This is a genomic window from Tabrizicola sp., from assembly GCF_041919135.1.
Classification (GTDB): domain Bacteria; phylum Pseudomonadota; class Alphaproteobacteria; order Rhodobacterales; family Rhodobacteraceae; genus Tabrizicola.
In genome coordinates this window covers 1-108384 of the sequence record NZ_JAYRUJ010000009.1, presented here as the reverse complement: position 1 = coordinate 108384, position 108384 = coordinate 1, and the positions used below count along the sequence as shown (strand labels likewise).

Sequence of the window (108384 nt, the reverse complement as noted above, 5' to 3'; positions counted from 1 at the left end):
CGTAAGCCTGCCGAAGGAGATGGAGCGCCAGCACGCGATCCGCGGCGTCTCCTTCGACCTGAACCACGGCGAGATCCTCTGCATCATCGGTGAATCCGGATCGGGCAAGTCGGTCACCGCCAGCACGGTCATGGGCCTTCTTTCCCCGGCGATGAAGGTTGCCGGGGGCAGCATCCGCTTCAACGGCGCCGACCTCTTGCAGATGCCCGAGCGCGAGCGGCGGTCGCTGCGCGGCAAGTCGCTGTCGATGATCTTCCAGGACCCGCTCTCGGCGCTGAATCCGCTGATGACCGTGGGCGCGCAGGTGGACGAGGTGCTGGTCGCCCACGGCTGGACCGACAAGGCGAAGCGCAGCGCCAAGGTGCTGGAACTGCTTGAGGAAGTGGGCCTGCCCGAGCCGCGGCTTCTGTGTCACCAGTATCCCTTCCGCCTGTCCGGCGGCCAGCGCCAGCGGGTGATGATCGCCATCGCCCTCGCGCTCGACCCCGACGTGCTGATCGCGGACGAGCCGACGACCGCGCTGGACGTCACCACCCAGGCGCAGATCCTGGAGCTGATCCGCCGCATCCAGCGCCGCAAGTCGATGAGTGTGCTGTTCATCACCCATGACTTCGGCGTGGTGGCCGACATCGCCGACCGGGTGATCGTGATGGAGAAGGGCCTGCTGGTGGAACAGGGTCCGGCCTCGCAGGTGCTGACCGCGCCCGCGCATCCCTATACCCAACGCCTGATCGCCGCCGTCCCCCGCCTGCGCGAGGCGGATACGGCCGCCGGCCTTTCGGCCGAGGCCCCGGTCGTGTTGCAGGTCGAGGGCCTGGACAAGACCTACCGCACCGGCACCGGCTTTTTCGGCAAGCATCGCACCGTCCATGCGGTGAAGAATGTCAGCTTCACCCTGCGGCGCGGGCAGACGCTGGGGGTGGTGGGGGAAAGCGGCTCGGGCAAGTCCTCGATGGGCCGGATCCTGATGAAGCTGATCGAGGCAGACGACGGGCGCATCGTGCTGGACGGCACCGACATCCATCCGATGACCGAGGCCGAGCTGCGCCCCCTGCGTCCGCGGATCCAGATGGTGTTCCAGGATCCCTATGCCTCGCTGAACCCGCGCCAGACGGTGGGCACCTCGCTGACCGTGGGTCCGGTGGCGAGAGGAATGTCCCGGCCCGAGGCGCGGCGGAAGGCGCAGGCGATCCTGGCGCAGGTCGGGCTGGAGGCCGCCGCCTATGACCGCTTTCCGCACGAATTCTCGGGCGGCCAGCGCCAGCGCGTCGGCATCGCCCGGGCGCTGATGTTCGACCCCGACGTGATCGTCGCGGACGAGGCGGTCTCGGCGCTGGACGTCTCGATCCAGGCGCAGATCCTGCAGCTTCTGGCCAGGGTGCAGCAGGAACGCCACCTGGCGCTGGTGTTCATCACCCATGACCTGCGGGTGGCCAGCCAGATCTGCGACGAGGTGCTGGTGATGCACCGGGGCGAAGTGGTGGAATCCGGCCCCCCCGCCCGCATCTTCCGCGCCCCGCAACAGGACTATACCCAGCGCCTGGTCGCCGCCATTCCCGGCAGCCACTGGGAGGGCGCGGCCTGAGAGGCGGCAGGATCAGACCGTGGCCGGGGCCACCACCCAGATCACCTCGCAGGTCTCCTCGCCGATGGTCCAGAACCGCACCAGGCTTGACGCGGGAAAGGCGAAACTGTCGCCGGTGTTGATCTGCATCTCGACCCCGTTCAGCTCCAGCCCCAGCGTGCCCGCGACCACGAGGCCGCACTTGCCGCCCTCGGCATTGCTGTAGGGTTCGCCCGAGGTGGCGCCGGGCTTCATCACGAAGCGCAGCATCTGGATCTGCGGCTGTGTGTCCGGGGTCAGCAGCTCCTTGGTCAGGGCGCCGTCCAGATAGGTCAGCGACCGCCGCGCATTGGCGGGAACCACGAACTCGGCCGCCTGGCCGCCGTTCTCGCCGTCGCGGTGGAACAGCCAGTTCACCGGCATGTCCATCGCCGCGCAGATCGCCCGCAGGGTCTTGATCGACGGCGCGACGAGGCCGCGTTCGACCTGGCTCAGCATCCCGACCGAGATCCCGGCAGGCTCGGCCACCTGTTTCAGCGACATGCCCCGCATCTGGCGGCGCAGCCGCAGGGTCTCGCCGACCTGGCGGGTATCGCTGTGGTCTCCGGTCGGAGCGGTGTCGGCAAGTGTCTGTGCCACGGGCAATCCCTGTCCTGCAATCGTCACGCCGCACCTGAGGGGCGGGTGTTCCATTATAGGGCCTGTGCCGTTGGACATAAGACCCTGCGAAAGCCTGCCGGCCTCAGATCAGCGTCAAGAGCTTCGCCGCCCGCGCGCCCGATTCCAGCGCCCCGTTCAGCGAGGCGAAATGGGTATGCTCGCCCGCAAAGGCGATGGCCCCCGCCTTCTGGTCGAAGGCCCGGTCCTGCTCCGGCTCCCAGTCCAGGCCCGGCATCGAATAGGCCCCTTCGGTATGCGGGTCGCTGCCCCAGTTGGTCAGCACGCAGGTATCGCTGACCTCAAGGTCGGTGCGATAGGCGCGCGTCTGTTCCAGCCAGTAGGCCGGTCCCTCCTCCAGCTTCAGGCTGGCCATGGTCGCCCTCCCCCCGGCGTAAGAGGTCAGGCTGCCCCGGGCATGGTCCCCCGAATTGTCTGCCGTGCTCCACGACCACCAGGGCGCGTTCGGGGCCTGGATGCCCCTGGGCGGGGCCTTGCCGCTGACCATGGTGTTCAGCTTGGCCGCCGCCCCCATCACCCGCCCCTCGATCGCCTTGCGCATCGGCGCGGGCAGGTCCAGCGTGCCGATCAGCCGCTTCAGCTTGGGCAGCGGCACCGCGATGACGGCGGCATCCCCGGCGAACTCCTCGCCGGTGGCGCTGCGCATCGTCACCTGCCCCGGCGCCTGGCGGACCTCGGTGATCGGGGTGCCGAAACGCACCACGCCGCCGATCCTGCGGTGGATTTCCCTGGCCACCGCGTCATTCCCCGCCATCACCCGGCCGCGATGCTCGACATAGCCCTTGCCGTGGCCCTGGAACATCCGGGCGATGGCGATGCCGTTGACCTGGTCCGGGTCGCAGGTCGTGGTGGCGAACAGCTTCTGGCAATAGGGCAGGCTTTCGCAATCCGGCCCATAGGCCTCACGCGCGACCTCGCGCAGCGAGACGCGATAGCCGCGGGCCCGGCACAGCCGCTCGGCCGCGGCCGAAAGCGCGGCGATATGGCCGGCCAGATCCTCCTCGGACATGATCGACCCGTCGACCTGCCAGCGCCGGTCGAAGCTGATCCCCAGCCCGACGATCGGCAGGCCGAACTCGGCGCAGAGACGGCGGATCGTGTGGTCGTTCACGTCGATGAACTCGCCGCCATGCTCGAACACCTCGCCGTTCGGCAGCCGCTCGGACCAGCAGCGCCCCCCGACCCGCGTGTTCGACTCGAACACCTCGACCTCGTGGCCTGCCTTCTGCAATTCCCAGGCGGCATTCAGGCCGGCAAGACCGGCACCGGCGACCAGAACCTTCATCTTGGATGCTCCTTCTGTTTCATCGCGCCCGCCCCTGCCACATGGTCAGCAGCGCGCAGCAGATCAGGACCAGCGTTCCGGCGATGGTCACGCTGTCGGGAAACTCGTTGAAGAACCACCAGCCGGCGAGGATCGCGCCGATCATCTCGGTATAGGTCAGCGGCGCGATCAGCGAGGCCTCGGCCAGCTCGTAGGCCTTGATGATGAAATACTGCACCGCAAGCCCGATCACCGACAGTTCCAGGATCAGGATCCACTCGGCCGCGCCCATCTCCTTCCACAGGAACCAGGCCAGCGGCGCCGCCAGCAGGGCCGAGGCGAGATGGGTGTAGAACGTCGTCGCCAGCGCCGAGAGCGTTCCGGCCGCCTTGCGGATGGTGATGACATAGACCGCCATGCAGCCCCCCGACAGCACCGGCAGGATGCTGGCGGGCTGGAACCCCTCGGCCGCGGGGCGGATGATCATCACCACCGCCGCGAAACCGGCCAGGACGATCAGCCAGCGCAGCGGGCCGACCCTCTCGCCCAGCAGCAGCCTGGACAGGATCACGATGAAGAACGGCTGCACGAAGCTCAGCGCCAGGGTATTGGCGATCGGCAGATGCTCCAGCGCCAGCACATAGCAGGTGATCGCCCCCAGGATCGAGGCCCCGAGCAGCAGGAGAGGCAGCGGACGCCGGGCATGCGGCAGGACCTCGCCCCGCCGCAGCCAGACCAGGGGCAACAGGAACAGCACGCCCAGCGTCATGCGCTGGAACGTGCTCTGCAGCGGCGAATAGCCGTCCAGCACCAGCACCTTGGCCACCACGTCCGCCAGGGGCACCACCAGCATGGCGATGCACATCAGCACCGCCCCCAGCAGGGGCCGCGAGGCAGGCAGGGGAAGTGTTCCCGCCTGGGATGCCATCTCAGCCCGCCCGGTCGAACAGGCGCGCGGACCTGTCCAGGAAGCGGTAGTAGCTGCCGACCGCCGGCAGAAACCAGGGGTGCCCGTTGTAGAAGTAAAGCCGCGGGAAATGGCTGTTGACGATGCCCCGGTCGTGGCCCGGCACGCCCAGCATCATCTCGGCCGCGCGGTGGCCCAGATAGGTCATCATCGAGATCCCGCCGCCGTTGCAGCACGAGACATAGTTGATCCCGTCCTCCATCCGCCCGACATGCGAGCAGAAGTCATAGGCGAAACAGACGTTGCCGAACCAGGAATGCGTCAGCTTCGCCTTATCCAGCGAGGGGAAGGTGTGCAGCATGAAGCGCCGCAGCCCGACCGCCGACTGCTCTGCCGTCGAGGTCTGGAATCGCGCCCGCCCGCCGAACAGGATGCGCCGGCCGTCGGGCGAGCGGCGGAAATAGTAAAGGATATGCTTGGTATCGCCCGCGACCCGGTTGCCGGGCATCAGCTCCTCCAGCTGGTCGAAGGGCAGCGGCTCGGTCGCGATCATGTAGCTTTGCACCGGGATCGTCCTGTGCCGCAGCCAGGCCACTTCGGGGCCGACATAGCCGTTGGCGGCCATCAGCATCTTCTCGGCCGACACCTTCACCTCGGCCCCGGTCTGGACATCCTGCACCCGGATCTCGAACCGTCCGGCACCCCGGCTGGCGCCCAGGTAACGGAAGCCGGTGAAGATCCGCACCCCCAGCGCCCGGGCGCGATTGGCCAGCGCGCGCACGTATTTCGCCGGATGGATCGAGCCGGTGTCATGCTTGACCAGCGCGCCGCGATAGATGTCGGTCTTCAGCACCTTCTGCATCGCCTGCGCGTCCAGCACGTCCACCGTCGCGCGCTTCTCGGGCGCCAGCCCGTCGCGATAGGCGTGGAAGGCCTTCAGGTCCTTGAAGGAATGCGCCCCCGAGACCGAGCCCGAGAGGTTCAGGTCGAAATCGTCGGCCAGCGTTGCCGCCCGTTTCAGCATGAAGGGCATCGCCCGGTCGTAATCGTCCAGGATCTCGCGCGCCCGTTGCATGCCGAAACGCCGGGCCGCCTGCTCCAGCGAGAATTTCGCGCTTGTGCCGATCTGCCCGCCGTTGCGCGAACTGGCGCCCTCGCCGATCCGCATCGCATCGACCACGGCAATATCGGTCACGCCGGCCTCGGCCAGGGTGATGGCCGCGCTCAGGCCCGCATAACCCGAGCCGACGATCACCACCGCGAACTTGCGCGCGTCGAACTGGCGTTCGCCATGCGCGGGCTCGGCCTCTTCCCACCAGAACGGCAAGGTCTTCATCGCTTTCTCCTGACTCCCTGTTGCCTGCGCCGAAGGTCCCGCTCAGGGATCGACGTAGAAGAACACCTTCCGGACCGGCGAGATCGTGCGCCATGTCCCCTGGAAATCCGGGTCGATCCGCACCAGATCGCCCGCCGCGAACCGCCGGGGGGCCGCGCCTTCCTCGGTCAGCTCGATCTCGCCCTCCAGCAGGTAGAAATGCTCGATCCCGCTGCCGGTCCGGTCCATCCGGTGCAGCCCCGGCGTGGCGGCCCAGAACCCGGCCTGCACCGGATCGTCGCCGCTGCAGGGCCAGGACCGGAACTCGGGTTTGCCCTCCAGCAGGCGGGCGGGTTCGGGGCGGTCGATGACCGGCTCTGCGGGTTTCAGATGTTTCAACTTGGACAAGGGGAAGGCTCCTTTCGAAATTCAGTCCAGAACGATGGCGTTCTCGGGGGCGAAGATGGCGAACAGCGCCGCGCCGTCCGGGTGCACCCCGCTGCGGGCGCTGCCATAGGCCAGGATCGGGGCGCCCGTGGCGGTGCCAAGCGTGTAAAGCGCGCGGTCCCCGGAATAGGTGGAACTGGTCACCGTCACCGGCAGCGCGATGCGGCCATCCGTGGGCGCCCGTTCGGCGATCTCGACATCCTCGGGCCGCAAGAGCGCCAGCGCCTCGCCCTGGGCGCAGTCCGGCACGGGCATGGTGAAGCCCGGACCGCTGAACACCTGTCCACCGGCTGCGCGGCCGATCTGGCCGGGGAAGATGTTGGACTTGCCCACGAATTCGGCCACGAAGCGCGAGACGGGCCGGCGATAGAGGGCATGGGCGGTGTCGAACTGCTCTACCCGGCCCTGGTTCATCACGGCGATGCGGTCCGACATGTGCATCGCCTCCTCCTGGTCGTGGGTGACGTTGATGAAGGTCGTCCCCAGCGTCCGGTGGATCGCGCGCAGTTCCTCCTGCAGGTCGTGGCGCAGCTTCTTGTCCAGCGCCGACATCGGCTCGTCCAGAAGCAGCAGGTCCGGCTTGAACACCAGCGCCCGCGCCAGCGCCACGCGCTGCTGCTGCCCGCCCGAAAGCTCATGCGGCTTGCGCCCGGCGAAGCGGTCCAGCTGCACCAGCTTCAGCAGCGCGTCGACCCGCTCGGCGATCTCGGCGCGCGGGCGGCGGCGCACCCGCAGCGGATAGGCGATGTTGTCCTGCACCGTCATGTGCGGGAACAGCGCATAGCCCTGGAACACCAGCCCGAAGTTGCGCTTTTCCGGCGGCACCCGGGTGATGTCGCGCCCCTCCAGCAATACCCCGCCCGAGGAGACCGGCTCGAACCCCGCCAGCACCTTCAAGAGCGTCGTCTTGCCCGAGCCGGAGGGGCCCAGCAGGGTCACGAACTCGCCCTTGGGGATCGAGAGCGTCACGTCATGCAGCGCCTGGAACAGGCCGTAATGCTTTGAGACCTGGGTGATTTCGATAAAGGACATCAGACGGTTCCGGGATCAGGATTTCGGGGCCGCGACGCGCAGCTGCAGGCGGCGCAACAGGGCAAGGAACAGCAGGCTCAGCAGCGACAGCAGCACCGCGACCACCACGATCGAGGGTTGCAGCCGGTCGCGCAGGCCCGCGAACAAGGCGATGGGCAGGGTGGTCGATCCCGGATCGGCCAGGAACAGCGCCACGACCACCTCGTCGAACGAGGTGATGAAGGCGAAAAGCGCGCCGGCGGCGAAGCCCGGCAGGGCCAGCGGCAGGGTGATGGTGCGAAAGCGAAAGCTGCGCTAGGCCCCCATCGACGCCCCCGCCAGGTCCAGGTTCGGGTCCAGCCCGCGCAAGGAGGTCAGGACCGACAGGAAGACCAGCGGCGCGCCAAGCACGGCATGGGCCAGCACCAGCGAGAAATACCCGCCGCCGATCCCCGCCCGGCCGAAGGCATAGGCGAAGGCCACGCCCACGACCACCGTCGGCACGACGATGGGCGAGACGAACAGCCCCGTCAGCACCACCTGCAGCGCGGGCGGCACCAGGATCACCCCCGTCGCCGCCAGCCCGCCGATCACCAGCGCCAGCAGCATCGCCCCGACCGCGACCTTCAGGCTGTTCAGGAAGGCATTGACCCAGGTCGGCTGCGTCAGCACCTGGTGGAACCAGTCCAGCGTCAGCCCCTCGAGCGGATAGGTCAGGAACGAGCTGGTGTTGAACGCCAGCGGCCAGACCAGCAGCAGCGGCAGCGCCAGGAAGGCGGTGCAGAAGGTGACGGTGCCCCAGAAGATCACGCGCGACATCAGGCGGCCTCCAGCTTGCGCCGCGCCGTCGCCCAGCGGGCCAGCCCGGCCAGCGCCACCAGCACGGCGACCATGGCCAGCAGCAGCACCGACAGCGCGGCGGCCATGCCCCAGTTCAGCGTCTTGTTGACGAAATCGGCGATGAACCAGGCCAGCATCTGGTCCTCGGGCCCGCCGGTCAGCGCCGGGGTGACGTAAAAGCCCAGCGACAGGATGAAGACCGTCCCGCCCCCCACCGCTACCCCGCGCAGCGTCTGCGGGAAATAGACCCTGAGGAAGGTCTCGACCGGCCCGGCCCCCAGGCTGCGCGAGGCGTCGCCCTGCGAGGCGGGGATGGTCCGCATCACGTTCAGCATCGGCAGGACGGCAAAGGGCAAAAGCACATGCGTCATCGCCAGAAGCGCGCCGAAGCGGTTGAAGATCAGCTGCACCGGCTCGGCCACCAGGCCCAGGCCGACAAGGAGGGTGTTCACCAGCCCGTTGGTCTGCAACAGCACCACCCAGGCCGTCGTCCGCACCAGGATCGAGGTCCAGAACGACAGGAGCACCACCGCCAGCACGAATGTTCTGATCCCGGGCGAACCATGGGCGGCGGCATAGGCCAGCGGATAGCCGACCAGAAGCGTCAGGATCGTCACCTGCAGCGTGATGACCAGCGTGCGCCCCATCACCCGCAGGTAAAGATCCTCGCCCGAGGCAAGGCTGCCGTCCTCGGCCACCGTGATCCCCAGCGCGCGCTGATAGTGCTTCCAGGTGATCGGCGCGGCATTCTCGCGGATGATCGCCCAATAGCCCGGCTCGGACCAGCGGGCGTCAAAGGCCACCAGCCCCGCCATGGTCGGCGCGATCGCCTCCGCCTCCTTGCCGGTGGTCATGATCAGCGAGCGGAAGCCGCTGCGCTGCTGGTTCAGCATCCGGGCCACCTCGCCCAGCTGCTTCTTCTCCATCGTTCCCAGGTCGGCCAGCAGGGCCGCCGCCTCGTCATCCGGCGTCGCATCCGCTGCCAGCGCCGACAGGTTCCCGAACCGGCCGGACAGCGCCGAATTGTCCACGCTCAACGTCACGACCGAGGACAGCGGATAGACGAAGACCAGCAGATACAGCGCCACCGGCAGCATCAGCATCAACAGCGCAGCCGCGCGGCTGCCGTAGGGACGGGCAGGTGCAGAGGACATGGGAAAACTCCGTCAGGGGCGCCGGCCCGCCGCAACGGGCCGGTGCGCGTCACGCTTCGGCGCGGGTCACTGGACGATCCAGCTGCTCCAGCGTTCCTTCAGCGCGTCGTAGTTCTCGATCCAGAAGGCGTCGGAATAGGCCAGCGCGGTGGCGATGTTGTCGCCCATCGGCAGGTTCGCCACCACGTCCGGCGGCATCATCGCCGTGGCGCCGGTGTTGGTCGGGCCATAGGGCATCCGCTCCGAGAAGGTCACCTGCGCCGCGGCGTCATTGGCGATCTTCAGGAATTCCACCGACTGGTCCTTGAACGGGCTGTCCTTCGGGATCGCCCAGACATCCATGTTGTAGACATGGTTGTTCCAGACGAATTCCAGCGGCTTGCCTTCCTTCTTGGCGCTGATGATGCGGCCGTTGTAGGCGGTGCTCAGCCCGACGTTGCCCGCGACCAGCCATTCGACCGGCTGCGAGCCGGCTTCCCAGAGCTGCAACTCGGACTTGATCGTGTCCAGCTTCGCAAAGGCCCGGTCCACGCCCTCGGGCGTCGACAGCACGGCATAGACCTCGGCCGGGGGCACCCCGTCGGCCATCAGCGCATATTCCAGGTTCATCGTCGGGTTGTTGGTCATGCCCCGCTTGCCGGGGAACTTCTCCAGGTCGAAGAAATCCGCCCAGTCCTTCGGCGCCTCGGGGAAGGCCGAGGCGTTGTAGGCAAAGCCGTTGCCGATCACCACGTTGCCGACCGCGCATTCCTGCACCGCCTCGGGCAGAAGCCCGTCCCCGCCGCCAAGCGCCTCCCAGTCGATCTCCTCCAGCAGGCCCTCGTCGCAGGCCAGCTGGGCATCGGTGCCGCCCATCATCACCAGGTCCCAGGTGACATTGCCGGTGTCGCCCATCGCTTTCAGTTCGGCCAGGCCGCCCAGATAGGTGGTTTCCAGCAGCGTCAGGCCCTGCGCGGCGGCGAAGGGCTCGAAATAGGCGGCGCGTTGGGCATCCTGATAGTTGCCCCCCCAGGCCGCGATGGTGAAGTCGCGGGCGATGGCCGGGCCAGCAGCGCAGATGATGGCCAGGGCGCTGATCGTCATGGATCTTGTATGTCGCATTGCTTCCTCCCTCGGTTCTCCTGCCGGTCACGTCGCATCCTGCAAACCGGGATCACGGATCGATTCGCCGGGGCGCACACGCCGCCGATGGCCTAGATTTGCATCTGTCATAAAATTTTGCCACATATTTTTTACTATTATTGCACATCTTGCGGGATGATTGCGCGCACCACCGATCGCGCCCCCTCCCCCGCCGCCGTTGCCCGGCCGGCCGGGGGTGATCCATGTCAAAGGAAATTCCCCGCGGGCCGGCTATGGTCCCGCAGCCTTTCCGGAGGAGTCGATGGATCTCGTCGCGTTGCTGGATCATGTGGACGAAACCACCCTTGCCACGGTCATGGGCCTCTTGACGGGCGCGGTCTTCGGCATCGCGGCCCAGCGGTCCTCGTTCTGCCTGCGCGCGGCGACGGTCGAGTTTGCGCGAGGCTCCCTCGGGCCGCGGGTGGCGGTCTGGCTGCTGGCCTTCTCGACCGCGCTGGTCTGGGTCCAGTCGGCGCATCTCTTGGGCCTGTTCCGGGTCGAGGAGGCGCGGATGATGGCGGTCGCGGGCTCCTGGTCGGGGGCGATCCTCGGCGGGCTGATGTTCGGCGCGGGGATGGTGCTGGCGCGGGGCTGCTCGGGTCGGCTGCTGGTGCTGGCGGCGACGGGGAACCTGCGGGCGGTGATCTCGGGGCTGATCTTCGCGGTGGTGGCGCAGATGTCGCTGCATGGCTGGCTGGCGGGGTTGCGGGGCTGGCTGGCGGGGCTCTGGGTCACGCCGGGCGGGGCGAATGTGAACCTGCTGCACGCCCTCGGCCTGCCGGATGCGGCGGGTCTGGGGCTGGGGCTGGCCATCGCGGCGCTGGCCGTCGTCCTGGTCCGGGTCAACCGGCTGGGCTGGTCGGCGATGGTCTTCGCCTCGGGCGTGGGCTTCGCGGTGGCCCTGGGCTGGGTGCTGACCTTCAGCCTGGCCCAGGTCGCCTTCGAGCCGGTCGCGGTCACCTCGGCGACCTTCTCGGGGCCCTCGGCCAGCACGCTGATGTTCTTCCTGACCGAGGAGCCGGCGCTGGGGTTCGACATCGGGCTGGTGCCGGGGGCCTTCCTGGGGGCGCTGGTCGCGGGCTGGGTGGGGCGCGAGTTGAAATTCCAGGGCTTCGAGGGCGAGGGCCAGATGCGGCGGTCGATGACCGGGGCGGCGCTGATGGGGTTCGGGGCGATGCTGGCGGGGGGCTGCGCGATCGGGGCGGGGGTGACCGGGGGGTCGATCTTCGTGGCCACCGCTTGGCTGGCCCTGTTCTGCATGTGGGTCGGCGCGGGGGTCACCGACTGGCTGGTGGACCAGGCCGGGGCGCGGCGGCAGGTGGTGGCCTGACGGTCTGTCCACAGTGGACAGAGGGTGGAGGTCGTTCAGGATCAATGGCTTGGCTGCGGGCGTTTACCAGTTCGCAACCGTCTCCATAGCGGCGCGGCGGCATCGGGCGTCTGGCGACGGCCGGGGTCACGGTCGCTGCGGCGGATGCTTCGGGGGGCGACGTGCGACGGGCACGCCTGGCAAGCGGACGGGCGAGCGGACCCTGCCGCCGCTTGCGGGACGGCGGTGGTTACTGGCCCGCGGCCTCGCGCGAGATCGCGTCCAGAAGGGCCTGGACTTCCTGCATCGGGCCTTCGGGCATCTGGCGGTAGCCGACCGAGACCACGCCCTCGCGGTCGATGACGAAGACGCCGTAGGGGCAATGGGCGATGTTCAGCGGGTCGGCCTCCATCATCTTGCGCGACAGGACGGCCGAGCAGAACAGGAACACATCGGCATTGTCGTAGACCTTCACCGCGCTGCCGACATCGGCGGCGGTGCGGTTCAGCATCTCGCCGACATGGCTGCGATAGTCGATCACCAGGCCCTTGCCGATGATCGCGGCCTCGACGGCCATGGTGGCCTCGTCGAAGGTGCCGTCGAAGGGATAGGTGGTGGCCTCCTCGGCTGAGGCGGTGGTGGCGGAGAGGCCAAGGGCGACGGCGAGGGCGAAAGTCGTTCTGGTCATGGGAAACCCCTTTCTGTCGGATGCTGCGCGGTCAGCCGGGAACGAAGCGATAGCCGGTCCCGGCGCGTTCGACCCGGCCGATCCCGCCTTCGGGCAGGTGAAAGCCGATGATCGCATGGCCATCGGCGGCGAGACGGTCGAGAAGTGCGGCGCGGGTGGCGGCCGCCAGCGCCGGATCCTGATCCGAGCCGGAGGCCCAGTCGGGACGCTCGAAAGCGACGTGATGGTTGGCGATGCAGTCGCCAAGGATCAGGGCCGGGGTCGGCCCGGCGATCTCATAGGCGAGGTGGCCGGGGGTGTGACCCGGGGTCAGGCGGGCGGTGATGCCGGGCAGCGGTTCCTCGGCATCGGCCAGGAGGCGGACCGAATCCGCGATCACGGCCAGCCGGCGCGAGGCGCCCGCCGCGAAACTGGCCCGCGCCTCGCCGATGGTGTTCGGGGTCTCGGGGTCGGTCCAGTAGTCGTATTCGGCCTGGCCGATCATGTGGCGGGCGTTGGGAAACAGGGGTTCGTCGAACTCGTCCAGGAGGCCCCAGAGATGGTCGGGGTGGCCGTGGGTGAAAAGGACATGGGTCACGTCCTCGACCGTCAGGTCCATGGCGGCCAGCGCCTCGGCCAGCTTGCCGGCGGAGGGCTGGAAATCCGGGCCGGAGCCGACATCGAACAGGATGGTGTTGGTCCCGTCGCGCAGGAGGGTGACGTTGCAGGGCGGGGTCAGCCGGTCGGTCGGCAGCGCGTGGCGGGCGACGATCGCCTGCGCCTCGGCCTCGGGCATGCCGCCAAGGATGAAATCGGCGGGCAGGACGAGGTTGCCGTCCGACAGCGTGTCGATCCGGGTTTCGCCAAGGGTAAGCGTGCTGGCGGCCCAGAGGCGGCGGGGCGCGAGGGGCATCGCGGCGGCGGCGGCGCTGGCGGTCAGGAAATGGCGGCGGGTCAGCATGGCGGGGCCTTTGCATAGGGCCCCCGGAGAAGGTCCGGGGGGCTGTCGCCTCAGTCGGCGAAGGTGGAGAGCCAGGCGATGACGGCATCGCGGTCCTCGGCCTTCTTCAGGCCGGCGAAGGACATCTTGGTGCCGGGGGCGAAGCCCTTGGGGTCTTCGAGAAAGGCGTGCAGCGCGGCCGAGTCCCAGATCCCGCCGCCCGCGCCCAGGTCGATGAGGGGCTTGGAATAGCTGAAGCCCCCGGCCGAGGCGATGGCCCGGTCGACGACGCCGTTCAGCGCGGGGCCGACGGCGTGCTTCGCCCCCTCGCCGACCTTGTGGCAGGCGGCGCATTTGCGGAACACCTTCTCGCCCGCCTCGATCAGGGCGGGGTCGGCTGCGGCGTGGTCCTCTGGCTCCTCGGTCTCCGGCTGTGCTGCCTCGGGTGCGGTCGCCTCGGGCGCGGGGTCCGCCATGGGTTCGGCGGGGGCTGCTTCGGCCGGGGCGGTTTCGGAGGCGGGGGTCAAGAGCGGCAGCGTCCCGGCGGGCTTGCCGTCCTCGTCCTTCGGGGTGACGTTCAGGTCGGCCGCGCGCTTGGTGACCTGGGGCGGGGCGGTGCGGCAGTCCGCCATGCAGGGTTCGGCGCGGAACAGCGGGTATTCGGTTTCGGGCCGGTCATCGGGATAGAAGCCCCCGGCGTTGGGCATCACGATGCTGACGAAATTGTCCCTGGTGAGGGTGAAGTCATCCTCGACCAGCCCGTTGGAGTAGAGCAGGAAGGCCGTGATCGCATAGGTGTCGTCGGCCGACAGCGTCTGCGCCTGGCCGAAGGGCATCGAGCGGTGGACATAGTCGTAGACCGTGGAGAGATGGGGCCAGTAGCTGCCGATGGTCTTGACCGGGCGCGGATCGGTGAGGGTGCCGCCGGCGAGGACGGGCCAGCTGTCCAGGCCCTCGGCGAATTCGCCGTGGCAGGAGGCGCAGTTCGCGCCGAAGACCTCCTCGCCCGTCAGCACGTCGCCCTGGCCTTCGGGCAGGCCGGTGCCGTCGGGCAGGACGGTGGCGTCCCAGGCGGCGATCTCCTCGGGCAGGGCGGGGCGGCCCAGGCCCAGGGGCTCGGCCGCGGCGGGGGTGGCGAGGAGGAGGGCGGCGAGAAGGATCTCAGGCGATTTCGACATTCTCGACCTCTCCGTCGGCGCGCACCCACCAGACCTGGATGCCGTTGTTGTGGTAGACGTTGTTGGTGCCCCGGATCTCGCGCAGGGCCTGTTTGGTGGGCTGGACATAGCCGGTCTCGTCCACGGCGCGGGACATGATGAACATCTCGGACCCGTCCCAGGCCATGTCGTGGTGAAAGCGGGTCAGCGCCTTGGAACGCGCCTCGCCGGTGATGCGGGCGGGGGTCCAGCTGTTGCCGCCGTCGGTCGAGATGTCGACGCGGGTGATCCTGCCGTTGCCCGACCAGGCAAGGCCGGTGATGACCAGCGGGCCGGCGCCGTGGCGGATCGGGGCCTGCGGGCTGGGGGAGGTGATGACGGATTTCGCGTCCATCACCCAGGTCCATTTCCGCGCCCGGCCGTCGGGCATCATGTCGGTGTATTTCGAGGTCTCCTCGCGGCTTTCGACGGCCTGGTCATAGACCGAGATCCGGCGCAGCCACTTGACCCACATGTTGCCCTCCCAGCCGGGGACGACGAGGCGGACGGGGTAGCCGTGTTCCTTGCGCAGGGCCTCGCCATTGGCGAAGAAGGCGACCATGACGTCGTCCAGCGCCTTTTCCAGCGGGATCGAGCGGCCGTTCGACGAGGCGTCGGCGCCTTCGACATAGACCCATTTGCCTTCCGGCTTGACCCCCGCCTCGGCCAGGAGGTCGCGCAGCATGACGCCGGTGTATTCCATGTTGTGGATCATGCCCTGGGTGAACTGGCAGCCTTCCAGCTGCGCGCCGCCCCATTCCATGCCGCCGTTGGCCGCGCATTCGCAGAAGGCGATGGAGATCTGGCGCGGGAAGCGGAGCAGGTCCTGGAAGGTGAAGACGAGGGGCCGGTCCACCAGCCCGTTGATCATCAGCCGGTAATCCTGCTTGGACAGGGTGATCGCGCCGGAATGGTGGCGTTCGAAGGCGCAGCCCTGGGGGGTGATCGTGCCCTCGAGCGCGTGGATCGGGGTGAAGTTGATCGAGGAGGCGGTGCTTTCGGTCAGCCATTCGACGTTGCGGCGGACGACATGCGATTCGAACTCGATCGGCAGGCCGTAGGGGGTGGCATCGACGGGATCGCCGAAGATCGAGGCCCAGTCCTGCACCTCGGTGATCAAGGGGTCGGGGGTCTGCGCGCTGGCGGCACTGGCGACAAGGCCGGCGCCGGCGGCGGCGGTGCCGGCCAGGAAGGCGCGGCGGCTGGGTTTGGGTTCGTCGGTCATCTGGCGAACGCGCTCCTTCAGAGTCCAGTCACGGCGACCGGGGTGTCGGGGGCAAGCGCGATGGTGCCCTTGCGCTTGATGTAGGCCTCGACCAGGTCGTAGATCGCCGGGCCTTCGGTGTTCTCGTTGATGCTGGCCCAGCCCGAGACGACATAGGTCTTCGCCGGGTCCAGCGCCTCGCCGGTCCTGAGCAGGGTCATGTTGGACAGGCGGCTGCCCTGCGGCTTGGTCACGTCGATGGAATAGGCCATGCCGCCGACGCGGACCATGTCGCCGCCCTGCTGGTAATAGGGGTCGGGGTTGAACAGGTTGTCGGCCACGTCCTCGAGGATCGTGTGCAGCATCTCGCCGGTCATCTCGGAGCGGTAGGCGTTCGGATAGGTGATGGCGGTGCAGTTATACAGGTCCTCGCGCGTGATCGGCTGGCCGGGCAGCAGCGAGGGGCCCCAGCGGAAGCCGGGCGAGAGGGCGATGTCGGCCTCGCGTTCCTCGATCAGGGCGTTCAGGATCAGGTCGTCCCAGGTGCCGTTGAAGTTGCCGCGCCGGTAAAGCAGGCCCTCGGTCTGGCCCAGAACCTCGTCGAGTTCGGCCTTGAAGGGCGCGCGCTCGGCGTCGATGGCGGCGGCGACCGCGGCGTCGGGGGTGATCACGTCCGAGAAGATCGGGATCAGCTTGTGGCGGAAACCCATCATCCGGCCCTCGCGCACGTCGAGATCGACGCGGGAGACGAACTTGCCGTTCGAGCCCGAGGCGATCAGGAGGGTCTGGCCGACCAGCACCGGCTCGGGCAGGGCGTCATGGGTGTGGCCGGTCAGGATCACGTCGATGCCGGGGATGTTGCCGGCCAGCTTCTTGTCGACGTCGAAACCGTTGTGCGACAAGAGGACGACCAGCCCGGCGCCGGCATCCCGGACCTCTTGCACGACCTCGGCCATCCGTTCCTCGCGGATGCCGAAGGAGAGGTTGGGGAACATCCAGGACGGGTTGGCGATCGGCATGTAGGGGAAGGCCTGGCCGATGACGGCGATCTTCACGCCGCCGCGCTCGAACATCTTGTAGGGCTCGTAGGCGGGTTCCTCCCATTCGGCGTCGAAGATGTTCGCGCCGAGGAAGGGGAAGTCGAGCGTCTCGACGATCTCGGTCACGCGGTCGATGCCCAGCGTGAATTCGAAATGCGAGGTCATCGCGTCGGGCTTGAGCAGGTTCATCACGTTGACCACATCCTGCCCGGCGGTCTTGAGGCAGGTGTAGGAACCCTGCCAGGTGTCGCCGCCGTCCAGCAAAAGCGCGTCGGGCCGGGCGGCGCGGATCGCCTTGACCACGGTGGCGACCCGGTCGAGCCCGCCCATCCGGCCATAGGATTTCGCCAGCGCCTCGAAGTCGGAATAGGTCAGGGCATAGGCCTCGGGCGTGCCGGGCTTGATCCCGAACATCTCCAGATAGGCGGGGCCGACGACATGCGGCGGGTTGCCCTTGGCGCCGCCGACGCCGATGTTCCACTCCGGCTCGCGGAAGTAGAGCGGCTTCAGCTGGGCGTGGATGTCGGTGATGTGGATCAGGGTGACATTGCCGAAATCGTCGAATTGCAGGAGCTGGTCCTGGGTCAGCGCCTGCTGGGCCGCCAGCCGCGACCAGTTGCCAAGGCCGGATGCGCCGTAGACCGCCGAAGCGGCCAGCGAGGCCTGAAGAAATTCGCGCCGGGTGATCATCCCGCTCTCCTTGGTCGTGAGGGTAGAAAGACCCGGCCGGCCATGCCGGGCCGGGTCTGTCATTCGTTCTGCATGTCGGGCCGGCGGTCGGGGGTCAGTGGCGGACCGAGACGCCCTCGACCGACAGGCCGTTGCCGCGCGAGGCGACGTAGAGTTCAAGCGCCTTGAACTCGTCCGAGTTCGGCTTGAAGGTCTCGGCCCTGGTGTCGCGGACGCAGCCGACGAAACGCTGCTGCGCCGAAAGGATGCCCGCATCCTTGAGACGGTAGGTCGGGAAACCGTTGATCTGGCCCTGCGACAGGTGGTCGGCGCGGATCATCTTGCCCTGGTTGTCCTCGTGGCAGTTGGCGCAGGACATTTCGAGCTGGCCGAAGCGGGTGTAGTAGATCTCCTTGCCCTTTTCCCAGAAGGGCGCGGCCGCGCCGTCGATGGCGATGTTCACCGCCATGCCGCGCGACTGCATCGCGATCAGGGCAAGCATGTCCTTCATCTCGTCCCCGGTCCATTTCCAGGATTCCAGGCCCATCCTCTCGGTCACGCAGGTGTCGATGTAGTTCTCGACCGTCATCAGCTTGCCGGTCTTTTCGTCGACGCGCGGGGTGACGGCGCGCAGCCCGGCCATGGACTCGGGCCCCTCGTGGCAGCCGGCGCAGCTTTCGCCGCCCTTGCCGATGGCCGAGTTCCACAGGTCGAGGCCCCGATCGACATAGACCATGCCGGGATTGTCGAAATCGTCGCGTTCCAGATCGCGGGTCTCGTCCTCGCGGTAGTGCCAGCCGGAGTAGATGGTGTCCATCGTATCCTTCAGGAAGGCGGGCGCGGGGGCGGTGGTGACCAGCTCGACGGTGCCGTCCTCCGCTTCGACGACAAGCCTGTCCTCGACGGGATCGGCGAAGGCCGTGCCCGCGAGGGCAAGACCGAAGGTCAGCGCGACAAGCGATGTGGCTGTGCGGTGCATGGCTTCTCCTCCCCTATGCTGTCAGGCGATCGCGATCGGCTTCACGTCCTCGTAGACAGAGCCGTCGTCGTCGTACCAGGTGAACTTGAACTCTCCCGCCGCATCGACCCTGGCGTCGAATTCGAAATAGGGGTTGGTCGAGACCGCGGGTTCGACGGTCACGTCGATCACGTTCACCCCGTTCAGGTCGCAGGTGAAGCGGTTGATGATCTGGCGCGGGATCAGGTTGCCGTCCGAGCCCTTGCGCTGGCCGGATTCCATCTTGTGCGAGATCAGCGCCTTGATGGTGACGACCTCGCCGGCGGCGGCGGACTTGGGGACTTTCACCCGGGGTTTGACTTCTTCGACCATGGTGTCTCTCCTGATGTCTCAGCCGCCGCAGCCGCCGATGGTGACCTTGACGGTGGCCTGGGCCTGCTTGATCGAGCCGTCGGCCATCCTGGCCATGGCGATGACCTCTTGCGTCTTGGCCAGGCGGATGCGGGTGGCGGCGAACTGGCGGCCGGCGGCGGGGCCGAAGGTGAAGGTGGCGACCGCGGGCTCGGGGTTGCCCGAGGCGAGGAGCAGGATCGCCACCGCGCCGGGGGCGTCGACCGAGACCGGGACGGTGTTGCCGTTCTCGGCGATCTCCGGGGTGGTCAGGGTGATGCCGTCGGTGCCGGGGGCCGCGCCGGCGGTGAAGGCGGCGGTCAGTTCCTCTACCGTCGATGCGGCGGAAAGGCCGGGGATCGCGGCAAAGGCGATGCCGCCGAGGCCGAGGGTGAGTGCCTTGCGTCTGCTGAGGGTCACGGGGTTCTCCTGTCTGTAAGCGCCTTCGGCGTCATTCCTTGAGGGTGAGGAGGTAGGCCACCACATCCTCGACCTGTTGCGCGGTGAGGATCGGCGGCAGCTCGCCCTCGGCCGCCTTGCCGGTGTAGCCGTCGCCGGGGCGGATGTAGCCTTCGGTCTTGTAGAAGGCGGGCATGAAGCTGCCCTCGAAGGTCATCTTGGCGTTGCTGACGATGCCGCGCAGCTCGGCCTCGGTCCAGCGGTCGGCCGCGCCGTCGAGGGCGGGCGCGATGGTGCCGGGGAACTGCACGTCGGGCAGGGCCGCGATGGTGTGGCATGCCACGCAGTTGCCAAGCGCGTTGGTGGTCATCACCTTGACCCCGTTCGCCGGATCGCCCGGGACGCCGGTCAGGGAGTCCGCGATCTTGCCGGCGTCGAAATGCACCTCCTTCGGCGCGGTTTCGGCCAGGGCTGGCGCTGCAAGCGACAGCGCGACGGCTGCCACCAGACAAGTCTGGCGTGTCATTCTGATCCTCCCCTGTATTCCTCCGTGAATTCACTATGCGACGATATGCCGCTTACGGCAAGGAAAAAGATAGGAGAAAACCTATATACCTATATGCCTAGATAAAGCTTGCCGGGTCACTGGTTTTCGGTCATGCGCTCGGCCACGAATCGCTGAAAGTTCTCGCCGCTGTCGTAGCCGCGGTCGCGCACCCAGATCAGGAGCGACTGGAACATGCCCTTGCCGATGGCGCCGGGCATCATGGCGACGGCGGCGTCGGGGGCCGGCACGCCCTCGGGCACATTCTCCGGCAGGAAGATCAGCGTCGGCGTGAACATCACGCCCCAGCGCAGCGCCATGTCCTTTTCGGACAGGACCGTGCCGTCGAAATCGGTCACCTCGACATCGCCGAAGAGGTTCAGCTGCACGACGAAATAATGGTCGCGGATCAGCTTTTCGATCGCGGGATCGGTGAAGACCTTCTCGTGCATCTCGGTGCAGTAGATGCAGCCGCGCTGTTCATAGACCAGCATCAGTCGCTTGCCCTCGGCATTGGCCTCGGCCAGGTCGTCGCGCAGGTCCTTGAAGGTCTCGCGCAGCCAGGCGGGCTTGTGCAGGCCGTCGTCGCCCAGTTCGACCGCCAGCGCGGGGGTGGAGAGGGCAAGGGCGGCAAGAAGGAAAAGACGGCGCAGCATGGGGGCTCCTGTCAGGTCAGGGTCGCGGACCAGTCGAAGGTGCGGATCATCCAGTCGGCGATGAGGTTGACGGTATTGGTCGCGATGAGCAGGCCGAAGACGATGAGCATCACCCCCATCGCCTTTTCGACATGGCCCATCAGCGCGCGGTGGCGGGCGACCCAGGCCAGGAACGGCCCAGCGAAGAAGGCGGCCAGCACGAAAGGCAGGGTCATCGACAGGCCGTAGACCAGAAGCAGCATCCCGCCGCGCCAGAGGTCGCCCATGCCGCTGGCGACCATCAGGATCGCGGCCAGGGCCGGGCCGACGCAGGGGGTCCAGCCAAAGCCGAAGGCCAGGCCCATGACATAGGCACCGGCCAGCGTGCGGGGGTTGGACGCGCTTTCCACCCGCGCCTCGCGGTAGAGAAAGCCGATGCGCAGGATGCCCAGGAAATGCAGGCCGAACAGGATCAGGACGGCGGCCGCGACCCAGGAGAGCGGTTCCTTCCACTGGGCGAAGCTGCGGCCGAGGGCCGTCGCGCCAAGGCCGAGCAGGACGAAGATCGTCGTCACGCCGATGGCGAAGGCCAGCGCCTGCACGACCAGCCGGCCGCGCGCGCCGGGGGCGATGGTGTCGCCGTCGCGCAGTTCGCGCACCGAAAGCCCGGCCATGTAGGACAGGTAGAAGGGCACCATCGGCAGGATGCAGGGCGACAGGAAGGACAGAAGCCCCGCCAGTGCCGCACCGCCGAACGTGATGTCGAGCATCGTCCCCCTCCCCCGGAGAAGCGCCGTCTTGCCGGAAAGGCAAATGTAGATTACGATAGTTCTATGTTTCTATGAGGCTGTCAACGTGACTCGTCCCGGCCTTCTGGCAGCGGCCGTGCTGGCCGTCCTTCCCGCCATCGCCGTGGCGGGAGAGCTGGAGCTTTTGATGTTCGAGCAGCCGGGTTGCATCTATTGCGCGGCCTGGACCGCCGAGGTCGCGCCGGAATATCCCCTGACCGCGGAAGGCAAGGCCGCCCCCCTGCGCCGGTTGCAGCTGCGCGACCCGCTGCCCGAAGGGTTGGAGCTGGTCGCGCCCCCGGTCTTTACCCCGACCTTCGTGCTGGTCGAGGACGGGGCCGAGACGGGCCGGATCGAAGGCTATCCGGGCGAGGATTTCTTCTGGCCGATGCTGGCGCTGCTGATCGGCAAGGCCGAGCGGAACTGAGGCGCGGGAGACGCGATCCCCGGCAAAGCCGACGGCCAGGCAACAGGTGGGTTGCCCTTTGCGGATCGCGGAAGCAATAACGGGGCCAGGGCAATCCGGGGCGGGCGCTTGGTGGAGGACGAACAGCTCAACGGCGGACAGGCGGAGGACGCCGTGTCGGACGCGCATCCCGACCTTGACGGGTTGGTTGCCCGCGCCGAAAAGGCCGCCACGCTGCTCAAGGCGATGGGGCATGACGGGCGGCTGGCGATCCTGTGCCACCTGCGCACCGGGCCGAAAAGCGTGACCGAGCTTGAAAACCTCTTGTCCGCGCGGCAGGCTATCGTGAGCCAGCAACTGGCGCGGCTGCGGCTGGAGGGCATGGTCAGCGCCCGGCGCGAGGGGCAGGCGATCTATTATTCCCTGCTGGACCCGAAGGTCACCGCGGTGATCGAGGTCCTGGCACGGCTTTACGGACCAGAGCAGGGCTGAACGGCCGGAGGAGGGCGGATGCTGGAGACGGTTCCGATCGGAGTGCTGGCCGCCCTGGTGGGCCTGGCGGGCGGGGTGGTCCTGGGTCTGGCGGCGCGGCTGGGCGATTTCTGCACCCTGGGCGCGCTGGAATCGGCGGTCTATGGCCGCGACCAGAGGCGGTTGCGGCTTTGGGGTGTGGTGCTGGCGGTGGCGGTCCTGGCGACGCAGTTCGGCGCGATGGCCGGGGTGATCGACCTGGGCGGCACCTTCTACCATGCGATCCAGTGGAACGCGCTCGGCTCGATCGTCGGCGGGCTGGTCTTCGGCTATGGCATGGCGATGGCCGGAAACTGCGGCTTTGGCGCGCTGGTGCGCTTTGGCGGCGGCGACCTGCGCTCGCTGGTGGTGGTGGTGGTGATGGGGATCTTCGGCTTCATCGCGCTGTCGGGGCCGCTGGCGCCCCTGCGGGTGACGCTGTTCCCGCAGCCCGAGGCGACGGGGCCGCAGGGCATCCTGCATGACCTGGGCCAGCTGGGCCTGCCGCCGGTCGTGGTGATCCTGGCGATCGCCGGGGGGTTGCTGGCCTGGGGGCTGGCGCATCCCGGCCTGCGGCAAAGCCCGCGCCAGATCGCCTGGGGCGTGGCGGCGGGGCTGGCGGTGGCCTGGTGCTTCCTGGGCACCTCCTGGCTGGCGGCGGAAAGCCTGGGCGAGATCACGGTGGAGGGCCCGTCCTATACCGCGCCGGTCGGGCGGACGCTGATCTTCCTGATGACCTCGACCGCCGGGGGGATCACCTTCTCGGTCGGCTCGGTCGTGGGGGTGATGGTCGGCTCGCTGATCGGCTCGATCCTGCGCGGGCTGTTCCGCTGGGAGGCCTGCGAGGACCCGCGCGAGCTGGGCCGCCAGGTGGGGGGCGCCGCGCTGATGGGCGTGGGGGGCGTGGTGGCGATGGGCTGTTCGGTCGGCCAGGGCGTCACGGGTTTCGCGACGCTGGCCTGGTCGGGGCCGGTGACGCTGGCCGCCATCATCGCCGGGGCGATGCTGGGCCTGCGCCAGCTGATCGCGGGCTATCAGCCCGAATGACGATGCCTCAGGTCTCGCGCTGGCTGGTCAGCCGCACGTCATAGCCCCAGAGCCGGCGGCAATGCTCCAGCGTCTTCCTGCGGTTGCCGTCATCCAGCGGCACGCCGTCGAACATCCGATGTTCCAGGTGCAGGACCCGGTCGCCCAGCAGGTCGACATCGGCGACCTGGATCACCGGCTCGGTCAGGGCGGGGTCGTTGGCGCGCTGGAGCGTGTCGCGCACCCGGTGGTAGCCCGCCGCGTCATGGATGGCGGACACGCGATACCAGGTCTGGTTCTCGTCCTCGGTCAGGGCGAAGAGGCGCAGGTCGCGGATCACGCGGGGGCTGAGGAACTGCTGGATGAAGCTTTCGTCGCGATAGGCGGACCAGGCCTCCTTCAGCACGCCACGCCAGTCGCCGCAGCCCGCGACATAGGGGAACCACTCGCGGTCCTCCTCGGTCGGGTCGGTGCAGATGCGCTGGATGTCGCGCATCATGGCGAAGCCGATCGCATAGGGGTTCAGGCCCGTGAAATGCGGCGCGTCGAAGGCGGGCTGGGTCAGCACGTTGGTATGGTTCGCCAGCACCTCGAGCATCGCGCCATCGCCGATCCGGCCGGTTTCGTGCAGGCGGTGCATGATGTGGTAATGCACGAAGGTGGCGCAGCCCTCGTTCATGATCTTGGTCTGGCGCTGGGGATAGAAATACTGGGCGATGTGGCGGGTGATGGACAGCACCTCGCGCTGCCAGTTCTGCAGGACCGGGCTGAACCGTTCCAGGAAATACAGCAGGTTCTCCTCCGGCAGGTGCATCTCGCGCTTGCGCTCCTGCATCTGGCTCTCGGCCTCCGAGCCCGGCTGGGCGCGGTCGAGGCCCGACCAGATGTAATGCACCTCGCGCTCGCGCTCCGCCTCGCGGCGGCGGGCGCGTTCCTCCTGCTCGCGCGCGGTGGGGGGCGGCGGGCGGCGGTGGCGGAAGACGCCGCAGGACATCAGCGCATGGGCGGCGTCCAGGATGCGCTCGACCTCGGCGGGGCCGTGCTGGTCCTCGCAGCGGCGGATGTAGGCGCGGGCATAGGCCAGGTAGTCCAGGATGTTCTCGGCATCGGTCCATTGCCGGAACAGGTGGTTGTTGCGGAAGAAATGATTGTGGCCAAAGGCGGCATGGGCCATCACCAGCGCCTGCATCGGCATGGTGTTCTCTTCCAGGCAATAGCTGACGCAGGGGTTGGAGTTGATGACGATCTCATAGGCCAGCGCGCTGTGCCCGGCGGAATACTGGCGTTCGTGGTGGATGAAATGCTTGCCAAAGGACCAGTGGCCATACATCAGCGGCATGCCGATGGCGGAATAGGCATCCAGCATCTGCTCGGCCGAGATGATCTCGATCTGGTTGGGATAGATCTCGAGCCCGAGGTCCCGAAGCGCCACCGCCTCGATCGCGTCATGGGTCCTGCGCAGCAGGTCGAAGCTCCAGTCGCTCTGGTCGAAGAGGAGGCCGCTGTCAGCCATGGCCGGTCTCCCTGGCGAAAAGCTCGCGGAACACGGGGTAGATGTCGGCCGGCCGGGCGATGCGCTTCTGCGCGAAATTCGGCCAGGCCTCGGCCACCGACAGGTAGGTGCGCCAGAGTTCGGTGCCGGTCTCGGGGCTGCGGAGGATCGCGGCCTCTTCGGGGGCCATGATCTCGACATAGGCGAAATACTGGCAGTGGCGCATCAGCTCGTCGCGCAGGATCGTGCCGCATTTCTCGGAATCGCCGGAGAAATTCTCTCCGTCCGAGGCCTGGGCGGCGTAGATGTTCCAGTCGGCGGGGGAATAGGTCTCGCGGATGATGCGCTGCATCTCCTCCAGCGCGGTGCTGACCACGGTGCCGCCGCTTTCGGCGGAGTGGAAGAAGGTCTCCTCATCCACGGCGCGGGCCAGGTGGGTGTGGCGGATGAAGACCAGTTCCACCCGTTCGTAGTTGCGTTTCAGGAACAGGTGCAGAAGGACGAAGAAGCGTTTCGCCAGGTCCTTCTCGCGCTCTCCCATCGAGGCGGAGACATCCATCAGGCAGAACATCACCGCATTGGCCGTCGGATCGGGCCGCATGTCGAAATGGCGATAGCGCAGGTCGACCGGGTCCAGGTAGGGCACCCGGCGCTGGCGCAGCCGCATCCGTTCCAGCTCGTGCCGCAGGCGGTCCAGCTCGCGCCGGGTGGCGTCGTTGCGCGGGGCGTTGCGCTCCAGATCGTCGATGCGCGCCGCAAGGTCGGCCACCGCCCGCAGCCCCGGCCGTTGCAGCGCGATCCGGCGGCCGATGGCCTTGCGCATCGTCCGCGTGACGCTGAGGTTGGCGGGCGGGCCCGTCACCGAAAAGCCCGCGCGGTGGGGATGGGTGGATTCGATCCGCTTCAGCGAGCGTTTCACCAGGTCGGGCAGTTCCAGGTCCTCGAAGAACAGGTCGAGGAATTCTTCCCGCGAGAGGGTGAAGACGAATTCATCCTCGGCCTCGCCCGACATCGAGCCCTCGCGCCCGGCCCCGCCGCCGCCACCGGGGGGCGGCTTGTCGATGCGGTCGCCGGTGCGCAGGGCGCGGTTGCCGGGCAGGACATGTTCGCGGTGTCCGCCCTGGCGGGCATTGCGGAAGGACGGTTCGTGAATGTCGCCGGCCGAGACGGCGACCGCGTCGCCCTGATCGACATCGGCGATGGCCCGCGCCTTGACCGAGCGGTCCACCGCCGCCTTGACCGCCTCGCGCACCCGCTTGATGAAGCGCCGGCGGTTGCCAAGGCTGCGGTCCTTGGGATTGGCGCGTCTGTCGATGAAATGGGTCATGGCGCGGCCCTTCCGCCTAGCCCGCCTTGCTGACGCGCATGTACCATTCCACCAGCCGCCGCACCTGCCGCTGCGTATAGCCGCGCGCCATCATGCGATCGACGAATTCGGCATGCTTGGCGTCGGTATCGCGGTCGCGCTTGGCGCCGAAACTGATCACCGGCAACAGGTCCTCGACCCGGCTGAACATGCGCTTTTCGATCACCCGGCGCAGCTTTTCGTATTTGCGCCAGTCGGGATTGCGCCCGTCATGCTCGACCCGCGCGCGCAGGACGAATTTCACCACCTCGTTGCGGAAATCCTTGGGATTGGCGATGCCCGCCGGCTTCTCGATCTTTTCCAGCTCCTTCTCCAGCACCTCGCGGTCGAACATCTGGCCGGTGTCGGGATCCTTGTAGTCCTGGTCCTCGATCCAGGCGTCGGCATAGGCGATGTAGCGGTCAAAGAGGTTCTGGCCGTAGTCGGAATAGGATTCGAGATAGGCCTTCTGGATCTCTTCCCCGATGAATTCGGCAAAGCGCGGCGCAAGGCCGGACTTGATGAAGTCCAGATAGCGGCCCTGGGTCTCTTCGGGGAATTGCTCGCGCAGGATGGTGTTTTCCAGCACATACATCAGATGCACCGGATCGGCGGCGATCTCGTCGGTGTCGTGGTTGTAGGTCTCGGACAGGATCTTGAAGGCGAAGCGGGTCGAGGTGCCGGTCATCCCCTCGTCCACCCCGGCCTTGTCGCGGTATTCCTGCAGGGATTTCGCCTTGGGGTCGGTGTCCTTGATGCTTTCGCCGTCATAGACCCGCAGCTTGGAGTAGAGGGTCGAATTCTCGTGGTCGTGCAGGCGGGTCAGGACCGAGAACCGCGCCAGCATCGGCAGGGTCTCGGGCGCGCAGGGCGCGGTGGCCAGCGTGCTGTCGGCGATCAGCTTCTGATAGACCTGCGCCTCTTCGGTGGCGCGCAGGCAGTAGGGGACCTTGACCACGGTGATCCGGTCCAGGAAGGCCTCGTTGTTGCGGTTCGACTTGAACTGCAGCCATTCCGCCTCGTTCGAATGGGCGAGGATCAGGCCCTGATAGGGCATCGCGCCGATGTTCTCGGTGCCCATGTAGCTGCCTTCCTGCGTGGCGGTCAGCAGCGGGTGCAGCACCTTGATCGGGGCCTTGAACATCTCGACGAATTCCAGAAGGCCCTGGGTCGTGCGGTTCAGCCCGCCGGAATAGCTGTAGGCGTCGGGGTCGTTCTGGCTGAACTCCTCGAGCTTGCGGATGTCCAGCTTGCCGGTCAGGGTCGAGACGTCCTGGTTGTTGTCGTCCCCCGGTTCGGTCTTGGCGACGCAGATCTGCCGCAGCATCGAGGGGTAGATCCGCGCCACGGTGAATTTCGCGATGTCGCCGTCGAATTCCGCCAGCCGCTTGGTCGCCCAGGGCGACAGCGGATAGCGCAGAAGGCTGCGGGGGATGTTGTACTTGTCGGCCAGAAGGTCGCCGAAGCGTTCGGCGTCGAACAGGCCCAGCGGCGATTCGAACAGCGGGCTGACCTGGTCGCCGGCCTTGAGCACATAGACCGGCTGCTGCTCCATCCGGCGTTTCAGGATCTCGGCGATGCTGGATTTGCCGCCGCCGACCGGGCCCAAGAGGTAGAGGATCTGCTTGCGCTCCTCCAATCCCTGCGCGGCGCGCTGGAAGAAGCCGACGATGCGCTCGATCGTCTCCTCGACGCCATACATCTCGTCGAAGGCCGGATAGCGCCGGATCGTGCGGTTGAGGAAGATGCGCCCCAGCCGCTGGTCCTGGCTGGTGTCGACCAGCCGCGGCTCGCCCAGGGCCTTGACCATCCGTTCCGCCGCTGTGGCGCGCATCGTCTGGTCGCTGCGGCACCCCAGGAGGTAGTCCTGCAGGGAGAGTTCCTCGATCTTCTGCCGTTCGAAAACTTCGGAAAAGCGGGTGAAGACCTCCATTGCTAAAGCTCCTTCGCTTGATCGGCATCCGGACGCGCCGATCGCGCCCCGCAGACCGAAAGACGCTTTGAATTCAACGCGACGCATCACGGGCCCGGCCCGGTCGTCTTGTCGAAATCGAAACCATGTCACTGTGGGAAACGAGATGCCTTCGCAGTGGTTCCGGCAATTCGACAAGGCGATGGAGTTTTCTTCATCCGCGGGTTGCGAAGTCTCAGTCGAGCGCCGGAAAGTAGTCGGCAGGCGACAGGTCGATGCCTGCCGGGGCGGTGCCGCCTTCCTTGACCACGATCCCGGGGCCGATCGGTGCGGTCGCCCGCTGCCCGGCAAGCGCCGCCGCGGCCGCATCCACGGCCAGCCTTCCCTGCGCGATCGGATCGTCGAAGGGGGCGGCCATGACCCTGCCGCCGACCAGACCCCTTGCGACCGTGTGGCTTACATAGGTCGCGGCAAGGCGGGGGCGGTCCCGGCCCCTCGGGAACAGGGCCATCGCGGCTTCGATGGCGGGGGCGCTTCCGATCACCAGGTCGATGTCGGGATAGGCCGCGATGGCCTTTTCCAGCAGGCGCAACTGTTCCGCCGTGCCGGTGTCCGCCCCATAGGTCGCGACGATCCTGACCGAGGACTGTTCCAGACCGCGCCGCAGGCCGGATTCAAGCGGCGCGACCCATCCCGCCCCGGCCGGCCCGGACAGCAGGACGGCATCCAGCGACGGAGAGCCGGCGGGGAAGCGGCTGGCGAGGTTCCGTCCCAGCGCAAGGCCCATGTCGGCCCAGTCGACCCCGACGCGGGCGGTCAGGACATCCGTGTGCAACTCGTTCACCAGCCCGATCACCGGCTGGTCCCCGGCAGCCGCCTGCACGGCGGCAAGCACGTCCGGCGCGTCGGAGGAAACGGTGCCGATCAGGATCGCGCCGGGCCGCAACGCCCGGCAGGCGGAAATCTGGTCGATCTGGCTTTTCTGGGCGTCATAGCCCCCGGCCTCGAAGAACCGCACGGAAAGCCGCCGTTCCGCCGACTGCTGCTCGATCCCGTAGGCGACGCTAAGCCAGTATTCGTCCTTGAAATGCGGCACCAGCACGCAAAGCAGGGGCTGCTCCGCCCGCGCCTCGGCCGCGAACAGGGCGCCGAGGGCAAGGATTGCCGCAGCGCCAAGCCGACGATAAGCAGATCCCATGCGCTCCAGACGGTTCGACAGGCAGCTACAGTCGGTCTTCATGGTCCTCTCCGGGCTGATCATGGTTGTCGGCCTCGCCTCGTTCGGCGTCAACCGCTTCCTCGCCCGGACCCAGCAGCGCGTGCTGTCGGAAAGCATCGCGATCATCGAACGGACCGAGAGGGTCGCGCAGGAAGCGGAACTCGCCGCCTCGCTGGCCGGGCGGTTGCGGGATGCCGAAAGCGCGGCCGCCGTGGCCGAAACCTCGTCCGGCCTTGCCGAGCGGGTGGCCGGGATCGAGGCGGACCTCGACGCGATGCGCCGCTTTCTTGCCCAGCCTGCGGGGCCGGGTTCGGCGACGGTCGTGGGCGACCTGGCGACGGCGATGGGTCGCCCCGTCGCCCGCCGGATCAAGGCCGGGGAAGCCCTGCGGGCGGGACGGGACCGGCTGGCCGCCTCGGGCGCAAGGCTTGCGGCGATGATCTCGACCGAGGCCGAGCTGGCGCGGCTCCGGATCACCGCCGGCATCTGGGAGCTTTACGCGCTGCCCGGCGGGCGCGATCCGAGGCCGGGGCTCGACCGCCTCGCCGACGCGAACTTCTTCGCCTATGAACGGCTGGCCGAGATGGCCGAGGCCGTGGCGACGCTGGACCGCCTGGCCGCGCGCATCCCGGTGGCGAAGGATGCGGCGGAACTGCAGCGGCTGGGCACGGATTACACCGCGGCGCTGACGCTGGCGCGCGACCGCGCGGGCTTCATGCTGTCGCAGGCGGCGACGGACCATGCGCAGGCCGAGCTGAACGTCCTGGCGCAGGGCGGCGCCCTGATCGCGCAGCGGCTGGCCGGGCTGGCGGCAGAGGCCGAACTGGACAGCCTTGCGCTTCGGCTTGGGCGCGAGCTGGATCTCTTGACCTCGGAGGCGCAGCGGGGCCGCGACGAGACGCGCGTCCGGATGAAGGCGGGCGTGGCCGATGCCGGCTGGCAGGCGACATCGCTGCTGGCGGCGCTGGCGGGCGTGATCCTGCTGGCGCTGCTGGCGGCCTATCTGGTCTGGGCGCGCACCCGCCGCAAGGTCGTGCTTCGGCTGGAGGACGTGGCCGAGCGGATGATCCTGGTCGCGGATGGCAGCCTCGGCCAGCCGATGGCGATCAGCGGCCAGGACGAGATCGGCCGGCTGGAGCAGGCGCTGAACGTGCTGCGCAACCGCACGGAGGAGGCGGCCGGGCTGCGCGACCGGCTGGAAGCGGCGGTCATCGACCGGACCGCGGATGTGGTGGCCGAGATGCAGTCGGCCAACGCGGCCCGGGCGGATGCCGAGGAATTGAGCCGCGCCAAGACGCATTTCCTGGCGCGGATGAGCCATGAGATCCGCACGCCCCTGAACGGGATGATCGGGCTTCTGGACCTTCTGGCCGGAGAGGAGGCCGATCCGGCGCGGCGGGGGCGGCTGGAGGCGGCCCTGACCTCGGCGCGGGATCTGCAGCGGCTGACCGAGGATATCCTGGCCTTCTCGGCCGGCGAGGAGGGGCAAGGCGGGCAACGCCGCGAGGTCTTCGATCCCGAGGCGCTTGCGCGGGGCCTTGGCGAGCTTCTGGAGGTGATGGCGACAACCCGCGGCCTTGCGGCCGTGGTGGAGATTGCCGCCGGCCTGCCCCCGGCGGTGACCGGCGAGGCGACGAAGATCCGGCAGATCATGATGAACCTGCTGACCAATGCGGTGAAATACACCGAAGGCGGGCGGGTGGAGCTTCGCGTCTCGTCGCGCCCGGTGGCGGAGGGGCACGAGATCAGCCTTGCCGTGCGCGACACCGGACCGGGGATGACGGCCGAGGAAACGCGGCAGGCCTTCGACATCTACGGGCGCAGCGTGACCGCGCGGCGCAGCGGCGTGCGCGGCGTCGGGCTGGGCCTGGCCATCGCGCGGCAACTGACCGATGCGATGGGGGCGGAACTGCGCGTCTCGACCGCGCCCGGACGCGGCAGCGTCTTCACGCTGGTCCTCTGCCTGCCCGAGGCGGACCCCGCGCAGGTCGCGCCGCCCGCCGCGCTGGCGCCTGCGGCGGAAGGCAGGCGCGTGCTGGTCGTGGACGACCACCCGGTCAACCGGCTGGTGGCGCGGGGCTATCTTGAACGGATGGGATGCAGCGTGACCGAGGCCGCGACGGGAAAGGCGGCGCTGGAGGCCGTGCGCGAGGGACGGTTCGAGGCGATCCTGGTGGACCTGGGCTTGCCGGACATGACCGGCGAGGCGGTCATCGCTGGGCTGGGGCGGACGGGTGCCAAGGTGGCGGTCCTGACGGCGGATCTGGTGCGCGACGATGCGGCGACGCGGGCGAAGTTCGGGGTGGACCGCGTGCTGACCAAGCCGATCTCGCCGCGCGCGCTGGCGTCCTTCCTGGCAGAGGCCGAGGCGCCCGCGCCGGTCGCGGAACCGTGCGACCCGGAAATCGAGGCGGCGCTGCGCGAGGACATCGCCAGCCTCGGCGCGGCGCAGACGGCCGCGATCGTCGCGGCCATGCTGGCCGAGCTGGCGGCGGCGGCGGCGCGGCTGCGGGCCGCACCCGACGCCGAGGACCGCGCCCGGCTGGCGCACCGGCTGAAGGGGGCGGCGGCGAATTTCCACCTTTCGGACTTCTGCGCGCTGATGCAGCGGCTTCAGTCGCGGGACGGCAGCGCCCTGCCGGCGCTGGAGGCGACGGCCGAGGCGGCGATCCGCGACCTTACGGCGGCGGCGCGGCGGGCCGGGCTTGCGCTTCAGCCGGGGACCGGCGCGGCGAAGCAATAGCCTTCGCCCATGCGGGTCAGGATGTGGTCGGGACGGGCGGGGTCGGCCTCAAGCTTCTTGCGCAGCCGGCCGACCAGAACGTCGATGGTCCGGTCGCCGGGCCGCAAGTCCCCGCGGCCGACGATCTCGCTCAGCCGCGGGCGGCCGAAGGTGACGCCGGGGTTGCGGGTCAGGGCATCCAGCAGGTCGAACTCCTGCGCGCTGAGCGTCTCGACCCGCGCGGCCGAGACCAGGCGGCGGCGGAGGCGGTCGAAATGCCAGGGGCCGAAATCCTCGACCGCGCCGGCGGTGGGGGCGCTGCGGCCGATCTCGGTGATGCGGAACAGCAGGTTCTTGATCCGCGCCGCCAGCTCGCGCCGGTCGAAGGGCTTGGTGACATAGTCGTCCGCCCCCATCTCCAGCCCGATGATCCGGTCCACCTGCTCGTCGCGCGAGGTCAAGAGGATGATCCCCACCCGCGATTTCGCCCGCTGCTCGCGCGTGATGGTCAGGCCGTCCTTGCCCTCGAGCCCGATGTCCAGCAGCAGGATCTCGGGCGGGTCGGTGTCGATGACATCCTGCATCGCCTCGGCATCCTCGACCTCGGTCACGCGATGGCCGAGGCCGCGCAGATAGCCCGCCAGCCGCATCCGCGTCACGCGGTCGTCTTCGACGATGAGGATATGCGCGGTCATGGCGCGGCCTTCACATCCCTTTACACCTCTTCACCGGACCGATTGAGGGCCGTCAAGGCCCCAGCGCCCGCATCCGGCCATTGTCTGGTCGCAGACAAGACGGAGGTCCGCCATGACATTGATCAACCCGACCAGACGCAGCTTCCTGAAGGGGGGCGCCGCCCTTTTCGGCTCCGGCTGGCTTCTGAACTCGACCGCGCTGGCCGCCGTCGATCCGAACTCGTTCTCGGGCCGCGTGTTCAGCGCCAGCCACTACGGCCCGTTCGAGGCCGTGGTGCGCGACGGCAGGATCGTCGGCATCTCGCCGATGATCGAGCTGGACCAGCGCCCGACCGAAATGCTGATGCATGGCGTCCTGGACCGCGTCTATGACAAGAGCCGGATCGACTATCCGATGGTCCGCAAATCCTATCTGGAGAACTGGAAGTCCGGCGACGTGAAGCCGGAGCTGCGCGGCAAGGAGGAATATGTCCGCGTCGACTGGGATACCGCGCTGAAGCTGACGGCCAAGGCGATCACCGACACGATCGTCGAACACGGCCACCAGGCCATCCTGTCCACCTCCTATGGCGGCTGGAGCCATGCCGGGATCATGCGGCCCAACGTGCTGCAGGGCAAGTTCTTCAACATGATCGGCGGCTGCACCAATACGGTGGGCGACTGGTCCGGCGGCGCCAGCCAGATCTCGCTGCCGCATGTGATCGGCGACATGGAGGTCTATTCGGCGCAGACCGCCTGGGAAGTCATCCGCGACAATACCGAGGTCTTCGTCCTGGTCGGCTGCGACCCGATCAAGAACAACCGCGTCGAATACACCGTGGCCGACCATGGCATGTATACCCCCTGGGAGCAGATCCGCGACAACGGCACCAGGTTCATCTCGATCAACCCGCAGCGCACGGCGTCGGACAAGGTGCTGAACGCCGACTGGGTTCGCATCATCCCGAACACCGATGTCGCGCTGTTCCTGGCCATGGCCTACCACGTCCTGGAGCAGGGCCTGGACGACAAGGACTACCTGGCGAAATACGCCACCGGCGCCGACAGGTGGATCGCCTATGTGAAGGGCGAGGGCGAGGACAAGACGGCGAAGACGCCGGAATGGGCCTCGGCCATCACCGGGATCGAGGCGGCGAAGATCCGTGAGCTGGCGGAACTGCTGGCCAAGTCGAAAACCGAGATCGCCGGCGCCTGGTCGCTGCAACGCGCCCATCACGGCGAGATGACCCATTGGGCGATCATCAACTTTGCCGCGCTGACCGGCAAGATCGGCAAGCCGGGCGAGGGCGTGGGCTTTTCCTGGCACTATGGCAACGGCGGCATGCCGCAATCGGGCGGCAAGACCCCGGCGGGCCTGAGCCAGGGCAAGAACTTCGTCACCGAATACGTCGTCCCGGCCTCGCGCCTGACCGAGGCGCTGGAGAATCCGGGCGCCGAGGTGGTCTACAACGGCAACGTCCGCAAATACCCGGACGTCCACATGATCTACAACGCCGGCAACAACTTCATGTCCCACCAGCAGGACACGAACCGGCTGATCAAGGCGTTGGCCAAGGTCAGGACCATCGTCAGCCAGGACGTCTGGTGGACCGCCGCGACACGTTGGGCGGATATCGTCCTGCCCGCCTCCTCGCCGCTGGAGCGGGACGACATCTCGGTCGGCGGAACCTATTCCAACGACCGCATCTACGCGATGAAGAAGGTCATCGAGCCGATCGGCGAAAGCCGCAGCGACTTTGACATCTTCGCCGCGCTGTCCGACCTGTTCTATCGCCAGTCGCAATACATCGAGGACCAGGCCTATCCGGAATATATCGACATCATCAAGAAGGCCTACAACGGCACCACCGCCGCCGAGACCGTCCCGTTCGAGCAGTTCTGGGAGCATGGCTATGCCTTCCAGCCGGCGCCCGAGGAGGCCCGCGCCTGGGTCCGCCACGGCGCGTTCTACACCGACCCCGAGGCGAACCCGCTGCACACGGCGTCGGGCAAGATCGAGATGTTCTGCGAGACCATCGCGAACATGGGCCTTGAGGACTGCCCCGGCATGCCGATGTGGCTGGAGCCGGCCGAATACCTGGGCAACGCCAAGGACGGCCAGCTTCACGTCGTGAGCCCGCACCCCTGGCACCGCCTGCACAGCCAGATGGACCAGTCGCAATCGCTGCGCGACCTTTACAAGGTGCAGGGCCGCGAGCCGGTGCGGATCAACGCCGAGGACGCCGCGGCGCGCGGGATCGCGGACGGCGATCTGGTCGAGATCTGGAACGACCGCGGCACGGTCATCGCCGGGGCTGTCGTCTCGGACGAGATCATGCCGGGCGTGATCTCGATCTACGAGGGCTGCTGGCCCAGCCTCGACAGCAAGGGGCGCTGCAACTCGGGTCTGGTGAACTTCCTGACCTCGACGCAGAAGTCCTCGGGCCTGAGCCAGGCGACCACGGCGAACACCTGCCTCGCCTCGATCCGCAAATGCGAGGACCCGGACGGTCCGAACATGGCCTACGAAAAGCCGCCGATCCTCGAGGGCATGGAACTGGCCGCGATCGACGATGCGGACCTGGGGCTGGACCGGCTGGATGCGGTGATCGAGGCGCTTTATGCCGAGATGGGTCCGGGCGAGAAACTGTTCTACGAACGCTGCACCGTCTGCCACGGGCCGCGCGACGTGGGCGCCTTCACCCAGCTGCAGTGGAAGGCGATCACGCCCTCCATGTTCCCTCGCGCCGGGCTGGACGACGACGAGGCCGCGCTGATCATGGAGTTCCTGATGGCCAATGCCTCGGACGCCGCGAAGTGACGCCAACCTCTGCGGCCGGTCTCCCCGGCCGCAGATCCCTTGAAGGACCGGACCGATGAACGCCTCCAGTGCCATGCCGCCGATGATCGACGTGACCGCCGCGCGCGAGATCGCCGTCGCGCAGATCACGCCTGTCCGCGCCGTTCGGGACCTGCCGCTGCACGCCGCGCCGGGCCGGATCTGCGCCCGCGACGTGACCGCGACCAGCGCGATGCCCTTCTTCACCAATTCCGCCATGGACGGTTTCGCCCTGCGCCATGCCGACCTTGCCGGCACGGGGACGCTGTTGCCGGTGGCCGGAACCGTGGCAGCCGGCGCGGCTGGAACCTTCCTGCCGCCGGGCGCGGCCCTGCGGATCTTCACCGGGGCGCCCCTGCCCCTCGGCGCGGATAGCGTCGTGGCGCTGGAAGACACCAGCGAGGCGGGCGGCCGGGTCCGCATCGACGTGATGCCCGACATCGGCGCCAACCTGCGACTTGCCGGCAGCGACCAGCCGCTCGGCGCCTGCCTCGTCGCCCGTGGCGCGCGGATCGCGCCGCAGCATGTCGGCCTGCTGGCCGCGAACGGGATCACCCGCATCGCCGTCACCCGCAGGCCGCGGGTCGTCGTCCTGTCGACCGGCGACGAGCTTGCCGCCTCCGGCGCGCCACGGGCCGAGGGCCAGATCCACGACGCCAACCGCCCCATGCTGCTGGCGCTGGCCCGGGCGGCCGGCTGCGAGGCCGTGGACGGCGGCACGATGCCGGATGACGTCGACGCGCTGTCGCAGCGGCTGGCCGGGCTTTGCGCCTCGGCCGACCTGGTCCTGTCCTCGGGCGGGGTGTCGATGGGCGGGCGCGACCCGCTGCGACCCGCCTTTGTCCGCGCGGGCGGCGAGATCGCGGGCTGGCGGGTGGCGGTCAAGCCGGGCAAACCCGTGATGTTCGGGCGCCTGGGCGGGACCGCCTTTACCGGCCTGCCGGGCAATCCGATGGCGGCCTTCGTCGGCTTCCACCTGTTCGTCGCGCCGCAGATCGACCGGCTTTCCGGGGCGAACCCCCTGCCCTTTGCCCGCTGGCCGGGCAGGGCCGCATCCCCCTGGCCGCACCGTCCCGGCCGCCAGGACATCGTTCCCGTCCGTTGCCTTGGCGCGGACGGGACCGGCCTTCCGCTGCTGGAACGGCTGGGCAAGGGCGTCTCGGCCACCCTGTTCCCGCTGGCGGCCGCCGATGGCCTTGCCGTGATCCCCGCCGCGTCCGGGGGTATCGCGACGGGAGAGCCCGTCGACTGGCACCCCTTCCGGCGCGAGGGCTGATCATGCTGCAGACCCCCGACGCCTTCCGCGCGACCGCCCTGCCCGTCCGCGCGCCGCTGACCGACGGCTTCTGCCGCAAGATCCGCTATCTGCGCGTCTCGGTCACCGACCGCTGCGATTTCCGCTGCACCTATTGCATGGCCGACCGGGTGCGGTTCCTGCCGCGCAAGGAGCTTCTGTCGCTGGAGGAGCTGGACCGGCTCTGTTCCGCCTTCGTCGGGCTGGGCGTCACCAAGCTGCGGATCACCGGCGGCGAGCCCCTGGTCCGGCGCGACATCCTTGAGTTCTTCCGCGCGATGTCGCGTCACCTTGCGACCGGCGCGCTGCGCGAGCTGACGCTGACCACCAACGGCAGCCAGCTTGCCCGCCATGCCGAGGCGCTGGCCGCCTGCGGGGTGCGGCGGGTGAATGTCTCGCTGGACACGCTGGACGCGGATCGGTTCGCCGCCCTGACGCGCCGGGGGCAACTTGCCCCGGTGCTGGAGGGGATCGGCGCGGCCAGGGCGGCCGGGCTGCGGGTCAAGATCAATGCCGTCGCGCTGAAAGGGGCAAGCGAGGACGAGCTGTTCCCGCTGGTCGACTGGTGCGCGGCCGAGGGCCATGACCTGACCTTCATCGAACTGATGCCGATGGGCGAGGACGGGATCGAGGACCGGATCGCGCAGTACCTGCCGCTCTCCGACCTGCGGGCGCGTCTTTCGCAGCGGTTCACGCTGGAGCCGCTGGCCGAAAGCACCGGCGGCCCGGCGCGCTATGTGCGGCTGGCCGAGACCGGGCAGAGGGTCGGCTTCATCGCGCCGCTCAGCCACAGCTTCTGCGAAAGCTGCAACCGCGTGCGGCTGACCTGCACGGGCGATCTCTACACCTGCCTGGGCCAGGAGGGCGCGACCGCCCTGCGCCCGGTCCTGCGCGGGACGCCGGACGCGGCGGGGCTGGAGCAGGCGATCCGCGCCGCCATCGCCCGCAAGCCGCGCGGGCATGACTTCGACTATTCGCGCGGGGCGCCACGCGGCGCGATGGCGCGCGGCATGAACCATACCGGGGGATGACCGATGGCGACCGTCGACGTGCTCTACTTCGCCTGGCTGCGCGAGCGGATCGACACCCCGCGCGAGCGGATCGAGACCCAGGCCGAGACCGTGGCCGACCTCATGGCGGAGCTGGCCGCCCGCAGCGACCGCCACGCCGCCGCCTTCGCCGATCCGGCTTCGGTGCGGGTGGCGCTGGACCAGCAGCTTGCGGATTTCGCCGCACCGCTTGGCGGCGTGGCCGAGATCGCCTTTTTCCCGCCGATGACGGGGGGCTGAGCGATGCAGATGACGGCACCTCTGTTCGCCGAGGGCGAGCTGCCCCGCTATGCCCGCCACATCGCATTGCGCGAGATCGGCGGGCCGGGGCAGGCACGTCTGAAACGGGCCTCGGTCCTGGTGGTGGGCGCGGGCGGGCTGGGCGCGCCGGTGCTGATGTATCTCGCGGCGGCGGGGGTGGGCCGGATCGCGGTGGTGGATGATGACAGCGTCTCGCTGTCGAACCTGCAACGGCAGGTGATCCACAGCCAGGACCGGCTGGACATGCCCAAGGTCGCCTCGGCCCGCATCGCGCTGGCGGGGATCAATCCCTTTGTCTCCGTGACCGCGGTCGAGGCCCGGCTGGATGCGGGGAACGCCGCCGAAGTGGTCGCGGGACAGGATCTGGCGATCGACGCGACCGACAACCTGCCCGCGCGCCACCTGCTGAACGCGGCCTGCGTGGCGGCGCGGGTCCCGCTTGTTTCCGGCGCGATCAGCCAGTGGGAGGGGCAGGTGACGCTGTACGATCCCGCGCGGGGGGCGCCCTGCCTCGCCTGCCTGTTCCCGGCGATCCCGGCCGGGGGGCTTGCCCCGGACTGCGCCAGCGCCGGCGTCATGGGGGCGCTGCCCGGCATCATCGGCGCGATGATGGCGGCCGAGGCGATCAAGCTGCTTGCCGGCGCGGGGCGCAGCCTGCGGGGGCGGCTCTTGATGCAGGACGTGCTTTGGGGCGAAAGCCGGGAAATCGCCGTGCATCGCCAAAAGGACTGCCCCGTCTGCGGCGCGATCAAGGGAGAGGACGCATGACCCTGACCCATTTCGACGCCGAGGGCCGGGCGCATATGGTCGATGTCTCGGACAAGCCGGTGACCGACCGCATCGCCGTGGCCGAGGCCGTGGTCCGCATGACGGCAGAGACGCTTGCCCTTGTCACCGAGGGGCGGGCGAAGAAGGGCGATGTGCTGGGCGTCGCGCGGCTGGCCGGGATCATGGCGGCAAAACGGACGGCCGGGCTGATCCCGCTCTGCCACCCGCTGCCGCTGACCCGCGCGGCCGTCGATCTGGTGGCCGACCCGGCGCTTGCGGGGGTGCGGATCCGCGCGACGGTCAGGACCACGGGCACGACCGGGGTTGAAATGGAGGCGCTGACGGCGGCTTCGGTTGCCGCCCTGACGGTTTACGACATGCTCAAGGCGGTGGAAAAGTCGATGGTGGTGGACGCGATCCGGCTGGTGCTGAAGGATGGCGGCAAGTCCGGGCGCTATGTCGCCCCGGAAGCGGAGGACAAGGCATGAGGCTGGCGCATGTAAGCATCGGCGGGCGGGGCGAGACCGACCGTTTCCTGGCCGCGGTCGCCAGACGGCTGGAGACCGCTGGGGTGCGCCTGGCGGGGACGGTGCAGACCAACATCAGCCGCGCGGATCGCACCCGCTGCGACATGGACCTGCGCGTCCTTCCCGACGGGCCCGTCGTGCGGATCAGCGAGGATCGCGGGGCCGCCGCGCGGGGCTGCATGCTGGACCACGGCGCGCTGGAGCAGACCGTGGCCGAGGTGGCGCGGCGGCTGGACGGCGCCGGGGTGCTGATCGTCAACAAGTTCGGCAAGGCCGAGTCCGAGGGGCGCGGACTGGTCCCGGTGATCTCGGAGGCGCTGGCGCGGGGGATGACGGTGCTGGTCGGGGTGAACGGGCTGAACCTGCCGCTTTACCTTGACTTCGCGGGCGGATTGTCCGAGGCGCTGCCCCCGGACGAGGCCGCGGCGACCGGCTGGTGCCTGGCGGAGGTGTGCGACCATGTCGAGTGACGATCCGTTGATCTCTGTGCTGGTCGTCTCGGACCGGGCCTCGCGCGGGGAATATGAGGACAAGGGCGGGCCCGCGGCCGAGGACTGGCTGCGGCGGGTGGTGACCTCTCCGGTCCGCATCACGCGGCGGATCGTGCCGGACGGGCAGGAGTCGGTCGCCTCCGCGCTGCGGGAGCTGGCGGACGGCGATGGCGCGGACCTGATCCTGGTCACCGGGGGGACCGGCCCCGCCCCGCGCGACCAGACGCCCGAGGCGCTGGACGCCGTGATCGACAAGCGCCTGCCCGGCTTTGGCGAGGCGATGCGCCTGGCCAGCCTGGCCGAGGTGCCCACGGCGATCCTGTCGCGGCAGGATGCGGGCATCCGGGGACGCTGCCTGATCATCACGCTGCCCGGCAAGCCCTCGGCGATCGCGACCTGTCTCGCGGCCGTGTTCCGCGCGGTGCCCTATTGCCTCGACCTGATCGAGGCGGCGCGGATCGAGACCGACCCCGCGCTTTGCGAGGCCTTCCGCCCCAGGGGCGCATGACGGCGCGGCCCCTGCCGGAGGAGGAATAGGCCGGGGGCCCTGCGGGAACGAATGGCGTCGCCGGACGTTGGAGGGGTTCCCAGCAGAAGGCGCCCCGCGTGACCCGGTCCGACTTGCGGTTTTCAGGTTCCTGTTGCGGACCGCCCGACGGGCGGGCCGGGCCGTGAGCGGGTGGGAGGGCCTTTATTGCGGCCCCGCGCCCCTTCCGGCCGAGCTTCCGTGGCGCTGGAATTTCGATCCCTGGGCGCTGGTGCTGCTGGCCCTGCTGGCGCTTTGGGCCGGGCGCAGCCGCGCGGGCGGCGCGGCGGTCCTGGTGCTGGCGGTGGCCTTCCTCTCGCCGCTTTGCGCGCTGTCCTCGGCGCTGTTCTCGGCCCGGGTGGTGCATCATGTCCTGCTGGTGGCGGTCGCCGCCCCGCTCCTGGCGCTAGCCCGCCCGGCGCGAGCGGGACGGGCGGCCGGGGTGCCGCTGCTGCTGGCGACCGCCTGCCTGTGGCTGTGGCATGTGCCCGCGCCCTATGACGCGGCGCTGGGGCACAAGGCGCTGTACTGGGCCATGCAGGCAAGCCTGTTCGGATCGGCCTGGGCCTTCTGGCGCGCCGCCTTCTCGCTGCGGGACGGCGCGGGGCTGGGCTGGGTCTGCCTGGCCTTCCTGGCGATGGGGATGCTGGGCGCGATCCTGGCCCTTGCGCCCGGCGCGCTTTACGCGACCCATGCGACGGCGCCGCTGCTTTGGGGCCTGTCGCCGCTGGCCGACCAGCAGCTTGGCGGCCTGATCATGTGGATGCCCGCCGGTCTGCCCTATGCGGTCTGGGGCGGGATGCTGGCGCGGCGGGCCTGGCGCGCGACGGGAGCGTGGCCGTGAGCGGGGCCGCGACCTGGGCCGAGGCGATCGTCCCGCATCTCAAGGCGCTGCACCTCGGCTTCCTCGCGCTTTGGCTGGCCGGGCTGTTTGCCCTGCCGCAGATGCTGGCCCGGCATGACCGGACCGACCTGCGGGCCGAGTTCGCCCAGATCCGCCGCGCCACCCATTACGGCTATGTCTGGGCCATCACCCCCGCCGCCGTGCTGGCCATCCTGACCGGCGGCATCCTGATCTTCCTGCGCGAGGTGTTCACCGTCTGGCTTTTCGCCAAGCTGGTGCTGGTCGCGGGTCTGGTCGCGGTCCATGCCTGGGCGGGCCATACGATCATCGCCGTGGCCGAGACCGACGGACGGCACGAACCGCCGGGACCGCTGGCGCCGACGCTGCTCACCGCCGCGCTGGTGCTGGGGATCCTGGTCCTGGTGCTGGCGAAGCCCGGGCTTGCCGGCCTGCCCCTGCCCCAATGGTTGCTGGCCCCGCTGGGGCATCAGCTGCCCTTCGATGTTCCCAGCCGATAATCGAACACCAGCTTGCCGCCATGCCAGCCCGTCGCAATCACCACCAGCACCGCAAAGCCCGAGATCAGCAGGCCCCAGGGCAGCACGGCCGTCTCATAGCCTTGCAGCCGCCGGCCCCAGTTCAGCCCGAGCAGCGACAGAAGCAGCACCGCGATCACGAAATGCGTCCAGGAGGCCGCGCGGATGCGGATGCCGGGGACCATCAGAAGCTCGGCCGTGCCGGTGACCCCGGCGAGAAGGCCGAACAGGAAGGCGGTGCCGCTGGCCCAGAGCGCGGCCCAGGCCCAACGCTCCTCGCCCGACCACCAGTAGAACAGGTCGGCCCCGAAGGCGCAGAAGGTCAGCGCCACCGGGAAGGCGACGGTCATGGCATGCAGGGGATGGCCCATGATCGCCATGCGGGTCTCGGTCTGGTGAAAGGCGGGCTCGCTGGCGATCGGGTCGCCCGAGGTGGCGGCCTCGTCCGGCACGGAATCCCTGGTCTGGGTCATGGGAGGCTCCTTCGCGCGCTTGGCTGCGGGACAACGCCGTCGGCCCTTGCCGGTTGCCAGGAGCGGCTGTCGATGCTGCATCCGGCGGGACCGGCCTCGGAGGCGATCGCGGGGCTGTGGTGGGTCATGCTGGCCGGTGGCGCGGCGATCCTGGCCTTCGTGCTGGGCCTGCTGGCCGTGGCCATCCTGCGCCGCCCCTCCGCCCCGCCCGCCGCCGGCGGGAATGGCGCGGCGCTGTGGCACCATGGGCTGGGCCTCGGCTTTCCCCTGGTCGTTCTGGCGGCGCTGACCGTCCATGGCCTGATGGTCGGCGAGCGGCTGCTGCCGCGCCAGGCCGAGGGTCTGGTCACCGTGCGGGCCGAGGCGCGGCAATGGGCCTGGACCTTCGCCTATGCCGGGGCGCCCGGCCTTGCGACCGAGGATGTGCTGCACATTCCCGCCGGCCGCCCGGTGAATGTCGAGATCACCAGCCGCGACGTGGTGCATTCCTTCTGGGTGCCGCGTCTGGCGGGCAAGCTGGACGCGGTGCCGGGGCATGTGAACGTGCTGCGGCTGCAGGCCGCCGCCCCCGGCACCTATGCGGGCCAGAGCGCCGAGTTCAGCGGGCCGGGCTACAAGGGCCATGTCTTCACGGTCAGGGCGCATGACGCCGCCGCCTGGGACCGCTTCCTGCGCGGGGAAACGCCATGACCGCCCGCCGCAAGACCGCGCTGCGCCTGCACCGGGAGCTGGCGCGGATCTGGGCGCCCGACCCGCGCTTTCGCGGCTGGCTGACCACCAGCAACAACAACGACATCGGGCGGTTGTTCCTGGCGGTCGCCACCGCCTTCTTCGTCATCGGCGGCCTCCTGGCCATGCTGATCCGCGCGCAGCTGGCCACGCCGGGGTCGGCCTTCATGGGGCCGGAAGCCTATGACCAGGTCTTCACGATGCATGGCACCGTGATGATGTTCCTGTTCGCCATCCCCTTCTTCGAGGCGCTGTCGATGCTTGTGTTGCCCGGCATGCTGGGCACGCGCGACCTGGCCTATCCGCGGCTCGGGGCCTATGGCCTCTGGGTCTATGTCTTCGGCGGCAGCGCGGTGATCGTCGCGATGCTGCTGGGCCTTGCCCCGGACGGCGGCTGGTTCATGTATCCGCCGCTGACCTCGGCCGCCTTCTCGCCGGGGATCGGGGCGGATGTCTGGCTTCTGGGCATCACCTCGATCGAGATCTCGGCCATCGCCACGGCGGTCGAGATCATCGTGACCGTGCTGCGCTACCGCGCCGCGGGGATGAGCCTGTCGCGGATGCCGATCTTCGCCTGGTACATCCTGGTCGTGGCGGTGATGATCCTGACCGCCTTCCCACCGATGATCCTGGGCTCCTTGCTGCTGGAGCTGGAGCGGGCGCTGGACTGGCCCTTCTTCCAGGTCGAGAATGGCGGCGACCCGCTCTTGTGGCAGCACCTGTTCTGGCTGTTCGGCCACCCGGAGGTCTACATCATCTTCCTGCCCGCCGCCGGGATGATCGCCACCATCCTGCCGGTGATGGCGCGGACCACGCTTCTGGGCTACGGCTGGGTCGTGGCGGCGGCGGTGTCGCTGGGGGTCCTCAGCTTCGGGCTCTGGGTGCACCACATGTTCACCACCGGCATCCCGCATCTGGGGCTGGCGTTCTTCTCGGCCGCCTCGACGCTGGTGGCGGTGCCGACCTCGGCGATGATCTTCGCCTGGATCGGCACGCTGTGGCAGGGCCGGGTGCGGATGGAGCTGCCGATGCTGTGGATCATCGGGTTCTTCGCCACCTTCGTGATCGGCGGCCTGACCGGGGTGATGATCGCCATCGTCCCGTTCAACTGGCAGGTCCACGACACCCATTTCATCGTGGCCCACCTGCATTACGTCCTGATCGGCGGCTATGTCTTTCCGATGATCGCGGCGGTCTACTACTTCCAGCCGCTGCTGACCGGGCGTTTCCAGGTCTTCCGGCTGGGCGGGGTTGCGTTCTGGCTGGTGGTGCCGGCCTTTCACGTCACCTTCCTGGCGGTGCATGTGGCGGGCCTTCTGGGCCAGCGCCGCCGCACCTGGACCTATGACGAGGGGCAGGGCTGGGAGGTGCTGAACCTCGTCGCCTCGGTGTCGTCCTTCGTCATGGCGATCGGCTTTGCCCTGGTGCTGCTGGACGTGGCGATCAACACCTTTTCCGGAGCGCGGGGGCCGCGCAATCCCTGGGGGGCGGGGACGCTGGAATGGGCGACGCCGATCCCCTCTCCGCCCTATGGCCTGGCCTCGATCCCCATCGTCGGCAGCCGCTATCCGCTGCTGGACGACCCCCGGATCGACCTGAAGATCGCGCGGGGCGAGGGCTATCTGGCCGACACCTCGCGCAACCGGCGCGAGACGCTGATCGTCAGCACCGCGCAGGGCGCGCCGGCGCAGGTTGCCGTGCTGCCCTGCAACTCGGCCCTGCCCTTCCTTCTGGCGGTGGTCACCAGCACGGCTTTCCTGGCCCCGCTGGTCAAGGCCCATGCGGTCTCGGTCCTGGCCCTGGTCGGCCTGGTCGCGTTGGCCCTGGTCTGGGTCTGGGGGCTGGCCCCGGCGCGGGCGGAGGGGCCGATCGACGCCGGGCATGGCGCGATGCTGCCGCTGGCCTCCGAGGCGCCGGACCCGCCGGGGTGGTGGGGCTCGCTGTTCCTCCTGCTGGCGGATGGCGTCCATTTCGGCGCGCTCCTGTTCGGCTATGCCTTCCTGTGGACCGTGGCGCCGAACTGGCCGCCGCCATCCTTCCTGCGGCCGGAGCCGGCGGGCCTGGCCCTGGCCCTGGGCGGAGCGGGCGCGCTGGCGCTGGCACCGCGTCTGGCGGTGCGCCTGATCGCGGCCGGGCGCGGGGCCGGTCCCGCGGTCGGGCTGGCGGCCCTGGCGGCGCTGGCGCTGGCGGGGGCGGCGGGCAGCGTGATGCTGGGGCGGCCCGATCCGGCGGGCCATGCCCATGACGCGACCCTGTGGATTCTGGCGGGGCATGTGGCCTTTCACGCCGGGCTGGTGCTGATCATGCTGTTCTACCTTGCCCTGCGCCTGGTCGCGGGGAAGGCCCTGCGCATCGGCGAGGCGCGGATCGTCGGCCTCTGGGCCGATTTCACCGCCGCGACCGGGCTCTTGGCGCTGGGGGCGGCCTGGCTGCCGGGGGTGCTGGCATGACCGGGATCCTGCGCATCGCGCTGCCGCTTACGGTCTGGCTGGCCGGATTCTGCGCGGTCTACGCGCTTCAGGGCCTGGGCTGTTCGCGGCACTGGCCCGAGGGGCTGGACCGGCGCGCGATCCTGATCGCGGCGGCGGCGCTGTTCGTGCTGGTCCAGGCGCTGATCCTGCTGGGGTTCCTGTATCGCCCGTCGGGCGTCCGCTTCGTGCAGGCGACGGCCAGCCTGCTGGCGGCGGCCGCGCTGGCGGCGGCGGTCTGGACCTCGCTGCCGGTGCTGGCGCTGGAGATCTGCGGCTAGGGCGCAGCGGGTTCCGGGCTGCCCGTGGCGGGCGGCGCTGCGGGTTCGGCGCCGGGCGCGGCGGCGACGCGGTCGGTCTCGACCGGGGCCTCGCTGACCCGGCCATCCGCCGCCGCGACGCGCCAGACGGTGTTGCCGGCGTCATCCGCGACCAGCAGCGCGCCGGTGCCGTCCAGCCCCAGGCCGACCGGGCGGCCGCGCACCTTGCCGTCCACCAGGAAGCCGGTCACGACATCCTGCGCCATGCCATCGGGAACGCCGTTGGAGAAGGGGATGTAGGACACCTTGTAGCCGTTGAACTCATCCCGGTTCCAGCTGCCGTGCTGGCCGACCATGGCGCCGTTGCCATAGGCCTCGGGCAGGGCCGAGCCGTTGGTGAACACCAGTCCCAGCGCCGCCACATGGCTGGAAAGCGCATAGTCCGGCGCGATCGCCGTCGCCACCAGGTCGGGCCGCGCCGGGCGGACGCGCTCGTCGACATGGGCGCCGTAATAGCTGTAGGGCCAGCCGTAGAAGGCCCCCTCCTGCACCGAGGTCATGTAGTCGGGCACCAGGTTCGGCCCCAGTTCGTCGCGTTCGTTGATCACCGCCCAGAGGACGCCGGTCTCGGGGTGGAAGATCAGCCCGTTCGGGTTGCGCAGGCCGGTGGCGTAAGGCTTCGCGGCCCCGGTCGCCCGGTCGATCTGCCAGATCGCGGCGCGGCCACGCTCGGCCTCCATCCCGTTCTCGCCGGCATTCGAGTTCGAGCCGACCGAGGCATAGAGCATGGTCCCGTCCGGGCCGAGGGCCAGGTCCTTGGTCCAGTGGTGGTTGAGCGGCCCGCCAGGCAGCGGGGTAAGGAGTTGCGCGGCGCCCGCAATCGCGGTGTCGCCCAGGATATAGGGATAGCTGACCACGGCATCGGCAAGGGCGACGTAAAGCCTGTCGTCGATCCAGGCCACGCCGAAGGGCGAATTCAGGCCGGTCAGGAGGTCATGCCGCTCATCCACCACCCCGTCGCGGTTCGGGTCGCGCAAGAGGGTGATCAGGTTGCTGTCCTGCTGCGGCCCCTTGCCGCCCCCTGCGGCGATCGACATGATCCAGCCGCGGATAAAGTCCTTGGGGCGGTATTTCGGCTTGCCCTCGGGCGCGCGGGACTGGATCACCAGCACATCGCCGTTGGGCAGGGTGTGGACGGTGCGGGGATTGACCAGATCGGTGGCATAGGCCGAGATGGCCAGCCCCTCGGGGACCTCGGGCATCTGGCCTTCGGCCCAACCGACGACCTCGGCCACGTTGAGGTCGGGCGCCAGGCTGACATAGACCGGATCGGGCAGGACCGGATCGGGTCCGATCTGGCTGGTGATGTCGAAGTCCTGGGCCTGGGCGGCAAGGCCGGTGCCAAGGAACAGAAGCGCGCGCGTGGCAAGGCCGATCGGGGTCATGGCACTCTCCTTCAGGCCGCGTGGATGCGGTGGAACGCCTGGCGCCGCAGGACAGCCGAGGCCAGCATCAGGACGCAGGTCACGAGGGACAGCCCGATCCCCCAGGGGACGATGGCAGTCCAGCCGTCGCCCGCATGGACCAGGCTGTTCAGGAAGGCGGCCGCCAGCACCAGGGCGTTCAGGATGGCGATGATCCAGACCGGCCGCTGCCGATAAAGCGCAAGGCCGACCAGCCAGAGCAGGACCGCGACCCCGCCCGCGACCAGCCCCGCCAACAGAAGCCAGGACGAGAAGTCCTGCCAGGTCAGGATCATGGTCTGGACATAGGCCCAGTCGGTGAGGAGCGCCAGCGTGAAGAAGGCCGCCGCGAAATAGGTCAGGGTCTCCTGGCCGGGAAGCGCGGCGGGACCGACCCGCAGGGGCGCGCGAAGGGGGGAATGGGCGGGGGGATCGGAATGCTGCAACGCCATCTGTCCACCTTGCTGGAAACCCCCGTCAAACGCGGCACGGCCGGAATTTGTTCCCCCGTCCGGCTTCAACCCCATGCCGCCGCCAAGGCGCTGCTCGGGTGAAGGCCGGGATGACCTTGCATGACCGGCCGCCCCCGCCCAAGGCGGGGTGGCATCATCCAGGCCGGAAAGCCATTTCAGATCAGCACCTTGCGCAACCCGGCCATCCCCTTGCCGACAAGTCGCCCACGCGCCGCGCCCGGCCGGGCGTCAGGGCATCTGGTAGCCGGGGGTCGAGCGCATCAGCGCGATCTCTTCCTCGGTCATGCCGGGTTCGATGCCGTCGAACAACGGCGTCGAAAGGTAGCGTTCGCCGGTATCGGGCAACATGCACAGAATGCGTGCGCCTGCGGGGGCGGTTTCGGCGACCTTCAGCGCCACCGCCAGCGTGGCCCCGCCCGAGATGCCGGTGAAGATGCCCTCCTGCCGCGCCAGCGCCCGGGCGGCGGCCATCGCATCCGGGCCGGAAACCGGGATCAGCCCGTCATGGCCGTTCCGGTCCAGCGCCTCCTGCAGCACCAGCGGGATGAAATCGGGCGTCCAGCCCTGGATCGGATGCGGGTTGAAGGCGGGATGGCTGGCGGCGGGCGCGCCCTCGGCGTCGCGCTCCTGTGCCGTCCCGCTGGCGACGAGGGCCGCGTTGGCCGGTTCGGCCAGGATGATGCGCGTGGCCGGGCTTTCCCGGCGCAGCACGCGCGAGACCCCGGTGATCGTGCCGCCGGTGCCGTAGCCCGAAACGAAGTAATCCAGCTTTCCGTCGAAATCGGCCAGGATCTCGCGCGCGGTGGTGGCCTCGTGGATCTCGGCATTGGCGGCGGTCTCGAACTGGCGGGCAAGGAACCAGCCGTTCCGTTCGGCCAGCTCGCGCGCCTTCTGATACATGCCAAAGCCCTTCAGCTCCTTCGGCGTCAGCACCACCTTCGCGCCCAGGAAGCGCATCAGCCGCCGACGCTCGACCGAGAAGCTCTCGGCCATGGTCAGCACCAGCGGATAGCCCTTGGCGGCACAGACCATCGCCAGGCCGATCCCGGTATTGCCGCTGGTCGCCTCGACCACCGTCTGCCCGGGACGCAGCGCCCCCGAAGCCTCGGCCGCCTCGATGATGTTCAGCGCCAGCCGGTCCTTGACCGAGCCGCCGGGATTGAAGGCCTCGACCTTGACGTAAAGCGCGACATGCGGCGGGGCCAGGCGGGCGAGGCGCACCGCGGGCGTGTCGCCCACGGTATCGAGGATGCTGTCGTAAAGCCGTCCGCGTCCGGCGGTGCTGCGTGTCATGCTGCGTCACTCCTGTCCCGCGTGGTCATGCCGATACTGGACCAGAAGCGGAGGTGCGGGGCAACCGCCGCTTTCCCCGATGCGGCGGAATGCAGCGCCCGCCGCGAGGGGGGGCAAGCGGGCCAACCCTAGCCGTCCTGGCCCGTCTTGTCATTCTTTTCAAGGATTTGCCGCAGGTAGTCGCGCAGCACGATGGCGTTGTTTTGCTCCTCCTCCTTCGAGGCGTAAAGCAGCGTCACCACGCCGTCGGCCGTCAGTTCGGCAAGCCCGCGCAGCAGATCGGCCTTGTGGGAAAGCTCCTCGCGGTAGCGGGCGGTAAACTCCTGCCAGGCATCGGGGTTGGCGTGATACCAGCGGCGCAATTCGTCGCTGGGCGCGATCTCCTTGCACCAGGAATGCAGGCGGACGCGGTCCTTGGCCAGGCCGCGCGGCCAGAGCCGGTCGACCAGGACCCGGCTGCCGTCCGACACCCGGACCGCCCGGTAGATCCGCTTGACGCGGATCCGGTCGGCGGGACGATCGGGAACAGGCGGCACCGGGGGCATCACCCTGCCCCGCCGCCCATCGCCTGGATCGCCTTCAGCGCATGGGCATAGGAGGCCCCGGCACGCATCTCTGCCGCGACCCAGATCGCTTCCATGACCTGCTCGGGGCTGGCGCCTTCACGCCCCGCCGCCTTGACATGGCCCTCGATGCACCAGGGGCATTGCGTGACATGGGCCACCGCGACCGCGATCAGCTGCTTGGTGCGCCTGTCCAGCGCGCCATCGGCGAAAACCGCCGCCGAGAAGGCGCGGAACGCCGCCTCGGGTTCGGGCGCAAGCGCGCGGCGACGTTCGGACATTTCCAGGGTGCCGCGCGGCAGCGAGGGGTCGGACATCGGCGCTCTCCTTCCGGAAGGGTGATATACGTCGCCTTCGGAGGACCCCAGCACCGCCGGGCATCCGGTTGGGCTTGCATTCCGGTTTAAACCTGCTAATTGGTATTGTAAATACCTATTAAGGACGGACCATCCCGGATGCGCCTTACCTCGTTCACCGATTATGGCTTGCGGATGTTGATGCGCATGGCGGGCACGCCCGGACAGGGGGTCTCCACGGCCGAGATGGCGCAGGAATTCGGCCTTTCGCGCCACCACCTGACCAAGATCATCCAGCGGCTCGCCCAGGCCGGCTATGTCGCCACCCGGCGCGGCAGCGGCGGCGGCGCGATGCTGGCCCGTCCCGCCGGCGAGATTCGCCTGGGCGCGATCATCCGCCTGCTCGAGGAAGGGCAGCCGCTGGTCGAATGTTTCGGACCGGGCGGCGGCGACTGCAGCATCGACGGGCGCTGCCGGTTGAAGGCGCGGCTGCGCGCGGCCGAGGCGGCCTTCCTGGCCGATCTCGACCGCTCGACCCTGGCGGATATCGCGCTGCGTCCGGACCTTCTGCTTGCGGAGGAATTCGTGTGACCATGCCCGCCTCGCTGACCACACTGGAACGGCAGATCGGCATCGGCCTTTCGGCGGCCCTCGCGCTGATGGGGCTGGCGATGGCCGCCCTCGCGCAGGACAGCGTGATGGCGCTGCACGGGACGATGGCGCTGGTGCTTGGCCTTGGCCTGGTGTTCCGGCTGGGCGGCGTGCTGTATGACGCGGACCCCGCCGACCGCGACCGCGTCCTGCGCTATGACGACGGGCCGACGCGCTTCGGCATCTGGATGACGCTGGCCTGGGCCATGGTCGGCATGGTCGCGGGGGTCTGGGTGGCGGCGCTGCTCTACTGGCCCGAGGCGACGCCGCTTTGGGGGGCCACCAGCTTTGGCCGGCTGCGCCCGGTGCATACCACCGGCATCATCTTCGGCTTTGGCGGCAATGCGCTGATCGCGACCTCGTTCTGGGTGCTGCAACGCACCTCGCGCGCGCGGCTGGCCGATGCGCTGAGCCCCTGGGTCGTGCTGATCGGCTACAACCTGTTCTGCGCCTGGGCGGTGACAGGCTATCTGATGGGCGCCACCCAGTCCAAGGAATATGCCGAGGCGGAATGGTATGCCGACCTCTGGCTGGTCGCGGTCTGGGTGCTTTACTTCACGCTTTACATGCGCACCCTGGCGCGGCGGGCCGAGCCGCATATCTATGTCGCCAACTGGTATTACCTGGCCTTCATCCTGGTGGTGGCGATGCTGCACATCGTCAACAACATCGCCCTGCCGGTCAGCTGGGCGGGATCGAAAAGCTATACGGTCTGGGCCGGCGTGCAGGATGCGATGATCCAGTGGTGGTATGGCCACAACGCGGTGGCCTTCTTCCTAACCGCCGGCTTCCTGGGGATGCTCTACTACTTCCTGCCCGTCCGCTCGGGCCGGCCGATCTGGTCCTATCGCCTCTCGATCCTGAGCTTCTGGGGCATCGTGTTCTTCTACATCTGGGTCGGCTCGCACCACCTGCATTACACCGCCCTGCCCTATTGGGTGCAGACGCTGGGGATGACCTTCTCGGTCATGCTGCTGGTGCCCTCCTGGGCCTCGGCCGGCAATGCCATCGCCACGCTGAACGGCGCCTGGGGCAAGGTGCGCGACGACGCGACGCTGCGCTTCATGTTCGTGGCGGCGGTGTTCTACGGCCTGTCCACCTTCGAGGGGTCGTTCCTTGCCATCCGCCCGGTGAACTCGCTGTCGCATTACACCGACTGGACCGTGGGCCACGTCCATTCCGGCACGCTGGGCTGGGTCGCCATGATCATCTTCGGCGCGATCTACACCCTGGTGCCGCAACTGGCCGGGCGCGAGACCATGGCCTGGCCGCGCGCGGTGGAATGGCACTTCTGGCTCGCCGTCCTCGGCACGCTGGTCTACGTCATCGCGATGTGGAACGCCGGCATCACCCAGGGGCTGATGTGGCGGGCCTATGACGCGAACGGCGCGCTGTCCTACAGCTTCCTGCAATCGGTGCAGACCATGGCGCCCTATTACCTTCTGCGCGCCATCGGCGGCGCGATGTTCCTGACCGGCGCCGTGATCTGCACGCTGAACTGCCGCGCCACGTTGCGCGCCTCGTACAGCCGCGACCTGCGGAACGACCGGCCCCTCGTGGCGCAGGCGGCGGAGTAGTCCCATGGTCCTGCGCCTGCATTACAACCTGGAAAAGCTGTCGATGGGCCTTGTCGGCGCGATCATCCTCGCCGCCTCGGTCGGTGGGCTGGTGGAAATCGCGCCCCTGTTCACCATCGACGAGACGGTGGAGATTCCCGCCGACCTGCGGCCCCTCACGCCGCTGGAACTGGCCGGGCGCGAGATCTACATGCGCGAGGGCTGCTATGCCTGCCACAGCCAGATGGTCCGCAGCCTGGCCGACGAGATCGACCGCTACGGCCCCTATTCGCTGGCCTCGGAAAGCGCCTGGGACCATCCGATGCTCTGGGGATCGAAGCGCACCGGGCCGGACCTCGCCCGGCTGGGCGGCAAGTATTCCGACGCCTGGCAGGTCGCGCATCTGACCGATCCGCGCGCGGTGGTCCCCGCCTCGATCATGCCGGCCTATCCCTGGCTGATGCAGACGCTCGACACCTCGGGCCTGCCCGGCGCGCTGGCCACGCTGGCCCGGCTGGGCGTGCCCTATGACGCGGCGATGGTCGCCGGGGCCGAGGCCGACGCGAGGGCGCAGGCCGCCCCCGACGGCGCCGGCACCGACGCCTTCCGCGAGCGGCACGGCGACCGCCCGGTCCAGCGTGCCTTCGACGGCGATCCGGCGCACCTGACCGAGATGGACGCGGTGGTCGCCTATCTGCAATCGCTCGGCACTCAGACCGAGGCCGCGCGGCTGGCGCAGGAAGGGACCGCGCCATGAGCCATGACATCCTTGTCCTTCTGGCAAAGACCTTCGGCCCGATCTGGATGATGGGCTTCCTGGCGATCGTCGCCATCCGCGCCTATGCGCCCTCGCGCCGGGCCGCGCATGAACGGGCCGCGCGCTCGGTGCTGGAGGGGGAGGCGCGGGAATGACCAGGACCTCCGACCCGCACGACCTGCCCGGCGCCGACCCGCATACCGGCAACCGCCTGATCGACCCGGTCACCGGCTACGACACCACCGGCCACGACTGGGGCGGTATCCAGGAGCTGAACACCCCCTTCCCGAAGATCGCGGCCATCGCGCTTTTGCTGACCTTCGTCTACGCGGTGGTCGCCTGGATCCTGCTGCCCGCCTGGCCCACCGGGCGCGACTATACCCGCGGGCTCTGGGGGCTGGACCAGGGCCGCATGGCGCGCGACGGGTATCAGGCCGTGGACGCGGTGCGGCAGGGCTGGCTTGCCCATTTCACGACCCCCGATTTCGCCGCGCTGAAGTCCGACCCCGTGCTGATGGCAAGTGCGATGCCCGCCGCCGCCCGCCTATTCGCCGACAACTGCGCCGCCTGCCACGGTGCCGCCGGTGCCGGCGGTCCGGGATTTCCGGCGCTGGACGATGCCGACTGGCTTTGGGGCGGCGAGCCCGGGACCCTGGCCGAGACCATCGCCATCGGCATCAACGCGACCGAGGACAGCCGCGCGGCCGAAATGCCCGCCTTCGACTGGCTGGAGCCCGCCGACCGCCAGGCGCTGGCCAGCCATGTCGCCGCCCTGCCGTCGGGCAAGGCCCCCGCCGACAGCCCCGGCGCCGCGCTTTTCGCCGAGAACTGCGCCTCTTGCCATGGCGACGGCGGCAGCGGCGGCCTTCTGGCCGGGGCGCCCTCGCTGACCGACGATTCGGTGATCTACGGCCAGGACGAGGCCACGATCCTGACCACGCTGAAACACGGCCGCCGCGGCTTCATGCCCGCCTGGAACCAGCGCCTCACCCCGGCCGAGGTCAATCTCCTCGCCCTCTACGTCTCGACCCTGCCGGAGGCGAAACCATGAGTCCCGCCCGCCAGCGCAGCCTCGCCCTTGCCGGGGCGGCCGCCGTGATCGCGGTCTTCCTTGCGGCGAACATCCATCTGGTCATCGCGGCGGTCGGGTCGCAGCCGGCCTGCACCGCCCTGGCCGATGGCCCCGCCCCCGCCCGGCACAGTTGCTGAGGTCCCGATGCTTGAACCGCTTCCCACCCTGCACAAGCCCCTCGCCGTCGAAAGCCCGCACGCGCGCCATCTGCCCGCCCGCGCCGCGCTGGACTGGCTGGCCGCCGGCTGGCGCGACCTGAGCCGCGCGCCCGGATCGAGCCTGGCCTATGGCGCGGCGGTGCTGGCGCTGTCCTGGGCCGTGCTCTGGGCGCTGGCGCTCTGGGGCCTGCTCTACCTCGCCCTGCCCGCGCTGTCGGGCTTCCTGATCGTCGGCCCCTTCCTGGCCGTCGGCCTTTACGAGAAAAGCCGCCGCCTGGCCCGGAACGAGCCGCCGACCGCCTTCATGGTCCTGCGCCTTGCCCCCGGCGCGGCCGGGCAGATCGCCATGGCGGGCCTCCTCCTTGGCCTCCTGGTCCTGTTCTGGCTGCGGGCGGCGGACCTGCTCTATGCCCTATTCTTCGGGCTTCAACCCTTCCCCGGCGCGGCCGAGGCGTTCGAGAACGCGCTCACCACGCCAAGGGGATGGGCGCTGATCGCGACAGGCATGCTGGTGGGCGGGCTGTTCGCAGCCTTCGCCTTCGCGATCAGCGTCTTCTCCTTTCCGATGATGGTCTCGACCCGGCGCGACGCCCTGACGGCGATGGGCCGCAGCTTCGCGATGACGGCGCAGAACCTGCGGCCGATGCTGGCCTGGGGCGCCATCGTCAGCGCCGGGCTGGTCCTGTCGCTGCTGACCGGGCTGGCGGGGCTCCTCCTGATCTTCCCGCTGCTCGGCCACGGCACCTGGCACGCCTGGCGGGCCATCGACGGCGCGGCGCCATGAACATCGGCTTTCTCATCCCGCTCTCGATCGGCATGGGCCTGACCGGACTGGCCGCCTTCTTCTGGGCCCTGCGCCACGGCCAGTTCAGCGACCCCGAGGGCGACGCCTGCCGCATCCTGATCCCGCAACCCCCGCTGCAAGGAGAGCACCATGTCCGACTGGCTGCCCAGCCTGATCACGAAGACCCCGACCGAAGGCTATGACCTTGCGGTGAAACTGGCCCGGGTTGCGGTCAAGCTGACCCAGCCCGACGCCGCGGTGCGCGACCGGCTGCGCCCGGAATATGCCGAGGATGCCGATGCGCTGATCGCCATCAGCCAGGTGGTGGCGACGCATTTCGCCACCGTGGCCGCGGCCAACGACTACTGGCGGCAGGGCTGACGGCGGCAGATCAGCCCCGGATCGGGTGCAGGGCGTGGAAGGCGACGCTCAGCCGGTTCCAGGTGTTGATGATCGACACCGCGACCGTCAGCTTCACCAGCTCGCTTTCCGAAAACTGCGCGAGGGCCGCCGCATACAGCGCATCCGGCACTCCGCCATCGGCGACCCGGGTCAGGGCTTCGGTCCAGGCGAAGGCCAGGCGTTCGCGTTCGGTGAACAGCGGCGATTCCCGCCATGCCGCGACCAGCAGCACCCGCTGCAGGCTGTCGCCATCCTCCAGCGCCTCATGCGCATGCATGTCGACGCAATAGGAACAGCCGTTGATCTGCGAGGCGCGCAGCTTGATCAGGTGCAGCAGGCTTTTCTCCAGCCCGCAGGTCTCGACCGCCTCGTTCAGGGCCAGGACCGAGGTCATCAGCTCCGGCGCCTTCGCGAAATAGTTCATCCGCTGTTCCATTCCCGGCTCCCGCCCGATGCTGCATTCCCATGCAGTCTGTGCCCTCGCCGCGCCTTGCGCCAGTCCCGATCCGGCTTGACTCCGATTCGCGCCGAAGTCCTGAATGGGCCCGGACGGCCGCCCCGGGCGAGGAGGACAGGATGACCACGCTTCACGCCGCCGAATGGCTGAACACCGACCACCCCCCGGCGCTGGCGGATTTCCATGGCCGCGTCCTGGCGGTCGAGGTGTTCCAGATACTCTGCCCCGGTTGCGTCAGCCACGGCCTGCCGCAGGCGGGGCGCATCGCCAGCACCTTCGCGCCGGACAATGTGGCGGTGATCGGGCTGCATTCGGTGTTCGAGCATCACGCGGCGATGACGCCGGTCGCGCTGCGCGCCTTCCTGCACGAATACCGCATCCGCTTTCCGGTGGCGGTGGACCAGCCCGGCGATCCCGGCCCCCTGCCCCGGACCATGGCGGAATGGCAGCTCGAAGGCACGCCGACGCTGGTCCTGTTCGACCGCCAGGGCCAGATGCGGGCGCGGCATTTCGGGCAGGTCTCGGATCTGGCGCTCGGGGCGCAGATCATGGCGCTGATGCTGGAAGGCCGGGAATGAGCGGCTTTCGCATCCTGGAGGTGCGCTCCGGCCGCGCCCGCCCCTTCGGCCCGCGGGGGCAGCCCTCGGCCATCGACAAACAGCCGGTCTCCGGGCCGGTCGCCGTGGCGGCGCCAGGGCTGGACGGGGACGAACAGGGCGACCGGCAGCGTCATGGCGGGCCGGACAAGGCGGTGCATTGCTACCCGGTTGCGCATTATCCGCTCTGGGCCGCGGCCTTGCCTGCGGGAACCCCCAACCTCCGGCCCGGCGGCTTTGGCGAGAACCTTGTGGCCGAGGGCATCGACGAGGCCGGCCTTTGCCTGGGCGATCTCTGGCGGGTGGGCACGGCCCTGATGCAGGTCAGCCAGTCGCGTCAGCCCTGCTGGAAGCTGAACCTGCGCTTCGCCCGGCCCGACATGGCGCGGCGGGTGCAGGACAGCGGGCGCACCGGCTGGTATTTCCGCGTGCTGGAGCCCGGCGTCGTGGCGGCAGGCGACGGCGCGGCGCTGGTCGCGCGGCCGCAGGCCGGCTGGCCGCTTTCCAGGGTATGGCGGCTGCTTTACCGCGACATGCTGGACCGCCCTGCGCTGGCCGACCTTGCCGCCCTGCCCGGCCTGCCCGAAAGCTGGCAGCGGCTGGCCCGCGCCCGGCTGGAGAACCGCCGGGTCGAGGATTGGGCCCCACGGCTGGAAACGCCGGCCTGAGCCGACGGCTGTCCTTCCCCTCCGCCTTCCCCTATCCTCTGGCGCTGCTTGTCCATCCCGCCCGCAGGAGATCCTTGATGCCCGGACCCGAACGCCCATTCAGCCCCCGTCGGACAAGGGGCTGCGCGCCGTGACCCTGGCCGATGCGCTGATCCTGGGACTGGCCGCCTTCGGGGCCGGGGTCCTGAACACCGTCGCCGGGGGCGGCACCTTCCTGACCTTCCCGGCGCTCGTCCTGGCCGGAATCCCGCCCGTCATGGCCAATGCGACCAGCGCGGTCGCGGTCTTTCCCGGCTATCTGGCGGGGGCCATCGGCTTTCGCGCCGAACTGGCGCAGGTGCCGCGCGCCCGGCTGGCGCGGCTGTCCGTGGTGACCCTTGCCGGCGGGCTGGCGGGCTCGCTTCTGCTCATGGTCTCGTCGAACGAGGTCTTTGCGCGCATCGTGCCGGGGCTTCTGCTGTTCGCCACGCTGGTGTTCCTGTTCGGCGACCGGCTGCGCCGCGCCGGAGCGCGGTCCGGGACCGGCGAGGGGGCGGCGGGCATGGCAGGTCTCCTGCTGGTCTCGATCTATGGCGGCTATTTCAACGGCGGGCTGGGCATCATGCTGCTGGCCCTGTTCTCGCTTTGGGGGATGCGCGACCTGCACCGGATGAACGGGCTGAAAAGCGGGCTGTCCTTCGTTCTGTCCGCCATCTCGGTCGCGGCCTTCGCGGTGGCGGGGCTGGTTGCCTGGCCCGAGGCGGCGCTGATGATGCTGGCCTCGGCGCTTGGCGGCTATGCGGGGGCGCCGGTGGCCCGCGCGATGCCGCGCCGGGTGCTGCGGGCATTGATCGGGATCGTCGGCTTCGGCATGACGCTGGTCTTTGCCCTGCGCGCCTGGGGCTGACCTGTCCGGCCCGGAGGCGATCTCCGGGCCGGACCGGACTTACGGGCGCACCAGCCCCTCGACGGCCGCCTTGTCCAGATCGGCCAGCGAGTCATGCAGGAGTTGCAGCACATAGGGCGCGTTATGCGCATAGGCCCCCGGATCCTTGGCGACGAACTGATAGTTGTAGGCCGCGCGCAGCAGCCGGGGGGTCCAGCTTGCGTATTTGTTGTCCCCGACCGCCTCGCCTTCCTCGACCCCGCCGCTGCCGTCCCGGTCGATGAAGAAATAGGGATGCGCATGGCCATCATAGGCGATGGCCGTGCCGGCCACATCCTTGCCATAGGCCTTGATCGCATCGAGCAGGCGCTCGTGCAGGGCGGCGACTTCCGCCGCGATCCCCTCGGCCACGTCGCCGTCCCCGTCGTAGTCCACCTTGTCCTTGCGGATAGTCCGCAGCGACTTGCGGTCGGTCACCCCGTCATGGCAGGCGGCGCAGGGTTCCACCTTCGGCTGCACGGTATGCAGCTCATGGCAGGTGATGCAGCTGTCGAAGGGCTCGGCATGCCGGCGGCGCGAGGCATAGGCCTGCCCGTCATATTCATAGCCGCCCCGCGCCAGCGTGCCCATCAGGGTCGCCCCGGCCGCCCGGTAATGGACATTGATGAAGGCAAGGTCCGGCGACACCGTGTCATCGCCGATCCCGGCCACCGCGCGGTTCACGCCAAGCGTGGATTCCCGGCCCTGGTGGCAGGTCATGCAGCGCGCCTCGGCGCCCAGATCCTCGACCCGCTGGCCCGAGGGGAAGCTGACGCCGGACATCCTGCGCGTCGTCTCGTTGTGGCAGGCCATGCAGCCGATGACCGTGCCCGTCGGCGCCTTCGCCTCGACGCTGCCCACGGCCGAGCCATCCGCACCGATGTAATCCAGGAAGCCGGGGGTCGAATGGCACCGCGAGCAGGCTTCGGGGATCTCGCCCTTGTCGTTCCAGTTGGTGAAGGCGCGGGCATCCGCCTTGGCATGGGGCGATGACTCCCAGTCGTGGAAGAACGGCACCCTTTCGGCCGGGATCGTCGCCGGGGCCTCTGCGGGCGCGGCCTCCTGCGCGGCCCCGGCAAGCGGGAGCAGCGCGGTCGCGGCGGCGAAACCCAAGGCCGACAGGGCCCGCCGGACCCGATACCGGGACCACAGGCGATGGTGATACAAGCTGCGCATAACTCCTCCTTCCACACATCCCGTGTGTCTGCATGAGCCGATGACTGCACCCGATTGCGGGCTGCGCGCTTTCCTGTCCGGCGCGCCGGAACAAGCCCCTTGATCACGGCAAGGTGAATGAACCACCGCTTCCTGACGGCAACCTGAAGCAGAATGCCCCATGCCGTAAGTTTCCGCTCATCCGGGCAGGCCAGTCTTGGCGGATCAGGAGAGAGGAGAGACCGGAATGCACAGGATCATCATCGCCGCTGCAATCGCGGCACTGCCCTTGCCCGCGCTTGCGGCACCCTTCGAGACCCCCTACGCCCTGCGCAGCGCCCATGCGGATTTCCAGGCCCAGCTCGAGGCGGTCGGCGCAAGGCAGGACGATATCGGCGAAGCCGCCCGCATGGCCGCCGCACTGATGGCCCCCAACAACGCCGCGCAAGAGGCGACCATCCTGCCCATGCTCGGCTGGACGGACACGGCCAGCTCCGGCTCGCGGCAGGCGCTGCCCGACATGCCCGATGCCGCGGCCCTGCAGGCCGAACTGGCGCGGCTTTACGACGGCGATGTCGCGGTCGTCACCGCCCTGGTCGAGCTTTACGCCGAGGCCCTGGACAAGGGCGACACCGACACCGCCCGCCTGGCCGAGCGGATCATCTGGCACCAGACGGCCGACCTGGAGGTCTTCTATCCGGCGGCGCTGCTTGTGGCCGCTTCGCTGCGGGCGCCGGCCTATCCGGTGGAACCGATCGCGCTCCGCCTCGGGCCGGGGCCGCTTTATGGCAGCGAGATGCTGCCGATGATGGGCATCGGCAACCCGCACGGACCCGTGGACAATTGATCCCGGACCGGCGCGCGCCCCGGATCAGGGCTGCGCGCCCCCGGCAAGGCGGACGACCGCGGCAAGGATCGCCTGAAAGCTGCGCCGGGCGCGGTCGCTGTCGCGGCGGGCCCGCAGATAGCCATGCGGCAACTCGGGCTCGTTGCGCCATTCCGCCGCCACGCCCGCCTGTCGCAGCCGCGCCACATAGTCGCGCCCGTCATCGCGCAGGGGATCGACATCCGCGCTGACGACGAAGGCCGGGGCCAGACCGCCAAGCTCGGGGGCCCGCAGCGGCTGTGCCAGCGGGTCCGTGACCGGCCCCTCGCCATGCAGCGCGCGCTGGTAGCCGTCCAGATCGACGCTGCGCAGCAGCGGTGCCTCGGCGTTGACGGTATAGGAAGGCGCGCTGCGGTCGCCGCCAAGGCTGGGGTAGATCAGCACCTGCCCCAGGGGCTGCCGCCTTTGCCGGCAGGACAGGCAAAGAGCGGCCGCCAACAGCCCGCCCGCACTGTCGCCCGCCACCACCGCGGGCCGGTCCAGCGCCTGCCAGACCGCCTCGACATCGCGGATCGGTGCGGGCCAGCGATGTTCGGGGGCCAGCCGGTAATCCACCGCGACCAGCATCAGCCCGGTGGCATCGGCGATCTCGGCGCAGACGTCATCATGGCTGTCCAGCCCGCCGACCACGAAGCCGCCGCCGTGGAGATAGAGCACCGCCACCGGCGTCTCCTCCCCGTAGATCCGGCAGGACACGCCCCCCAGATCCCGATCCCTGACCGGCAGGCCGGGCGGGCGCGGGGCGCGGAAGCGGGCGCACATGGCGTCGTAATATCTGCGGTTGTCGGCGGCGCTGGCCCCGTTGGCCTCGGCCGGATAGGCTGCTTCGGTCCGGCGGATGAACTCCAGCACCTGGGGATCGGCAATCATGGCGCACCTGCATCGTCTCGTGCCCATCTGCGGCAGCGATGGCGGGGCCTGTCAAGCGCCGGCGCGAGGCTCAGCCCGGCATGGGCAGGACATCGGGATGTTGCAGCGGCGCCGCCTTGACCCAGATCCGCGCGCCTTCGGGACCGGCCAGGGCCGACAGCGCCTGACCTGCGGGCAGGCGGCCCCAGCTTTGCGCCGCGCAATCCTCGCCGTTGATCCTGGCCTTGCCCTCGATCAGCAGGAACTCGAGCCCCGCCACATTCCCGATCCTGATTTCGGCATCGGGGCCCCAGTCTTCGGTCCAGACCCGCTCGGCCTCGTCCTCGAACAGCAGGCGCGCCGCAGTCGCTCCGGGGCGGGGTGCCAGGGCCTGGCCCTCGCCGGGCTGCCAGTTGACCTGGGCCGTGTCGCCGCTGCGGTATTGCCAGAGCCGGACAAGGATGGTGCAGCCCCCGGCCGCGGCGGGACTGTGCGCGGTGCCGGGCGGGTTGCGGAAATAGGACCCAGCAGGATAATCGCCGTGTTCGTCCTGGAACGTGCCTTCCAGCACCAGGATCTCCTCGCCGCCGCCATGGACATGTTCGGGAAATGCGCTGCCCGGCGCATAGCGCACGATCGAGGTGGCCCGGGCGACCTCGTCCCCGTCGCGATACAGCATCCGGCGCTCCACCCCCGCGGCCGGGCTGGGCACCCAGTCCAGCCGGGCCGCGTGGACGATCACGGGCTGGTCGAGATCGGCATTCAGGCGCATCACGCTTCCTTTCCCGCAGACAGGGATGAGACGTGCCCGGGCAACGAAGGTTCCGCCACAAGGCCCGCCCTGACCGCTGAACGCAGAATAGCACATCCCGCGGGCGCCGCACCCGGACGGAGGCGGACTCGTTCCGCACAGGCAGACGAAGCGGCACCATGGCGGGGCGGTCGCAGCGAAAAACTGGTGCCGGGCCATTTTACCCCTTGCCCAGAACCCCGCCCCGCCGGATGACGAACCGATCAGGAGAAGACCGCAATGACTGACGCCCCCCTGCGCCGCGTGCTGATCACCGGAACCGCCGGCTTCATCGGCTTCCACCTCGCGCGGCTGCTGCTGGCCGAGGGGTTCCGGGTCCATGGCTATGACGGGATGACCGACTATTACGACGTCACGCTCAAGCAGCGCCGGCATGCCATGCTGCTGCAAAGCCCGAACTTCACCGCGACCGAAGCCCTGCTCGAGGATCAGGCACGCCTCGATGCCGTCGCGGACGAGTTCCGCCCCGGGATCATCGTCCATCTCGCGGCCCAGGCCGGGGTGCGCTACAGCCTCGAGAACCCGCGCGCCTATCTGGATGCCAATGTCATCGGCAGCTTCAACGTGATGGAGGCCGCGCGCCGCCTTCAGGTGCGCCACCTCCTCATGGCCTCGACCTCCTCGGTCTATGGCGCCAATACCGAGATGCCCTTCACCGAGACCGAAAAGGCCGACACCCAGCTCACGATCTATGCCGCGACCAAGAAGGCCAACGAGAGCATGGCCCATGCCTATGCCCATCTGTGGAACCTGCCGACCACCATGTTCCGGTTCTTCACCGTCTACGGCACCTGGGGCCGGCCCGATCTCGCGCTGTACAAGTTCGTCGATGCGATCCTGGATGACCGGCCGATCGACATCTACAACCACGGCGACATGTATCGCGACTTCACCTATGTCGACGATCTGGTCCGCGGCATCCGGCTTCTGATCGACGCCGTGCCCGAGCGCCCGGCGGACGGAATCGTGCCCGAGGGGGACAGCCTCTCGCCCGTCGCGCCCTTCCGGATCGTGAACATCGGCAATTCCGACAAGGTGCGGCTCATGGATTTCGTGGATGCGATCGAGGCGAGCCTCGGCAAGACGGCGATCCGCAACTACATGCCGATGCAAAAGGGCGACGTGCCCGCCACCTGGGCCGACGCAAGCCTGTTGCAGCGCCTGACAGGCTACCGGCCGCAGACGGATTTCCGGGACGGGATCGCGCGGTTCGTCGAATGGTTCCGGGATTACTACGGAAAATGACCCCCTTCGCGACCGGGTTCACGGCCGGGATCCGTCCGGTTTCCCGCTTGCGCCATGGGCAGTGAAGATGCGCGTGCCGGACCCGAAGGTTGGCCATTGACTCCTGCCCCCCGCTTTCATCCAATCCGGACAGGAACTGGCGCCTGTCGGCTCCTCAGCGAACAATCACAGGGAGATGGACGATGCACCTGAAGCATGGATTCGGCCGTGCGGCAGCCTTTGCCGCGCTGATGACCGGCACCGCACCCATGGCACTCATGGCCGAGACGCCGGCCGATACACTGGTGGTGGCCGATGCCATCGACGACATCGTGTCGATCGACCCGCATGAGGCGTTCGAGTTTTCGGGCGTCGACCTGAACAACAACCTCTACGATACCCTGATCGAGCTTGATCCCACCAAGCCGGGCGAACTGGTTCCCGGCCTGGCCGAAAGCTGGGCGGTCTCGGACGATGGCCTGACCTATACCTTCAAGATCAAGTCCGGCATCACCTTCTCCAGCGGCAACCCGCTGACGGCGGAAGATGCGGCCCTGTCGCTGCGCCGGGTCGTCAAGCTGAACAAGACGCCGGCCTTCATCCTGACCCAGTTCGGCCTGACGCCGGAGAATGTCGACCAGACGATCACCTTCGAGGGGGATACCGTCACCCTGAAGACCGACAAGGCCTATGCGCCGTCCTTCGTCTACAACTGCCTGACCGCGGGGGTCGCCAACATCGTCGACATCAAGACGGTGATGGCGAACGAGGTCGAGGGCGACATGGGCAATGCCTGGCTCAAGGCCAACAGCGCCGGAACCGGGGCCTATGTGCTGAAGTCGTTCAAGCCGAACGAGGGTTACGTGCTCGAGGCGCGGCAGGGCCACTGGCGCGGCGATGCCAAGATCAAGAACGTCTTCATGCAGCATATCCCCGAAGGCGCGACGCAGCGGCTGCTGCTGGAGAAGGGCGACATCGACATTGCCCGCGAACTGACCCCGACCGATATCGAGGGGCTGGCCGGCAATGCCGACATAACCGTCCAGAACGACGTGGGCGGGCAGATCTACTATCTGGCGCTGAACCAGAAGAAGCCGGAACTGGCCAATCCGAAGGTGCAGGAGGCGATGCGGTGGGCCGTCGACTATGCCGGGATGACCGACACGATCCTGAAGGGCCAGTGGGTCGTGCACCAGGCCTTCCTGCCGCAGGGCTTCCTCGGCGCGCTGACCGAGGCCCCATACAGCCTGGACGTCGAGAAGGCCAAGGCGCTCCTGGCGGAATCGGGCGTGACGCTGCCGCTGGAAGTCGGCCTCACGGTCCGCAACAACCCGGAGCGTCTGGATATTGCGACCTCGCTGCAGAACACCTTCTCGCAGATCGGCATCAACCTGGTCCTCGACGTGGGCGACGGCGCGCAGGTGCTGGAGAAGTATCGCGCCCGCCAGCACGACATCACCATCCAGACCTGGGGGCCGGACTATCCCGACCCGCATACCAACGCCTCGACCTTCGCGATGAACCCCGACAACAGCGACGAGGCGGGCAATACCGGCTATCTCGCCTGGCGCACGGCATGGGATCCGGGCGAGCTGCACGCGATGACCGAGGCGGCGGTGCAGGAGAAGGACACCGAAAAGCGCAAGGCGATGTATGAGGAAATCCAGCGCAAGCACCGCGACGGATCGGCTTTCGTGATGATGTTCCAGCAGGCGCGGCAGGATGCGATGCGCACCAACGTGGCGGGCTTCTATGCCGGTGGGGCGACCGACTCGGCGTCCTACTGGACTGTCACCAAGTAAGCGACAGGGCCGCCGCCGGTTCGGGCGGCGGCCCAAGCCCTGCATGACCGGAATACCCGCACCGCCGCCGCGCAATCGTCTGCTTCCCCTTCTGGGGCAGATCGCGCTTGGCCTTGGCACCCTGGCGATCACCTTGCTGGGACTGCTGCTGATCACCTTCGTCATCGCCCGCGTCGTGCCGACCGACCCCGTGCTGTCGATCGTCGGCGAACGGGCGACCCCGGCCCAGATCGCCGCCATCCGCGACAAGCTGGGGCTCGACCTGCCGCTCTGGCAGCAGTTCCTCATCTACGTCCGCGATGCGCTGCAGGGCGACCTCGGCAATTCGATCCGCACGGGCCAGAGCGTCACCTCCGAGATCGCGCGCTATTTCCCCGCCACGTTGGAGCTTGCCACGCTCGGCACGATCTTCGGCACGCTGGTCGGGGTGCCCGCGGGCGTGCTGGCCGCCACCCGGCCCGGCAGCATTGCCGACCAGGTGGTGCGGGTGGTGGGGCTGATGGGCTATTCGATGCCGGTCTTCTGGCTGGGGCTGATCGGCCTTCTGGTCTTCTACGGCCAGCTCGACTGGGTCGCGGGGCCCGGCCGGCTGGACCCGACCTATGACATGATGATGGAATTCACCCTGACCAGCTATACCGGGATGATCCTGATCGACGCCACGCTGAACGGCGCCTGGGACGTCTTCGGCAACGCGGTCAGCCATATCGTCCTGCCCGCGGGGCTGCTGGGCTATGTCTCGATGGCCTACATCAGCCGGATGACCCGCAGCTTCATGATGAACGAGCTTGGCCAGGAATACATCACCACCGCCCGCGTGAAGGGCATGCCGGAATGGCGGGTGATCTGGGTCCATGCCATGAAGAATGTGATGGTGCCGCTGATCACGGTCATCGCACTCTCCTACGCCTACCTGCTGGAGGGGTCCGTCCTGACCGAGACGATCTTTGCCTGGCCGGGCCTTGGCAGCTATATCACCGATGCGCTCTTTGCCGCCGACATGCCGGCCGTGCTGGGGGGCACGGTGGTGGTGGGGGTGGCCTTCGTGACGCTGAACATGGCCTCGGACATCCTGTACCGCCTGGTCGATCCGAGGGCGCGGGCATGACGACGCTGCGGGCATGGCTGAGCGACCCGAACCCCGCCTCGCGGCGGCAGGCGCGGCTGGGGCAGGCCTGGCTCGCCTGGCAGCGCATCCGGCGCAACCGGCTGGCGATGGCGGGGCTGGTCATCGTCGGGCTTCTTCTCCTGGTGGCGCTCCTTGCCCCGCAGATCGCGCCGCACGACCCGCTGGCCCAGAACCTCTCGCGCCGGCTGTTGCCGCCCGGCACTCCCGGCAACCTTCTGGGCACCGACGATTTCGGCCGCGATATCCTGTCGCGCATCATCCATGGCGCGCGGATCACGCTGTATATCATCGCGCTGGTGGCGGTCACCGCCCCGGTCCTGGGGCTGCTGATCGGCACCGTCGCCGGATATTTCGGCGGCTGGATCGACGCCGCGCTGATGCGCCTGACCGACATCTTCCTGGCCTTCCCCCGGTTGATCCTGGCCCTGGCCCTGGTCGCCGTCCTGGGGCCCGGGATCGAGAACGCCGTCCTCGCCATCGCGCTGACCGCCTGGCCGCCCTATGCAAGGGTGGCGCGGGCCGAGACGCTGACCGTCCGCTCCTCGGACTATATCGCCGCGATCCGGCTGCAGGGGGCCTCTGCCCCGCGGATCATCGCCGGGCATGTGGTGCCGATGTGCCTGCCCTCGGTCATCATCCGTGTGACGCTGGACATGGCGGGCGTCATCCTGATCGCGGCCGGCCTCGGCTTTCTCGGCCTCGGGGTCCTGCCGCCCACGCCGGAATGGGGGCTGATGATCTCGTCCGGCCGCAAATACCTGTTCGAGCAGTGGTGGGTCGCCACCATGCCCGGATTGGCGATCTTCATCGTCAGCCTTGGCTTCAACCTTCTGGGCGACGGCCTGCGCGATGTCCTCGACCCGCGGAGCGCCGCGCGATGAGTCTCCTCGAGGTCAAGAACCTGCGCGTCACCTTCGAGACCGAGACCGGCCGGGTCCAGGCGGTGCGGGGCGTGTCCTTCTCGCTCGGGCATGAGCGTCTGGGGATCGTGGGCGAAAGCGGCTCGGGCAAGACGATGACGGGCCGGGCCGTGCTGCGCCTGGTCCGCCCGCCCGGCCGGATCGAGGCGGATGCGATGACCTTCGACGGTCGGGACATCCTGCATGCCCCGGAGCGCGAGATGCGCGCGCTGCGCGGCAAGCGCATCGGCATGGTGATGCAGGACCCGAAATATTCGCTGAACCCGGTGATGACCGTCGGCCGCCAGCTGACCGAAGGCTTGCGGCTGCGCGACGGGCTGGGCCGGGCGGATGCCACCGCCAAGGCCATTGCCGCGCTGGAGGCGGTGCAGATCCGCGACCCGGCCCGCGTGATGGACGCCTATCCGCACGAACTCTCGGGCGGGATGGGCCAGCGGGTGATGATCGCGATGATGCTGATCCCGGAACCCGACCTCCTTATCGCCGACGAACCCACCAGCGCGCTGGACGTCACCGTGCAGGCCGAGGTCCTGTCGATCCTTGACGGTCTGGTGCGGAACCGTGGCATGGGCCTGATCTTCATCAGCCACGACCTGCGGCTGGTCGCGCGCTTCTGCGACCGGGTGCTGGTGATGCACAAGGGCCTTGTCGTGGAGGAAATCGAGGCGGCCCATCTTCTTGAGGCCCGGCATCCCTATACCAGGGGCCTGCTGGACTGCCTGCCCCGGATCGGCGGACCGCGCGGTCCCCTGCCGGTTCTGGACCGGGCCGGGATCTGACATGACAGCTTTGATCGAGATCGAGAACCTGACCGTGACCTTCCGCTCCAAGGGCCGCGAGGTGCGCGCGGTGGAGGGTGTGAGCCTTTCGGTCGATGCGCGGGCGAGCCATGGCCTCGTGGGCGAAAGCGGGTCGGGCAAATCCACGATCCTGCGCGCGATCTGCGGCATGGCGCCGGTCACGGGCGGCAGCATCCGCATCGGCGGGCGGCCCGTGCCCACGCCGCGCGGCCGCGCCTTCTCGACCGAGGTGCAGATGGTATTCCAGGACCCCTACGCCAGCCTGCATCCGCGCCACACCATCGACCGCACCCTGTCGGAACCCCTGGCGATCCACGGCCTGCCCGGGGCCGATGCAAGGGTGGTCCAGGCCCTGACCGAGGTGGGGCTGCCCCCCGCCTTCCGCTTCCGCTATCCGCACCAGCTCTCGGGGGGCCAGCGCCAGCGCGTGGCCATCGCGCGCGCCCTGATGCTAAGGCCGAAGATCCTGCTTCTGGACGAACCGACCAGCGCGCTTGACGCCTCGGTCCAGGCCGAGGTCCTGAACCTGCTGAACCGCCTGCGCGCCGAACAGGGGCTGACCTTCCTGATGGTGTCGCACGATCTGGCCGTGATCGACCACATGTGCGACCGCATCATGGTCCTGCAGCATGGCCGCAGCGTGGAAGAGATCACGCGCGACGCTCTTGCCCAGGCCAGAATGACAACCGCCTATGCCCGCAGCCTGTTCGACGCCAGCGCCGACCGGATGCTAGGCGGCACCACGGAGCCCGCCCCATGATCCCGATATTCGACGGCCACAACGACCTCCTGCTCCGGCTGCTGCTGGACCCGGCCCGGCGCGAGGAGATCTTCCTGACCGGCGAGGGCAAGGGTCACCTCGACCTGCCGCGGATGCAGGCCGCCGGATTTGCCGGCGGGTTCTTCGCCATCTACATCCCCTCCCCGACCGCGCATGACGATCCGGACTACCAGGCGCTGATGCAGAACCCGCCCTACAGCCTGCCGCTGCCGGACCTGATCCCCTTCTCCGGCGCGATCGCGCCTGCCGCGACCGCGGCGGGCCATCTTCTGTGGATGGAACGCGCCTCGCAGGGCGCCCTCAAGGTCTGCCGCACCGCGCCCGAGGTCCGGGCCTGCCTTGCCGACGGAACCATCGCGGCGATCATGCACATGGAAGGCGCCGAGGCGATCGACGAAAGCCTGGATTCGCTCCACCTGTTCCACGCCATGGGCTTGCGGTCTCTGGGGCCGGTCTGGTCGCGGCCGACGATCTTCGGCCACGGCGTGCCCTTCGCCTTTCCCTCCGGTCCCGATACCGGGCCGGGGCTGACCGACGCGGGCAAGCGGCTGGTCAGGGAATGCAACCGGCTGCGGATCATGCTGGACCTCAGCCACATGAACGAGGCCGGGTTCAACGACGTGGCCCGCCTCTCCGACGCCCCGCTGGTCGCCACGCATTCCAACGCCCATGCCATCTGCCCCTCGTCGCGCAACCTGACCGACCGGCAGCTGGCGATGATCCGCGACAGCGGCGGCATGGTGGGCCTGAACTTCTCGGTCTCCTTCCTGCGCCCCGACGGGCGGCAGCTGGCCGAAAGCGGCTGGGACCCGATCCTGCGCCAGATGGACCATCTTCTGGAGCGGCTTGGCGAAGACCATCTCGGCTTCGGTTCCGACTACGACGGCTGCACGACTCCTGACGTGATCGGCGACGTGACGGGCCTGCCGAGGCTGGTTCAGGCGCTGGCCGATCATGGCTATGGCCGGCCGCTGCTGGAAAAGCTGTCCCACGCCAACTGGCTGGCGCTGCTGCATCGCACGCTTTAGGTTCTGGCCTCAAGGCGGGGCGGCCGATCCGAAACCGGCCGCGCCGCCCGCGGGCAAGATCCCTCAGAACCGCCGGTGGAGCAGATCGCCCATCGTGCCGAGCAGCCCCTTGCGGAAGGCCAGGATGCAGACCATGAAGACAAGGCCCTGGACGATGGTGACCCAAGCCCCGAAGGCGGCCAGCTCGTTCTGCATCCAGACCACCAGGATCGCACCGATGATCGGGCCGAAGAAGGTTCCCATCCCGCCGATCAGCACCATCAGCACCACCTCGCCGGACATGCCCCAATAGACATCGGTCAGGCTGGCCAGCTGGAACGAGATCGCCTTCATTCCGCCGGCAATCCCGGCCAAACCGGCCGCAAGCACGAAGGTCAGCCATTTGTAGCCGTTGACCCGGAAGCCAAGCGAAACGGCCCGAGCCTCGTTGTCGCGGATGGCGCGAAGCGTCTGGCCAAAGGGTGAATGGGTGATGCGGTACAGCGCGAGAAGCGCCAGCAGGAACAGAACGGCGACCAGGGCATACATGGACAGATCGCTTTCAAGCGACATCAGTCCGAAGAGTTTCCCGCGCGGAACGCCCTGGATTCCATCCTCGCCGCCGGTGAACGATGCCTGCAGGCAAAAGAAGAAGATCATCTGCGCGAAGGCCAGCGTGATCATGGCAAAGTAGATGCCCTGCCGGCGCACCGCCAACACCCCGATCGCGGCCCCCAGCAGCATGGCCACGACGATGCCGAACAGGATAGCCAGTTCGGGGGTCAATCCCCAGACCTTGGCCGCATGTGCGGCGGCATAGGACGACAGGCCGAAATAGGCCGCATGCCCGAAGGACAGCAGGCCGAGATTGCCCAGCATCAGGTTCAGCGACAGCGCGAAAAGCGCAAAGCACAGAACCTTGATGACGAACAGCGGGTAGGCCAGGAAAGGCGCCACCACCACGGCCGCCACCACCAGCAACATGACAAGTCCGTGGAAAGCGCCCATGCCCAGACGGGGCTGCACTGCAGAGGAGGACATCGCGTGGTTTTCCCTGAAGCTGGTCGTCATGTCATGCCTGCTTGCCGAACAGACCCGCGGGCCGCAGCAATAGGACGATCGCCATGATGAAGAAGATCACGGTGCTGGAGACCTGCGGCCAGAAGACCTTGGTCAGGCCTTCGACCAGCCCCAGCATGAAGCCGGTCAGGATGGCGCCCGAGATCGAGCCCATGCCACCGATCACCACCACGGCAAAGACCACGATGATCAGGTCGCTGCCCATCATCGGGTTGACCGAATAGATGGGCGCCGCCAGCACCCCGGCAAGGCCCGCAAGTCCCACGCCGAACCCGTAGGTCAGCGTGATCAGCAGCGGCACGTTGATGCCGAACGCCTCGGTCAGCTGCGGCTTCTCGGTCGCCGATCGCAGCCACGATCCCATGCGGGTCTTCTCGATCGCCAGCCAGGTCGCAAGGCAGACGAAGACCGACACGATGATCACGAAGGCCCGCGAGGCGGGCAGGAACATGAACCCCAGGTTGAAGCCGCCTTGCAGCGCCGGCGGCATCGAATAGGGCAGACCCGTCGCGCCGTAATGGTTGCGGAACAGCCCCACGATCACCAGCCCGAGGCCAAAGGTCAGGATCATGCCGTAGAGGTGATCCAGGTCGTAGATGCGGCGCAGGATCAGCCGTTCCACCACACAGCCCAGAAGGCCGATGACCAGCGGCACGATGATCAGCGCCAGCCAGTAGTTGATGGCAAGATGGTCCAGCAGCAGCAGGGCGCCGAACGCCCCCAGCATGTAAAAGGCACCATGGGCGAAGTTCACGATGTTCAACAGGCCGAAAATGATCGCCAGCCCCAGGCTGAGCAGGGCGTAGAATGCGCCGTTGATCAGGCCAAGCAGGATCTGGGTCGACAATAGCTGGATTGGCATTCCGAAGATCAGCATGTTCTCTCAGACTCCCAGGTAGCCGTTCAGCTTTTCGGTGTTGGCGGCGATTTCGGAATTCGGGATCATGTCGATCACCAGGCCATGTTCCATCACGTAATGGCGGTCCGCCACGGTGGCGGCAAAGTGGAAATTCTGCTCTACCAGGACGACGGTATAGCCGCGCTTCTTCAACATCCGGATCGTCGCGCCGATCTGCTGCACGATGACGGGCGCCAGCCCCTCGGTCGGTTCGTCCAGAAGCAACAGCCGCGCGCCCGTCCGCAGGATGCGCCCGATCGCAAGCATCTGCTGCTCGCCGCCCGAAAGACGCGTGCCCTGGCTGCGGTGGCGTTCGGCGAGATTCGGGAAAAGCTGGTGGATTTCCTCCAGGCTCATCCCGCCTTCGGCGATCACCGGGGGCAGCATCAGGTTCTCATGCACCGTCAGGCTGGAATAGATGCCGCGGTCCTCGGGGCAAAAGGCGATGCCGGCCCGCGCGATCTTCCGCGAGGGCTGGCCGCACAATTCCGACCCGCGCAGCCTGACCGAGCCGCGACTCCGTTTCATCATGCCCATGATCGTCTTCAGAGTGGTGCTCTTGCCCGCCCCGTTGCGGCCCAGAAGCGTGACGACCTCGCCTTCATGGACGTCGAAGTTCACTTTGTGCAGGACATGGCTTTCGCCATACCAGGCCTCGAGATCCCGCACCTCGAGCAGGGCGGGGCCGGTGGAACGGGCGGCGTCAGGCATGTGGCACCCCGATATAGGCTTCGATGACGCGCGGGTCCTGCGAGACATCCTTGTATTCCCCTTCGGCCAGCACCTTGCCGCGCGCAAGCACGGTGATGCGGTCGCACAGCGATGCGACGACCGACAGGTTGTGTTCGACGATCAGGACGGTCCGCCCGGCCGCGACCTTGCGGATCAGTTCGGTGATGCGATGGACGTCGTCCTGGGTCATGCCGGCCATCGGTTCGTCCAGCAACAGGACCTTGGGGTCCAGCGCCAGCGTCGTGGCGATCTCCAGTGCGCGCTTTCGGCCGTAGGACAGGTCGTCAGCCACATGATGGGCATGGTCTTGCAGGCCAACGGCGACGATCAGTTCCATCGCCTCCTCGTGCAGGCCGGCCAGGACCTTCTCGGACCGCCAGAAATCCCAGGAATCGCCATGGCGGCGGCGTTGCAGCCCCATGCGGACGTTCTCGATCGCCGTCATCGACCCGAACACCGCGGAAATCTGGAACGAGCGCACCACGCCCATCCGCGCCACATTGGCCGGGCTGGTCCGGGTGATGTCCCGCCCGTCATACAGGATCGTCCCGGCACTGGGTTGCAGGACCTTGGTCAACAGGTTGAAGCAGGTCGACTTTCCGGCACCGTTGGGGCCGATAAGGGCATGGATCGATCCGCGGGCAATCTCGAGGTTGACCGAGTCGACCGCGCGGAAACCGCGAAAGTCCCTGGTCAGCCCGATGGCCTTGAGGACATTGTCAGCCGCCATTAGGAGCCTCTTCTCATCTTCCGTGCAAGTTCCACTGACCAGAGGAGGCCGGCGGCAGGTCACCCCGCCCCCGGCCCGGTGATGCCCGGGGCTACTTCTTGACCAGTGGGCAGGCGCTTTCGGCCAGCGGGCGGAAAGCGGCTTCGCCGGGGATCGTGCTCAGGATCTCGTAGTAGTCCCAGGGCTCCTTGGAATCCGCGGGCGCCTTCACCTGTGCCAGATACATGTCGTGCACCATGCGGCCATCCTCGCGGATCACGCCATTGGTGGCGAAGAAGTCGTTGACCGGGGTTGCCTTCATCTGGGCGACCACCGGCTGGGCCTGGTCATTGCCGGTTGCGGCAATGGCGCTCAGATAATGCGTGACCGCCGAATAGACGCCGGCCTGCGACATGGTCGGCATGGCGCCGTGCTTCTCGAAAAAGCGGCGCGACCATTCACGGCTTTCCTCGGTGCGGTCCCAGTAGAAGCCGGTCGTAAGGTACAGGCCCTGCGCGGCCTCAAGCCCGATCGAATGCACGTCGGTCAGGAAGATCGCCAGCCCCGCCAGCTTGGCCTGCTGGGTCAGCCCGAACTCCTGCGCCTGCTTCAGCGAGTTGATCGTGTCGGTGCCGCCGTTGGCCAAAGCGATGACGTTCGCGCCGACCGAAGGCGCCTGCAGCAGGTAGCTCGAGAAGTCGGCGGTGTTCAGCGGCGCGACCGCGTTGCCCGCGACGGTTGCCCCGGCGGCTTCCACCACGGCGGTAACATCCTTCTGCATCGCATGGCCAAAGGCATAGTCGGCCGTCAGGAAGAACCACTTGTCGCCGCCCTGTTCGACCAGCGCCTTCCCGGTCGAGACCGCGACGGCATAGGTGTCCCAGGTCCAGTGGATGCCGTTGGGCGAGCAGGATTCGTTCGTCAGACCTGCGGTCCCGGCGCCGGACACGATCAGCACCTTGTCCTTTTCGCGCGCCAGCTCCTGCACTGCCAGAACCACCGATGAGTTCGGGACGTCGACGATCACGTCGACGCCTTCGACGTCGAACCACCGGCGGGCGATCTGGGTGCCCACATCGGCCTTGTTCTGGTGGTCGGCGCTGACCAGTTCGACCTTGGCGCCAAGACGGTCGCCGAAATCGTCGATCGCCATCTGCGCCGCGACGATCGAGCCGGTCCCCGCCAGCGACGAGAACACGCCGCTCTGGTCAGTCAACACGCCGATCCGCACGGTGTCGTCGGTCAGGTCCGCCGCATGCACGGCCGTCGCCGACATTGCCGCGACTGCACCGGCAAAGCTCAATACTCTCATGTGTATTCCTCCCTCGTTCGTCATCGAGACTAGCCAGTTTCCCTCCACTAATCATTACCGCATTGCAGTAGATTATTCCGCACAGCAAAAATCACAGCAGCGCGCGGGCAAGCCCGCCATCGACCGCGATGTTCTGGCCGGTGATATAGCCGGCATGGACCGAGCAGAGGAACGCGCAGATCGGCCCGAAGTCGTCGGCCTTGCCCAGGCGCCTGGCGGGGACCGATTGCGCCAGGGCGGCGGCGGCCGCTTCCTCGGTGATGCCCTCGCGCGCGGCCCGGGCGCGGATCACGCGGTCCAGTGCGCCGGTGGCCATCAGGCCCGGCAGCACGTTGTTGACGGTAACGCCGCGGTCGATCACCTCGCGCGCCAGCGTCGCCATCGCGCCGGTCAGCCCGGCCCGCACCGAATTGGCCAGCGCCATGTTGGGATAGGGCTCCTTCACGGCGAAGGAGGTGATGTTCACGATCCGGCCGAAGCCCTGCTCGATCATCGCCGGCAGCAGCGCCTGCGTGGCGCCGATGGCGGACAGCATGTTCACCTCAAGCGCCGCGCGCCAGGTGTCGATGGAATGGTCGGTGAACTGGCCGGTGGGCGGGCCGCCGGCGTTGGTCACCAGGATCGAAATCGCGCCAGCCCTTGCCTGCGCCTCGGCGATGACGCTGCCCACCACGCCCGGGGCCGAAAGGTCGCCCTGCAGGAACAGGGCGCCATTGCCCAATTCGGCCGCGGCCCTTTCGCCCGCCGTCGCGTCGCGCCCGTTCAGGACCACACGCACCCCCGCCTGCGCGAGGTGCGAGGCGCAGGACCGCGCCAGCCCCTTCGAGCCGCCCAGAACCAGCGCAACCCTGCCAGAAATCCCCAGATCCATGCGATCCTCCGCCGCAGCAAAATCAGGGCCGGGGCATCAGATCATCCGCCCCGGCCGGTTTCAGTCATTCGCCGGAATAGACAGGGCGACGCTTTTCCAGGAAGGCCGCCATCCCTTCGGCCTTGTCCCTCGTGGCGAACAGGATCTGCAACGCCTTGCGTTCCAGCGCCAGGGCCGCCCCAAGCGATGCATCCTGCCCCTGCAGGATCACTTCCTTCACCTGCGCCACGGCGATCGGCGGCAGCCGCGTGATGCGCTCGGCAAGCGCCATCGCGTGCGGGAACACCTGGCTGTCATCGACCACCTCGCTGACCAGCCCGATCTGCGAGGCTTCCTCGGACGAGATCATTTCGCCGGTCAGGCACAGACGCATCGCCTTGAACTTGCCGACCGCGCGCAGCAGGCGCTGTGTGCCGCCCGCCCCCGGCATGATGCCGACCTTGACCTCGGGCTGGCCAAAGCGGGCGGACCGTCCGGCCACGATCACGTCGGCATGCATGGCCAGCTCCATGCCCCCGCCCAAGGCAAAGCCGTTCACCGCGGCGATGACCGGCAAAGGGCAGCGCGCGATGGCTTCCCACAGCCGTTCATTGTGGCGCAGGTACATGTCGACGGCGCTGGTATGCGCCATGTCGGCGATGTCGGCCCCCGCCGCAAAGGCGGTATCGCTGCCGGTCAGCACCACGGCGCGGGTTTCGCCGCCGTCGGTGATGCCCTCGAATATCTCGGCCAGCCGGCGCCGCAACGGCATGTTCAGCGCGTTCAGCACTTCGGGACGGTTCAGCCGCACCACGGTGACCGGCCCGACCGTCTCGACCAGGACGAGGCTCTCGTCTGCGGACATCACGCGGCCTCCAGTGCAAGGGCGACGCCCTGTCCGACCCCGACGCACATGGTGCAAAGCGCGCGGCCCTTGGCGGCGGCGGCAAGCCCCAGCGCGGCCGTCAGCGCAAGGCGCGTGCCGGACATCCCCAGCGGATGCCCCAGCGCAATTGCGCCGCCCTTCGGATTGACCTGCGGCGCATCGTCCGGAACCCCCAGCTCGCGCAGGCAAGCCAGGGCCTGGGCCGCGAAGGCTTCGTTCAACTCGATCCGGTCGAAATCGTCGATCCGCAGACCCAGCCGCGCCATCAGCTTCCGGCTGGCCGGAACCGGGCCGATGCCCATGATCGCGGGCTCGACCCCCGCCGTCGCCATGCCGCTGATCCGCGCCAGAGGGGTCAGCCCGAACCGCCGCATCGCATCGGCAGAGGCGACCAGGACCGCGGCGGCGCCGTCGTTGACACCGCTGGCATTGCCCGCCGTGACCGAGCCGCCCTGACGGAACGGCGTGCCCAGGGCCGCCAGCGCCTCCAGCGTGGTCCGGCGCGGATGTTCGTCCCGGGCGACGATCACGGGATCGCCCTTGCGCTGCGGAATCGTGACCGGCATCAGCTCGTCGTCAAAGCCGCCGCGGGCCTGCGCCTCGGCGGTGCGGTCTTGCGAGCGCAGGGCGAACAGATCCTGATCCTCGCGCGAGATGTTGAAGCGCGCGGCCACGTTCTCCGCCGTCTCGGGCATGGAATCGACGCCGTACTGCCTTTTCAGCACCGGGTTGACGAAGCGCCAGCCGATGGTGGTGTCGAAGATCTCGGCGCTGCGCGAAAAGGCCTGGTCGGCCTTTCCCATCACGAAGGGCGCGCGCGACATGCTTTCCACGCCAGAGGCGATGATCACCTCGGCGTCGCCCGCCATGATCGACCGCGCGGCCAGGCCGACAGCGTCAAGGCCCGATCCGCACAGCCGATTCAGGGTGGTGCCGGAAACGGTTTGCGGCAGGCCGGCCAGCAGCACCCCCATGCGCGCCACGTCGCGGTTATCCTCGCCGGCCTGGTTGGCGCAGCCGGTCAGGACATCGTCGATCGCCGCCGGGTCAAGTCCCGGCGCGCGCCGCATCAGCTCGGCCAGGACCAGGCCGAGCATGTCGTCCGGACGCACCCCGGACAGGGCACCACCGTAGCGGCCGATGGGCGTACGCACACCGGCGCAAATGAAAGCCTCTTTCATGTGCAATCCTTAAAGCGGGCAGGTGTCGGTAAAGTTCGGCCGACGCTTTTCCTTCAGCGACTGCAGACCTTCACGGGCATCCGGGCCGGTAAAGCCCATGAACTCCAGCGCCAGCGAGGTGTCGAAGGTCGGCCCCGCCATCCGCAGCCAGTTGTTCAGCGCATATTTCGTCCAGCGGATCGCCGTCGGCGAACCCTTGGCCAGCTTGCGCGCCACTTCCAGCGCGCGGTCGTGCAACTCATGCTCTTCGGTGCAAAGCGAGATCAGGCCGATCCGCTCGGCCTCCTCGCCCGACACCGCCTCGCAGGTCAGCAAGTAATACTTGGCCTTGGCCATGCCGCACAGCAGCGGCCAGACGATGGCCGCATGGTCACCGGCGGCAACGCCCAGCCTGGTATGGCCGTCGATGATGCGCGCGCTCTTCGAGGCGATCGAGACATCGGCCAGCAGCCCCGCGACCAGACCCGCGCCCACCGCCGGGCCCTGCATGGCCGACACGATCGGCTTCGAGCAGTTGATGATGTTGTAGACAAGGTCGCGCGCCTCTTTCCAGACGCGGGTAAGCGTGTGGAAGTCCTCGGTCATGTCCTTGACCAGGTCCAGGTCGCCGCCCGAGGAGAAGGCCTCGCCGGCGCCGCGGATGATCACCGCGCGGACATCGGCCGAGGCGTCTATATCGCGCCAGACCTGGACCAGTTCGCCATGCATGATCGCATCGGCCGAGTTCAGGCGACCGGGATTGTCCATGGTGATGCGCAGGATTCCCGCGTCGGGCCAGTCGAACTTGAGGCGGCGGTAGGCCGAGGTATCAAGGCTCATATCTTCTTCTCCCGTTCGGCCCAGTAGGGCTCTCGCAATAGGTTCTTCTGGATCTTGCCGATCGGCGTCTTGGGGAAACTGTCGACGAACTTCACCAGCCGCGGGCGCTTGAAGCGCGCCAGATGCGCGTCGCAATGGCTGACCAGTTCTTCCTCGGACAGCGCGGCGCCCGCGTGCAGCAGCACATAGGCCGCCGGCACCTCGCCCCATCGGTCATCCGGGATGCCGAACACGGCGCATTCGCAGACCGCGGGATGGACGTAGATCACATTCTCGATCTCCTTCGGGTAGATGTTCTCGCCCCCCGAAATGATCATGTCCTTCGATCGGTCGACCAGGGTGACGAAACCATCCGCGTCCATCACCGCAAGGTCCCCGGTCCAGCCCCAGCCGTGCTTGAAGAACCTGGCCGTCTGTTCCGGCTCGTTGTAATATTCCAGCATGACGTTGGCCCCGCGCGAGACCAGCTCCCCCACCTCGCCCGCCTTGACCGGGTTGCCCTCCGGATCGAGGATCGCCAGGTCGACGTTATAGGCCTGCCTGCCGATCGAGCCAAGCCGCGCCGGCAGATGCCAGTGGTCCAGGACGGTGATCACGCCCACCTCGGACTGGCCATAGGTCTGCGTCAGCTTCAGTTCCGGCATCTTTTCGATCAGCGCCCGCTGCACCCAGTCGGGCATCGGCGCCCCGGCAAAGGCCAGCTTCCGCCAGCGGGGGTAATCGGCCACGTCGAACTCGGGGTCGGACACGACCTGCGACGCCTGCGTCGGCACCATGAAGCAGGCGGTCATTCCGCTGCGCTTCGCCATCGCGGCAAAGTCGCGCACGTTCCATTTCGTCAGGAAGGTGCAGGTCGCCCCCGCCAGGATTGCCGGCTGGAACATGATGTTCAGCGCGGCGACATGGAACAGCGGCGTCACGATCCCGACCACATCGCGTTCGTCGATGTTTTCGTGGACCATCACCGTATGCGCGGTGATCGCCCGGTTGCGGTGGCTGGCCAGCACGCCCTTCGGTCGGCCGGTGGTGCCGCCGGTATAGGTCATCGAGAAGGGATCGTCCTCGGAAATCTCGACCGCCGGCGGCATGTCCGACGCCTGCGACACCAGATCCTCGTAGCGGATCGCACCGGGGGTGCCGGCGCCGATGACGACGAATTCCCGGATCTTCGGCAGGCCGGCCCGAATCTCGGCGATCCGTTGGGCGAAGGCATCCTCGAAGACCAGAACCTCGACATCGGCCCGGTCAAGCACATAGGCCAGTTCCTCGGGCGCATAGAGGACCGAGATGTTCACCAGGACGCCGCCGGACCGCGCAGCGCCAAAGAAGATCTCGCCGTATTCCAGGCGATTGCGGCACAGGATGCCGATCTTCGATCCCTTGGCGATGCCAAGGCCGATGACCGAATTGGCAAAGCGATTCGCCGCCAGGTCAAGCTCGCGATAGCTGACCGACCTGTCCTGCCACAGGATCGCAGGCTTCGACGGAAAGCGTTCCGCGGAACGCCGCAACATGTCTCCGGTGAGCATGTTCCTCCCTTCCCCCCAATTCGAATGAATCTCGCAGTCGCACGCGGCAGACCGCCCACTGCGATGGACACTGGATTTTGGCGGCAGGATATGCAATCCCGTTTTGCGGAAGGTTATTCTGCTGTGCGGAAGATTGGGAAAGCGATGAGTCACGAAGATCGCCAGTTTGTCGAGGCTTTCGCCCGCGGGATCCTGCTGTTCGAAGTCCTGTCCAAACACCGCAAGCCGATGAGCAACGGCGATCTGGCGCGCCACACCTCGCTGCCGCCCTCGACGGTAAGCCGCCTGACATATACGGCGATGAAACTCGGGTATCTGCGCCATGCGGATACCGGCCGCGCCTATGAACTGACGCCGAAAAGCCTGAACCTCGGGTATTCCGTTTTGTCCGGGATGGCGCTGATCAACCGCGCGACACCCGTGCTGAAGGCGATGGCCGAGAAGACCAGCCAGACCGTCGCCCTGTGCGTGCGCGACGGGCTGCATGTCACCTTCGTCCATGTCGTCGCCGGAACGGACCTGCTGGCCGTGCGCTTCGCCGTGGGCGGGCGGATGCCGATCGCCACTTCGGCCGCGGGGCACGCGATCCTGGCCGCCCTGCCGGAAAAGGACCGCCGCAACCTGGCCAACCGGGTGCGGGCGGAACTGAAGCAGCACGAGGGCAATATCGACGTCTTCAACGCCCAGCTTCAGCAATGCATTCAGGAGGGCGTCGCCTCGGCCCGCGACAGCTGGCGGCGAGGAATCGGCGGCATTGCCATGGGCCTCTCGGCCGAGGGCAAGCCGGCGGCCATCACCATTCCGTTTTCCACCGGCAGCATTTCCGATGCACAGGTGCAAGAGGTTCTGCTGCCCGTCCTGCGGCAAGGGGTTTCGGACCTCTTGCGCGATCTGTGACCGGCCGGAACGGGCAAGGGGCGGCCCGCACGGCCGCCCCTGTCCTTCATCGGGTCCAGATGTCGCAATCCCCCGCCGCGCGGCGGCGCAGCCAGGCGCTTGGGCGATAGCGGTCATCCCCACTCAGCGCCTGCATGTTTTCAAGAATGCGCAGCATCCGGGCCGGCCCCACCCAGTCGGCGTATTCCAGCGGCCCCATCGGATAGTTCAGGCCGATCCGCATCGCCCTGTCGATGTCGCGCGGCGCGGCCAGGCCCATCTGCGCCATCTCGCAGCCCAGGTTCGCGACCGCCGCGACCAGCCGCTGCGCCACGAATCCCAGCGATTCGGCGATCAGGCTGACCTGCCGCCCGGATTTCTGCACCGCGGCGCCGACAGCCCCGACCGAGCGGCCATCGCTTCCGACGCATCCCATCAGCACCACCCGGCGCGTCAGGCCGAAGGTCAGGTCCACCGCCACCAGCCGGTGCCTCGGCAGGCCAAGCCGCGCCGCATGGGCCGATGCATCCTCGCCCAGCGGAAAGCCGATGACCGGGCTTTCCCCGTCATCCGCCAGCCGCGCCTCGCACCCCAGCGCGGCGGCGAAGTCGCGCAATTCGGGCAGATCCTCGGCCAGCACCAGCCGCGTGGCGGGCGCCACATCGAACACCGGATCGGGCGCCGAACGGTCGCCGCCCTCCGCATAGGAATGGAACCCCTGCCCGGTCTTGCGCCCCAACTGGCCGGTTTCCAGCAGATAGCGATGGTAGGTCGTCGACCGCAGCCGCGGCTCGGCGAAATAGCTCTGGTGCAGGAACTGGCAGACCGTGAAGTTCACGTCCATGCCGGTCAGGTCCATCAACTCGAACGGCCCCATGCGAAAGCCGCAGCAGTCGCGCATGATCGCGTCGATCTCGGCCGCGCTGGCCACGTTTTCCTGCAACGCCAGCGCCGCTTCGGTCGGATAGGCGCGGCCGCCATGGTTGACCAGAAAGCCGGGTGTGTCGCGGACCTCGACGGGTTCCTTGCCGATGCCGCGCGCAAAGGCCGTCAGCGCCGCCAGGGTTGGGGCTGCGGTCTTCGGCCCGGCAATCACCTCGACCAGCTTCATCAGCGGCACCGGGTTGAAGAAATGCAGGCCGGCAAAGCGTTCTGGCCGTGCAAGCGCCCGCGCGATCACCCCGATCGGCAGCGACGAGGTGTTCGAGACGATCAGCGCATCCGGGGCCACCACCGCCTCGACCTCGGCAAAGACGGCCTGCTTTGCCGCCAGATCCTCGATGATCGCCTCGACCACCAGGTCGCAGCCGGCCAGGTCCGGGATGCCCGCCCCGGCCGACAGCGCACCGGCCAACACGGCATATTGCTCCTCGGTAAGCTTGCCGTTGTCGCGGCGCTTCGCGGCGCCTGCCCGAATCCGGGCGATGGCCTCGGAGGCCGCCCCCGGCCGGGCGTCGGTCAGCACGACCGGAATGCCCCGGGCCGCCGCCGCCTCGGCGATGCCCGCCCCCATCGCGCCGGCGCCGATCACGCCCAGCCGTTGCCTGGCCGCTGTCTCCATTCGCATGTCCTTCCGTTCCTTCGGGCCGGACGGCCCCCCTTAGCGGCCCGTGAAGACGGGCTTCCGCTTCTCCAGAAAGGCGGTGACGCCTTCGGTGTAATCGGCCGACCGTCCCAGCATCGCCTGGGTGTCGCGTTCGGCGTCGAGCTGGGCCTCGAAGCTGTTGGTTGCGGCCGACTGGATCAGCATCTTGGTGTGACCCAGGCCCAGCGTCGGCCCCTCGGCCAGCCGCGCCGCCAGTGCCCGGGCCTCGGGCAGCAGGGCCTCGTCGTCGCAGACCTTCCAGATCAGGCCCCAATCCAGCGCCATCTCGGCCGAAAGCGGCTCTCCGGTCAGGGCAAGGCCCTTGGCCCGCGCGGCGCCCAGCAGCTGCGTCAGATGCCAGCTGCCCCCCGCATCCGGAGCGAGACCGAGCTTCGAGAACGACTGGATGAACCGCGCCGAGCGCGCCGCAAGCACGATGTCGCAGGTCAGCGCCAGGCTGGCCCCCGCGCCGGCGGCAACCCCGTTGACCGCACAGATCACCGGCTTGGGCAGGCTGCGGATCAGGCGCAGCGTCGGGTTGTAGAAGGTGCCAAGCGTATGTCCCAGGTCTGGCGGGCCGTGGCGCCGCGGATCACGGTCGCCCAGATCCTGCCCCGCACAGAACCCCCGGCCGGTCCCGGTCAGCAACACCGCGCGGATCGCCGTGTCCTGATGGGCGCTCTCGATCATCGCCCGCAGGTCGTGGTGCATTTCCTCGTTGAAGGCATTCAGCTTGTCCGGCCGATTCAGCCTCAGCTCCAGAACTCCACCGGCGACGCGGGCCAGCACCGTAGATGAACTGCTCATCGGCGATCCTTGCGCAGAAGACCGACCACGGCGGCGGCCGGGTCCTCGCCCATCTAGTCACATCGACTCCGGCATGTCAGCTTTCCGTCTGCAAGGCGGCACAACTTTACCGCCAGGCGGAAATCGGGCGTTCAGCCCCGGCGCTGCTGAGGGGAGTCATCACTCGCCTCCCTCAGCAGCCGAGGCCTCCGACCAGCCCGCCAGACCGGCATCTGCGAGTTGTTCCGGATCCGGCAGATCGCGCAAGGACTCCATCCCGAACGTGGCAAGGAAGGTCTCCGTCGTGACAAAGGTATAGGGCGCGCCTCGTCTGGGTTCGCGGGGCCCGGTGCCGATCAGGTCCCGCTCCGCCAGCCGCCCGATCAGGTCGCGGCTGATCTCCTTCCCGAAGATCTCCTTCAGCCCCTCGCGGCTGATCGGCTGGTGAAACGCGATCGCCGCCAGCACGGCCAGTTCGTTCGCCGACAGGTTCAGGGCCTGATCCCCCACCTCGGCCGCGGCGCGGATCGCCGGGGCATAGGCGGGCCTTGTCCGCAGACTCCAGCCGCCGCCCACCCGAACCACCTCATAGGGGCGGCCCTCCAGGTCGACCGCCAGATCCTCGATCAGCAGATCGACCGAGGCCCCCTGCCCCACCACCCTTGCCAGATCGTCGCGCGCCACCGGCGCCCCACTCGCGAACAGCACCGCCTCGATCCGGCGCATCCATTCCCGCCAGCGTGAGGCAGGCGCCAGGTCGGCCAGGTCGCGGTCCAGCGTCGGGTCCTCGCGCCGCGCCATGCTCAGACCCCGAACAGGCGGAACGTGTCCCGCCCGGTCAGTTCGCGCAGCACGCCCAGCTCCACCAGCCGCTCGCAGAACCGCCGCGCGGCGCGGTCCGACAGGTTGTCGGGCATTTCCCTGGCCAGGGCCGCGGGGGCCAGCGCATCGCGGGACAGGAACAGATCGACCGCGCGCATCGCCGCCTTGGCCCGCAGCTTCGGCACCACCGCGCGCAGGCGCGCCGCCGCCCGCGCCAGATCGCCCGCCATGGGCAGCGCCTGTCCCGCCCCTGCAAAGACGGCCCGGTGGCAGGCCAAGCGCAGGTCATCCCCCCGCAGGCGCAGGTCCCGGGCCTTCAGGGCCAGCGACAACAGCGGCAAAAGATATGTTCCCCCCAGTGACTTCGCCAGCACCGCATCGGCCAGGATCAGGGCCGCCGTTTCGGCGCGGGGGGTCTCGGTCAGCACGGCCTCGAGGACCAGCGCCGCGCGGTCGACCGGCGTCGGTCCCGCAGCGTCCAGGCAAAGCGCGATCCGTTCCGGCGCGACCCCCGCCAGCGCCCTGGCCAGATGGGCGACCGAGATCGGCCGCGCCGCCGCCTGCGACCATTGCCACAGAACCCGTCCCGCCGGACCGGGATCATCGCCAGCCTTGGTCAGATGCAAGGCATCGCGCAAGCCGCGCGCCCCCTCCCGGCGCCCTGCGATCCCCGCGCAGACCTCGGCCGCCGACAGCGCCAGCCGGTCACGCAAAAGCGCCATCGGCACATCGCCGGCGGCGGTCGCCAGGCCCAGATGCGCCAGCGCCGCGCCCGACCGGAACGCCGCGGCCGCAAGGGTTTCGGCCGGGGCAGCGGTGATCCAGCCCGGCAACGGGGGCAGCATCGGCAAGGCTTCGACGGGCGTCGCGCGCGGTTTCCTCATGCGGCCATCCTAGTCCAGCGCGGCGCTTTTGACTACAGGATTGCACAAACAGCGCCGCAGCTTTCAGCGCGCCATCGTGTCCATTAATCTTGCATTATCGGACGCAAAGGGGATAAGCTCGACCACATGCCCGAAACGCCCCTGAAACCGCCCCCAGACCGGCCGGATGCGGCCAATCCCCATGACCGGGACGAAGGGGTTGCGCCCGAGGACGATCCCCTCGCCCTGCCCGCCCGCATCGCCGGCTCTGGCGCGCTGGATCGGCTTGTCGAAACCGCGCGGAGCTACGCCCGTGCCGCCCTCTCCGAGAACACGCTCAAAGCCTATGCCAGGGACTGGGCGGCCTTCGCGCGCTGGTGCCGGCTGCGCGGGGCCGATCCGCTGCCGCCGTCGTCCCAGGTGATCGGCCTCTACATCGCCGATCTCGCCGCACCTCAGGGGGGCAAGGCCCCCGCCCTCCTGGTCGCCTCTATCGAAAGGCGGCTCTCCGGCCTCGTCTGGTCCTATGCACAGCGCGGCGAAAGGCTCGACCGCAAGGACCGCCACATCGCCTCCGTGCTGGCCGGGATCCGGCGCAAGCACGCCCGGCCGCCGCTGCAGAAAGAGGCGATCCTGCCGGAAGACCTGCGCGACATGCTGGCCACCCTGCCCCACGACCTGCGCGGCCTGCGCGACCGGGCACTCCTGCTGGTCGGCTTTGCCGGTGGCCTGCGCCGGTCCGAAATCGTCGGCCTCGACCTGGGCCGCGACGACACCCCCGACAGTGGCGGCTGGGTCGAGATCCTGCCGGATGGCGCCCTGATCACCCTGCGCGGCAAGACCGGCTGGCGGGAGGTAGAGATCGCCCGCGGCTCCTCCGACGCGACCTGCCCGGTTCACGCCCTGAGCCAATGGCTGCACTATGCCAGGATCGACTTCGGCCCGATCTTCACCGCCGTCTCGCGCAACGGCCTCAGGGCCACCGCCGACCGCCTGTCCGACAAGCATGTCGCCCGTCTGATCAAGACCTGCGCCCGCGAGGCGGGCCTGCGCCCCGACCTGCCCGAGGCGGAGCGGCTGCGCCTGTTCTCCGGCCATTCCCTGCGCGCCGGCCTTGCCAGCAGCGCCGAGGTTGACGAACGCCATGTCCAGAAGCAGCTCGGCCATGCCAGCGCCGAGATGACCCGCCGCTATCAGCGCCGCCGCGACAGGTTCCGCATCAACCTGACCAAGGCGGCCGGGCTTTGACCCTGCCCTGCCGGGCGACTGGACACCTTCCTCGCGGGGAAGGTCCTAGCCGTCCAGCTGGTCCAGCATCAGCCGCACCGCCAGTTCCAGGCGGCGCCGGTCGATGGTGGTGAAGTCGCGGTCCAGCTGGATTTCCAGCTTGCCCACGGCCGCCACGCATTTGCCGCGCCCTTCGGCCCGGTCGAACTGAAAGCTCGTCCTGGCCCTTGCGGGCTTGCCGGGGCGGGCGGGCGGAGGGGGGGCGGACGCCTCCCCTGCCCCGGCCTCCTCGGCCGTCTCGCCGGCAAAGCGGCGCAGGACGGCAAGCTCGTCCACGATGGCGCGGTTGTCCCAGCCCTTCAGCTCGGACTGGATCATCTGCACCAGGCCCGGCACCTCCTCCAGCCGCCGCGCAAGCGCCAGACCCAGCGCGCGCGGGATCTCCTGCGGGTAAAGCAGCGCGCCACCCAGCCGCTCCATCACCGCGATGAAGGCGCGGATATAGCTGCGTTTCTGATAGCCGGCCGACTTGAACAAAAGCGCCACCGCCTTCTCGGGGTCGCTGACCCTTGTGCCGGGGTCGCGGGCATAGTCGAGCGCCAGGAGCGCCATCTCGGCAAAGGAGATATCCTTCCGCACCAGGTTCTCGTCCACCATCTTGCGGTAGAGCGCGTCGAGATCCTCGCCCGGCTGGCTGACGGCGGCGGGGATCCGGCCCCAGGTCTCGGCGTCGCCGGTCTCGGCCAGAAGCTCGCCAAAGGCGGCAAGGCGGCGGTAGCCCTGGATCAGCTCGAACCGGCCATCGGCGCGGGCCTCGAGCCGGATCGGGTTCGACAGGCCCAGGTCGGCGATCGAGGCCTTCAGCTCGGCCAGCTGGTCGTCGGGGCCGGGCTTGCGGTCGCGGACCAGCTTGTACATGTCGATCCGGTCCAGCGGCACCAGATCCAGCACCAGGCCAAGGCGCTTCAGCCGGACATGTTCATGCGCGAGGCTGTCGTTCTCGGCCCGGATCCGCGCCTCGACCTCCTGCCGTTCGCGGGTGGCACCGGCGGTCTCGGCAATCGCGGCGGCCATCGGGCCACGCCGTGCCGGAGGATCGGAAACCTTCCCCGCGGGGAAGGTTTCGGGCACCGGCCCCTCGGGCAGGTCGATGTCGAACATGCGGCGCTTCCTGGACATGGCGGCCCCCTTCAGATCCGATCCCAGGCGGCAAGCACGCTGCCCCGGAATTCCTCATAGGCGCGGTCGAAGCTGGCGCGTGCCCGGCGCCAGGTCTCGCGCGTCATCTCGCGGTAGTCGATCTCGTAGACCGAGGAGAGGAAGCGGCCGGACTGTTCGACGGCGCGGGTCATCTCGATCGGGCTTTCGGCGACATGTGGGCCAAAGACCTTGCGGAAGGCTTCGAACATCGCGCGGTGCAGGTCGTTGCCCGGCTCGTAGCGCGTCATCAGGAAGCGGATGTCGGCAAAGGCCTTGGGCAGCGCAACCTTCCCCGCGGGGAAGGTCGGGCCGAAACCGGAGAGATCCTCCAGCGCCTCGGCGAGCTGGCCGATGAAGCTGGTGGTGGAATCGTATTCCCAATAGCCGGGGCCGGAGGGGATATAGAGCATGTCCGCCGCGAAGACCGCGTTCATCGACTGGTAGCCGATGGCCGGCGGGCAGTCGAAGAGGATGAGGTCGTAGTCGTCGTCGCCGAGGCCGTCGAGATAGCGCGAGACGGCGGCGAAGAAGGACCATTCGGGGTTCAGGTGGCGGTACTGGGCGCTGGCGAACTCGACGAAGGCGGCATTGGCGCAGGAGGGCACGATGTCGATGGTGGACCAGGCGGTCGGCTTGATGAAGTCGCCATGGCGCAGCTCGCCCAGGCCAAGGTCGCGGATCGAGCCGGGGATCTGGCGGCGGGGCAGGGCGGTGCCGCTGGCGGCCCCGGTGGCGGCGGCGTTCATCCGGTCGGTCTCGCGGATGAGGTCGCGGGCCATGATGCCCCAGACGGTATAGTCCTCGGCCACGTCGGTAAGGCCCATGGAATGCGAGAGGGTGGCCTGGGGGTCGAAGTCGACGAGAAGCACCCGATAGCCGTCCAGCGCGGCGGCATGGGCGAAGTGAAGGGCGACGGTCGACTTGCCGGCGCCGCCCTTGAAGTTGGCGACCGCCGCGCGGAAGGCGCGCTTGCCCTGGGGGCGGGGGGGCATCAGGGTCTTGCGGTTGATCTTCATCTTGCGGCGCAGCTCGTTGATCTCGTCCAGGCTGAACCAGCGCTGGCGGCCGTCGGGCTCCACTTCCCCGCCGGGAAGGTCGGGCTCGGCCACGAGGCGGCCGCGGAAGGTGGACTGGTTGATGCGGAAGATCAGCTCGGCCACCTCCCACGAGGAGAACCGGCGCAGCGTCTTGCGGTTTTCGGGGCTGAAGGTCTGCTGGCGGATCCAGCTTTGCATCTTCAGCGACTGCGCCTGCAGGCGCGAGAGATCTTCGTGCGTGTACATGCCGCCTCTTGGAAACGTAAATTCCTGCCGCTTTCCGAAATACGCCGGATTTGCCAGAAATGCAAAAGCGAAGTTATCATCGGGCGGAACCTTCCCCGCGGGGAAGATTCCGGGCCGCGGGCCAGGGTTCCGCCGCGAATCGGCCGGGAGAGGCGGGCAGGGGGTCGCGGGCGGGACGGGGCATAAAATGGGGGACAGCCGGGGAGGGCCTACCGCATATTGGGGGACATTTCCCGGCAATTGGGGGACAGCCAAGGTGTCCTGCAATACCAATGATACCCATTTTCTTCGAAATGGTTTCGGGTCGAACCGGCCCGCCGCGCCAGAGTGCTTGACAGAATCGGAAATGCGGACGCAAATGGCGATCATGCGCCAAAGAGCGTTGCGTTAACCGCTTGAGAACCCGATCACGGGCAGGATGACGAGGCAGGCCGGGACCCGAGGGAAGTCCTGGCGAGGGACAGGAGACGGTCATGCAGCTTCCCCGGCCGGTCGGGCGCGAGGCCGCATCGCGGAAATACGACATCCTGTCGGCGCTCATGGCCTTTGCCCTGTCGCAGGACAAGCATGTGCAGCGGCAGGTCCTGCGGATCATGGCGCTGATCACGACGCGCTACAACTGGCAGCGCGACGAGCTGACCATGGGCCAGGCCGAGATCGCGCGGCTGTGGTCGGTGGACGACCGCACGGTCAAGCGCGAGATGGCGCGGCTCCGGGCGCAGGGCTGGCTGGTGCTGAAGCGGCAGGGGGCGCGGGGGCGGGTAAGCGTCTATGGCATGGACCTGAACCGGATGCTGGAGGACACGCGGCCGGCCTGGCCGCTGATCGGCGAGGACTTCGTCGCGCGGCTGGACCCGGCCGGGACGGCGCCGGCGGGGCAGGGGACCTCGAACGTGGTGCCGCTGCGCGCGGCGCCGTCGCCGGTGGCGGACGGCTCGGTCTGGGCGGCGGCGCAGGCCCGGCTGCACCAGGAGGATGCGGCGATCTACGGCGCCTGGTTCCACGCCCTGACCAGCGCCGGGCTGGAGGCCAATTGCCTGACGCTGGCAGCGCCGACGCGGTTCCACGCGACCTATGTCGCCACCAACCTGAAGGAGCGCCTTCTGCGGGCGCTGCGCCAGATCGACCCCAGCCTGCGCGACGTGCGGCTTCTGGCCTGAGCCGGGCGGCCGGCGGGCGCAGGCGGCCCCCGGAGAGGCGGAAGGGCAGGGGGCGCGATACGGGCGGAGACCAGGCCGCCGTTCATCCGGGCAAGCGATTTCTGTGCTGCGGGCGGCGCGTGTCCGCCGCCCTCGGGGCTAGAGATACATGTGCCGGATCGTGTCGTCGCGCAGAAGGTCGGCGCTGGCCCCTTCCAGCGCGATCCGGCCGCGGACGAGGAGATAGCCCCGCTCGGCGATGGACAGCGCGGTCTCGGCGTTCTGCTCGATCAGAAGGACGGCCTTGCCCTGGTCGCGGATGCGGGCGACGATCTGGAAATACTCGTCGATCAGCTTGGGCGAGAGGCCGAGCGAGGGTTCGTCCATCACCACCAGCCGCGGCTCGCCGATCAGGGCGCGGGCCAGGGCCACCATGGCCTGCTCGCCGCCCGACATGGTGCCGGAACGCTGGTCCAGACGCTCGCGGATGCGGGGAAAGAGCTGCGCCATCTTCTCGATCTGCGCCGCGAAATCCAGCGCGGGGGCGCGGGCGGCGTCGAAGGCGAGGCGCAGGTTCTCGCGCACGGTGAGGGTGGGAAAGAGGCGGCGCCCCTCGGGGACGAAGCCGACGCCAAGGCTGGCCAGGGCCTCGGTGCCGCAGTCGCGGATATCGCGCCCGGCGATGCGGACCTGCCCGCTTTCGGCGCGCAGAAGGCCGCAGATCGCGTTGAAGGTCGTGCTTTTCCCCGCGCCGTTCGGGCCGAGAAGGCAGACCATCTCGCCCTCGCCGACGCGCAGCGAGACCTCGCGCAGCATGGGCACGGTGCCGTAGCTGGTGTTGACCCGTTCCATCTCAAGCATGTTGTGCTGCCTTCTGACCAAGGTAGGCCTCCTGCACGCGCGGCATCAGCCGCACCTCGGCGAACTGGCCGTCGGCGATCTTGCGGCCGTAGTCGATGACGGCCACCCGGTCGGGCAAGGCGGCGACGAGGCGCATGTCGTGTTCGATGATTAGGAACGACAGGCCCGGCCGTTCCGCCATCACCCGGCGCACATCGGCCATCAGCGCGTCGGTATCGCGGTCGTCCATGCCCGAGGAGGGTTCGTCCAGCATGATGACCCTGGGTTCCGAGGCAAGCGCGCGGGCGATCTCCAGCCGGCGGCGATCGGCCTGGGGCAGGGCGCCGGCAAGCATGTGGCGGCGGGCGTAGAGATGCGGCGAGATCGAGCGGATCAGCTCGGAGGCGCGTTCGGCGGCCTCGGTGAGTTCCGCCTTGGCCTTGCGGGGGCGCAGCAGCGCGTCAAGCACGCCGGAGCGGGTGCGCGTGTGCATCCCGATCACCACATTGTCGACCAGCGTCAGGTCGTTGAACAGGCGGCTGGACTGGAAGGTGCGCGCGATCCCGGCCGCGGCGATCCTGTGCGCGGGCCAGCCGGTGATGTCGCGGCCGTCGAGTTCCACCGTGCCGGAGCTGGGCCGGTAGATGCCCGAGATCAGGTTGAAGAGGGTGGATTTCCCGGCCCCGTTCGGCCCGATGATGCACAGCACCTCGGACGGGTTCAGCGTCAGGTCGACATCGGCCACCGCGACCAGCCCGCCGAAGCGGATCGACAGGTTGGTGACCTGAAGGGTGGGGCGGGTCATTGCGGGCCTCCGTATTGGCGCGGACGCTGCGGGAACAGGCCCTGGGGCCGCAGGATGAGGAACAGGATCACGATGACGCCGACGAACAGCAGCCGGTAATCCGCGAAGATGCGCAGCTTTTCCGGCAGGAGGGTCAGGAGGAAGGCCCCGAGGATCACGCCAAGCGTGTTGTCCATGCCGCCGACGATCACCATGGTCATGATCGTGACCGAGACCAGGAAGGTGAAGTTGTCGGGCGAGATGTAGCTGACATAGAAGGCGTAGATCGTCCCGGCGAAGGCGGCGAGGAAGGCGTCGACGCCGAAGGCCAGCATCTTGTACCAGACCACGTCGATCCCCTGGCAGCGCGCGGCCAGCGGATCGGCGCGCAATGCGTTCCAGGCAAGGCCCACCCGGCTGTCGTGCAGCCTTTTGGCCGAAAGGATCGAGAGCGCGACCAATGCGGCGGAGAGGTAGTAGAAATTGGCCTGGCTGGGCAGGCGGAAGCCGAGAACCTCGATCGGCTGGGCGAAGGAATGGCCGAAGATCGTGGGTGCGGGAATGCCGACAAGGCCGTTCGGGCCCCCGGTCCAGCTGAAGTTGTTCAAAAGCTGGTGGACGACGATGCCGAAGGCGATGGTGACAAGGGCGAGATAGCTTTCCCGCGTGCGCATCGAGGGAAAGCCGAGGAGAAAGCCGAAGATCGTGGCGACCACGGCGGCGACCGGCAGCGTCAGCCAGAAGGACACCCCGAAGTTCAGCGCCAGCAGCGCCGAGGTATAGGCGCCGATCCCGTAGGAGGCCCCGGTGGCGAAGTTCGGGATGTTGGCGCTGCCAAGCTGGAAGTTCAGCGCCAGCGCCAGGACGGAATACAGCAGCGCGATGACCAGCAGGTGCAGGGCGTAGCTGGAGCCCTGCATGAAGAAGGGATAGGCCAGCACGATCGCGACGCCGATGGCCAGGGCAGGGCGGCGTTGGGCGCGGAAGGCCGCGACGATGCGCTCTTCCAGGCCGGGGCGCAGTTGCAGCAGAGCGAAGATCGCGCCCATGACGGCGAGGAGGGCCACGACGACGGCGGTCTTCTCGCCCAGGAGGAAGGCGCCGAGCAGCGCGGCGCCGCCCAGCTGGACCCCGGCGACGATGGCAAGGTCAGGTCCGGGGGCCGGGCGCGGCTGGGCTAGCGAAAGCTCGTGGTTGGCCATGGTCACACCTTCTCGAACACGGGTTTGCCCAGGACGCCGCTGGGTTTCAGCACGAGGACGAGGATCACCAGCGCGAAGATGAACACCAGCCGGTAGGAGGCCCCGTCCGGGATCGTCATCTGCACCGTGGTATCCACCCCGGCGATCAGCAGGCTGCCGAGGATCGCGCCCTGCATCGAGCCGAGCCCGCCGATGACGGCGGCGGAAAAGCCGATCAGGCCAAGCTGCACGCCAAAGTCGAAGCGGACCACGCCGGCATGGCTGGCGAAGAACACCGCGCCGACCGCGCCGATGGCCGAGGCGATGAAGAAGGTGATGGCGAAGATCCGGTCGGGGCGGATCGCCATCAGGCGCGCCACGGCGCGGTCCTCGGCCACGGCGCGGATCCGCAGGCCGACGGGCGTGCGGTTCAGAAGCCAGAACAGCGCCGCGACCGTGGCCACCGAGACGAAGATCACGATCAGGCTGAAGACCGGGATCGCCACCTCGCCCAGGCGGACGACCTCGGTCGTCAGCGCGGGGAAGGGCTTGGGGTTGGAGCCTTGCGGATAAAGCGTGCGGATCAGCTCGCGCACCACGGTGCCCAGGGCCACGGTCGCCACCAGCGCCATCATCGCGGGGGCGGCGCGGAAGCGGCGGATCACCAGCCAGTCGACCAGCACGCCGAACAGGCCGACGACCAGCGTGGCGGCGAGGATCGCCAGGATCAGCGTCGCGGCCCCGCCGTCGGGCACCAGGCTGGCGGTCACCGCCTGGATCACCGCCAGCGCCACGAAGGGCGCGGCCATCGACACGTCGCCATGCGAGAAGTGGATGACGTCCAGGACGCCGAACAGAAGACTGAAACCAAGGGCGACAAGGGTATAGATACTCCCGAGCACCAGCCAGTTGAGCAGGTGCTGCGCGACCAGTGCGTCCATCGGACTCCTCCCTGAATTTCGGTGGCGCGGTGCGTTGCGACCGGAATAGTCGGGCGATCGTGTCCGGTGCAAAGGGAAAGCCCCCGACCTTGGCTAGGGTTTTCCGATGCATGATATCGGAAATTGCGACTTTCTGTCGCAGCGCGCTTCCAACAGCTTCCTTCTGGGCCCGGCACCCGCCGGCGGACCGCAAGAGAAGACTCAAAGGGAGTGATGGAATGAACGAACTGAAAACGCGGCGCCGTTCGGTGCTGGCCGGTCTCATGCTGGCCGGGGCGATGGCGGCCATGCCGGCGATGGCACAGGACAAGCCCCTGATCAAGCTGGGGTTCATCGGCCCGATCTCGGGCGGGAACGCGGCGCAGGGCCTGGGCGCGCAGAACGGATTCCTGCTGGCGATCGAGCAGGCGAATGCAAGCGACTATCCCTACAAGGTCGAGCCGGTGGTGCTGGACGACGCCTCGGACCCGCAGACCGGCGTCGCGGCGGCGCTGAAGCTGGTCAACGATCCCGAGGTGATCGCGGCGACGGGCCACTGGAACAGCCCGGTGGCGCTGGCGACGATGCCGGTGTTCAACCGCTTCCAGATGCCGATGATCGTCTGGGGCGCGATCAGCCCGAAGATCACCGAGCAGAACCTGCCCGAGATCACCCGCGTCACGCCCACCCTCGTCACCGAGAACAAGCCCCTGGCGGAATGGGCGGCCACCGGCCTTGGCGCGAAGAAGATCGCGATCGTCGCCGATACCTCGGATTATGGCGTCGCCAATACCGAGGCCTTCCGCGGCTTCTTCACCGAGGCGGGCGGCGAGATCGTGTCCGAGGACCTGTTCCCGGTCGGCACCATCGACTTCCGCACCGCGCTGACCAAGCTGCGCGACGGCGGGGCCGAGGCGCTGTATTTCGGCGGCGTGATCGCCGAGGCGGGGATCCTGCGCAAGCAGATGGCCGAGGTCGGGCTGGACATCCCGATGATCGGGATCTCGGGCTTCTACGATCCCGAGTTCATCGCGCTGGCGGGCGACGCGGCCGAGGGCACGATGGTCAGCTATCCGGCGGCGCAGTCGAACCCGAAGCAGGACCAGTTGATGGCGGACTATGCCGCGCGCGGCTTTGCCGAGGAAAGCAGCCCCTATACGAAATATGCCTATGACGCGACCAACATCCTGCTGGAGTCGATCGCCGCGACGGGGATCGAGGACAAGGCGGCGCTGGCGGCGGCGATCCGGGGCATCAGCCATGACGGCGCCCTGGGCGTGACCACCTTCGACGCCAACGGCCAGACCCAGATCCCGGTCGAGATCGAGATCAAGGAAGTCAAGGGCGGCGCCTGGGTGACCCGCACCGAGTGACGCGCCCGCCGGTGCCGGGGCGCGACCCCGGCATCGGATTTCCTGCGGCAGGGCCACGGAAACGCATATTTTCCCCGGCCCGCCGCGACTTGCTACCAGCAGGGGACCCCGGGCCACGGGCCTGACGGCAGAACCGAACATCCGAAACGAATGAGGGATCAGCGATGATCAGAACAGGTCAACAGTACAGGGACTCGATCCGGGATGGCCGGCGCATCTGGGTGAATGGCGAGCGGGTGGAGGACGTGACCACCCATCCGCAGTTCAAGCCCCTGGTCGATATCCGCGCCCGCATCTTCGACATGCAGCACGAGGCCGCGCATCAGGAGCTGATGACCGTGGTCGAGGACGGCGAGCGCAACGCGCTCGGCTCGGCCCTGCCATACAGCCAGGACGACTGGTGGGCCAAGCGCCGCGCCACCGACCACATGCTGAACGAGGTGGGCGGCGTCGTCACCCGCGTCGGCGACGAGACCGTGGGCGAGATGTGGTCGCTGTATGACGGCCAGGACGTGCTGAACGAAGTGGATCCGCAGTTCTCCAAGAACATCAAGGCGCATATCACCCGCGTCCTGCGCGAGGATCCGTTCCACGTCTCGGCCAACACCGACCCGAAGGGCGACCGTTCCAAGGCGCCGCAGGACCAGGACCCCGACATGCTGCTGCATGTGGTCAAGGAGACCGACGCGGGCATCGTGGTGCGCGGCGCGAAATACGAGACGGCGGCGGCCTATGCCAACCAGGCCTTCACCAAGCCGACCATCGCCAACTGGGGCAACAACGCGCTGTCCGACTATGCCGTGGGCTTCATCTGCGACCTGGGCAGCCCGAACCTGCGCTTCATCTGCCGCACCGGATTCGCCGGCCGGGCCGATGCGCGCGACTATCCCCTGGCCAACAAGTTCGACGAGGTCGATACCATCGTCATCTTCGACGACGTGCTGATCCCCTGGGAGAACGTGCTGTTCTACCGCCACACCAAGGCGGCGACCTTCATCCGCGCCACGCTGCACCGCTATTCCGCCTTCGCCTTCGTGCAGCGGAACCTCAAGCTGGCCGACATGATGATCGGCGCGGCGCTGTTCAACGCGCGGCAGACCGGCCTGGACAAGCAGCAGGCGGTGCAGGAGAAGCTGGCGCAGCTCGCCGTCTACCGCGAGGGGATCAACGCCCATCTCACCGCCGCCATCGCGCTGGGAGAGCGGTCCCCGGCCGGGCTGATGATGCCGAACCAGTCGCTGCTGTATACCGGGCGGGTGCTGGCCTGTTCGCAGCTGCACGAGATGATGCATATCGCGCGCGAGCTGTGCGGCGGGCAGATCTGCGTGACGCCGGATGTCGGGTCCTTCGAGAACCCCGAGACCAAGCCCTGGCTGGACAAGTATTATACCATCAACGACGAATGGCAGGCCGAGGATCGCCGCAAGCTGCTGGCCTTCGCCCGCGACATGCTGAACTCGGACTATGCCGGGCACCGGCTGACCTTCCAGCTGTTCGCCCAGTCGCCGCCCTTTGCGCATCTGGCGGCGGTCTACCGCAACTTCGGCTGGGACGGGCCGCTGGCTTTCGTCAAGGAGGCGGCGGGCCTGTCGGACCGGGTGATGGGCGGCAAGACCCTGTCCCCCGGCGACAGCGCGGTGTCCAGCTGGTTCTCGACCGACATCAGCACCCACGCCCGGCGCACCGCCGCCGAGTGACCGAAACCGGCGGCGCCCGATGGGTGGCGCCGCCCGCCAATGGAAACGGAACGATGATTCACAAACGCCTTCGCCCCTTCAACACCAAGAAGACCTATCCCGAGCAGAAGCTGGACAACGACCTGAGCCAGGGCGTCGTCGCCCGCGGCACGATGGTGTTTCTGCGCGGCCAGGTCAGCCAGGACCTGGACACGCGCGAATGCCTGCATGTCGGCGATGCCGGCCGGCAGACCGAAAAGACCATGCAGAACATCAAGATGCTGCTGGAGGAAGCGGGCAGCTGCATGGACCACATCTGCCGCATCGTCGTCTACCTGACCGACATCCGCTATCGCGAGGCGGTCTATCAGGAGATGGGCAAGTGGATGAAGGGGGTGCATCCCTGCTCGACCGGCCTTGTCGTCCCGGCGCTGGCGCGGCCGGAATGGGTGGTCGAGATCGAGGTGACCGCCGTCATCCCCGATGCCGCCTGACGGGGGCAAGCGATGACCTTCTCGATTTCGGCAAGATGCGAGCGGACGGGGATGCTGGGCATCGCCGTCTCCTCTTCGTCCCCCTGCGTCGCGGCGCGCTGCGCCCATGCCAGGGCCGGGGTGGGCGTGGTGGCGACGCAGAACATCACCGACCCGCGCCTGGGGCCGAAGGGCCTGGACCTGATGGAATCGGGCCTGTCGGCCGAAGCGGCGCTGGAGGCGCTGAAGCGCGACGCGCCGCATCTGGAATATCGCCAGCTGGCGCTGGTCGATGCGCAGGGGCGGACGGCCTCGTTCTCGGGGGCGAACACGCTGGGCACGCATCGCGTGGTGACCGGACCGGGCGTCGCGGCGGCGGGGAACCTCTTGTCCAGCCGCGCCGTGCCGGAGGCCATGGTCGCGGCCTTTGCCGCCGGCGCGGGGCAGGGGCTGGGCGACCGGCTGCTGGCCGCGATGCGCGCGGCCGAGGAGGCCGGGGGCGAGGAAGGGCCGGTGCATTCCGTGGGGATGCTGCTGGTCCGCACGGAAGCCTGGCCGATCGCCGACCTGCGGGTGGACTGGGCCGATGCGGACCCGATCGGCGAGATCACCCGGCTGTGGGAGCGGTGGAAGGGCGAGATGGAGGCCTATGTCTCGCGCGCGCTGAACCCGTCGCAGGCACCAAGCTACGGCGTGCCGGGCGACATGTGAGCCTGCCCCCGGCCGGGCGTTCCGGCCGGGGGATCGGGCCGGGGGATCGGGAAAGCCGAGGCCGAAGCTCTGATCTTGCGATTTTCCCGGCGGGCCGAAAGGGCGCATGCTCGGGCCACAACAGCAAGGGAGCCATGCGATGAACGGGTTCGGACGTCTTCTGCGGCGGATCATCGACCGGATGCGGATCGAGCGCGGGCTTGCCGCCCTGCCCGCGGACGGGGCCGCGGATTTCGGCAGCACGGCGGGGGACCTGGCCGCGGCCTCGCGGATGAAGGCGGACGTGCCCGAGCGGATGGGCCGGATGGCCGAGAAGCTGGGCGCCGCCGAGGCCTTTGCCGGGGTGGACCGCTACCGGGTGCTGGACATGGCGCGGGAATGTGACCGCTGCGGCGCGCGGCGGATCTGCGGCCATGTGCTGTATGAGGACGGCGGGGCGGATCCCGCGGATTTCTGCCCGAACGCCGCGAATTACCGCGAACTGGTCGCAGGGCAGGCCTGACGGCGGTCGCGCGCCTCCCTAACCTCGTGCAACATGGGGCCGGGGCCCCGCCCCGGTCAGGAGACGGCATGCGCTTTACCCTTCGCCAACTGAGCTATTTCGTCGCGGCCGGCGAGACCGGCAGCGTCACCCGCGCCTCGGAGCAGGTGAACATCTCGCAGCCCTCGATCTCGGCCGCGATCTCGCATCTGGAAACGGAATTCGGCGTCCAGCTTTTCGTGCGTCACCATGCGCAGGGCCTGTCGCTGACCCCGGCGGGCCAGCGGCTGATGGTCGCCGCCAAGGAGGCGCTGCGCAGTTCCTACAGCCTGTATGAGGTCGCAAGCTCGGCCATGGGCGCGGTGGCGGGGCCGATCAACGTGGGCTCGTTCCGCACCTTCGCGCCGCTGATCATGCCCGAGTTGTGGCGCGGCTTCGTCGCGCGCCATCCCGATGTGCGGATGCATGTGACCGAGGGCAGCGAGGCCGAGCTGCTGGAGGGGTTGCGCACGGCCCGGATCGACCTGGCGCTGACCTATGAGATCAGCATGACCGCCGAGATGGAATTCGTGCCGCTGGCCGAACTGCCGACCTATGTCCTGCTGGCGGCGGACCATCCGCTGGCCGCCCGGCCCAGCCTGAAGCTGGCGGATCTGGAGGCCGAGCCCTTCGTCCTTCTGGACCTGCCGCTGACCCGGCAGTATTTCCTGTCGCTGTTCGACCGCGCGGGCTGCGCCCCCCGGATCGCGGCCGAGACCAGCGCGCCCTCGGCGCTGCGGTCCTATGTGGCGGCGGGGATCGGCTATTCGCTGATGACGGTGCGGCCGAAGAACATGGCGGCCGAGAACGGCCTGCCGCTGGCCTATGTCGAACTGCTGGAGGACTGCCCGCCGATGAAGGTGGGCCTGGCCTATCTGAAGGAGCTGCGCCGGTCGCGCGTGGCCGAGGAGTTCGAGATCTTCTGCCGCGAGCTGATCCGCGAGGGCGGGTTGCCGGGCATGGTTCCCGCCGGGGGGACCGCATAGCTTTTTCCGGTCCAAGGCAGCGGAAAAGCGTTCTTTCGCCAAGGCGGTCCCTGTTGGAAACATGGGCCGGAGGGGGCGACGGAAGCCCCGGCGTGAAGGAGTCGCTATCTTGGACATGCAGCCCGACCAGGCCATCCGCAGCAAGTTCCTGGAAGGCATGAGCCACGCCGCCTGCACGGTGAACATCGTCACGACCGACGGGCCCGCCGGGCGGGCGGGGGTGACGGTCTCGGCCATGGCCTCGGTCTCGGCCGACAGCGCGCGGCCGACGCTGCTGGTCTGCGTCCACCACCTGAGCCCGGCGGCGTCGAAGATCGTCGAGAACGGGGTTCTCTGCGTCAACGTGCTGCGCGACGACCAGTCCTATATCTCGGACACGTTCGCCGGCCGCTTCAAGGACGAGGTGGGCGACAAGTTCGACTGCGCCGAATGGACCGCCATGCCGTCCGGCGCGCCGCGGATCGTCGATCCGCTGGTCGCCTTCGACTGCCGGCTTCTGTCGGCCGAACGGGTCGGCACGCACCACATCTTCCTGTGCGAGGTGCATGACCTGCATGTGACGCGCGGCGGCTCTCCCCTGATCTATGCCAACCGGGCCTATGGCGCCTCGATGCGGATCGAGGGGGCGAGCAACCTTGCCGTGGGGCGGGCGCGGGCCGGGGCGGGGCTGACGGTGGGCTGTTTCCACACCTTCGCGCCCTATGTGATGCCCCGGCTGATCCGGCAGATGGAGACCACGCCCCTGCGCCTGATCGAGGGCGACCAGCGGCGGCTGCGGGAGAGCCTCGCCTCGGGGGAATGCGAGGTCGCGCTGCTGTATGACATCGACATCGAGCCGGAGTTCGAGCGTCTGCCGCTGGCCGAGCTGGAGCCCTATGTGCTTTTGCCCGACAATCACCGGCTTGCGCGGCAGTTCGAGGTGATGCCCGAGGACCTGGCCGAGGAGCCGATGGTGCTTCTGGATGCGCCGCCGAGCGCGGAATATTTCCTGGGCCTCTTGCGCGCGGCGCGGGTAGAGCCGCTGGTGGCCTACCGCTCCTCCTCGTTCGAGATGGTGCGGGGCATGGTCGGGCATGGGCTGGGCTATGCGCTTCTGTCGACGAAGCCGGCGGCCGACATGACCTATGACGGGATGAAGCTGGTGACGCGGCCGCTGATCGGCGGCAATGCGACCTCGCGCATCGTGCTGGCCCATGCCAGGGGGGCGGAGCTTTCCCCGGCGGCCGAGCGGTTCGCCGCGCTGTGCCGCCGGGTGTTCGGGCCGGAGATGCCGCAGGGCTGAGGGTCAGGCGGGCGCGACCGGGACCACCAGCGCGCGCGCGCCGGGGCCGGGGGTGGCCAGCACCTCGCCCGCGGCGATGGCGGTGTCGCCCGGTTTCAGCCTCAGCGTCGCGGCGGCGCTGGCAAGGGTCCAGCCGCCAAGCGCATGGATCACCGCAAAGCCGCCGGGGTCGGGATGGATCGGCCCGGCGGCGTCCTGCATCCGCGCCTCGCCCAACTGCCAGACCGACCTGGCGACCATCACGTTCAGCACCCGGATCCCGCCGCCAAGCGGGATGCCGACCGGCGTCAGGCCAGAGTCGAAGCGGCAGGGTTCGCCCGGCGCCAGCAGCCTGGAATGGTTGGCGAAGTCCAGCCGCAGGCCCGCGCCTTCGATCACGGTGATGATCCGCTCCACCCCCGGAAAGGCCGAGAAGGGCGCCTCGGCGGCGATGGTGGCGCGGCTGACGCGCAGATCGAATGCGTCGCGGTCGGCGGTCTCGGGCCTCAGGCAGATCTCGTCGGTGGTGCCGAGGCCGTTCTTCCAGGGCAGGGTGACATAGCCCGTGGCGGGCAAGTGCTGCAGGGGGGTCATGGCCGGTCTCCGTGGTCAAGGCCGCAGGCGGTTCGTTCAAGGCGGGCGAATTCGGCGGCGGACAGAAGCCCGGCCCCGGCCACCCGTTCGGCCAGCGGCGGCCCGCCGGCCAGCACCTCGGCGGCCAGCGCGGCGGCGCGGTCGTAGCCGATCACCGGGGCCAGCGGGGTGCACATGGCGGTCGAGGCGTCCAGATGCGCCCGGCAGCGGTCGGGCCGGGCGGTGATGCCGGTCACGCAGCGCGTGGTGAGGGTCGTGATGCCGGCCGTCATGAGCTTCAGCCCATCCAGCAGGCTGTGTGCGATCACCGGCTCCATCGCGTTCAGCTGGAGTTGCCCGGCCTCGGCCGCCATGGTCACGGTCACGTCATGGCCGATCACGCGATAGGCGATCTGGCTGACGACCTCGGGGATCACCGGATTGACCTTGCCCGGCATGATCGAGGAGCCGGCCTGCACCGGCGGCAGCTCGATCTCGCCCAGCCCGGCGCGGGGGCCGCTGGCCAGAAGCCGCAGGTCGTTGCCGATCTTCGAGAGCCGGATCGCCAGCCGCCGCAGCGCGGCCGACAGGCCGACCAGGGCGCCCATGTCCGAGGAGGCGTCGATCAGGTCGGCGGCCCCCCGGACCGGCAGGCCGGAGATTTCCGCCAGATGCGCCAAAGCGGCCGCGCGATAGCCGGGGGGTGCGTTCAGCCCGGTCCCGATCGCGGTGCCGCCGAGGTTGACCGTGGCGAGGTCGGCCACCGCCTGCCGGAGGGCCAGCCGGTCCTGTTCCAGCCCGGCGGCAAAGCCCGCGAACTCGGCCCCGAGCGACATCGGCACCGCGTCCTGCAACTGGGTGCGGCCAAGCTTGATCACGCCCGCGAAGGCCTGCGCCCGCCCGCGCAGCGCGGCGGCAAGGGCGGTGGTGGCCGCCAGCAGCGGGGCCGAGGCGAAGCTCAGCGCAAGGCGCAGCGCGGTCGGATAGACGTCGTTGGTGGACTGCGAGCGGTTGACGTCGTTCAGCGGATGCAGCGCGGCATACTGGCCGCGCGGCTGGCCCATCGCGTCAAGGCCGAGGTTGGCGATGACCTCGTTCGCGTTCATGTTGGTCGAGGTTCCGGCCCCGCCCTGGATCATGTCCACCACGAAGGCGTCGAGATGCGCCCCGGCCAGAAGCCGGGCGCAGGCCGCCTCGATGGCGGCGTGGCGGTCGGGGGGAAGGGCGCCGAGATCGCGGTTCGCCCGCGCCGCCGCAAGCTTGACCATCGCCAGGGCGCGGACCAGGTCGGGGAAGTCGCCCAGAACCACGCCCGAGATCGGAAAGTTCCGGACCGCGCGGAAGGTGTGGATGCCATAGGGCAGGTTGGCGGGAAGGGTCACCGCGCCCAGCATGTCGGTCTCGCTGCGCAGCGGGGCGGTCAGGGTCTTGTTCATCTGCGATCAGCCTTTTGCGAGCAGGTGCCAGGGCGCCGGGCCCGGGATCTTCCGTCCCGGCAGGTGGAACTCTCCCGCCGCGCCGATGAGGACGCGAACCGGAGCCATCCCCTCCTGCCGGGCAAGATAGCGGCCGGGAGGCGGGCGGCAGAGGTCGGGGTGCAGGCCGGCGCCGTCGGCGGTGGTCTCGACCAGCCAGGGCGCGCCGAGAAGCCGGTTGGCCGCCTGGATGTCGCCCGCGCGGATATGGTCGCGGATCGCGGTAGACGAGGCGCGCGCGCCGGCCAGCGTCACCTGCGCCAGGCTGCCCACGGCAAAGCCATGGTCGCGGCCAAGGGCGCAGAGCAGGGCCATGTCGCCCGAGCGGCGGTGCCCGAAGCGGAAATCCGGCCCGGCATGGACCGCATGGACGCCAAGCCCCGCGACCAGCACCCGGTCCACGAACTCCTGCGGCGAGAGGCTGGCGAAGTCGCGGTCGAAGCGGGGGGCGAAGATGTAGTCGATGCCATAGGGCCCCAGCAGGAGCGGCTTGAGCCCCGCGGTCGTCAGGCGGAAGGGCCGGGTCTCGCTGCCGAAAAAGCTGCGGGGATGCGGTTCGCAGGACATGACGGCCACGGGCCGCCCCCCGGCCCGGCGCCGCGCCGCGCGCAAAAGCGCCTGGTGCCCAAGGTGGAAGCCGTCGAAATTCCCCAGAAGGAGGACCGCCCCCCGCAGTGGATGCCCTTGGGGCAATGCCCCGGAGACCACTTGCGGCAGAAGCGGGCCACAGGCGACCGGGAACGGGGCAGGCAGGGACATGGGCTGGACGCTTTCACACGGGATCGTCCGACCCTAGGCGGCTTCCGCCGCGCGCCATAATCGGATGTTGCTTGGCAGTGGATCAGGAAGTCCGATCCGCCGCCAGCCAGTCCGGCAGTATCCGGGGCGCATGGCCGGTCAGGGCCGCCTCGGCGCAGGCGGCAAGGCCCCCGAACCGGACGGCGCGGCCCGAGAGGCCGGGGCCGTAATGCGCGTATTTGCCGGAATTGGTCATCAGGGCGCGGGTGCCGGGGGGAAAGACGGGCTCCGAGATCGAACACCAGCAGAGATCGGGCAGCACCTGCACGCCTGCCCCGGTCAGCCGGGCAAGGGTGCCCTCGGCCTCTGCCTGCTGCATCACCGCGCGGCCGGCCGTGACGATGGTGGCGACCGCGACATGTCGTCCGGACAGCGCATCGGCCAGCGCGCGGCATTCCAGGATCGAGGCATGCGGGCTGCCGATCGCGATCAGTTCCACCTCCTCGGGCCCGTCGTTCAGGGTGCGCCAGCCCGCGGCCATGTCGGCGCGGGTGATGCGGGCATGATCGGCATCCGGGGCGATGCGCTGCGCCTCGGGCGTCACGCCCTCGACATGCAGCATCGGCGCGGCGGAAGTGGTGCCGAAGGCGGCGCAGAGCGCCTTGAGGTTTTCCGGCGAGGGCCGCGCCGCCGCCAGCCCGCGCAGAAGCGGGATGCGGTCGGGCGCGGCCTTGCCGGCCAGCCAGCCGATCAGGGGCCAGACGGCATCGTCGGCCCCATCCGGCAGGTCGATGTCGAGGATCCGCCTGGCCTGCCGGTTCTCGTCCAGATAGACGCCGGACAGCGGCGCCCGGCCGGTCATCGCGCTGCAAAGGTCCAGGAAATCCGGGTGCTTGGCGGTGCGCGCCCCGAGGACGCTGTTGGCATAGATCACCGCGTTGGATTCCGACCAGGCGATGGCCTCGCCCTCGGCAGGGGCGGTGTCGAGCAGATAGGGTGAGCAGGTGAAGGTCGGCTGGCAGCCCATGCGGACATAGGCATCGGCCAGGCGCTGCGCCGGGCCGCCGAAACCGGGCGGCACGCCCTGCACGCGCCAGTTCGCGCGATCGACCGAGATCGCGTTCATCGTGGTCGGGATCCGGACGCGGGCGCCCATGTCCGCCATCTTCTCGGCGAAGGTCAGGTTGGCGGGGCTGGCGTAGATGCAGCCGTCGATATGGCCCTGGCTCACGTCGATCAGCCGCGTCGCGCCCTGGTTCACCGCCATGGCGCAAAGGATGCGCATCGCCTGCGCCGTCGCCTCGCCTTCGGCGCCGTCCAGCATGGCGCGGTCATGGTCGGTCAGGGTCAGCGCCCCGGTGGCCGGCGGGTCGATGGCAAGGGTCAGGCCGTCGGCCGCAAGCCCGGTCTCGGTGATGCGGGCGGTTTTCGCCATGGCCAGCCGGGCATGGGCCCCGGGCGACAGGCGCAGGACGGGCAGGGGCCTGCCGAACATCCCGGCGGCGATCAGCGCGCCGAGGGTCACCACATCCTCGGGCTCGCTGAAGACCAGCGCCGCCGGGGCCTTGCCGTTCAGCGCCATGTCGAGAAGCACGCCCGAGCCGGTGCAGGAGCCGCGGGTGCCGGGCATCACCAGGATGCGGCCGGCCATGCTTTGCCCGGCGAGCGGGTGATGCACGTCGATGACCTGGCCCGTCGCCGGATCGACCCCGCCCCAGAAGCTGAGCGGTTCGGTGGTGGCGAGGATCTCGCCCTCGGCCCGGCCGGAGAGGATGAAGCGGGCCGAAAGGGTCATTTGACGACGAAACCGTGCGCGAAGGGGTCGCGGTCGTCGATGAAGATCGTGTTGTAGCCGGTCATCCGCGCCCATCCTGCCACCGAAGGGATGATCGCGTCGCGGCCCGCGACCGAGGCCGCCGCCTCGACCCGGCCCTTGAAGATCGAGCCGATGATGGATTCGTGGTGGAAGTCGTCGCCCACCTTCAGCCTGCCCTTGGCGGCAAGCTGCGCCATCCGGGCCGAGGTGCCGGTGCCGCAGGGGCTGCGGTCGATGGCCTTGTCGCCGTAGAACACCGCGTTGCGGGCATGGGCGCCCTCGACCGTGGGCTTGCCGGTCCAGAGGATATGGCTGAGCCCGGTGATCGCGGCATGTTCGGGATGGGTGAAGTCGTATTTCGCGTTCAGCGCCGCGCGGAGTTTCGGCGACCAGCCGATCAGCTCTCCCGCCGTGTGGTCGGCCATGTCGCGGAAATTCTTCTGCGGCTCGACGATGGCGTAGAAATTGCCGCCATAGGCCACGTCGACCACGATCTCGCCCAGGCCCTCGACCTCGGCGGTCAGGCCCTCGGCATAGAGGAAGGCGGGGACGTTGGTCAGGCGCACCTCCTCGACGAAGCGGCCTTCCTGGCGGTATTCGATGTCCACCTTGCCGGCCGGCGCGTCGATCGACAGGCGGCCGGGGGTGCGCGGGGTGATCAGGCCGTTCTCGATCCCCATGGTGATGGTGCCGATGGTGCCATGGCCGCACATCGGCAGGCAGCCCGAGGTCTCGATGAACAGGACCGCCACGTCGCAATCGGGGCGCGTGGGCGGGTAGAGGATCGAGCCGGACATCATGTCATGCCCGCGCGGCTCGAACATCAGGCCGGTGCGGATCCAGTCGAATTCGCGCAGGAAATGGGCGCGGCGCTCCAGCATGGTCGCGCCCTCCAGCCGGGGGCCGCCGCCCGAGACCAGGCGGACGGGATTGCCGCAGGTGTGACCGTCGATGCAGGAGAAGGTATGCGTAGCCATGGGGGCCTCAGAAGCGTTGCGGCGAGAAGGGGGTCAGGTCGATGGCGGGGGGTGCGCCGGTAACAAGGTCGGCGACCAGGCGGGCGGTCGCGGTGGCCTGGGTCAGGCCAAGGTGGCCGTGGCCGAAGGCATAGGTGACGCGGGGCGTGGCGCGGGCCGGGCCGATGGCGGGCAGCGTGTCGGGCAGCGAGGGGCGGAAACCCATCCACTGCCTGCCGCCGGCGGGCTTGAGGCCGGGGAGGAAGCTCTGCGCCTTCTTCAGCATCGCCTCGGCCCGGGCGAAGTTCGGCGGCAGCTTCAGCCCGCCCAGCTCCACCGCGCCGCCGACGCGGATGCCGCTGGCCAGGCGGGTGACGACAAAGCCATGCCCGCCGAATGTGACCTGGGTGCGCAGGTCGAAGGCATCGGGGGGCAGCGTCGTGTTGTAGCCGCGTTCCGTCTCCAGCGGGATGCGGTCGCCAAGGCCGCGCGCGAGGTGGTGCGAATGGGCGCCCGCGGCCAGGACCACATGCCCGGCGGTGCGGGTTTCGCCGCCGGAAAGGGCAAGCGTCACGCCCTCGCCGGCGGGGGTGAGGGCCAGGACCTCGGCCCGGACGATCTGGCCGCCGTTCGCCCGGAAGCGGTCGGCCAGGGCCAGGGTGAACTCCTTCGGCTCGGTGACCGACTGCCAGCCCGGCGTGAAGGTGCCGCGCAGGAAGCGGGGCGCGAGGCCGGGTTGCAGCGCGTCCATCTCGGCCCGGTCCAGGTGGCGGACCTCGATCCCGTGGTCCAGGCGCACCTGCCAGCCGGGCAGGGCGGCGCGGAACTCGGCCTCGGATTCGTAGACCTGGAGGTTGCCCTCCTTGCGCAGCATCGGCAGGGTGCCGGTCGCGGCGAGGAAGGGTTCCAGTTCGGCGCGCGACAGGTCCATCAGCGCGGTCTGCGCCACGGTCGAGCGCCGGACCTGCGCCGGCGAACAGGCCCGCCAGAAGCGCAGCATCCAGGGCGCGATCCGCAAGGCATAGGCCGGCGGCACGCTGAGCGGGCCAAGCGGGTCCAGCAGCCATTTCGGCGCCTTGCGCAGGATCCCGGGCGAGGCGAGCGGCAGGATGTCGGAGAAGGCCAGCGCCCCGGCATTCCCGGCCGATGCGCCTGCGGCCGGGCCCTCGCGGTCAAGCACCATGACCGAAAGGCCGCGCATCTGCAGGGCGAGGGCGGCAGACAGGCCGACGACGCCGGCGCCGACGACGATCACTTCGGGGGTGGGGGACATGATCGGCCTAATGCGTGGCGGCGAGGAACTTCTGCAATTCGGGGTCTTTCGGCGCATCGAACAGCTGCTCGGGCGCGGCGATCTCGGCCATGACGCCCTGACGGAAGAAGGCGACGCGATCCGAGACCTCGCGCGCGAACTTCATCTCGTGCGTGACGCAGATCATCGTCATGCCTTCGGAGGCCAGCATCCGCAGCGTGTCCAGCACCTCGCCCACCAGCTGCGGGTCCAGCGCCGAGGTCACCTCGTCGAAGAGCATGTAGTCGGGCGACATCGCCAGGGCGCGGGCAATCGCCATGCGCTGCTGCTGGCCGCCCGACAGGCGCGAGGGATAGACCTTGAGCTTGTCGCCAAGCCCGACATGGTTCAGCTGTTTCGCCGCCTCGGCCTCGGCCTCGGCCTTCGACCGCTTCAGCACCTTGACCTGGGCCAGCATCACGTTTTCCAGCACGGTCAGATGCGGGAAGGCGTTCCATTGCTGGAAGACGATCCCGATCTTCTGGCGCAGCTTGTTGAGGTCGGTGGACTTGGCGTGGACCTCGATCCCGTCCACCAGGATGCGGCCGGAATCGATCGGCTCCAGCCCGTTGATGCAGGTCAGAAGCGTCGACTTGCCCGAGCCCGAGCCGCCGATCACGGTCAGCACCTCGCCCTTGGCCACGGTCAGGTTGATCCCCTTGAGGACCTTCAGGTTGCCGAACGACTTGTGGACGTTTTCGATTTCAATCATTGGACCACCGTTTCTCCAGATAGCCGCCGAACCGGGCAATCGGGAAGGAGATGAGGAAGTAGAACAGGCCGCAGATCATCAAGAGGAACAGGGGTTCCTGCAGGCGGGTGATCAGGATCTGGGTGGATTTCAGAAGCTCGACCACCTGCACGATGAAGACCAGCGCGGAATCCTTCATCACGCCAAGCGCGAGCCCGATCCACGAGGGCAGGGCGACCCGGGTGGCCAGCGGCAGCACGATCGAGGTCATGTCCTGGCCCCAGGTCATGCCCAGCGACCGCGCGGCCCGGCGCAGGGTCTGCGGCACCGATTCGATCCCGCCGCGGACGATCTCGGCGCAATAGGCGGCGGTATAAAGCGACAGCACCCCGCAGGCGATGGCAAAGCCCGAGATGCGCCAGCCGATGATCGTGGTGACGAAGGCATTGGCCAGCACCAGCTGGATCAGCAGCGGGATCGACCGGAAGATGTCCAGCACGAAGGTCAGCGGCGCGGCCCACCAGGGGCCGACCTGATAGCGGAAGACGCCGAAGACGATCCCCAGGATCGTGCCGAAAAAGACCGAGATGCCGGTGACGATCAGCGTCATCCCGGCGCCCTTGGCCAGGAAGATCAGGTCGTTCGTCGTGAGGGCGGTGTCGAACATCATTGCCCCCTCAGTAGCGGAAAAGCCGGGCCGCAAGCAGCCGGGCCGAGATGGTGATGACCTTGGTGATCACATAGAAGATCACCGCGGCGATGGCGAAAAGCTCGAAGGTGCGGAAGCTGCGCGCGTTCAGGTCGCTGGTCACGCCGTAAAGGTCGGTGTTCATCGCAACCACCGCCCCGAGCGAGGTCATCAGGATCGCCCAGACCATCTGGTTCGTCATCGGCAGGAAGGAAATCCGCAGCATCTGCGGCATGATCACGTTCTGGAAGGCCTGGACCGGGGTCATCCCCAGCGAGCGGGCGGCGCGGGTCTGGGTCTCGGGGATGGCCTTCAGCGCGCCGCGGAAGTTCTCGGTCAGGTAGCCCGCATTGTTGAAGGCGATGCCGATCAGCAGCGACAGGTAGGGCGAGAGATGGACGCCGAAGCCGCCCAGCCCGAAATGCACCATGTAGATCTGGAACAGGGCCGGCGTGTTGCGCGCGATCTCGACCCAGGTGGTCGCGATGGCGGACAGGATGCGGTTGCCGGACAGCCGGAACAGGGTCAGCAGGATGGCGACGCCGATGCCGATCGCCATCGACAGGATCGCGATCTCCATGGTGACCAGCGCGCCCTCCAGCATCTGGGGCAACGAGCCTAGCGCCTGGTTCCAGCGGAAGTTGTAGTTGAACATGGCCGCCCCGGAGAGGATGCAGGAAGGCGTGATGCGGGGGCTGCCCCCGCATCACGTCACGTCCGTATCAACGGTAGACGCCGTCGATCGTCAGCTTGGCCGGCTCGCCCACGCCCACCCAATTCTTGTA

Annotated in this window: 114 protein-coding genes (1 of these 114 only partly in view); 49 read left to right on the top strand and 65 right to left on the bottom strand. The window is 68.6% G+C overall.

The genetic code is table 11. The annotated features are described in order from the left end of the window. A protein-coding gene (locus ACE3UA_RS09180) for an ABC transporter ATP-binding protein (protein WP_374644315.1) crosses the window boundary here: on the top strand, positions 1-1585 show its 3' portion. The gene continues 41 nt to the left of window position 1, outside the view; the window shows 1585 of its 1626 coding nt (coding positions 42-1626); its start codon lies off the left edge, out of view; the stop codon is at positions 1583-1585. A gap of 12 nt (positions 1586-1597) precedes the next feature. Here the strand turns inward: ACE3UA_RS09180 and ACE3UA_RS09175 are convergent, their stop codons facing one another. From ACE3UA_RS09175 to ACE3UA_RS09130, 10 genes are all read right to left on the bottom strand, one after another. Then, the gene (locus tag ACE3UA_RS09175; RefSeq protein WP_287866464.1) at positions 1598-2203 is read right to left on the bottom strand and encodes an XRE family transcriptional regulator; all 606 of its coding nucleotides are present in this window, start codon (positions 2201-2203) and stop codon (positions 1598-1600) included. 103 nt (positions 2204-2306) lie between these two features. Beyond that, positions 2307-3527, bottom strand: a complete 1221-nt coding sequence (locus tag ACE3UA_RS09170) for a flavin monoamine oxidase family protein (RefSeq protein WP_374644312.1) — start codon at positions 3525-3527, stop codon at positions 2307-2309. Between the two features lie 19 nt (positions 3528-3546). Next, positions 3547-4434, bottom strand: a complete 888-nt coding sequence (locus ACE3UA_RS09165; protein WP_374644310.1) for a DMT family transporter — start codon at positions 4432-4434, stop codon at positions 3547-3549. A gap of 1 nt (position 4435) precedes the next feature. After that, entirely contained in the window at positions 4436-5749 is a 1314-nt protein-coding gene (locus ACE3UA_RS09160) for an NAD(P)/FAD-dependent oxidoreductase (protein ID WP_374644308.1), read from the bottom strand. Positions 5750-5791: 42 nt separating this feature from the next. Beyond that, a complete protein-coding gene (locus ACE3UA_RS09155) occupies positions 5792-6136 on the bottom strand; it encodes a cupin domain-containing protein (protein WP_374644306.1) in 345 nt (114 codons plus the stop codon). A gap of 21 nt (positions 6137-6157) precedes the next feature. Next, positions 6158-7207: an ABC transporter ATP-binding protein gene (locus ACE3UA_RS09150; protein WP_374644304.1), complete on the bottom strand. Its 1050-nt coding sequence runs from the start codon at positions 7205-7207 to the stop codon at positions 6158-6160. A 15-nt stretch (positions 7208-7222) separates the two neighbouring features. After that, on the bottom strand, positions 7223-7480 hold the full coding sequence (locus ACE3UA_RS09145; protein WP_374644415.1) for an ABC transporter permease subunit: 258 nt from the start codon (positions 7478-7480) through the stop codon (positions 7223-7225). A 21-nt stretch (positions 7481-7501) separates the two neighbouring features. Beyond that, positions 7502-8005, bottom strand: coding sequence for an ABC transporter permease (locus tag ACE3UA_RS09140; RefSeq protein ID WP_374644303.1), 504 nt, complete (start codon positions 8003-8005; stop codon positions 7502-7504). Beyond that, positions 8005-9180: an ABC transporter permease gene (locus ACE3UA_RS09135; RefSeq protein WP_374644301.1), complete on the bottom strand. Its 1176-nt coding sequence runs from the start codon at positions 9178-9180 to the stop codon at positions 8005-8007. Before ACE3UA_RS09135 ends, ACE3UA_RS09140 begins: the two co-directional genes overlap by 1 nt. Positions 9181-9246: 66 nt before the next feature. After that, positions 9247-10281 (bottom strand): ABC transporter substrate-binding protein, encoded by a 1035-nt coding sequence (locus ACE3UA_RS09130; RefSeq protein WP_374644299.1) that lies wholly within the window; start codon positions 10279-10281, stop codon positions 9247-9249. Between the two features lie 283 nt (positions 10282-10564). Between ACE3UA_RS09130 and ACE3UA_RS09125 the strand changes: the two genes are divergently transcribed. Further along, positions 10565-11632, top strand: coding sequence for a YeeE/YedE family protein (locus tag ACE3UA_RS09125; RefSeq protein WP_374644297.1), 1068 nt, complete (start codon positions 10565-10567; stop codon positions 11630-11632). A 229-nt stretch (positions 11633-11861) separates the two neighbouring features. Here ACE3UA_RS09125 and ACE3UA_RS09120 read toward each other — a convergent pair whose 3' ends face one another. The 11 genes from ACE3UA_RS09120 to ACE3UA_RS09070 all read right to left on the bottom strand — a co-directional run bounded on the left by ACE3UA_RS09120 (position 11862) and on the right by ACE3UA_RS09070 (position 21023). Then, positions 11862-12299, bottom strand: coding sequence for a DUF302 domain-containing protein (locus tag ACE3UA_RS09120; protein WP_374644295.1), 438 nt, complete (start codon positions 12297-12299; stop codon positions 11862-11864). A gap of 31 nt (positions 12300-12330) precedes the next feature. Continuing rightward, positions 12331-13239, bottom strand: a complete 909-nt coding sequence (locus ACE3UA_RS09115; protein WP_374644293.1) for an MBL fold metallo-hydrolase — start codon at positions 13237-13239, stop codon at positions 12331-12333. 50 nt (positions 13240-13289) lie between these two features. Next, positions 13290-14396 (bottom strand): c-type cytochrome, encoded by a 1107-nt coding sequence (locus ACE3UA_RS09110; protein WP_374644291.1) that lies wholly within the window; start codon positions 14394-14396, stop codon positions 13290-13292. Next, positions 14380-15639 (bottom strand): sulfite dehydrogenase, encoded by a 1260-nt coding sequence (gene soxC, locus ACE3UA_RS09105; RefSeq protein ID WP_374644289.1) that lies wholly within the window; start codon positions 15637-15639, stop codon positions 14380-14382. Before soxC ends, ACE3UA_RS09110 begins: the two co-directional genes overlap by 17 nt. A 17-nt stretch (positions 15640-15656) precedes the next feature. Further along, positions 15657-17348 carry a thiosulfohydrolase SoxB gene (soxB, locus tag ACE3UA_RS09100; protein ID WP_374644287.1) on the bottom strand — a complete coding sequence of 564 codons (1692 nt, stop codon included), beginning with the start codon at positions 17346-17348 and terminating at the stop codon, positions 15657-15659. 94 nt (positions 17349-17442) lie between these two features. Next, a complete protein-coding gene (soxA, locus tag ACE3UA_RS09095; protein WP_374644285.1) occupies positions 17443-18306 on the bottom strand; it encodes a sulfur oxidation c-type cytochrome SoxA in 864 nt (287 codons plus the stop codon). Between the two features lie 21 nt (positions 18307-18327). Further along, entirely contained in the window at positions 18328-18657 is a 330-nt protein-coding gene (soxZ, locus tag ACE3UA_RS09090; RefSeq protein ID WP_374644283.1) for a thiosulfate oxidation carrier complex protein SoxZ, read from the bottom strand. An 18-nt stretch (positions 18658-18675) separates the two neighbouring features. Next, the gene (soxY, locus tag ACE3UA_RS09085; RefSeq protein WP_374644281.1) at positions 18676-19095 is read right to left on the bottom strand and encodes a thiosulfate oxidation carrier protein SoxY; all 420 of its coding nucleotides are present in this window, start codon (positions 19093-19095) and stop codon (positions 18676-18678) included. Between the two features lie 31 nt (positions 19096-19126). After that, positions 19127-19600 carry a sulfur oxidation c-type cytochrome SoxX gene (gene soxX / locus ACE3UA_RS09080; protein WP_374644279.1) on the bottom strand — a complete coding sequence of 158 codons (474 nt, stop codon included), beginning with the start codon at positions 19598-19600 and terminating at the stop codon, positions 19127-19129. A 116-nt stretch (positions 19601-19716) separates the two neighbouring features. Further along, positions 19717-20274, bottom strand: a complete 558-nt coding sequence (locus ACE3UA_RS09075; RefSeq protein WP_374644277.1) for a SoxW family protein — start codon at positions 20272-20274, stop codon at positions 19717-19719. A gap of 11 nt (positions 20275-20285) precedes the next feature. Then, on the bottom strand, positions 20286-21023 hold the full coding sequence (locus tag ACE3UA_RS09070) for a cytochrome c biogenesis CcdA family protein (RefSeq protein WP_374644275.1): 738 nt from the start codon (positions 21021-21023) through the stop codon (positions 20286-20288). 85 nt (positions 21024-21108) lie between these two features. Here ACE3UA_RS09070 and ACE3UA_RS09065 point away from each other — a divergent pair, with 85 nt between their 5' ends. From ACE3UA_RS09065 to ACE3UA_RS09055, 3 genes are all read left to right on the top strand, one after another. Further along, positions 21109-21468 carry a thioredoxin family protein gene (locus ACE3UA_RS09065; RefSeq protein ID WP_374644273.1) on the top strand — a complete coding sequence of 120 codons (360 nt, stop codon included), beginning with the start codon at positions 21109-21111 and terminating at the stop codon, positions 21466-21468. A gap of 111 nt (positions 21469-21579) precedes the next feature. After that, positions 21580-21939, top strand: a complete 360-nt coding sequence (locus ACE3UA_RS09060; RefSeq protein WP_374644413.1) for an ArsR/SmtB family transcription factor — start codon at positions 21580-21582, stop codon at positions 21937-21939. An 18-nt stretch (positions 21940-21957) separates the two neighbouring features. Continuing rightward, entirely contained in the window at positions 21958-23004 is a 1047-nt protein-coding gene (locus ACE3UA_RS09055) for a YeeE/YedE family protein (RefSeq protein WP_374644271.1), read from the top strand. Between the two features lie 7 nt (positions 23005-23011). Here ACE3UA_RS09055 and ACE3UA_RS09050 read toward each other — a convergent pair whose 3' ends face one another. The 4 genes from ACE3UA_RS09050 to torT all read right to left on the bottom strand — a co-directional run bounded on the left by ACE3UA_RS09050 (position 23012) and on the right by torT (position 28930). After that, positions 23012-24496, bottom strand: a complete 1485-nt coding sequence (locus ACE3UA_RS09050; protein ID WP_374644269.1) for a SpoVR family protein — start codon at positions 24494-24496, stop codon at positions 23012-23014. Beyond that, positions 24489-25802, bottom strand: coding sequence for a YeaH/YhbH family protein (locus tag ACE3UA_RS09045; RefSeq protein ID WP_374644267.1), 1314 nt, complete (start codon positions 25800-25802; stop codon positions 24489-24491). The genes ACE3UA_RS09050 and ACE3UA_RS09045 overlap by 8 nt, the downstream gene beginning before the upstream one ends. A 16-nt stretch (positions 25803-25818) precedes the next feature. After that, entirely contained in the window at positions 25819-27753 is a 1935-nt protein-coding gene (locus tag ACE3UA_RS09040; RefSeq protein WP_374644265.1) for a PrkA family serine protein kinase, read from the bottom strand. Between the two features lie 214 nt (positions 27754-27967). Continuing rightward, a complete protein-coding gene (gene torT / locus ACE3UA_RS09035) occupies positions 27968-28930 on the bottom strand; it encodes a TMAO reductase system periplasmic protein TorT (protein ID WP_374644263.1) in 963 nt (320 codons plus the stop codon). Between torT and ACE3UA_RS09030 the strand changes: the two genes are divergently transcribed. Then, a complete protein-coding gene (locus ACE3UA_RS09030; protein ID WP_374644261.1) occupies positions 28929-31694 on the top strand; it encodes an ATP-binding protein in 2766 nt (921 codons plus the stop codon). The two genes, torT and ACE3UA_RS09030, sit on opposite strands and share 2 nt — an antisense overlap. Here the strand turns inward: ACE3UA_RS09030 and ACE3UA_RS09025 are convergent. Next, positions 31664-32368, bottom strand: a complete 705-nt coding sequence (locus ACE3UA_RS09025; RefSeq protein WP_374644259.1) for a response regulator — start codon at positions 32366-32368, stop codon at positions 31664-31666. The genes ACE3UA_RS09030 and ACE3UA_RS09025 overlap by 31 nt on opposite strands. Positions 32369-32480: 112 nt before the next feature. Here ACE3UA_RS09025 and ACE3UA_RS09020 point away from each other — a divergent pair, with 112 nt between their 5' ends. The 10 genes from ACE3UA_RS09020 (at position 32481) to ACE3UA_RS08975 (ending at position 41464) form a co-directional block, all read left to right on the top strand. Further along, a complete protein-coding gene (locus ACE3UA_RS09020; protein ID WP_374644257.1) occupies positions 32481-35168 on the top strand; it encodes a molybdopterin-dependent oxidoreductase in 2688 nt (895 codons plus the stop codon). A gap of 55 nt (positions 35169-35223) precedes the next feature. Then, a complete protein-coding gene (glp, locus tag ACE3UA_RS09015; RefSeq protein WP_374644255.1) occupies positions 35224-36462 on the top strand; it encodes a gephyrin-like molybdotransferase Glp in 1239 nt (412 codons plus the stop codon). Positions 36463-36464: 2 nt separating this feature from the next. Next, positions 36465-37511: a GTP 3',8-cyclase MoaA gene (gene moaA / locus ACE3UA_RS09010; RefSeq protein WP_374644253.1), complete on the top strand. Its 1047-nt coding sequence runs from the start codon at positions 36465-36467 to the stop codon at positions 37509-37511. Positions 37512-37514: 3 nt separating this feature from the next. Next, positions 37515-37769 carry a molybdopterin converting factor subunit 1 gene (gene moaD, locus ACE3UA_RS09005; protein WP_374644251.1) on the top strand — a complete coding sequence of 85 codons (255 nt, stop codon included), beginning with the start codon at positions 37515-37517 and terminating at the stop codon, positions 37767-37769. A 9-nt stretch (positions 37770-37778) separates the two neighbouring features. Further along, a complete protein-coding gene (locus tag ACE3UA_RS09000; RefSeq protein WP_374644249.1) occupies positions 37779-38558 on the top strand; it encodes a ThiF family adenylyltransferase in 780 nt (259 codons plus the stop codon). Continuing rightward, entirely contained in the window at positions 38555-39046 is a 492-nt protein-coding gene (gene moaC, locus ACE3UA_RS08995; RefSeq protein WP_374644247.1) for a cyclic pyranopterin monophosphate synthase MoaC, read from the top strand. Before ACE3UA_RS09000 ends, moaC begins: the two co-directional genes overlap by 4 nt. Then, positions 39043-39555, top strand: coding sequence for a DUF2478 domain-containing protein (locus ACE3UA_RS08990; protein ID WP_374644245.1), 513 nt, complete (start codon positions 39043-39045; stop codon positions 39553-39555). Before moaC ends, ACE3UA_RS08990 begins: the two co-directional genes overlap by 4 nt. Next, on the top strand, positions 39545-40084 hold the full coding sequence (gene mog, locus ACE3UA_RS08985) for a molybdopterin adenylyltransferase (protein ID WP_374644243.1): 540 nt from the start codon (positions 39545-39547) through the stop codon (positions 40082-40084). The genes ACE3UA_RS08990 and mog overlap by 11 nt, the downstream gene beginning before the upstream one ends. A gap of 163 nt (positions 40085-40247) precedes the next feature. Beyond that, a complete protein-coding gene (locus ACE3UA_RS08980; RefSeq protein WP_374644241.1) occupies positions 40248-40946 on the top strand; it encodes a cytochrome c oxidase assembly protein in 699 nt (232 codons plus the stop codon). Next, positions 40943-41464 (top strand): CopD family protein, encoded by a 522-nt coding sequence (locus ACE3UA_RS08975; RefSeq protein ID WP_374644239.1) that lies wholly within the window; start codon positions 40943-40945, stop codon positions 41462-41464. The genes ACE3UA_RS08980 and ACE3UA_RS08975 overlap by 4 nt, the downstream gene beginning before the upstream one ends. On the opposite strand, the gene ACE3UA_RS08970 is transcribed toward ACE3UA_RS08975, so the two are convergent. Beyond that, positions 41434-41955 carry a DUF2231 domain-containing protein gene (locus ACE3UA_RS08970; protein ID WP_374644237.1) on the bottom strand — a complete coding sequence of 174 codons (522 nt, stop codon included), beginning with the start codon at positions 41953-41955 and terminating at the stop codon, positions 41434-41436. The two genes, ACE3UA_RS08975 and ACE3UA_RS08970, sit on opposite strands and share 31 nt — an antisense overlap. A 72-nt stretch (positions 41956-42027) precedes the next feature. Here ACE3UA_RS08970 and ACE3UA_RS08965 point away from each other — a divergent pair, with 72 nt between their 5' ends. Genes ACE3UA_RS08965 through ACE3UA_RS08955 form a run of 3 tightly spaced genes read left to right on the top strand, consistent with a single transcriptional unit; the run spans position 42028 to position 45433 of the window. Further along, complete coding sequence (locus ACE3UA_RS08965; protein ID WP_374644235.1) at positions 42028-42645, top strand: cytochrome c oxidase subunit II; 618 nt, start codon at positions 42028-42030, stop codon at positions 42643-42645. Continuing rightward, complete coding sequence (locus tag ACE3UA_RS08960; protein WP_374644233.1) at positions 42642-45134, top strand: cbb3-type cytochrome c oxidase subunit I; 2493 nt, start codon at positions 42642-42644, stop codon at positions 45132-45134. The genes ACE3UA_RS08965 and ACE3UA_RS08960 overlap by 4 nt, the downstream gene beginning before the upstream one ends. Continuing rightward, complete coding sequence (locus ACE3UA_RS08955; protein WP_374644231.1) at positions 45131-45433, top strand: hypothetical protein; 303 nt, start codon at positions 45131-45133, stop codon at positions 45431-45433. The genes ACE3UA_RS08960 and ACE3UA_RS08955 overlap by 4 nt, the downstream gene beginning before the upstream one ends. Here ACE3UA_RS08955 and ACE3UA_RS08950 read toward each other — a convergent pair. From ACE3UA_RS08950 to ACE3UA_RS08930, 5 genes are all read right to left on the bottom strand, one after another. After that, a complete protein-coding gene (locus ACE3UA_RS08950) occupies positions 45430-46857 on the bottom strand; it encodes a sorbosone dehydrogenase family protein (protein ID WP_374644229.1) in 1428 nt (475 codons plus the stop codon). The genes ACE3UA_RS08955 and ACE3UA_RS08950 overlap by 4 nt on opposite strands. Before the next feature lie 11 nt (positions 46858-46868). Continuing rightward, entirely contained in the window at positions 46869-47327 is a 459-nt protein-coding gene (locus ACE3UA_RS08945; protein WP_374644227.1) for a DUF2231 domain-containing protein, read from the bottom strand. Positions 47328-47576: 249 nt separating this feature from the next. After that, on the bottom strand, positions 47577-48641 hold the full coding sequence (cysK, locus tag ACE3UA_RS08940) for a cysteine synthase A (RefSeq protein ID WP_374644225.1): 1065 nt from the start codon (positions 48639-48641) through the stop codon (positions 47577-47579). 128 nt (positions 48642-48769) lie between these two features. Further along, the gene (locus ACE3UA_RS08935) at positions 48770-49186 is read right to left on the bottom strand and encodes a DUF488 domain-containing protein (RefSeq protein WP_374644223.1); all 417 of its coding nucleotides are present in this window, start codon (positions 49184-49186) and stop codon (positions 48770-48772) included. Next, on the bottom strand, positions 49186-49521 hold the full coding sequence (locus ACE3UA_RS08930; RefSeq protein WP_374644221.1) for a carboxymuconolactone decarboxylase family protein: 336 nt from the start codon (positions 49519-49521) through the stop codon (positions 49186-49188). Before ACE3UA_RS08930 ends, ACE3UA_RS08935 begins: the two co-directional genes overlap by 1 nt. Before the next feature lie 138 nt (positions 49522-49659). On the opposite strand from ACE3UA_RS08930, the gene ACE3UA_RS08925 reads away from it, so the two are divergent. Genes ACE3UA_RS08925 through ACE3UA_RS08885 form a run of 9 tightly spaced genes read left to right on the top strand, consistent with a single transcriptional unit; the run spans position 49660 to position 54859 of the window. Next, on the top strand, positions 49660-50091 hold the full coding sequence (locus ACE3UA_RS08925) for an Rrf2 family transcriptional regulator (RefSeq protein ID WP_374644219.1): 432 nt from the start codon (positions 49660-49662) through the stop codon (positions 50089-50091). A gap of 2 nt (positions 50092-50093) precedes the next feature. After that, positions 50094-51728, top strand: coding sequence for a cytochrome-c oxidase, cbb3-type subunit I (gene ccoN / locus ACE3UA_RS08920; protein WP_374644411.1), 1635 nt, complete (start codon positions 50094-50096; stop codon positions 51726-51728). A gap of 4 nt (positions 51729-51732) precedes the next feature. After that, positions 51733-52464: a cytochrome-c oxidase, cbb3-type subunit II gene (ccoO, locus tag ACE3UA_RS08915; RefSeq protein ID WP_374644217.1), complete on the top strand. Its 732-nt coding sequence runs from the start codon at positions 51733-51735 to the stop codon at positions 52462-52464. Beyond that, positions 52461-52619, top strand: coding sequence for a CcoQ/FixQ family Cbb3-type cytochrome c oxidase assembly chaperone (locus tag ACE3UA_RS08910; RefSeq protein ID WP_374644215.1), 159 nt, complete (start codon positions 52461-52463; stop codon positions 52617-52619). Before ccoO ends, ACE3UA_RS08910 begins: the two co-directional genes overlap by 4 nt. Beyond that, positions 52616-53515 carry a cytochrome-c oxidase, cbb3-type subunit III gene (gene ccoP, locus ACE3UA_RS08905; RefSeq protein WP_374644213.1) on the top strand — a complete coding sequence of 300 codons (900 nt, stop codon included), beginning with the start codon at positions 52616-52618 and terminating at the stop codon, positions 53513-53515. The genes ACE3UA_RS08910 and ccoP overlap by 4 nt, the downstream gene beginning before the upstream one ends. Then, positions 53512-53673: a hypothetical protein gene (locus ACE3UA_RS08900; protein WP_374644211.1), complete on the top strand. Its 162-nt coding sequence runs from the start codon at positions 53512-53514 to the stop codon at positions 53671-53673. Before ccoP ends, ACE3UA_RS08900 begins: the two co-directional genes overlap by 4 nt. Before the next feature lie 7 nt (positions 53674-53680). Next, the gene (locus ACE3UA_RS08895; protein WP_374644209.1) at positions 53681-54478 is read left to right on the top strand and encodes a DUF2189 domain-containing protein; all 798 of its coding nucleotides are present in this window, start codon (positions 53681-53683) and stop codon (positions 54476-54478) included. Then, positions 54475-54681, top strand: coding sequence for a cbb3-type cytochrome oxidase assembly protein CcoS (gene ccoS, locus ACE3UA_RS08890; protein WP_374644207.1), 207 nt, complete (start codon positions 54475-54477; stop codon positions 54679-54681). The genes ACE3UA_RS08895 and ccoS overlap by 4 nt, the downstream gene beginning before the upstream one ends. Beyond that, positions 54629-54859, top strand: a complete 231-nt coding sequence (locus ACE3UA_RS08885; RefSeq protein ID WP_197644070.1) for a hexameric tyrosine-coordinated heme protein — start codon at positions 54629-54631, stop codon at positions 54857-54859. The genes ccoS and ACE3UA_RS08885 overlap by 53 nt, the downstream gene beginning before the upstream one ends. 10 nt (positions 54860-54869) lie before the next feature. Here the strand turns inward: ACE3UA_RS08885 and ACE3UA_RS08880 are convergent, their stop codons facing one another. Continuing rightward, positions 54870-55316, bottom strand: coding sequence for a carboxymuconolactone decarboxylase family protein (locus ACE3UA_RS08880; protein WP_374644205.1), 447 nt, complete (start codon positions 55314-55316; stop codon positions 54870-54872). A gap of 140 nt (positions 55317-55456) precedes the next feature. Between ACE3UA_RS08880 and ACE3UA_RS08875 the strand changes: the two genes are divergently transcribed. From ACE3UA_RS08875 to ACE3UA_RS08865, 3 genes are all read left to right on the top strand, one after another. Beyond that, entirely contained in the window at positions 55457-55915 is a 459-nt protein-coding gene (locus tag ACE3UA_RS08875; protein ID WP_374644203.1) for a TlpA family protein disulfide reductase, read from the top strand. Further along, on the top strand, positions 55912-56601 hold the full coding sequence (locus tag ACE3UA_RS08870; protein ID WP_374644201.1) for an MOSC domain-containing protein: 690 nt from the start codon (positions 55912-55914) through the stop codon (positions 56599-56601). The genes ACE3UA_RS08875 and ACE3UA_RS08870 overlap by 4 nt, the downstream gene beginning before the upstream one ends. A 130-nt stretch (positions 56602-56731) precedes the next feature. Next, positions 56732-57487: a sulfite exporter TauE/SafE family protein gene (locus tag ACE3UA_RS08865; protein ID WP_374644199.1), complete on the top strand. Its 756-nt coding sequence runs from the start codon at positions 56732-56734 to the stop codon at positions 57485-57487. 39 nt (positions 57488-57526) lie between these two features. On the opposite strand, the gene ACE3UA_RS08860 is transcribed toward ACE3UA_RS08865, so the two are convergent. Further along, positions 57527-58681 (bottom strand): cytochrome c3 family protein, encoded by a 1155-nt coding sequence (locus ACE3UA_RS08860; protein ID WP_374644197.1) that lies wholly within the window; start codon positions 58679-58681, stop codon positions 57527-57529. Between the two features lie 226 nt (positions 58682-58907). Between ACE3UA_RS08860 and ACE3UA_RS08855 the strand changes: the two genes are divergently transcribed. Next, positions 58908-59507: a hypothetical protein gene (locus ACE3UA_RS08855; protein ID WP_374644194.1), complete on the top strand. Its 600-nt coding sequence runs from the start codon at positions 58908-58910 to the stop codon at positions 59505-59507. A 24-nt stretch (positions 59508-59531) separates the two neighbouring features. Here ACE3UA_RS08855 and ACE3UA_RS08850 read toward each other — a convergent pair whose 3' ends face one another. Both ACE3UA_RS08850 and ACE3UA_RS08845 read right to left on the bottom strand, forming a co-directional pair. Further along, positions 59532-60416 carry an alpha/beta hydrolase gene (locus ACE3UA_RS08850; RefSeq protein WP_374644192.1) on the bottom strand — a complete coding sequence of 295 codons (885 nt, stop codon included), beginning with the start codon at positions 60414-60416 and terminating at the stop codon, positions 59532-59534. Between the two features lie 70 nt (positions 60417-60486). Then, the gene (locus ACE3UA_RS08845) at positions 60487-61167 is read right to left on the bottom strand and encodes a cupin domain-containing protein (RefSeq protein WP_374644190.1); all 681 of its coding nucleotides are present in this window, start codon (positions 61165-61167) and stop codon (positions 60487-60489) included. A gap of 258 nt (positions 61168-61425) precedes the next feature. Between ACE3UA_RS08845 and ACE3UA_RS08840 the strand changes: the two genes are divergently transcribed. From ACE3UA_RS08840 to ACE3UA_RS08810, 7 genes are all read left to right on the top strand, one after another. Continuing rightward, positions 61426-62451: an SDR family NAD(P)-dependent oxidoreductase gene (locus ACE3UA_RS08840; protein WP_374644188.1), complete on the top strand. Its 1026-nt coding sequence runs from the start codon at positions 61426-61428 to the stop codon at positions 62449-62451. A 182-nt stretch (positions 62452-62633) separates the two neighbouring features. Then, positions 62634-64232 (top strand): ABC transporter substrate-binding protein, encoded by a 1599-nt coding sequence (locus ACE3UA_RS08835; protein WP_374644186.1) that lies wholly within the window; start codon positions 62634-62636, stop codon positions 64230-64232. 43 nt (positions 64233-64275) lie between these two features. After that, positions 64276-65340 (top strand): ABC transporter permease, encoded by a 1065-nt coding sequence (locus ACE3UA_RS08830; protein WP_374644184.1) that lies wholly within the window; start codon positions 64276-64278, stop codon positions 65338-65340. Then, on the top strand, positions 65337-66242 hold the full coding sequence (locus ACE3UA_RS08825; RefSeq protein WP_374644182.1) for an ABC transporter permease: 906 nt from the start codon (positions 65337-65339) through the stop codon (positions 66240-66242). The genes ACE3UA_RS08830 and ACE3UA_RS08825 overlap by 4 nt, the downstream gene beginning before the upstream one ends. Then, positions 66239-67060, top strand: a complete 822-nt coding sequence (locus tag ACE3UA_RS08820; protein ID WP_374644180.1) for an ABC transporter ATP-binding protein — start codon at positions 66239-66241, stop codon at positions 67058-67060. The genes ACE3UA_RS08825 and ACE3UA_RS08820 overlap by 4 nt, the downstream gene beginning before the upstream one ends. Before the next feature lies 1 nt (position 67061). Beyond that, complete coding sequence (locus tag ACE3UA_RS08815) at positions 67062-67841, top strand: ABC transporter ATP-binding protein (RefSeq protein WP_374644178.1); 780 nt, start codon at positions 67062-67064, stop codon at positions 67839-67841. Next, positions 67838-68890, top strand: coding sequence for a dipeptidase (locus ACE3UA_RS08810; RefSeq protein WP_374644177.1), 1053 nt, complete (start codon positions 67838-67840; stop codon positions 68888-68890). The genes ACE3UA_RS08815 and ACE3UA_RS08810 overlap by 4 nt, the downstream gene beginning before the upstream one ends. A gap of 63 nt (positions 68891-68953) precedes the next feature. Here ACE3UA_RS08810 and ACE3UA_RS08805 read toward each other — a convergent pair whose 3' ends face one another. The 10 genes from ACE3UA_RS08805 to ACE3UA_RS08760 form a co-directional block, all read right to left on the bottom strand. Then, positions 68954-69940, bottom strand: a complete 987-nt coding sequence (locus ACE3UA_RS08805) for a branched-chain amino acid ABC transporter permease (protein ID WP_374644175.1) — start codon at positions 69938-69940, stop codon at positions 68954-68956. A 1-nt stretch (position 69941) separates the two neighbouring features. Next, positions 69942-70826 carry a branched-chain amino acid ABC transporter permease gene (locus ACE3UA_RS08800; protein WP_374644173.1) on the bottom strand — a complete coding sequence of 295 codons (885 nt, stop codon included), beginning with the start codon at positions 70824-70826 and terminating at the stop codon, positions 69942-69944. 6 nt (positions 70827-70832) lie between these two features. Beyond that, on the bottom strand, positions 70833-71558 hold the full coding sequence (locus tag ACE3UA_RS08795; RefSeq protein WP_374644171.1) for an ABC transporter ATP-binding protein: 726 nt from the start codon (positions 71556-71558) through the stop codon (positions 70833-70835). Continuing rightward, the gene (locus ACE3UA_RS08790; protein ID WP_374644169.1) at positions 71551-72309 is read right to left on the bottom strand and encodes an ABC transporter ATP-binding protein; all 759 of its coding nucleotides are present in this window, start codon (positions 72307-72309) and stop codon (positions 71551-71553) included. Before ACE3UA_RS08790 ends, ACE3UA_RS08795 begins: the two co-directional genes overlap by 8 nt. Positions 72310-72400: 91 nt before the next feature. Beyond that, complete coding sequence (locus ACE3UA_RS08785; RefSeq protein WP_374644167.1) at positions 72401-73600, bottom strand: ABC transporter substrate-binding protein; 1200 nt, start codon at positions 73598-73600, stop codon at positions 72401-72403. Between the two features lie 91 nt (positions 73601-73691). Continuing rightward, the gene (locus tag ACE3UA_RS08780) at positions 73692-74471 is read right to left on the bottom strand and encodes an SDR family oxidoreductase (RefSeq protein WP_374644165.1); all 780 of its coding nucleotides are present in this window, start codon (positions 74469-74471) and stop codon (positions 73692-73694) included. Between the two features lie 64 nt (positions 74472-74535). Further along, the gene (locus tag ACE3UA_RS08775) at positions 74536-75315 is read right to left on the bottom strand and encodes an enoyl-CoA hydratase-related protein (RefSeq protein ID WP_374644163.1); all 780 of its coding nucleotides are present in this window, start codon (positions 75313-75315) and stop codon (positions 74536-74538) included. Continuing rightward, positions 75315-76517, bottom strand: a complete 1203-nt coding sequence (pcaF, locus tag ACE3UA_RS08770; protein WP_374644161.1) for a 3-oxoadipyl-CoA thiolase — start codon at positions 76515-76517, stop codon at positions 75315-75317. Before pcaF ends, ACE3UA_RS08775 begins: the two co-directional genes overlap by 1 nt. Positions 76518-76526: 9 nt before the next feature. After that, positions 76527-77336 (bottom strand): enoyl-CoA hydratase/isomerase family protein, encoded by an 810-nt coding sequence (locus tag ACE3UA_RS08765; RefSeq protein ID WP_374644159.1) that lies wholly within the window; start codon positions 77334-77336, stop codon positions 76527-76529. After that, on the bottom strand, positions 77333-78850 hold the full coding sequence (locus ACE3UA_RS08760; RefSeq protein WP_374644157.1) for a class I adenylate-forming enzyme family protein: 1518 nt from the start codon (positions 78848-78850) through the stop codon (positions 77333-77335). Before ACE3UA_RS08760 ends, ACE3UA_RS08765 begins: the two co-directional genes overlap by 4 nt. Positions 78851-79009: 159 nt before the next feature. Here ACE3UA_RS08760 and ACE3UA_RS08755 point away from each other — a divergent pair, with 159 nt between their 5' ends. Then, positions 79010-79762 (top strand): IclR family transcriptional regulator, encoded by a 753-nt coding sequence (locus ACE3UA_RS08755; protein WP_374644155.1) that lies wholly within the window; start codon positions 79010-79012, stop codon positions 79760-79762. A gap of 46 nt (positions 79763-79808) precedes the next feature. Here the strand turns inward: ACE3UA_RS08755 and ACE3UA_RS08750 are convergent, their stop codons facing one another. The 4 genes from ACE3UA_RS08750 to ACE3UA_RS08735 form a co-directional block, all read right to left on the bottom strand. Beyond that, a complete protein-coding gene (locus tag ACE3UA_RS08750) occupies positions 79809-81302 on the bottom strand; it encodes a 3-hydroxyacyl-CoA dehydrogenase (protein WP_374644153.1) in 1494 nt (497 codons plus the stop codon). Positions 81303-81341: 39 nt separating this feature from the next. Further along, a complete protein-coding gene (paaG, locus tag ACE3UA_RS08745) occupies positions 81342-82133 on the bottom strand; it encodes a 2-(1,2-epoxy-1,2-dihydrophenyl)acetyl-CoA isomerase PaaG (RefSeq protein WP_374644151.1) in 792 nt (263 codons plus the stop codon). Between the two features lie 159 nt (positions 82134-82292). Further along, positions 82293-82913: an SMC-Scp complex subunit ScpB gene (locus ACE3UA_RS08740; protein ID WP_374644149.1), complete on the bottom strand. Its 621-nt coding sequence runs from the start codon at positions 82911-82913 to the stop codon at positions 82293-82295. A gap of 2 nt (positions 82914-82915) precedes the next feature. Continuing rightward, a complete protein-coding gene (locus ACE3UA_RS08735; RefSeq protein ID WP_374644147.1) occupies positions 82916-83818 on the bottom strand; it encodes a DUF1403 family protein in 903 nt (300 codons plus the stop codon). Between the two features lie 126 nt (positions 83819-83944). Here ACE3UA_RS08735 and ACE3UA_RS08730 point away from each other — a divergent pair, with 126 nt between their 5' ends. Next, entirely contained in the window at positions 83945-85045 is a 1101-nt protein-coding gene (locus tag ACE3UA_RS08730; protein WP_374644145.1) for a tyrosine-type recombinase/integrase, read from the top strand. 45 nt (positions 85046-85090) lie between these two features. Here the strand turns inward: ACE3UA_RS08730 and ACE3UA_RS08725 are convergent, their stop codons facing one another. After that, entirely contained in the window at positions 85091-86203 is a 1113-nt protein-coding gene (locus tag ACE3UA_RS08725) for a ParB/RepB/Spo0J family partition protein (protein WP_374644143.1), read from the bottom strand. A gap of 11 nt (positions 86204-86214) precedes the next feature. Then, positions 86215-87507, bottom strand: a complete 1293-nt coding sequence (locus tag ACE3UA_RS08720; protein WP_374644141.1) for an AAA family ATPase — start codon at positions 87505-87507, stop codon at positions 86215-86217. A 473-nt stretch (positions 87508-87980) separates the two neighbouring features. Here ACE3UA_RS08720 and ACE3UA_RS08715 point away from each other — a divergent pair, with 473 nt between their 5' ends. Beyond that, on the top strand, positions 87981-88667 hold the full coding sequence (locus tag ACE3UA_RS08715; protein WP_374644139.1) for a DnaA N-terminal domain-containing protein: 687 nt from the start codon (positions 87981-87983) through the stop codon (positions 88665-88667). 138 nt (positions 88668-88805) lie between these two features. Here ACE3UA_RS08715 and ACE3UA_RS08710 read toward each other — a convergent pair whose 3' ends face one another. From ACE3UA_RS08710 to ACE3UA_RS08695, 4 genes are read right to left on the bottom strand one after another with little or no spacing between them, the layout of a single operon-like run. Next, on the bottom strand, positions 88806-89507 hold the full coding sequence (locus tag ACE3UA_RS08710) for an ABC transporter ATP-binding protein (RefSeq protein ID WP_374644137.1): 702 nt from the start codon (positions 89505-89507) through the stop codon (positions 88806-88808). Continuing rightward, positions 89500-90291: an ABC transporter ATP-binding protein gene (locus tag ACE3UA_RS08705; RefSeq protein WP_374644135.1), complete on the bottom strand. Its 792-nt coding sequence runs from the start codon at positions 90289-90291 to the stop codon at positions 89500-89502. Before ACE3UA_RS08705 ends, ACE3UA_RS08710 begins: the two co-directional genes overlap by 8 nt. Next, positions 90288-91472 carry a branched-chain amino acid ABC transporter permease gene (locus tag ACE3UA_RS08700; RefSeq protein ID WP_374644133.1) on the bottom strand — a complete coding sequence of 395 codons (1185 nt, stop codon included), beginning with the start codon at positions 91470-91472 and terminating at the stop codon, positions 90288-90290. Before ACE3UA_RS08700 ends, ACE3UA_RS08705 begins: the two co-directional genes overlap by 4 nt. 2 nt (positions 91473-91474) lie before the next feature. Then, positions 91475-92392: a branched-chain amino acid ABC transporter permease gene (locus tag ACE3UA_RS08695; RefSeq protein WP_374644131.1), complete on the bottom strand. Its 918-nt coding sequence runs from the start codon at positions 92390-92392 to the stop codon at positions 91475-91477. Positions 92393-92610: 218 nt separating this feature from the next. On the opposite strand from ACE3UA_RS08695, the gene ACE3UA_RS08690 reads away from it, so the two are divergent. The 7 genes from ACE3UA_RS08690 (at position 92611) to ACE3UA_RS08660 (ending at position 99392) form a co-directional block, all read left to right on the top strand. Continuing rightward, positions 92611-93744, top strand: coding sequence for a branched-chain amino acid ABC transporter substrate-binding protein (locus ACE3UA_RS08690; protein ID WP_374644129.1), 1134 nt, complete (start codon positions 92611-92613; stop codon positions 93742-93744). A 164-nt stretch (positions 93745-93908) separates the two neighbouring features. Next, a complete protein-coding gene (locus ACE3UA_RS08685; protein WP_374644127.1) occupies positions 93909-95441 on the top strand; it encodes a 4-hydroxyphenylacetate 3-hydroxylase family protein in 1533 nt (510 codons plus the stop codon). Between the two features lie 53 nt (positions 95442-95494). Continuing rightward, positions 95495-95914 carry a RidA family protein gene (locus tag ACE3UA_RS08680; RefSeq protein WP_374644125.1) on the top strand — a complete coding sequence of 140 codons (420 nt, stop codon included), beginning with the start codon at positions 95495-95497 and terminating at the stop codon, positions 95912-95914. A 12-nt stretch (positions 95915-95926) separates the two neighbouring features. Next, positions 95927-96604, top strand: coding sequence for a DUF1028 domain-containing protein (locus ACE3UA_RS08675; RefSeq protein ID WP_374644123.1), 678 nt, complete (start codon positions 95927-95929; stop codon positions 96602-96604). Positions 96605-96743: 139 nt separating this feature from the next. Continuing rightward, complete coding sequence (locus ACE3UA_RS08670) at positions 96744-97106, top strand: hypothetical protein (RefSeq protein WP_374644121.1); 363 nt, start codon at positions 96744-96746, stop codon at positions 97104-97106. Between the two features lie 68 nt (positions 97107-97174). Beyond that, positions 97175-98110 carry a LysR family transcriptional regulator gene (locus ACE3UA_RS08665; RefSeq protein ID WP_374644119.1) on the top strand — a complete coding sequence of 312 codons (936 nt, stop codon included), beginning with the start codon at positions 97175-97177 and terminating at the stop codon, positions 98108-98110. Positions 98111-98225: 115 nt separating this feature from the next. Next, positions 98226-99392, top strand: coding sequence for a LysR substrate-binding domain-containing protein (locus ACE3UA_RS08660; RefSeq protein WP_374644409.1), 1167 nt, complete (start codon positions 98226-98228; stop codon positions 99390-99392). Positions 99393-99395: 3 nt separating this feature from the next. Here ACE3UA_RS08660 and ACE3UA_RS08655 read toward each other — a convergent pair whose 3' ends face one another. The 9 genes from ACE3UA_RS08655 to ACE3UA_RS08615 form a co-directional block, all read right to left on the bottom strand. Next, positions 99396-99965, bottom strand: a complete 570-nt coding sequence (locus tag ACE3UA_RS08655; RefSeq protein WP_374644117.1) for a HutD family protein — start codon at positions 99963-99965, stop codon at positions 99396-99398. Then, the gene (locus tag ACE3UA_RS08650; protein ID WP_374644115.1) at positions 99962-101380 is read right to left on the bottom strand and encodes an aspartate ammonia-lyase; all 1419 of its coding nucleotides are present in this window, start codon (positions 101378-101380) and stop codon (positions 99962-99964) included. The genes ACE3UA_RS08655 and ACE3UA_RS08650 overlap by 4 nt, the downstream gene beginning before the upstream one ends. 6 nt (positions 101381-101386) lie before the next feature. Next, positions 101387-102178: a hypothetical protein gene (locus ACE3UA_RS08645; RefSeq protein WP_374644113.1), complete on the bottom strand. Its 792-nt coding sequence runs from the start codon at positions 102176-102178 to the stop codon at positions 101387-101389. 82 nt (positions 102179-102260) lie between these two features. Then, positions 102261-103952, bottom strand: a complete 1692-nt coding sequence (locus tag ACE3UA_RS08640) for an aconitase X (protein ID WP_374644111.1) — start codon at positions 103950-103952, stop codon at positions 102261-102263. Continuing rightward, complete coding sequence (locus ACE3UA_RS08635) at positions 103949-104950, bottom strand: 4-hydroxyproline epimerase (protein WP_374644109.1); 1002 nt, start codon at positions 104948-104950, stop codon at positions 103949-103951. Before ACE3UA_RS08635 ends, ACE3UA_RS08640 begins: the two co-directional genes overlap by 4 nt. 7 nt (positions 104951-104957) lie before the next feature. Beyond that, on the bottom strand, positions 104958-106202 hold the full coding sequence (locus tag ACE3UA_RS08630) for an NAD(P)/FAD-dependent oxidoreductase (protein ID WP_374644107.1): 1245 nt from the start codon (positions 106200-106202) through the stop codon (positions 104958-104960). Between the two features lie 7 nt (positions 106203-106209). After that, positions 106210-106932, bottom strand: coding sequence for an amino acid ABC transporter ATP-binding protein (locus ACE3UA_RS08625; protein WP_374644105.1), 723 nt, complete (start codon positions 106930-106932; stop codon positions 106210-106212). Beyond that, entirely contained in the window at positions 106925-107578 is a 654-nt protein-coding gene (locus ACE3UA_RS08620) for an amino acid ABC transporter permease (RefSeq protein ID WP_374644103.1), read from the bottom strand. The genes ACE3UA_RS08625 and ACE3UA_RS08620 overlap by 8 nt, the downstream gene beginning before the upstream one ends. 10 nt (positions 107579-107588) lie before the next feature. Next, positions 107589-108254: an amino acid ABC transporter permease gene (locus ACE3UA_RS08615; protein WP_374644101.1), complete on the bottom strand. Its 666-nt coding sequence runs from the start codon at positions 108252-108254 to the stop codon at positions 107589-107591. Between the last annotated feature and the right edge of the window lie 130 nt (positions 108255-108384).

Excerpts from the sequence above, each read along its gene's own strand:
- ACE3UA_RS08830 (WP_374644184.1), top strand. The coding sequence starts at position 64,276 with ATGACCGGAATACCCGCACCGCCGCCGCGCAATCGTCTGCTTCCCCTT.
- ACE3UA_RS08695 (WP_374644131.1), bottom strand. The coding sequence starts at position 92,392 with ATGGACGCACTGGTCGCGCAGCACCTGCTCAACTGGCTGGTGCTCGGG.
- ACE3UA_RS08765 (WP_374644159.1), bottom strand. The coding sequence starts at position 77,336 with ATGAGCCTTGATACCTCGGCCTACCGCCGCCTCAAGTTCGACTGGCCC.
- ACE3UA_RS08615 (WP_374644101.1), bottom strand. The coding sequence starts at position 108,254 with ATGTTCAACTACAACTTCCGCTGGAACCAGGCGCTAGGCTCGTTGCCC.
- ACE3UA_RS08870 (WP_374644201.1), top strand. The coding sequence starts at position 55,912 with ATGAGCGGCTTTCGCATCCTGGAGGTGCGCTCCGGCCGCGCCCGCCCC.
- ACE3UA_RS09070 (WP_374644275.1), bottom strand. The coding sequence starts at position 21,023 with ATGCTCGACATCACGTTCGGCGGTGCGGCACTGGCGGGGCTTCTGTCC.
- ACE3UA_RS08640 (WP_374644111.1), bottom strand. The coding sequence starts at position 103,952 with ATGACCCTTTCGGCCCGCTTCATCCTCTCCGGCCGGGCCGAGGGCGAG.
- ACE3UA_RS09030 (WP_374644261.1), top strand. The coding sequence starts at position 28,929 with ATGCGCTCCAGACGGTTCGACAGGCAGCTACAGTCGGTCTTCATGGTC.
- ACE3UA_RS08630 (WP_374644107.1), bottom strand. The coding sequence starts at position 106,202 with ATGTCCCCCACCCCCGAAGTGATCGTCGTCGGCGCCGGCGTCGTCGGC.
- moaA (WP_374644253.1), top strand. The coding sequence starts at position 36,465 with ATGCTGCAGACCCCCGACGCCTTCCGCGCGACCGCCCTGCCCGTCCGC.
- soxC (WP_374644289.1), bottom strand. The coding sequence starts at position 15,639 with ATGACCGACGAACCCAAACCCAGCCGCCGCGCCTTCCTGGCCGGCACC.
- ACE3UA_RS08790 (WP_374644169.1), bottom strand. The coding sequence starts at position 72,309 with ATGGCGGCTGACAATGTCCTCAAGGCCATCGGGCTGACCAGGGACTTT.
- ACE3UA_RS09140 (WP_374644303.1), bottom strand. The coding sequence starts at position 8,005 with ATGTCGCGCGTGATCTTCTGGGGCACCGTCACCTTCTGCACCGCCTTC.
- ACE3UA_RS08660 (WP_374644409.1), top strand. The coding sequence starts at position 98,226 with ATGCAGCCCGACCAGGCCATCCGCAGCAAGTTCCTGGAAGGCATGAGC.
- soxB (WP_374644287.1), bottom strand. The coding sequence starts at position 17,348 with ATGATCACCCGGCGCGAATTTCTTCAGGCCTCGCTGGCCGCTTCGGCG.
- ACE3UA_RS08955 (WP_374644231.1), top strand. The coding sequence starts at position 45,131 with ATGACCGGGATCCTGCGCATCGCGCTGCCGCTTACGGTCTGGCTGGCC.
- ACE3UA_RS08785 (WP_374644167.1), bottom strand. The coding sequence starts at position 73,600 with ATGAGAGTATTGAGCTTTGCCGGTGCAGTCGCGGCAATGTCGGCGACG.
- ACE3UA_RS08740 (WP_374644149.1), bottom strand. The coding sequence starts at position 82,913 with ATGGCGCGGCGCGAGGACCCGACGCTGGACCGCGACCTGGCCGACCTG.
- ACE3UA_RS09000 (WP_374644249.1), top strand. The coding sequence starts at position 37,779 with ATGACGGCACCTCTGTTCGCCGAGGGCGAGCTGCCCCGCTATGCCCGC.
- ACE3UA_RS08805 (WP_374644175.1), bottom strand. The coding sequence starts at position 69,940 with ATGACGACCAGCTTCAGGGAAAACCACGCGATGTCCTCCTCTGCAGTG.
- ACE3UA_RS08835 (WP_374644186.1), top strand. The coding sequence starts at position 62,634 with ATGCACCTGAAGCATGGATTCGGCCGTGCGGCAGCCTTTGCCGCGCTG.
- ACE3UA_RS09025 (WP_374644259.1), bottom strand. The coding sequence starts at position 32,368 with ATGACCGCGCATATCCTCATCGTCGAAGACGACCGCGTGACGCGGATG.
- ACE3UA_RS08815 (WP_374644178.1), top strand. The coding sequence starts at position 67,062 with ATGACAGCTTTGATCGAGATCGAGAACCTGACCGTGACCTTCCGCTCC.
- mog (WP_374644243.1), top strand. The coding sequence starts at position 39,545 with ATGTCGAGTGACGATCCGTTGATCTCTGTGCTGGTCGTCTCGGACCGG.
- ACE3UA_RS08625 (WP_374644105.1), bottom strand. The coding sequence starts at position 106,932 with ATGATTGAAATCGAAAACGTCCACAAGTCGTTCGGCAACCTGAAGGTC.
- ACE3UA_RS09115 (WP_374644293.1), bottom strand. The coding sequence starts at position 13,239 with ATGCTGACCCGCCGCCATTTCCTGACCGCCAGCGCCGCCGCCGCCGCG.
- torT (WP_374644263.1), bottom strand. The coding sequence starts at position 28,930 with ATGGGATCTGCTTATCGTCGGCTTGGCGCTGCGGCAATCCTTGCCCTC.
- ACE3UA_RS08720 (WP_374644141.1), bottom strand. The coding sequence starts at position 87,507 with ATGTACACGCACGAAGATCTCTCGCGCCTGCAGGCGCAGTCGCTGAAG.
- ACE3UA_RS08755 (WP_374644155.1), top strand. The coding sequence starts at position 79,010 with ATGAGTCACGAAGATCGCCAGTTTGTCGAGGCTTTCGCCCGCGGGATC.
- ACE3UA_RS09170 (WP_374644312.1), bottom strand. The coding sequence starts at position 3,527 with ATGAAGGTTCTGGTCGCCGGTGCCGGTCTTGCCGGCCTGAATGCCGCC.
- ACE3UA_RS08950 (WP_374644229.1), bottom strand. The coding sequence starts at position 46,857 with ATGACCCCGATCGGCCTTGCCACGCGCGCGCTTCTGTTCCTTGGCACC.
- ACE3UA_RS08665 (WP_374644119.1), top strand. The coding sequence starts at position 97,175 with ATGCGCTTTACCCTTCGCCAACTGAGCTATTTCGTCGCGGCCGGCGAG.
- ACE3UA_RS08710 (WP_374644137.1), bottom strand. The coding sequence starts at position 89,507 with ATGCTTGAGATGGAACGGGTCAACACCAGCTACGGCACCGTGCCCATG.
- ACE3UA_RS08685 (WP_374644127.1), top strand. The coding sequence starts at position 93,909 with ATGATCAGAACAGGTCAACAGTACAGGGACTCGATCCGGGATGGCCGG.
- ACE3UA_RS09110 (WP_374644291.1), bottom strand. The coding sequence starts at position 14,396 with ATGTCGAAATCGCCTGAGATCCTTCTCGCCGCCCTCCTCCTCGCCACC.
- ACE3UA_RS08900 (WP_374644211.1), top strand. The coding sequence starts at position 53,512 with ATGAGTCCCGCCCGCCAGCGCAGCCTCGCCCTTGCCGGGGCGGCCGCC.
- ACE3UA_RS08725 (WP_374644143.1), bottom strand. The coding sequence starts at position 86,203 with ATGTCCAGGAAGCGCCGCATGTTCGACATCGACCTGCCCGAGGGGCCG.
- ACE3UA_RS09075 (WP_374644277.1), bottom strand. The coding sequence starts at position 20,274 with ATGCTGCGCCGTCTTTTCCTTCTTGCCGCCCTTGCCCTCTCCACCCCC.
- ACE3UA_RS08750 (WP_374644153.1), bottom strand. The coding sequence starts at position 81,302 with ATGGAGACAGCGGCCAGGCAACGGCTGGGCGTGATCGGCGCCGGCGCG.
- ACE3UA_RS08945 (WP_374644227.1), bottom strand. The coding sequence starts at position 47,327 with ATGGCGTTGCAGCATTCCGATCCCCCCGCCCATTCCCCCCTTCGCGCG.
- ACE3UA_RS08670 (WP_374644121.1), top strand. The coding sequence starts at position 96,744 with ATGAACGGGTTCGGACGTCTTCTGCGGCGGATCATCGACCGGATGCGG.
- ACE3UA_RS08960 (WP_374644233.1), top strand. The coding sequence starts at position 42,642 with ATGACCGCCCGCCGCAAGACCGCGCTGCGCCTGCACCGGGAGCTGGCG.
- ACE3UA_RS08645 (WP_374644113.1), bottom strand. The coding sequence starts at position 102,178 with ATGTCCCTGCCTGCCCCGTTCCCGGTCGCCTGTGGCCCGCTTCTGCCG.
- soxX (WP_374644279.1), bottom strand. The coding sequence starts at position 19,600 with ATGACACGCCAGACTTGTCTGGTGGCAGCCGTCGCGCTGTCGCTTGCA.
- ACE3UA_RS08910 (WP_374644215.1), top strand. The coding sequence starts at position 52,461 with ATGAGCCATGACATCCTTGTCCTTCTGGCAAAGACCTTCGGCCCGATC.
- ACE3UA_RS09040 (WP_374644265.1), bottom strand. The coding sequence starts at position 27,753 with ATGGAGGTCTTCACCCGCTTTTCCGAAGTTTTCGAACGGCAGAAGATC.
- ACE3UA_RS08715 (WP_374644139.1), top strand. The coding sequence starts at position 87,981 with ATGCAGCTTCCCCGGCCGGTCGGGCGCGAGGCCGCATCGCGGAAATAC.
- ACE3UA_RS08635 (WP_374644109.1), bottom strand. The coding sequence starts at position 104,950 with ATGGCTACGCATACCTTCTCCTGCATCGACGGTCACACCTGCGGCAAT.
- ccoN (WP_374644411.1), top strand. The coding sequence starts at position 50,094 with ATGCCCGCCTCGCTGACCACACTGGAACGGCAGATCGGCATCGGCCTT.
- soxA (WP_374644285.1), bottom strand. The coding sequence starts at position 18,306 with ATGCACCGCACAGCCACATCGCTTGTCGCGCTGACCTTCGGTCTTGCC.
- ACE3UA_RS08690 (WP_374644129.1), top strand. The coding sequence starts at position 92,611 with ATGAACGAACTGAAAACGCGGCGCCGTTCGGTGCTGGCCGGTCTCATG.
- ACE3UA_RS08970 (WP_374644237.1), bottom strand. The coding sequence starts at position 41,955 with ATGACCCAGACCAGGGATTCCGTGCCGGACGAGGCCGCCACCTCGGGC.
- cysK (WP_374644225.1), bottom strand. The coding sequence starts at position 48,641 with ATGACACGCAGCACCGCCGGACGCGGACGGCTTTACGACAGCATCCTC.
- moaD (WP_374644251.1), top strand. The coding sequence starts at position 37,515 with ATGGCGACCGTCGACGTGCTCTACTTCGCCTGGCTGCGCGAGCGGATC.
- ACE3UA_RS09120 (WP_374644295.1), bottom strand. The coding sequence starts at position 12,299 with ATGACCAGAACGACTTTCGCCCTCGCCGTCGCCCTTGGCCTCTCCGCC.
- ACE3UA_RS08650 (WP_374644115.1), bottom strand. The coding sequence starts at position 101,380 with ATGAACAAGACCCTGACCGCCCCGCTGCGCAGCGAGACCGACATGCTG.
- ACE3UA_RS09160 (WP_374644308.1), bottom strand. The coding sequence starts at position 5,749 with ATGAAGACCTTGCCGTTCTGGTGGGAAGAGGCCGAGCCCGCGCATGGC.
- ACE3UA_RS08675 (WP_374644123.1), top strand. The coding sequence starts at position 95,927 with ATGACCTTCTCGATTTCGGCAAGATGCGAGCGGACGGGGATGCTGGGC.
- ACE3UA_RS08780 (WP_374644165.1), bottom strand. The coding sequence starts at position 74,471 with ATGGATCTGGGGATTTCTGGCAGGGTTGCGCTGGTTCTGGGCGGCTCG.
- ACE3UA_RS08800 (WP_374644173.1), bottom strand. The coding sequence starts at position 70,826 with ATGCTGATCTTCGGAATGCCAATCCAGCTATTGTCGACCCAGATCCTG.
- ACE3UA_RS08810 (WP_374644177.1), top strand. The coding sequence starts at position 67,838 with ATGATCCCGATATTCGACGGCCACAACGACCTCCTGCTCCGGCTGCTG.
- ACE3UA_RS08825 (WP_374644182.1), top strand. The coding sequence starts at position 65,337 with ATGACGACGCTGCGGGCATGGCTGAGCGACCCGAACCCCGCCTCGCGG.
- ccoS (WP_374644207.1), top strand. The coding sequence starts at position 54,475 with ATGAACATCGGCTTTCTCATCCCGCTCTCGATCGGCATGGGCCTGACC.
- ACE3UA_RS08990 (WP_374644245.1), top strand. The coding sequence starts at position 39,043 with ATGAGGCTGGCGCATGTAAGCATCGGCGGGCGGGGCGAGACCGACCGT.
- ACE3UA_RS08875 (WP_374644203.1), top strand. The coding sequence starts at position 55,457 with ATGACCACGCTTCACGCCGCCGAATGGCTGAACACCGACCACCCCCCG.
- ACE3UA_RS08680 (WP_374644125.1), top strand. The coding sequence starts at position 95,495 with ATGATTCACAAACGCCTTCGCCCCTTCAACACCAAGAAGACCTATCCC.
- ACE3UA_RS08850 (WP_374644192.1), bottom strand. The coding sequence starts at position 60,416 with ATGATTGCCGATCCCCAGGTGCTGGAGTTCATCCGCCGGACCGAAGCA.
- ACE3UA_RS08965 (WP_374644235.1), top strand. The coding sequence starts at position 42,028 with ATGCTGCATCCGGCGGGACCGGCCTCGGAGGCGATCGCGGGGCTGTGG.
- ACE3UA_RS09125 (WP_374644297.1), top strand. The coding sequence starts at position 10,565 with ATGGATCTCGTCGCGTTGCTGGATCATGTGGACGAAACCACCCTTGCC.
- ACE3UA_RS08655 (WP_374644117.1), bottom strand. The coding sequence starts at position 99,965 with ATGACCCCCCTGCAGCACTTGCCCGCCACGGGCTATGTCACCCTGCCC.
- ACE3UA_RS09130 (WP_374644299.1), bottom strand. The coding sequence starts at position 10,281 with ATGCGACATACAAGATCCATGACGATCAGCGCCCTGGCCATCATCTGC.
- ACE3UA_RS08760 (WP_374644157.1), bottom strand. The coding sequence starts at position 78,850 with ATGTTGCGGCGTTCCGCGGAACGCTTTCCGTCGAAGCCTGCGATCCTG.
- ACE3UA_RS09045 (WP_374644267.1), bottom strand. The coding sequence starts at position 25,802 with ATGACCCATTTCATCGACAGACGCGCCAATCCCAAGGACCGCAGCCTT.
- ACE3UA_RS08930 (WP_374644221.1), bottom strand. The coding sequence starts at position 49,521 with ATGTCCGACCCCTCGCTGCCGCGCGGCACCCTGGAAATGTCCGAACGT.
- ACE3UA_RS09150 (WP_374644304.1), bottom strand. The coding sequence starts at position 7,207 with ATGTCCTTTATCGAAATCACCCAGGTCTCAAAGCATTACGGCCTGTTC.
- ACE3UA_RS08735 (WP_374644147.1), bottom strand. The coding sequence starts at position 83,818 with ATGAGGAAACCGCGCGCGACGCCCGTCGAAGCCTTGCCGATGCTGCCC.
- ACE3UA_RS09020 (WP_374644257.1), top strand. The coding sequence starts at position 32,481 with ATGACATTGATCAACCCGACCAGACGCAGCTTCCTGAAGGGGGGCGCC.
- glp (WP_374644255.1), top strand. The coding sequence starts at position 35,224 with ATGAACGCCTCCAGTGCCATGCCGCCGATGATCGACGTGACCGCCGCG.
- ACE3UA_RS08840 (WP_374644188.1), top strand. The coding sequence starts at position 61,426 with ATGACTGACGCCCCCCTGCGCCGCGTGCTGATCACCGGAACCGCCGGC.
- ACE3UA_RS08795 (WP_374644171.1), bottom strand. The coding sequence starts at position 71,558 with ATGCCTGACGCCGCCCGTTCCACCGGCCCCGCCCTGCTCGAGGTGCGG.
- ACE3UA_RS08705 (WP_374644135.1), bottom strand. The coding sequence starts at position 90,291 with ATGACCCGCCCCACCCTTCAGGTCACCAACCTGTCGATCCGCTTCGGC.
- ACE3UA_RS08895 (WP_374644209.1), top strand. The coding sequence starts at position 53,681 with ATGCTTGAACCGCTTCCCACCCTGCACAAGCCCCTCGCCGTCGAAAGC.
- ACE3UA_RS08935 (WP_374644223.1), bottom strand. The coding sequence starts at position 49,186 with ATGCCCCCGGTGCCGCCTGTTCCCGATCGTCCCGCCGACCGGATCCGC.
- ACE3UA_RS08620 (WP_374644103.1), bottom strand. The coding sequence starts at position 107,578 with ATGTTCGACACCGCCCTCACGACGAACGACCTGATCTTCCTGGCCAAG.
- soxZ (WP_374644283.1), bottom strand. The coding sequence starts at position 18,657 with ATGGTCGAAGAAGTCAAACCCCGGGTGAAAGTCCCCAAGTCCGCCGCC.
- ACE3UA_RS09165 (WP_374644310.1), bottom strand. The coding sequence starts at position 4,434 with ATGGCATCCCAGGCGGGAACACTTCCCCTGCCTGCCTCGCGGCCCCTG.
- ACE3UA_RS08925 (WP_374644219.1), top strand. The coding sequence starts at position 49,660 with ATGCGCCTTACCTCGTTCACCGATTATGGCTTGCGGATGTTGATGCGC.
- ACE3UA_RS08860 (WP_374644197.1), bottom strand. The coding sequence starts at position 58,681 with ATGCGCAGCTTGTATCACCATCGCCTGTGGTCCCGGTATCGGGTCCGG.
- ACE3UA_RS09055 (WP_374644271.1), top strand. The coding sequence starts at position 21,958 with ATGCTGGAGACGGTTCCGATCGGAGTGCTGGCCGCCCTGGTGGGCCTG.
- ACE3UA_RS08700 (WP_374644133.1), bottom strand. The coding sequence starts at position 91,472 with ATGGCCAACCACGAGCTTTCGCTAGCCCAGCCGCGCCCGGCCCCCGGA.
- ACE3UA_RS08775 (WP_374644163.1), bottom strand. The coding sequence starts at position 75,315 with ATGTCCGCAGACGAGAGCCTCGTCCTGGTCGAGACGGTCGGGCCGGTC.
- ACE3UA_RS09050 (WP_374644269.1), bottom strand. The coding sequence starts at position 24,496 with ATGGCTGACAGCGGCCTCCTCTTCGACCAGAGCGACTGGAGCTTCGAC.
- pcaF (WP_374644161.1), bottom strand. The coding sequence starts at position 76,517 with ATGAAAGAGGCTTTCATTTGCGCCGGTGTGCGTACGCCCATCGGCCGC.
- ccoP (WP_374644213.1), top strand. The coding sequence starts at position 52,616 with ATGACCAGGACCTCCGACCCGCACGACCTGCCCGGCGCCGACCCGCAT.
- paaG (WP_374644151.1), bottom strand. The coding sequence starts at position 82,133 with ATGAGCAGTTCATCTACGGTGCTGGCCCGCGTCGCCGGTGGAGTTCTG.
- ACE3UA_RS08845 (WP_374644190.1), bottom strand. The coding sequence starts at position 61,167 with ATGCGCCTGAATGCCGATCTCGACCAGCCCGTGATCGTCCACGCGGCC.
- ACE3UA_RS08885 (WP_197644070.1), top strand. The coding sequence starts at position 54,629 with ATGTCCGACTGGCTGCCCAGCCTGATCACGAAGACCCCGACCGAAGGC.
- ACE3UA_RS08730 (WP_374644145.1), top strand. The coding sequence starts at position 83,945 with ATGCCCGAAACGCCCCTGAAACCGCCCCCAGACCGGCCGGATGCGGCC.
- moaC (WP_374644247.1), top strand. The coding sequence starts at position 38,555 with ATGACCCTGACCCATTTCGACGCCGAGGGCCGGGCGCATATGGTCGAT.
- ACE3UA_RS08880 (WP_374644205.1), bottom strand. The coding sequence starts at position 55,316 with ATGGAACAGCGGATGAACTATTTCGCGAAGGCGCCGGAGCTGATGACC.
- ACE3UA_RS08820 (WP_374644180.1), top strand. The coding sequence starts at position 66,239 with ATGAGTCTCCTCGAGGTCAAGAACCTGCGCGTCACCTTCGAGACCGAG.
- ACE3UA_RS08855 (WP_374644194.1), top strand. The coding sequence starts at position 58,908 with ATGCACAGGATCATCATCGCCGCTGCAATCGCGGCACTGCCCTTGCCC.
- ccoO (WP_374644217.1), top strand. The coding sequence starts at position 51,733 with ATGGTCCTGCGCCTGCATTACAACCTGGAAAAGCTGTCGATGGGCCTT.
- ACE3UA_RS09135 (WP_374644301.1), bottom strand. The coding sequence starts at position 9,180 with ATGTCCTCTGCACCTGCCCGTCCCTACGGCAGCCGCGCGGCTGCGCTG.